108 protein-coding genes and 4 tRNA genes (1 of these 112 cut by a window edge) are annotated in these 112,051 nt (G+C 60.4%); 49 read left to right on the forward strand and 63 right to left on the reverse strand.

Annotated elements, in window-relative coordinates; translation table 11 throughout:
* Together gudD and PMI01S_RS10650 are read right to left on the reverse strand one after the other, a co-directional pair.
* Positions 1-1,301 (reverse strand): glucarate dehydratase (gudD, locus tag PMI01S_RS10645; RefSeq protein WP_084319741.1); only part of this gene is annotated, 1,301 nt, incomplete at its 3' end.
* 24 nt (positions 1,302-1,325) lie between these two features.
* Positions 1,326-2,672: an MFS transporter gene (locus PMI01S_RS10650; protein ID WP_084319742.1), complete on the reverse strand. Its 1,347-nt coding sequence runs from the start codon at positions 2,670-2,672 to the stop codon at positions 1,326-1,328.
* 280 nt (positions 2,673-2,952) lie between these two features.
* On the opposite strand from PMI01S_RS10650, the gene PMI01S_RS10655 reads away from it, so the two are divergent.
* Complete coding sequence (locus tag PMI01S_RS10655; protein WP_084319743.1) at positions 2,953-3,669, forward strand: FadR/GntR family transcriptional regulator; 717 nt, start codon at positions 2,953-2,955, stop codon at positions 3,667-3,669.
* 89 nt (positions 3,670-3,758) lie between these two features.
* Complete coding sequence (locus PMI01S_RS31665; protein WP_159439540.1) at positions 3,759-3,920, forward strand: hypothetical protein; 162 nt, start codon at positions 3,759-3,761, stop codon at positions 3,918-3,920.
* Positions 3,921-4,075: 155 nt separating this feature from the next.
* Here the strand turns inward: PMI01S_RS31665 and PMI01S_RS10660 are convergent, their stop codons facing one another.
* Positions 4,076-4,981: a DMT family transporter gene (locus PMI01S_RS10660; RefSeq protein WP_084319744.1), complete on the reverse strand. Its 906-nt coding sequence runs from the start codon at positions 4,979-4,981 to the stop codon at positions 4,076-4,078.
* A 96-nt stretch (positions 4,982-5,077) separates the two neighbouring features.
* Here PMI01S_RS10660 and PMI01S_RS10665 point away from each other — a divergent pair, with 96 nt between their 5' ends.
* Positions 5,078-5,941: a LysR substrate-binding domain-containing protein gene (locus PMI01S_RS10665; RefSeq protein ID WP_084319745.1), complete on the forward strand. Its 864-nt coding sequence runs from the start codon at positions 5,078-5,080 to the stop codon at positions 5,939-5,941.
* Between the two features lie 126 nt (positions 5,942-6,067).
* Here the strand turns inward: PMI01S_RS10665 and trhP are convergent, their stop codons facing one another.
* Entirely contained in the window at positions 6,068-7,393 is a 1,326-nt protein-coding gene (gene trhP / locus PMI01S_RS10670) for a prephenate-dependent tRNA uridine(34) hydroxylase TrhP (RefSeq protein ID WP_084319746.1), read from the reverse strand.
* 163 nt (positions 7,394-7,556) lie between these two features.
* On the opposite strand from trhP, the gene PMI01S_RS10675 reads away from it, so the two are divergent.
* Positions 7,557-8,618 carry an AI-2E family transporter gene (locus tag PMI01S_RS10675; RefSeq protein ID WP_084319747.1) on the forward strand — a complete coding sequence of 354 codons (1,062 nt, stop codon included), beginning with the start codon at positions 7,557-7,559 and terminating at the stop codon, positions 8,616-8,618.
* Here the strand turns inward: PMI01S_RS10675 and PMI01S_RS10680 are convergent.
* The 3 genes from PMI01S_RS10680 to PMI01S_RS10690 all read right to left on the reverse strand — a co-directional run bounded on the left by PMI01S_RS10680 (position 8,615) and on the right by PMI01S_RS10690 (position 9,708).
* Positions 8,615-8,797, reverse strand: a complete 183-nt coding sequence (locus tag PMI01S_RS10680; RefSeq protein WP_084319748.1) for a hypothetical protein — start codon at positions 8,795-8,797, stop codon at positions 8,615-8,617. The two genes, PMI01S_RS10675 and PMI01S_RS10680, sit on opposite strands and share 4 nt — an antisense overlap.
* Before the next feature lie 112 nt (positions 8,798-8,909).
* Positions 8,910-9,104 (reverse strand): hypothetical protein, encoded by a 195-nt coding sequence (locus tag PMI01S_RS10685; protein ID WP_084319749.1) that lies wholly within the window; start codon positions 9,102-9,104, stop codon positions 8,910-8,912.
* 235 nt (positions 9,105-9,339) lie between these two features.
* A complete protein-coding gene (locus PMI01S_RS10690; protein ID WP_084319964.1) occupies positions 9,340-9,708 on the reverse strand; it encodes a hypothetical protein in 369 nt (122 codons plus the stop codon).
* Positions 9,709-9,955: 247 nt separating this feature from the next.
* Here PMI01S_RS10690 and PMI01S_RS10695 point away from each other — a divergent pair, with 247 nt between their 5' ends.
* Positions 9,956-10,774 (forward strand): shikimate 5-dehydrogenase, encoded by an 819-nt coding sequence (locus PMI01S_RS10695; protein WP_084319750.1) that lies wholly within the window; start codon positions 9,956-9,958, stop codon positions 10,772-10,774.
* A 248-nt stretch (positions 10,775-11,022) separates the two neighbouring features.
* Complete coding sequence (locus tag PMI01S_RS10700) at positions 11,023-11,541, forward strand: cupin domain-containing protein (protein ID WP_084319751.1); 519 nt, start codon at positions 11,023-11,025, stop codon at positions 11,539-11,541.
* Positions 11,542-11,671: 130 nt separating this feature from the next.
* Here PMI01S_RS10700 and PMI01S_RS10705 read toward each other — a convergent pair whose 3' ends face one another.
* The gene (locus PMI01S_RS10705; RefSeq protein ID WP_084319752.1) at positions 11,672-12,319 is read right to left on the reverse strand and encodes a YceH family protein; all 648 of its coding nucleotides are present in this window, start codon (positions 12,317-12,319) and stop codon (positions 11,672-11,674) included.
* Between the two features lie 311 nt (positions 12,320-12,630).
* Here PMI01S_RS10705 and PMI01S_RS10710 point away from each other — a divergent pair, with 311 nt between their 5' ends.
* The 5 genes from PMI01S_RS10710 to PMI01S_RS10730 are packed head-to-tail and all read left to right on the forward strand — an operon-like array spanning position 12,631 to position 16,744.
* Positions 12,631-13,608, forward strand: coding sequence for an NAD-dependent epimerase (locus tag PMI01S_RS10710; protein WP_084319753.1), 978 nt, complete (start codon positions 12,631-12,633; stop codon positions 13,606-13,608).
* Positions 13,609-13,654: 46 nt separating this feature from the next.
* Positions 13,655-14,395, forward strand: coding sequence for a glycosyltransferase family 2 protein (locus PMI01S_RS10715; RefSeq protein ID WP_084319754.1), 741 nt, complete (start codon positions 13,655-13,657; stop codon positions 14,393-14,395).
* Positions 14,392-14,670: a lipid-A-disaccharide synthase N-terminal domain-containing protein gene (locus tag PMI01S_RS10720; RefSeq protein WP_084319755.1), complete on the forward strand. Its 279-nt coding sequence runs from the start codon at positions 14,392-14,394 to the stop codon at positions 14,668-14,670. The genes PMI01S_RS10715 and PMI01S_RS10720 overlap by 4 nt, the downstream gene beginning before the upstream one ends.
* Before the next feature lie 3 nt (positions 14,671-14,673).
* Positions 14,674-16,194, forward strand: a complete 1,521-nt coding sequence (locus tag PMI01S_RS10725) for an ArnT family glycosyltransferase (protein WP_084319756.1) — start codon at positions 14,674-14,676, stop codon at positions 16,192-16,194.
* 40 nt (positions 16,195-16,234) lie between these two features.
* A complete protein-coding gene (locus PMI01S_RS10730; RefSeq protein ID WP_084319757.1) occupies positions 16,235-16,744 on the forward strand; it encodes a DUF1993 domain-containing protein in 510 nt (169 codons plus the stop codon).
* 481 nt (positions 16,745-17,225) lie between these two features.
* Here the strand turns inward: PMI01S_RS10730 and sstT are convergent, their stop codons facing one another.
* Positions 17,226-18,458 carry a serine/threonine transporter SstT gene (sstT, locus tag PMI01S_RS10740; protein ID WP_084319758.1) on the reverse strand — a complete coding sequence of 411 codons (1,233 nt, stop codon included), beginning with the start codon at positions 18,456-18,458 and terminating at the stop codon, positions 17,226-17,228.
* 279 nt (positions 18,459-18,737) lie between these two features.
* Here sstT and PMI01S_RS10745 point away from each other — a divergent pair, with 279 nt between their 5' ends.
* Positions 18,738-19,892: an MFS transporter gene (locus PMI01S_RS10745; RefSeq protein ID WP_084319759.1), complete on the forward strand. Its 1,155-nt coding sequence runs from the start codon at positions 18,738-18,740 to the stop codon at positions 19,890-19,892.
* Between the two features lie 4 nt (positions 19,893-19,896).
* Here the strand turns inward: PMI01S_RS10745 and nhaR are convergent, their stop codons facing one another.
* Positions 19,897-20,796, reverse strand: a complete 900-nt coding sequence (gene nhaR / locus PMI01S_RS10750; RefSeq protein ID WP_084319760.1) for a transcriptional activator NhaR — start codon at positions 20,794-20,796, stop codon at positions 19,897-19,899.
* 280 nt (positions 20,797-21,076) lie between these two features.
* On the opposite strand from nhaR, the gene PMI01S_RS10755 reads away from it, so the two are divergent.
* Both PMI01S_RS10755 and PMI01S_RS10760 read left to right on the forward strand, forming a co-directional pair.
* On the forward strand, positions 21,077-21,319 hold the full coding sequence (locus PMI01S_RS10755) for a hypothetical protein (RefSeq protein WP_084319761.1): 243 nt from the start codon (positions 21,077-21,079) through the stop codon (positions 21,317-21,319).
* A 28-nt stretch (positions 21,320-21,347) separates the two neighbouring features.
* Entirely contained in the window at positions 21,348-22,097 is a 750-nt protein-coding gene (locus tag PMI01S_RS10760; protein ID WP_017337577.1) for a TerC family protein, read from the forward strand.
* Positions 22,098-22,176: 79 nt separating this feature from the next.
* Here PMI01S_RS10760 and PMI01S_RS31670 read toward each other — a convergent pair whose 3' ends face one another.
* The gene (locus PMI01S_RS31670) at positions 22,177-22,344 is read right to left on the reverse strand and encodes a hypothetical protein (protein WP_167362933.1); all 168 of its coding nucleotides are present in this window, start codon (positions 22,342-22,344) and stop codon (positions 22,177-22,179) included.
* Between the two features lie 234 nt (positions 22,345-22,578).
* On the opposite strand from PMI01S_RS31670, the gene PMI01S_RS10765 reads away from it, so the two are divergent.
* The 3 genes from PMI01S_RS10765 (at position 22,579) to PMI01S_RS10775 (ending at position 23,776) form a co-directional block, all read left to right on the forward strand.
* On the forward strand, positions 22,579-23,238 hold the full coding sequence (locus PMI01S_RS10765; RefSeq protein ID WP_235864437.1) for a C39 family peptidase: 660 nt from the start codon (positions 22,579-22,581) through the stop codon (positions 23,236-23,238).
* Between the two features lie 96 nt (positions 23,239-23,334).
* A complete protein-coding gene (locus PMI01S_RS10770) occupies positions 23,335-23,541 on the forward strand; it encodes a DUF6021 family protein (RefSeq protein ID WP_084319763.1) in 207 nt (68 codons plus the stop codon).
* 19 nt (positions 23,542-23,560) lie between these two features.
* A complete protein-coding gene (locus PMI01S_RS10775; protein WP_084319764.1) occupies positions 23,561-23,776 on the forward strand; it encodes a hypothetical protein in 216 nt (71 codons plus the stop codon).
* A 52-nt stretch (positions 23,777-23,828) separates the two neighbouring features.
* On the opposite strand, the gene pbpG is transcribed toward PMI01S_RS10775, so the two are convergent.
* Both pbpG and folD read right to left on the reverse strand, forming a co-directional pair.
* The gene (pbpG, locus tag PMI01S_RS10780; RefSeq protein WP_084319765.1) at positions 23,829-24,767 is read right to left on the reverse strand and encodes a D-alanyl-D-alanine endopeptidase; all 939 of its coding nucleotides are present in this window, start codon (positions 24,765-24,767) and stop codon (positions 23,829-23,831) included.
* A 239-nt stretch (positions 24,768-25,006) separates the two neighbouring features.
* Entirely contained in the window at positions 25,007-25,861 is an 855-nt protein-coding gene (gene folD, locus PMI01S_RS10785; RefSeq protein ID WP_084319766.1) for a bifunctional methylenetetrahydrofolate dehydrogenase/methenyltetrahydrofolate cyclohydrolase FolD, read from the reverse strand.
* 275 nt (positions 25,862-26,136) lie between these two features.
* Between folD and PMI01S_RS10790 the strand changes: the two genes are divergently transcribed.
* The 11 genes from PMI01S_RS10790 (at position 26,137) to PMI01S_RS10840 (ending at position 36,639) form a co-directional block, all read left to right on the forward strand.
* Positions 26,137-26,213: transfer RNA gene (locus tag PMI01S_RS10790), tRNA-Arg, on the forward strand.
* 32 nt (positions 26,214-26,245) lie between these two features.
* Positions 26,246-26,321, forward strand: a tRNA-His gene (locus PMI01S_RS10795).
* A gap of 54 nt (positions 26,322-26,375) precedes the next feature.
* Positions 26,376-26,460, forward strand: a tRNA-Leu gene (locus tag PMI01S_RS10800).
* Positions 26,461-26,538: 78 nt separating this feature from the next.
* Positions 26,539-26,614, forward strand: a tRNA-His gene (locus tag PMI01S_RS10805).
* A 400-nt stretch (positions 26,615-27,014) separates the two neighbouring features.
* Positions 27,015-28,325 carry a trigger factor gene (tig, locus tag PMI01S_RS10810; protein WP_084319767.1) on the forward strand — a complete coding sequence of 437 codons (1,311 nt, stop codon included), beginning with the start codon at positions 27,015-27,017 and terminating at the stop codon, positions 28,323-28,325.
* Between the two features lie 93 nt (positions 28,326-28,418).
* A complete protein-coding gene (clpP, locus tag PMI01S_RS10815; protein ID WP_008034105.1) occupies positions 28,419-29,054 on the forward strand; it encodes an ATP-dependent Clp endopeptidase proteolytic subunit ClpP in 636 nt (211 codons plus the stop codon).
* A gap of 112 nt (positions 29,055-29,166) precedes the next feature.
* Complete coding sequence (clpX, locus tag PMI01S_RS10820) at positions 29,167-30,450, forward strand: ATP-dependent Clp protease ATP-binding subunit ClpX (RefSeq protein WP_084319768.1); 1,284 nt, start codon at positions 29,167-29,169, stop codon at positions 30,448-30,450.
* A 240-nt stretch (positions 30,451-30,690) separates the two neighbouring features.
* A complete protein-coding gene (gene lon / locus PMI01S_RS10825; protein WP_084319771.1) occupies positions 30,691-33,087 on the forward strand; it encodes an endopeptidase La in 2,397 nt (798 codons plus the stop codon).
* 147 nt (positions 33,088-33,234) lie between these two features.
* A complete protein-coding gene (locus PMI01S_RS10830; RefSeq protein WP_002552737.1) occupies positions 33,235-33,507 on the forward strand; it encodes an HU family DNA-binding protein in 273 nt (90 codons plus the stop codon).
* Positions 33,508-33,740: 233 nt separating this feature from the next.
* On the forward strand, positions 33,741-35,612 hold the full coding sequence (locus tag PMI01S_RS10835) for a SurA N-terminal domain-containing protein (protein WP_084319773.1): 1,872 nt from the start codon (positions 33,741-33,743) through the stop codon (positions 35,610-35,612).
* Between the two features lie 211 nt (positions 35,613-35,823).
* Complete coding sequence (locus PMI01S_RS10840; protein ID WP_084319775.1) at positions 35,824-36,639, forward strand: DUF2242 domain-containing protein; 816 nt, start codon at positions 35,824-35,826, stop codon at positions 36,637-36,639.
* A 348-nt stretch (positions 36,640-36,987) separates the two neighbouring features.
* Here PMI01S_RS10840 and PMI01S_RS10845 read toward each other — a convergent pair whose 3' ends face one another.
* Together PMI01S_RS10845 and PMI01S_RS10850 are read right to left on the reverse strand one after the other, a co-directional pair.
* The gene (locus PMI01S_RS10845; protein WP_084319777.1) at positions 36,988-38,028 is read right to left on the reverse strand and encodes an AraC family transcriptional regulator; all 1,041 of its coding nucleotides are present in this window, start codon (positions 38,026-38,028) and stop codon (positions 36,988-36,990) included.
* A gap of 3 nt (positions 38,029-38,031) precedes the next feature.
* Positions 38,032-39,162 carry a carbon-nitrogen hydrolase family protein gene (locus PMI01S_RS10850; protein WP_084319779.1) on the reverse strand — a complete coding sequence of 377 codons (1,131 nt, stop codon included), beginning with the start codon at positions 39,160-39,162 and terminating at the stop codon, positions 38,032-38,034.
* A 272-nt stretch (positions 39,163-39,434) separates the two neighbouring features.
* Between PMI01S_RS10850 and PMI01S_RS10855 the strand changes: the two genes are divergently transcribed.
* Positions 39,435-40,442, forward strand: a complete 1,008-nt coding sequence (locus PMI01S_RS10855) for an Ldh family oxidoreductase (protein WP_084319781.1) — start codon at positions 39,435-39,437, stop codon at positions 40,440-40,442.
* 39 nt (positions 40,443-40,481) lie between these two features.
* Here PMI01S_RS10855 and PMI01S_RS10860 read toward each other — a convergent pair whose 3' ends face one another.
* The 16 genes from PMI01S_RS10860 to PMI01S_RS10930 form a co-directional block, all read right to left on the reverse strand.
* Positions 40,482-42,062 (reverse strand): aldehyde dehydrogenase (NADP(+)), encoded by a 1,581-nt coding sequence (locus PMI01S_RS10860; RefSeq protein WP_084319783.1) that lies wholly within the window; start codon positions 42,060-42,062, stop codon positions 40,482-40,484.
* A gap of 128 nt (positions 42,063-42,190) precedes the next feature.
* Positions 42,191-42,358 (reverse strand): hypothetical protein, encoded by a 168-nt coding sequence (locus PMI01S_RS31675; protein WP_159439539.1) that lies wholly within the window; start codon positions 42,356-42,358, stop codon positions 42,191-42,193.
* A 129-nt stretch (positions 42,359-42,487) separates the two neighbouring features.
* Positions 42,488-43,885, reverse strand: coding sequence for a fosfomycin efflux MFS transporter AbaF (gene abaF / locus PMI01S_RS10865; RefSeq protein WP_084319785.1), 1,398 nt, complete (start codon positions 43,883-43,885; stop codon positions 42,488-42,490).
* Positions 43,886-43,956: 71 nt separating this feature from the next.
* Positions 43,957-44,874: a dihydrodipicolinate synthase family protein gene (locus PMI01S_RS10870; protein ID WP_084319786.1), complete on the reverse strand. Its 918-nt coding sequence runs from the start codon at positions 44,872-44,874 to the stop codon at positions 43,957-43,959.
* A gap of 127 nt (positions 44,875-45,001) precedes the next feature.
* Entirely contained in the window at positions 45,002-46,030 is a 1,029-nt protein-coding gene (locus PMI01S_RS10875; RefSeq protein ID WP_084319788.1) for a trans-3-hydroxy-L-proline dehydratase, read from the reverse strand.
* A gap of 134 nt (positions 46,031-46,164) precedes the next feature.
* Entirely contained in the window at positions 46,165-46,887 is a 723-nt protein-coding gene (locus tag PMI01S_RS10880; protein ID WP_084319790.1) for an amino acid ABC transporter ATP-binding protein, read from the reverse strand.
* The gene (locus PMI01S_RS10885; protein WP_084319792.1) at positions 46,880-47,530 is read right to left on the reverse strand and encodes an amino acid ABC transporter permease; all 651 of its coding nucleotides are present in this window, start codon (positions 47,528-47,530) and stop codon (positions 46,880-46,882) included. Before PMI01S_RS10885 ends, PMI01S_RS10880 begins: the two co-directional genes overlap by 8 nt.
* Positions 47,531-47,540: 10 nt before the next feature.
* Positions 47,541-48,206 (reverse strand): amino acid ABC transporter permease, encoded by a 666-nt coding sequence (locus PMI01S_RS10890; protein WP_084319793.1) that lies wholly within the window; start codon positions 48,204-48,206, stop codon positions 47,541-47,543.
* 19 nt (positions 48,207-48,225) lie between these two features.
* Complete coding sequence (gene lhpI / locus PMI01S_RS10895; RefSeq protein ID WP_084319795.1) at positions 48,226-49,977, reverse strand: cis-3-hydroxy-L-proline dehydratase; 1,752 nt, start codon at positions 49,975-49,977, stop codon at positions 48,226-48,228.
* A gap of 10 nt (positions 49,978-49,987) precedes the next feature.
* A complete protein-coding gene (locus PMI01S_RS10900; protein WP_084319796.1) occupies positions 49,988-50,806 on the reverse strand; it encodes an ABC transporter substrate-binding protein in 819 nt (272 codons plus the stop codon).
* Positions 50,807-51,037: 231 nt separating this feature from the next.
* Positions 51,038-51,787 (reverse strand): AraC family transcriptional regulator, encoded by a 750-nt coding sequence (locus tag PMI01S_RS10905; protein WP_084319797.1) that lies wholly within the window; start codon positions 51,785-51,787, stop codon positions 51,038-51,040.
* A 73-nt stretch (positions 51,788-51,860) separates the two neighbouring features.
* Positions 51,861-53,117: an NAD(P)/FAD-dependent oxidoreductase gene (locus tag PMI01S_RS10910; RefSeq protein ID WP_084319799.1), complete on the reverse strand. Its 1,257-nt coding sequence runs from the start codon at positions 53,115-53,117 to the stop codon at positions 51,861-51,863.
* Positions 53,114-53,350, reverse strand: coding sequence for a 2Fe-2S iron-sulfur cluster-binding protein (locus PMI01S_RS10915; protein WP_084319801.1), 237 nt, complete (start codon positions 53,348-53,350; stop codon positions 53,114-53,116). Before PMI01S_RS10915 ends, PMI01S_RS10910 begins: the two co-directional genes overlap by 4 nt.
* A complete protein-coding gene (locus PMI01S_RS10920) occupies positions 53,343-54,458 on the reverse strand; it encodes an NAD(P)/FAD-dependent oxidoreductase (RefSeq protein ID WP_084319803.1) in 1,116 nt (371 codons plus the stop codon). Before PMI01S_RS10920 ends, PMI01S_RS10915 begins: the two co-directional genes overlap by 8 nt.
* Positions 54,455-55,387 (reverse strand): 4-hydroxyproline epimerase, encoded by a 933-nt coding sequence (locus PMI01S_RS10925; protein WP_084319805.1) that lies wholly within the window; start codon positions 55,385-55,387, stop codon positions 54,455-54,457. The genes PMI01S_RS10920 and PMI01S_RS10925 overlap by 4 nt, the downstream gene beginning before the upstream one ends.
* 114 nt (positions 55,388-55,501) lie before the next feature.
* Positions 55,502-56,173: a GntR family transcriptional regulator gene (locus PMI01S_RS10930; RefSeq protein WP_084319966.1), complete on the reverse strand. Its 672-nt coding sequence runs from the start codon at positions 56,171-56,173 to the stop codon at positions 55,502-55,504.
* Between the two features lie 297 nt (positions 56,174-56,470).
* On the opposite strand from PMI01S_RS10930, the gene PMI01S_RS10935 reads away from it, so the two are divergent.
* Positions 56,471-58,510: an oxidoreductase gene (locus PMI01S_RS10935; protein ID WP_084319806.1), complete on the forward strand. Its 2,040-nt coding sequence runs from the start codon at positions 56,471-56,473 to the stop codon at positions 58,508-58,510.
* A gap of 186 nt (positions 58,511-58,696) precedes the next feature.
* Positions 58,697-59,632, forward strand: a complete 936-nt coding sequence (locus PMI01S_RS10940; RefSeq protein ID WP_084319808.1) for a 1-aminocyclopropane-1-carboxylate deaminase/D-cysteine desulfhydrase — start codon at positions 58,697-58,699, stop codon at positions 59,630-59,632.
* Positions 59,633-59,730: 98 nt separating this feature from the next.
* Here the strand turns inward: PMI01S_RS10940 and PMI01S_RS10945 are convergent, their stop codons facing one another.
* The 3 genes from PMI01S_RS10945 to PMI01S_RS10955 all read right to left on the reverse strand — a co-directional run bounded on the left by PMI01S_RS10945 (position 59,731) and on the right by PMI01S_RS10955 (position 62,659).
* Positions 59,731-60,291, reverse strand: a complete 561-nt coding sequence (locus PMI01S_RS10945) for a cytochrome b (RefSeq protein WP_084319810.1) — start codon at positions 60,289-60,291, stop codon at positions 59,731-59,733.
* Positions 60,292-60,540: 249 nt separating this feature from the next.
* Positions 60,541-61,368, reverse strand: coding sequence for a phosphonoacetaldehyde hydrolase (gene phnX / locus PMI01S_RS10950; protein WP_084319967.1), 828 nt, complete (start codon positions 61,366-61,368; stop codon positions 60,541-60,543).
* A 181-nt stretch (positions 61,369-61,549) separates the two neighbouring features.
* Positions 61,550-62,659: a 2-aminoethylphosphonate--pyruvate transaminase gene (locus tag PMI01S_RS10955; protein WP_084319811.1), complete on the reverse strand. Its 1,110-nt coding sequence runs from the start codon at positions 62,657-62,659 to the stop codon at positions 61,550-61,552.
* Positions 62,660-62,768: 109 nt separating this feature from the next.
* Between PMI01S_RS10955 and PMI01S_RS10960 the strand changes: the two genes are divergently transcribed.
* On the forward strand, positions 62,769-63,632 hold the full coding sequence (locus PMI01S_RS10960) for a LysR substrate-binding domain-containing protein (protein ID WP_084319813.1): 864 nt from the start codon (positions 62,769-62,771) through the stop codon (positions 63,630-63,632).
* A gap of 109 nt (positions 63,633-63,741) precedes the next feature.
* On the opposite strand, the gene PMI01S_RS10965 is transcribed toward PMI01S_RS10960, so the two are convergent.
* A complete protein-coding gene (locus PMI01S_RS10965) occupies positions 63,742-64,614 on the reverse strand; it encodes a LysR family transcriptional regulator (protein WP_084319815.1) in 873 nt (290 codons plus the stop codon).
* A gap of 268 nt (positions 64,615-64,882) precedes the next feature.
* On the opposite strand from PMI01S_RS10965, the gene PMI01S_RS10970 reads away from it, so the two are divergent.
* Both PMI01S_RS10970 and PMI01S_RS10975 read left to right on the forward strand, forming a co-directional pair.
* Positions 64,883-66,208 carry an MFS transporter gene (locus PMI01S_RS10970; RefSeq protein WP_084319816.1) on the forward strand — a complete coding sequence of 442 codons (1,326 nt, stop codon included), beginning with the start codon at positions 64,883-64,885 and terminating at the stop codon, positions 66,206-66,208.
* Positions 66,209-66,212: 4 nt separating this feature from the next.
* Positions 66,213-67,610 (forward strand): FAD-dependent oxidoreductase, encoded by a 1,398-nt coding sequence (locus PMI01S_RS10975; RefSeq protein ID WP_174602662.1) that lies wholly within the window; start codon positions 66,213-66,215, stop codon positions 67,608-67,610.
* Here PMI01S_RS10975 and PMI01S_RS10980 read toward each other — a convergent pair whose 3' ends face one another.
* The gene (locus PMI01S_RS10980; protein ID WP_084319820.1) at positions 67,611-68,939 is read right to left on the reverse strand and encodes a type VI secretion system Vgr family protein; all 1,329 of its coding nucleotides are present in this window, start codon (positions 68,937-68,939) and stop codon (positions 67,611-67,613) included. It abuts the gene before it with no gap.
* Positions 68,940-69,164: 225 nt separating this feature from the next.
* Between PMI01S_RS10980 and PMI01S_RS10985 the strand changes: the two genes are divergently transcribed.
* Complete coding sequence (locus tag PMI01S_RS10985) at positions 69,165-69,869, forward strand: YebC/PmpR family DNA-binding transcriptional regulator (protein WP_084319822.1); 705 nt, start codon at positions 69,165-69,167, stop codon at positions 69,867-69,869.
* Positions 69,870-70,017: 148 nt separating this feature from the next.
* On the opposite strand, the gene PMI01S_RS10990 is transcribed toward PMI01S_RS10985, so the two are convergent.
* From PMI01S_RS10990 to PMI01S_RS11030, 9 genes are all read right to left on the reverse strand, one after another.
* Positions 70,018-71,319: a protein kinase gene (locus PMI01S_RS10990; protein WP_084319824.1), complete on the reverse strand. Its 1,302-nt coding sequence runs from the start codon at positions 71,317-71,319 to the stop codon at positions 70,018-70,020.
* 194 nt (positions 71,320-71,513) lie between these two features.
* Complete coding sequence (zapE, locus tag PMI01S_RS10995; RefSeq protein WP_084319969.1) at positions 71,514-72,644, reverse strand: cell division protein ZapE; 1,131 nt, start codon at positions 72,642-72,644, stop codon at positions 71,514-71,516.
* 281 nt (positions 72,645-72,925) lie between these two features.
* On the reverse strand, positions 72,926-73,972 hold the full coding sequence (locus PMI01S_RS11000; protein ID WP_084319826.1) for an ABC transporter substrate-binding protein: 1,047 nt from the start codon (positions 73,970-73,972) through the stop codon (positions 72,926-72,928).
* Between the two features lie 18 nt (positions 73,973-73,990).
* Entirely contained in the window at positions 73,991-75,106 is a 1,116-nt protein-coding gene (locus PMI01S_RS11005) for an NAD(P)/FAD-dependent oxidoreductase (protein ID WP_084319828.1), read from the reverse strand.
* Positions 75,103-76,458 carry an FAD/NAD(P)-dependent oxidoreductase gene (locus tag PMI01S_RS11010; RefSeq protein ID WP_084319830.1) on the reverse strand — a complete coding sequence of 452 codons (1,356 nt, stop codon included), beginning with the start codon at positions 76,456-76,458 and terminating at the stop codon, positions 75,103-75,105. Before PMI01S_RS11010 ends, PMI01S_RS11005 begins: the two co-directional genes overlap by 4 nt.
* Before the next feature lie 454 nt (positions 76,459-76,912).
* A complete protein-coding gene (locus PMI01S_RS11015; RefSeq protein ID WP_084319832.1) occupies positions 76,913-77,203 on the reverse strand; it encodes a (2Fe-2S)-binding protein in 291 nt (96 codons plus the stop codon).
* A 7-nt stretch (positions 77,204-77,210) separates the two neighbouring features.
* A complete protein-coding gene (locus PMI01S_RS11020; RefSeq protein ID WP_008031926.1) occupies positions 77,211-78,005 on the reverse strand; it encodes an ABC transporter permease in 795 nt (264 codons plus the stop codon).
* A gap of 6 nt (positions 78,006-78,011) precedes the next feature.
* The gene (locus PMI01S_RS11025; RefSeq protein ID WP_084319834.1) at positions 78,012-78,881 is read right to left on the reverse strand and encodes an ABC transporter permease; all 870 of its coding nucleotides are present in this window, start codon (positions 78,879-78,881) and stop codon (positions 78,012-78,014) included.
* On the reverse strand, positions 78,878-79,897 hold the full coding sequence (locus PMI01S_RS11030; protein WP_084319836.1) for an ABC transporter ATP-binding protein: 1,020 nt from the start codon (positions 79,895-79,897) through the stop codon (positions 78,878-78,880). Before PMI01S_RS11030 ends, PMI01S_RS11025 begins: the two co-directional genes overlap by 4 nt.
* 241 nt (positions 79,898-80,138) lie before the next feature.
* Between PMI01S_RS11030 and PMI01S_RS11035 the strand changes: the two genes are divergently transcribed.
* The gene (locus PMI01S_RS11035) at positions 80,139-80,975 is read left to right on the forward strand and encodes an IclR family transcriptional regulator (protein ID WP_084319838.1); all 837 of its coding nucleotides are present in this window, start codon (positions 80,139-80,141) and stop codon (positions 80,973-80,975) included.
* Positions 80,976-81,092: 117 nt separating this feature from the next.
* Here the strand turns inward: PMI01S_RS11035 and PMI01S_RS11040 are convergent, their stop codons facing one another.
* Both PMI01S_RS11040 and PMI01S_RS11045 read right to left on the reverse strand, forming a co-directional pair.
* Complete coding sequence (locus PMI01S_RS11040) at positions 81,093-81,845, reverse strand: anti-sigma factor family protein (protein WP_084319840.1); 753 nt, start codon at positions 81,843-81,845, stop codon at positions 81,093-81,095.
* Positions 81,842-82,348, reverse strand: coding sequence for an RNA polymerase sigma factor (locus PMI01S_RS11045; protein WP_084319841.1), 507 nt, complete (start codon positions 82,346-82,348; stop codon positions 81,842-81,844). The genes PMI01S_RS11040 and PMI01S_RS11045 overlap by 4 nt, the downstream gene beginning before the upstream one ends.
* Before the next feature lie 158 nt (positions 82,349-82,506).
* Between PMI01S_RS11045 and PMI01S_RS11050 the strand changes: the two genes are divergently transcribed.
* Together PMI01S_RS11050 and PMI01S_RS11055 are read left to right on the forward strand one after the other, a co-directional pair.
* Entirely contained in the window at positions 82,507-83,592 is a 1,086-nt protein-coding gene (locus tag PMI01S_RS11050; protein WP_084319843.1) for a catalase family peroxidase, read from the forward strand.
* Entirely contained in the window at positions 83,589-84,134 is a 546-nt protein-coding gene (locus PMI01S_RS11055) for a cytochrome b (protein ID WP_084319845.1), read from the forward strand. Before PMI01S_RS11050 ends, PMI01S_RS11055 begins: the two co-directional genes overlap by 4 nt.
* On the opposite strand, the gene PMI01S_RS11060 is transcribed toward PMI01S_RS11055, so the two are convergent.
* On the reverse strand, positions 84,071-85,369 hold the full coding sequence (locus tag PMI01S_RS11060) for an MFS transporter (RefSeq protein ID WP_235864436.1): 1,299 nt from the start codon (positions 85,367-85,369) through the stop codon (positions 84,071-84,073). The two genes, PMI01S_RS11055 and PMI01S_RS11060, sit on opposite strands and share 64 nt — an antisense overlap.
* A 94-nt stretch (positions 85,370-85,463) precedes the next feature.
* On the opposite strand from PMI01S_RS11060, the gene PMI01S_RS11065 reads away from it, so the two are divergent.
* Positions 85,464-85,910 (forward strand): winged helix-turn-helix transcriptional regulator, encoded by a 447-nt coding sequence (locus tag PMI01S_RS11065; RefSeq protein WP_084319847.1) that lies wholly within the window; start codon positions 85,464-85,466, stop codon positions 85,908-85,910.
* A gap of 93 nt (positions 85,911-86,003) precedes the next feature.
* Here PMI01S_RS11065 and PMI01S_RS11070 read toward each other — a convergent pair whose 3' ends face one another.
* Positions 86,004-87,155 (reverse strand): M14 family metallopeptidase, encoded by a 1,152-nt coding sequence (locus PMI01S_RS11070; RefSeq protein ID WP_084319849.1) that lies wholly within the window; start codon positions 87,153-87,155, stop codon positions 86,004-86,006.
* Between the two features lie 486 nt (positions 87,156-87,641).
* A complete protein-coding gene (locus PMI01S_RS11075; RefSeq protein WP_084319850.1) occupies positions 87,642-87,983 on the reverse strand; it encodes a DUF6124 family protein in 342 nt (113 codons plus the stop codon).
* 130 nt (positions 87,984-88,113) lie between these two features.
* On the opposite strand from PMI01S_RS11075, the gene PMI01S_RS11080 reads away from it, so the two are divergent.
* On the forward strand, positions 88,114-88,761 hold the full coding sequence (locus PMI01S_RS11080; RefSeq protein WP_084319852.1) for a LexA family protein: 648 nt from the start codon (positions 88,114-88,116) through the stop codon (positions 88,759-88,761).
* Positions 88,762-88,800: 39 nt separating this feature from the next.
* Here PMI01S_RS11080 and PMI01S_RS11085 read toward each other — a convergent pair whose 3' ends face one another.
* From PMI01S_RS11085 to PMI01S_RS11100, 4 genes are all read right to left on the reverse strand, one after another.
* Positions 88,801-90,756, reverse strand: coding sequence for an acetyl/propionyl/methylcrotonyl-CoA carboxylase subunit alpha (locus PMI01S_RS11085; RefSeq protein WP_084319854.1), 1,956 nt, complete (start codon positions 90,754-90,756; stop codon positions 88,801-88,803).
* Entirely contained in the window at positions 90,756-91,571 is an 816-nt protein-coding gene (locus tag PMI01S_RS11090) for a gamma-carboxygeranoyl-CoA hydratase (protein ID WP_084319856.1), read from the reverse strand. Before PMI01S_RS11090 ends, PMI01S_RS11085 begins: the two co-directional genes overlap by 1 nt.
* A 115-nt stretch (positions 91,572-91,686) precedes the next feature.
* Positions 91,687-93,294: a carboxyl transferase domain-containing protein gene (locus PMI01S_RS11095; protein WP_084319858.1), complete on the reverse strand. Its 1,608-nt coding sequence runs from the start codon at positions 93,292-93,294 to the stop codon at positions 91,687-91,689.
* 13 nt (positions 93,295-93,307) lie between these two features.
* Positions 93,308-94,471: an isovaleryl-CoA dehydrogenase gene (locus PMI01S_RS11100; protein WP_017339825.1), complete on the reverse strand. Its 1,164-nt coding sequence runs from the start codon at positions 94,469-94,471 to the stop codon at positions 93,308-93,310.
* 292 nt (positions 94,472-94,763) lie between these two features.
* Between PMI01S_RS11100 and PMI01S_RS11105 the strand changes: the two genes are divergently transcribed.
* Positions 94,764-96,458: an AMP-binding protein gene (locus PMI01S_RS11105; RefSeq protein ID WP_084319860.1), complete on the forward strand. Its 1,695-nt coding sequence runs from the start codon at positions 94,764-94,766 to the stop codon at positions 96,456-96,458.
* A gap of 654 nt (positions 96,459-97,112) precedes the next feature.
* Here the strand turns inward: PMI01S_RS11105 and PMI01S_RS11110 are convergent.
* The 3 genes from PMI01S_RS11110 to PMI01S_RS11120 all read right to left on the reverse strand — a co-directional run bounded on the left by PMI01S_RS11110 (position 97,113) and on the right by PMI01S_RS11120 (position 99,682).
* A complete protein-coding gene (locus PMI01S_RS11110) occupies positions 97,113-98,012 on the reverse strand; it encodes a hydroxymethylglutaryl-CoA lyase (RefSeq protein WP_084319862.1) in 900 nt (299 codons plus the stop codon).
* Positions 98,013-98,154: 142 nt separating this feature from the next.
* Positions 98,155-98,556, reverse strand: a complete 402-nt coding sequence (locus PMI01S_RS11115; protein ID WP_084319864.1) for a MerR family transcriptional regulator — start codon at positions 98,554-98,556, stop codon at positions 98,155-98,157.
* Positions 98,557-98,752: 196 nt separating this feature from the next.
* Positions 98,753-99,682, reverse strand: a complete 930-nt coding sequence (locus tag PMI01S_RS11120) for a LysR family transcriptional regulator (protein WP_008148497.1) — start codon at positions 99,680-99,682, stop codon at positions 98,753-98,755.
* Between the two features lie 176 nt (positions 99,683-99,858).
* On the opposite strand from PMI01S_RS11120, the gene PMI01S_RS11125 reads away from it, so the two are divergent.
* Positions 99,859-101,088 carry an acyl-CoA dehydrogenase gene (locus tag PMI01S_RS11125; RefSeq protein ID WP_084319866.1) on the forward strand — a complete coding sequence of 410 codons (1,230 nt, stop codon included), beginning with the start codon at positions 99,859-99,861 and terminating at the stop codon, positions 101,086-101,088.
* Positions 101,089-101,203: 115 nt separating this feature from the next.
* Here the strand turns inward: PMI01S_RS11125 and PMI01S_RS11130 are convergent, their stop codons facing one another.
* Entirely contained in the window at positions 101,204-102,010 is an 807-nt protein-coding gene (locus PMI01S_RS11130; RefSeq protein ID WP_084319868.1) for a TatD family hydrolase, read from the reverse strand.
* A 233-nt stretch (positions 102,011-102,243) separates the two neighbouring features.
* Here PMI01S_RS11130 and PMI01S_RS11135 point away from each other — a divergent pair, with 233 nt between their 5' ends.
* The 3 genes from PMI01S_RS11135 (at position 102,244) to PMI01S_RS11145 (ending at position 104,764) form a co-directional block, all read left to right on the forward strand.
* Positions 102,244-103,665, forward strand: coding sequence for an MltF family protein (locus tag PMI01S_RS11135; RefSeq protein ID WP_084319870.1), 1,422 nt, complete (start codon positions 102,244-102,246; stop codon positions 103,663-103,665).
* A gap of 105 nt (positions 103,666-103,770) precedes the next feature.
* The gene (locus PMI01S_RS11140; protein WP_084319873.1) at positions 103,771-104,205 is read left to right on the forward strand and encodes a DoxX family protein; all 435 of its coding nucleotides are present in this window, start codon (positions 103,771-103,773) and stop codon (positions 104,203-104,205) included.
* 250 nt (positions 104,206-104,455) lie between these two features.
* Positions 104,456-104,764, forward strand: coding sequence for a hypothetical protein (locus PMI01S_RS11145; protein ID WP_084319875.1), 309 nt, complete (start codon positions 104,456-104,458; stop codon positions 104,762-104,764).
* Between the two features lie 3 nt (positions 104,765-104,767).
* Here the strand turns inward: PMI01S_RS11145 and greB are convergent, their stop codons facing one another.
* The 3 genes from greB to PMI01S_RS11160 are packed head-to-tail and all read right to left on the reverse strand — an operon-like array spanning position 104,768 to position 108,487.
* Complete coding sequence (greB, locus tag PMI01S_RS11150; protein ID WP_084319877.1) at positions 104,768-105,265, reverse strand: transcription elongation factor GreB; 498 nt, start codon at positions 105,263-105,265, stop codon at positions 104,768-104,770.
* 34 nt (positions 105,266-105,299) lie between these two features.
* Complete coding sequence (locus tag PMI01S_RS11155) at positions 105,300-107,804, reverse strand: ABC transporter permease (protein WP_084319879.1); 2,505 nt, start codon at positions 107,802-107,804, stop codon at positions 105,300-105,302.
* Positions 107,804-108,487 carry an ABC transporter ATP-binding protein gene (locus tag PMI01S_RS11160; protein WP_084319880.1) on the reverse strand — a complete coding sequence of 228 codons (684 nt, stop codon included), beginning with the start codon at positions 108,485-108,487 and terminating at the stop codon, positions 107,804-107,806. The genes PMI01S_RS11155 and PMI01S_RS11160 overlap by 1 nt, the downstream gene beginning before the upstream one ends.
* A gap of 10 nt (positions 108,488-108,497) precedes the next feature.
* Between PMI01S_RS11160 and PMI01S_RS11165 the strand changes: the two genes are divergently transcribed.
* From PMI01S_RS11165 to PMI01S_RS11175, 3 genes are all read left to right on the forward strand, one after another.
* Positions 108,498-109,103 (forward strand): arylesterase, encoded by a 606-nt coding sequence (locus PMI01S_RS11165; protein ID WP_084319882.1) that lies wholly within the window; start codon positions 108,498-108,500, stop codon positions 109,101-109,103.
* A gap of 56 nt (positions 109,104-109,159) precedes the next feature.
* A complete protein-coding gene (locus PMI01S_RS11170; protein ID WP_003226812.1) occupies positions 109,160-109,453 on the forward strand; it encodes a hypothetical protein in 294 nt (97 codons plus the stop codon).
* A gap of 97 nt (positions 109,454-109,550) precedes the next feature.
* The gene (locus PMI01S_RS11175; RefSeq protein WP_084319884.1) at positions 109,551-110,522 is read left to right on the forward strand and encodes a L,D-transpeptidase family protein; all 972 of its coding nucleotides are present in this window, start codon (positions 109,551-109,553) and stop codon (positions 110,520-110,522) included.
* A gap of 124 nt (positions 110,523-110,646) precedes the next feature.
* Here the strand turns inward: PMI01S_RS11175 and oprI are convergent, their stop codons facing one another.
* A complete protein-coding gene (gene oprI, locus PMI01S_RS11180) occupies positions 110,647-110,898 on the reverse strand; it encodes an outer membrane lipoprotei OprI (protein ID WP_002553018.1) in 252 nt (83 codons plus the stop codon).
* A 644-nt stretch (positions 110,899-111,542) separates the two neighbouring features.
* On the opposite strand from oprI, the gene PMI01S_RS11185 reads away from it, so the two are divergent.
* Positions 111,543-111,830 carry a GNAT family N-acetyltransferase gene (locus tag PMI01S_RS11185; RefSeq protein WP_020800382.1) on the forward strand — a complete coding sequence of 96 codons (288 nt, stop codon included), beginning with the start codon at positions 111,543-111,545 and terminating at the stop codon, positions 111,828-111,830.
* A 60-nt stretch (positions 111,831-111,890) separates the two neighbouring features.
* Here PMI01S_RS11185 and PMI01S_RS11190 read toward each other — a convergent pair whose 3' ends face one another.
* Positions 111,891-112,051, reverse strand: partial view of a 3-deoxy-7-phosphoheptulonate synthase gene (locus PMI01S_RS11190; RefSeq protein WP_017339811.1) — the end only. 916 nt of this gene lie beyond the right edge of the window; the window shows 161 of its 1,077 coding nt (coding positions 917-1,077); the start codon falls outside the window, past its right edge; it ends in the stop codon at positions 111,891-111,893.

The raw sequence follows: 112,051 nt of genomic DNA on the forward strand, positions 1-112,051 counted from the left end.
GGAATCAGAAACTGCATTGCCACGCTGTCATCCCGCGCACCCAGCCCCATGCCTTTGTACCGCTCATGGGCCTTGGCCAGTTGGTCCATGTCCAGTTCAATCCCGAGCCCCGGCTTCTTCGGCACTTGTACGCAACCGTCGACGATTTGCAGCGGGGCTTTGGTCAGGCGCTGGCCGTCCTGCCAGATCCAGTGGGTGTCGATGGCGGTGATGTCGCCCGGTGCGGCGGCTGCGACGTGGGTGAACATCGCCAGGGAAATGTCGAAGTGGTTGTTGGAGTGCGAGCCCCAGGTCAGGCCCCATTCGTGGCACATCTGCGCCACGCGAACCGAACCTTGCATTGTCCAGAAGTGCGGGTCAGCCAGCGGGATGTCCACCGATTGCAACTGGATCGCGTGGCCCATTTCCCGCCAATCGGTGGCGATCATGTTGGTCGCGGTTTTCAGGCCCGTGGCGCGGCGGAACTCAGCCATGACTTCGCGGCCCGAGTAACCGTTTTCCGCGCCACAGGGGTCTTCGGCGTAGGCCAGAACATGATGCTGGTCCCGGCACAAACGAATCGCTTCTTTCAGCGACCAGGCGCCATTCGGATCGAGGGTGATGCGCGCATCCGGGAAGCGTTCGGCCAGTGCGGTCACCGCTTCGATTTCTTCATCACCACTGAGCACGCCGCCCTTGAGTTTGAAATCCTTGAAGCCGTAACGGGCGTGGGCAGCTTCCGCCAGACGCACCACGGCGTCGGCGGTCATGGCCTTCTCGTGACGCACGCGGAACCAGTCGTTGTCGGCGTCCGGTTCGCTGCGATAGGCCAGGTCAGTCTGATTACGGTCACCGACATAAAATAGATAACCGAGCATCTTCACTTCATCGCGCTGCTGGCCTTCGCCGAGCAGGGCGGCGACCGGCACGTCCAGATGCTGACCGAGCAAGTCGAGCAACGCCGCTTCCAGGCCGGTAACGGCATGGATGGTGATGCGCAGGTCGAACGTCTGCAAACCGCGGCCGCCGGCATCGCGGTCAGCGAAGGTCTGGCGCACTTGATTGAGGATCTTCTGGTACGTACCGATCGGGCTGCCGACCACCAGGCTGCGCGCATCTTCCAGCGTCTGGCGAATACGCTCGCCGCCGGGCACTTCGCCGACGCCGGTGCGCCCGGCGTTGTCCTTGAGGATCACGATGTTTCGGGTAAAAAACGGACCGTGCGCGCCGCTGAGATTGAGCAGCATGCCGTCGTGACCGGCCACCGGAACGACCTGCATGCTGGTGATGATCGGGGCATTTGCGGTGTCTTGTGCGTTCATATTCTTATCCTTGTAGACCGGGGCTCAGGCGTGTTCAGGCGTTGGTTTGCCCAGCGCAACGGCCGGTGCAGTTTTCGGGGTATTACGGGCGGCGAAGACGATGATCGCGGCAATGATCGACGTGGCGGCCAGGCCATACAGTCCGCCCTGAATCGAACCGGTGTGCTCTTCGAGCAAACCAAAGGTGGTCGGCGCGACGAAGCCGCCGAGGTTGCCCACCGAGTTGATCAGCGCGATCACGCCCGCGGCGATCCGTGCATCGAGGTACGCCTGGGGAATCGGCCAGAACAGCGACGAAGCGGATTTGAAACCCAGTGCTGCGAAGCAGATCGCCACGAAGGCAAAGATCGGCCCGCCGGTGGTGGACATGAACATCCCCGCCGCCGCGATCAGCAGGGCAGCGGCGACCCAGGCTTGCTGGTGTTTCCATTTCGCCGACAGCGAAGCGAAGGCGTACATGCCGACGATCGACAGCAGCCACGGAATCGAGTTGAACAACCCGACCTGAATGTCGCTGAGGTCGCCCATCTTCTTGATGATGCTCGGCAGCCAGAAGGTCGCGGCGTAGATGGTCAGCTGAATGAAGAAATAGATCAGGCAGAACAGGATGATCTGGCGATCCTTGAGCAGCTTGCCCAGCGACGGTTTGATCGGCGTCGCGGCTTCGCGGGCCAGTTGTTCGTCGTCGATGGCTTTGACCAGTGCGTCTTGTTCTTCGCGGCTCAGCCATTTGGCGTCATGGGGCTTGGAGTCCAGCCAGAACCAGACGAACACGCACAACCCGACCGAGAACATGCCTTCGATGAAGTACATCCATTGCCAGCCGTGCATGCCGAACCCGCTGATTTGCAAGAGCAACCCGGACAACGGGCCGGAGATCAGTGAGGCAATGGCCGAACCGCTGAGGAAAATCGCAATGGCCTTGCCGCGTTCAACGCCAGGCAACCAGCGAGTGAAGTAGTAAATCACCCCCGGGAAGAACCCGGCTTCAGCCACGCCCAGCAGGAATCGCAGGATGTAGAAATGGGTTTCGTTCTGGATGAACGCCATGCAGGCGGCCACCAGACCCCAGGTCAGCATGATGCGGGTCAGCCAGATTCGCGCGCCGACTTTTTGCAGAAGGATGTTGGAGGGAACTTCGAACAGCGCGTAACCGATGAAGAACAGACCGGCACCGAGGCCGTAGGCGGCAGCGCCGATGCCCAGGTCATGTTCCATGTGGGCGCGGACGAAGCCGATGTTCACGCGGTCGATGTAGTTGACGATGAACATGATGACGAACAGCGGTAGGACGTGGCGTTTCACTTTCGAGATGGCGGACTTCAGGACCGGATCGGCGCCGTCGTGCATCCCGGAGATGGATGTATTCACTTGGTTTTCTCCCACTGATTATTTTTATGCGGGGTGTTGCTGATGCTGCTTTGTTGATAGACATCATACAACTGCGAATTTTCATCCTGCAAGAGGATTTAGCCAGTAAAATATGGATTGTTTGGTGGTTTGTGCTCATTTTGAGAAATGTTTGTGTGTTGGCTTCTTACCTTGAATACCCGTTTTGTTGAGCGTTGTCATACAAGTTTGAGGCTGTTTTATTGAGATTCTGCTCAGCGGCAGTGCTACGATCCGCTTAGCCTGCTTCCGGATGACCGCCATGCAAGAAGACCTCGACGCGCCTGCCCGCAAGCGCACCCACAACCTGGCCCACGACCTGGTCGCCAAACTGACCCAGAGCATCCTGCTCGGCCAGATGTTGCCGGGGGACAAGCTGCCCTCGGAGAACACGATTGTTCAGGAGCACGGCGTCAGTCGCACCGTGGTGCGCGAGGCGATCTCGAAATTGCAGGCGTCCGGATTGGTGGAAACCCGGCACGGCATCGGCACGTTCGTTATCGAGCGCGCGCCGGAGCAGGGGCTGCGACTGAATGTCGACACCGCGCTGGGGGTGCGCAGCATTCTGGAATTGCGCATGGGCCTCGAAACCCAGGCCGCCGCGTTGGCGGCCATGCGACGCACGGATCAGCAACTGGCGCAGATGCGCGAAGCGCTGGACAACTATCAAAGCCTGCTCGCCAACAACGACAGCTGCGTCGAAGCCGACAAGCGTTTTCACCTGCTGATCGCGGAAGCGACCGGCAACGTCTGCTTCACCGAAATCATGCAGCACCTGGGCAGCGCCATGATTCCCCGGACCCGGGTCAATGCCGCCGAGCGCGGCGCGGCGGATTTGAGCAAGCTGGGGCACCTCGCCAACCTTGAGCACGAGGCGATTCTCAATGCCATCAAGCGTCAGGATGCGGATGCGGCGCGGGCGGCCATGTGGTTACACCTGAGCAACAGCCGGGATCGGTTTCTCGCTGATCGCGGTTAACCATTTGTCTGTTCGATAGCACGCGATTCGCGCGCCTGCTTCCAACGAGTACGGCCCGGATTTACTGGACCTCATCAATGAGGTGCGTCATGGCTAACTCAATGGATCACGATGCTCCACCCGGCATGGACCCTGCACGGGACCCGGACGGCGCAGAGCCTGATCAGCCTGAAGACTGGATGGAGCCCGGCGCGGAGGAGGACGTGCCTCCGCCGGATGAACCCACGCCGCTGTCCGATGACAGGCGCTGAACAGAACCGGCCAGTGTGTGCCGGGTTTTTTGTGCAGGGCAGGTTGACCGCGTCATCGTTCATCGCGAGCAAGCCCGCTCCCACATTGAAATGCATTCCCCTGTGGGAGCGGGCTTGCTCGCGAAGACGCCAGACGAATCAAGACTAATCCGGTGTCAGGCACTCGCTCTTCGAATCACCACCCACCGCCGCTCCAGATTCAACGCCAAGACACTGACCAACACCACCATCGCCCCCACAACAATCATCACCGTCGGCCGCTCCCCCAACGCAACCGAGGCCATCGCCATCGCCGTTGGCGGCACCAGATACAGCGTCATCGTCGCCCGGCTCAAATCAACATGTGCCAACACAAACGCCCAGGCCAGGTAAGCGAGCGCACTGGGAAACACGCCCAACGCCACCACCGCCAATTGCACATGCATTGGTGCGCTGAGTACTTGTGTCGCCAACCCCGGCAGGTACACCAGCAACAACGCTGTCCCCGACCACACCGTGTAGCAAACCAGCGTCAGTCCGTCGTAGCGCCCGGAGTGGTGCTTCTGCAATGCGAAGTAAAAACTCCAGGACACCGCCGCCAGCAGGATCAACAAACCGTGGGCGTCGATGCTGCCCACCCCGCGATCACCGGCGACCACGATCATCACGCCGACCAACCCCAGAAAAACACAACCCCAGCGCCAGACGCTCACGCGGTCCTTGAACACGAAACGCGCCAGCAGCGTGCTGAACAGTGGCGTTGTTTGCGCCAGCACACTGGACGCACCGGCGCTGACACTTTGCTGGCCGAAGTTGATCGCCACGTGATGCAGGCTCACGGCAAAAAAACCGAGGCCGAACAGCAGCGGCAAATCACGCCGATTCGGCAGACTGATGCCTTTGACCAGCGCAACCATCGCCATGAACGCAGAGGCCACCAGGAACCGCAGCAAAGCCAGATGCCCGGGTTCATAGGCTTGCAGGCCGATGTGAATGCCGGTCGGGGAGTAACCCCAGCAGGCTACGACAAACGCCATGGCCAGAATGATTTTGACGGGCGAAGGGGGTGTGAGCGCTTGCATGGTCGGGCACCTGTGGACAGATGCATCGAGTATCAGAACTCGGAGCGCTCGCCACAACTGACTTATACTGCGTCAACTATTCACTTTTGGTGATGTATGGAGCTGGCGCAGATTCGCATGTTCAAGACCGTTGCCGATGTCGGCAGCATCGCCCGTGCGGCCGAGTTGCTGCATTGCGTGCCCTCGAATATCACGGCACGGATCAAGGCGCTGGAGGCGGAGTTGGGTGTCGCGCTGTTTCTGCGTGAAGGCCGTGGCTTGCGCATCAGTCCGTCGGGGCAGACGTTTCTGGCCTATGCCTCGAAGATTCTTGCGCTCACGGCGGAGGCCAAGCGTGCGGTCGACCCCGCGGCCGACCCCTCCGGCCCGCTGCGCATCGGTGCCATCGAATCCTCGGCCACCGGGCGCTTGCCGCGTTTGCTCGCCAAGTTCCACAAGCGTTATCCGGCGGTGGCGCTGGAACTGACCACCGGCACCTGGGGCCAATTGCTGGATGACACCGTCAGCCACCGGCTCGACGGCGCAATCGTCGCGGTGGATGTCGAGCGCGCGCACCTCAAGCGCACGCCGATGTACCGCGAGGAGCTGCTGTTGATCGCCTCGACATCCCTGGGCCCGGTGCGTGATATCGCCGATTTGCAGGATAAAACCGTGTTCATGTGGCCACAGGGCTGCCCCTACCGCGCGGCACTGGAACACTGGTTGTTGCGCCAAGGGCAGGCGCTGCCGATTGTCAGCCTGGCCAGTTATGGCGCGATAGTGGGTTGCGTCAGCGCGGGGGCGGGCGTAGCGCTGGTGCCCAAAGGTGTGTTCGATCAGTACGCCAGGGGCGCCGGTTGCGCGGGGTACGAATTCCCTGAGCTGACGGCCATCGACAACCTGTTTTACTGGCATGAAAACGCCGGGGTGCACCCGGCGCGAGAGGCGTTTGTGGCGATGTTGCGCGAAGAGTTCACGTAACGGCATCACGCTCCCGTGTGGGAGCCGGCTTGCTGGCGATGCGTGCGACGCGGTTCATTTGACAGACCGCGTCGCCTGGATCGCCAGCAAGCCGGCTCCTACAGGGGGTTATGGGGGGGCAACGGATCACATTTCGCGCACATCCCGCATCAACAACCCAAACCGCAAATCCACCGCATCCGGAATCGGCAGGTACACCGTGTGCCCATCCCCCGGCGCCACGTCGATGGGCTCGCCTTTGACGTTCTGCAACTGATGCAGATCGAAGTGGAAATTGCCCTTGGGCGTCATCAGTTCCATGTGATCGCCCAGACCGAAACGGTTCTTCACCTTGACCTCCGCCAAGCGGTCACGCCGCTCGCCGGTCAGCTCACCGACAAACTGCTGTCGTTCCGACACCGAGCTGCCGTTCTGATAGTTCTGGTATTCGTCATGCACATGCCGACGCAGAAAACCTTCGGTGTAACCGCGCTGAGCGAGGGATTCCAGATCGGTCATCAGGCTGCGATCAAATGCGCGACCGGCCACCGCATCGTCGATTGCCTGGCGATACACCTGAGTGGTCCGTGCGCAATAGAAATGGGATTTGGTCCGGCCTTCGATTTTCAATGAGTGCACGCCCATCTGCGTCAGACGCTCGACATGCTGCACGGCGCGCAGGTCCTTGGCGTTCATGATGTAGGTGCCGTGTTCGTCCTCGAACGCCGGCATCAGTTCATCCGGACGATTGGCTTCCCGCAACAGGAACACCTGATCGGTCGGTGCGCCAATCCCCAGGGTCGGTTCGGGCTGGAAGGTCTGCACGATTTCGCCGAGCTGGTTTTGCGTGGCTTCTTGCGCCGAGTACTTCCAGCGACAGGCGTTGGTGCAACTGCCCTGATTGGCATCGCGTTTGTTCATGTAACCCGACAACAGGCAGCGGCCGGAGTAGGCCATGCACAACGCGCCGTGAACGAACACTTCCAGCTCCATGGCGGGCACTTGCTGGCGGATTTCGGCGATTTCTTCCAGGGACAGCTCACGGGACAGGATGATGCGGCTCAAGCCCTGTTGTTGCCAGAACTCGACGCTCGCCCAGTTCACCGTGTTGGCCTGCACCGACAGATGGATCGGCATCTGCGGGAAGTGTCGGCGCACCAGCATGATCAGGCCGGGGTCGGACATGATCAGCGCATCCGGAGCCATGGCGATCACGGGCTCCAGATCCTTGAGAAAGGTTTTGAGCTTGGCGTTGTGCGGGGCGATGTTCACCACCACGTAGAAGCGCTTGCCCTGGGCCTGGGCCTCGCGAATGCCGAGCGCCAGGTTGGCGTGATCGAATTCGTTGTTGCGTACCCGCAGGCTGTAGCGCGGCTGGCCGGCATACACCGCATCGGCGCCATAGGCGAAGGCATAACGCATGTTTTTCAGGGTGCCGGCGGGGGCGAGCAGTTCTGGCGTGGCGAGGGTCATGGGCGGGTCGATCGCAAAAGTCCGCGAGGGTAATCGGCTTGGCCGCAGGTTTCATTGATCTGGATCTATGCTTGATGAACAAGCGGATGGCACTCGCGCGAACCGTGGCGGACTAAGCATCAGGACGCGATATCGCGTCCCTGCGGACTGACATGGATCGGACATGAACGAAGAGACGGTACAAAACAAATCGCTGGTGATTCTGCTTGGGCTGGTGACCGCGGCGTTTATCTGGATTTTGCTGCCGTTCTACGGCGCGGTGTTCTGGGCGGTGATCCTCGGCATTCTCTTCTCGCCACTGCAACGTCGTCTGCAACTGAAGTTCGGCTGGCAACGCAACCTGACGTCGCTGCTCACCCTGAGCATCTGCCTGATCATCGCCATTCTGCCGGTGATCATCCTCAGTATCCTGCTGGTTCAAGAGGGGGCTGCGCTGTACAAAAGCATCGAAAGCGGCGAACTGGACATCGCGGGGTACGTGACCCATTTCAAGCACAGCCTGCCGCCGTACTTTCAGCAATTGCTCGATCGGGCCGGGGTCGGTGAGCTGGACGGGCTGCGGGAGAAGATCATCAAGAGTGCGGTGTCGGGCAACGAGTTTGTCGCCACACAGGTATTCAGTTTCGGGCAGGGTACGTTTGATTTCGTGGTGGGGTTTTTCATCATGCTTTATCTGCTGTTCTTCTTTTTGCGCGACGGTGCAGAGCTTGCACGCAAGGTTCGCGCTGCCGTGCCGCTGGAGGAACACCAGAAACGCCGCTTGCAACTCAAGTTCAACCGCGTGGTGCGCGCCACGGTGAAAGGTAACTTGCTGGTGGCCATCACGCAGGGCGCCCTCGGTGGTTTGATTTTCTGGTTTCTGGACATCCCGAGCGCGTTGCTCTGGGCGGTGTTGATGGCGTTTCTATCGCTGTTGCCAGCGGTGGGTGCGGGGATTGTCTGGGCGCCGGTGGCGGCGTTTTTCCTGTTCACCGGAGCGATCTGGCAGGGCGTGGTACTGGGGTTGTTCGGCGTGTTCGTGATCGGCCTGGTGGACAACGTGCTGCGACCGATCCTGGTGGGCAAGGACACCAAGATGCCGGACTATCTCATCCTCATTTCGACCTTGGGCGGCCTGGCGATTTTCGGACTCAATGGCTTCGTCATCGGGCCCTTGATCGCGGCGCTGTTCATGTCGAGCTGGGCGATTTTCATCGAAACCAAGCCGCGGGTGCAGCTGCCTTAGGCGCTGAGTCGACCGCTGTCGAGGCTCTGCGACAGTGCCTTGGCGGCGTTAAGCGAGGTGATTGGGCCGCTGATCGGTTCGCCGTCCTGCACCAGATACCAACAGGCGAGCAATCCTAGCTCTCTAAGCGGGGCGGGAACGGCGCTGCCGATAACGGACATGATCTGAACCTGGGACATAAGTACCTCCATCAATCTATGGAGCTACCTTACGGACCCGGCGCTTGAACGAGAAATCAACGCTTTCGATAGTCGTCATTGACGCCAGTGGCCCCAAACGACCGTCTGTCTGTCAGTCGACCACCAGATCCAGCATGTGGACCACTTCGTGCTCGTTGAGCAGGCCTTTGCGCACCAGGTTTTCGGCCAGCAGCGAAAGAAACTTGGCGCTGCGATGGCCTTCCAGGTGCTTGAGTTCGGTCAGGGCGTTGTACACCTTGCTGGAGGTGCACAAGCTGATATCGCGATGCGGGTTTTGCGTGGGCATAAGGTCGTCCTTGTTGTTATCAACCTGTTGTTGACGGACAGATCCAAGCTTGCGGACCTGACATGACATAAACATGACCGTTTCCCCCGGCGCAGGGGAAGGGCGCTTGAGTCAATCTTGCCCGCTTGAACCTGTGGGACTGTCCCGATAGCGACCTTGGCGAGATTTTTTCAGACCTTAACCGACGAACGGGCATAAAAAAGCCCCGCTATAGAAGCGGGGCCTTGTGCGCCTGTTACCAGCGGCCGTAACCGTGGGGAGGGCCGTAATAACCGCGTGGCGGGCCGTAATAGCCACGGGGTGGACCGTAGTAGACCGGCGGCGGGGCGTAATAGACCGGTTGTTGCACGTAGACCGGCGCCGGCTGGTAGTAAACCGGTGGCGGTTGTTGCACGTACACCGGCTGCGGCTGGTAATAAACCGGTTGTTGCTGGACATAAACGGGCCGGTTGCTGTTGATGATGGCCGAACCGACGATGGCCGAGCCAACGATCGCGCCAAATACCGCTGGACCTTGCCAACCGTGACCGCCGCCAGCCTCTGCCTGCCCTGCGATAGCAAGAGCACCGATCAGCAAGGCAACTGTGGGGATTTTACGGATCATGATCATTCCTCGGTTCTTCAACCCGGCGCTTGCGTCTGCAATAGACCCAAGGATTGTCGCGGGGATACTTCTAAGACAGCGTTTTTTCGAAAATCAGCACAGCCGTTGGGTAAATTTTGTGTAAGGTCTGTACCGGCTTCCTTACCCACGTGCGCTGCCACGAGCAGGCACGCCAATATGATCGATCAGATCTCGATGGAATGGCTAATCCCGTCCATCTGAAAGTGCTATTGAAAGGAGATTTTTCATGCAGATGAACCCCAACAAAGACACCCAGCTGTGCATGTCCCTGTCGGGGCGCCCAGGGAACTTTGGCCTGCGATTTCACAATCATCTGTACGAACAGTTGGGTCTGAATTTCTACTACAAGGCCTTTCGCAGCCAGGATTTGACCGGCGCCGTCGCCGGTATTCGAGCATTGGGCATTCGCGGTTGTGGCGTATCGATGCCGTTCAAGGAAGCGTGCATTGCGCTGGTCGATGAACTGGACGCGTCCGCCGCCGCCATTCAATCGATCAACACCATCGTCAACACCGACGGCCACCTCAAGGCTTACAACACCGATTACATCGCCATCGCTCAATTGCTGGAAACCCATCAGGTGCCCAAGGAATCGACTTTTGCCCTGCGTGGCAGCGGCGGCATGGCCAAAGCCGTGGCGAGCGCCTTGCGCGATGGCGGGTACAAAAACGGCCTGATTGTCGCCCGTAACGAGCGCGCCGGACGTGCCCTGGCGGAGTCACTGGGCTATGAATGGCAAGCCGAGCTGGGCACCCGGCGGCCGCAGATGCTGATCAACGTCACGCCGATCGGCATGACTGGCGGGCCTGAGGCCGATCAACTGGCCTTTGACGCCGACGTCATTGCTGCTGCGCAGACTGTCTTCGATGTGGTGGCGATCCCCTCGGAAACGCCACTGATCGTGCGCGGTCGCGCCGAAGGCAAGCGAGTGATCACCGGGCTGGAGGTGATCGCGATCCAGGCGCTGGAGCAGTTTGTGCTTTATACCGGGGTGCGTCCGACGCAGGAGCAGTTCCAGAAAGCGGTGGAGTTTGCCCGCAGCTGAGGCCTGCCTTCCGTTATTGGTTGGCTGTGCCGGCCCCTTCGTCGGAACGCCGCCCGGAGCAAGCCCGCTCCCACAGGATTCTGGTCGATCACAAAGTTCGTGTTCGACACCGATCTCTGTGGGAGCGGGCTTGCTCGCGATGGGCGCAACTCGGTCTCCAGTCGGTCGCAGCAGTTTCCCTGCCTATACTTCCCCATCAGCAAGCCAAGACCTGCCCATCACAAACAAAACCGTGAACGAGGTTTCCCATGCATCCCGCCATCCTCAACCTCAATCAGGTCGAACTCGAACCGCTGCCCGAAGCCCTGGCGCCGACCGGTGAAACGGCTGGCCGCTATCAACAGCGGATGGCCCGCGTCGGTCAGCAACTGGGCGCGCAAAAACTTGGCTATCGCTTGTACGTGCTGGAACCGGGGATGCGTGGCAGTCCTTTTCACAGCCATCGGGTCAATGAGGAAATGTTTTACGTGGTGGCCGGGGAAGGGGAGATCCGTCTCGGCGCCGAGCGTTTTCCCATCCGTGCCGGTGACGTGATCGCCTGCCCGCCGGGCGGTCCGGAAGCGGCGCACCAGATCATCAACACCAGCGCCAGCGAGCTGCGCTACCTGGCAGTCAGCACTCAGCAATCGCCGGAAATTTGCGAGTATCCGGACTCCGGCAAATACGCGGTGATGGACGACTTCAAGGTCGATGCCCAGGGCAATGCGTCGGGCTTCGTCGCCGTCGCCAGACAGGCTGATGGTGTGGATTACTGGGACGGCGAGTAATGACCAACACCACCTGTCTAATGTCGGAGCGGGCTTGCTCGCGAAAGCGGTGGGTCCTTCGCCACAAGTGTTTACTGACCCACCGTCTTCGCGAGCAAGCCCGCTCCCACATTTAGATCTGTGTCGCTGGTTATTCGAGGCGTGCCAGTCGCTCTTCCAGCGCGGCAATGCGCGCTTCCAGCTCTTCGATCCGCTCCACGGAAACACCGCTGCCGGCACCACGTTCTACCGGATTCTGCCGCGCCGCGAGGATCGCTTCGATATCCGCCGGATCACCCAGCGCATGCATATAACGGTCCTCACGTTGCCCGGCTTGACGCGGAATCAGTAACGCCAGACCGCGAGCAATCAACCGTTCAAGTTGATGCACAACCTGTTCGGCATCTTCGAATTCATGCATGCGGCCGCTGCGGGTCAGCAGTTCGTTGACCGTCTGCGGGCCGCGCAGAAACAGCAGCCCCGTCAGGATCACCTGCGCCGGCACCAGCTCCAGGGCCTTGTCGACCTTGTGTTCCCAGCGGTCGGCGCGGCTGCCCATCACCAGTTTGGTAAAACCGCGACCTTCGAGGGCGCGCAGGCTCTGGCCGACCTGGCCCTGGGTGAGGTTCATCACCGGCTCGCGGCTGGTTTTCTGGTTACAGGCAATCACCAGGGCGTTGAGGGTCAACGGATAGGTTTCCGGGCTGGTGGCCTGTTTCTCGATCAACGAACCGAGAATGCGGATTTCCGTGCTGTTCAGGCGCGGCTCGTCGAAGGTCGTTTCTTGCTCAGTGCTCATGATGCTGCGTCCTTACCCCGGTTCATATTCTTCTCCTGCTGGCATGCACTTTAGATTGGCGTGCGCCAATGGCAACTGAATTCGTCGCGCCACCCTGGCAATGGTCATAAAAGCTACATCAATCCATAACGCTATTTTTACATTCTGGCGGGCACCGTATGCAGGGCCGCGAAATGACGGCCGCACCTGACAGGCGCGGCGTCAGAGCGTATCGACGACGTCACTGGCCTTATTGACTGCAACCTGGAGCAAGGCATGACGCTGACGTTGGGAACGACCCGTAATAATGCGCTGATCGGCGCGTACCTTTCATGACCGTGCTGGTCACCGGCGCCGCCGGTTTCATCGGTTTTCACACGGTCAGGCGCCTGTGTGAGCAAGGTCTTGAAGTGGTCGGCATCGACAATCTCAACGACTACTACAGCGTGGAGCTCAAACACGCCCGGCTCAACGAACTGCGTGCCTTGTCGGGTTTTCAGTTCCAGAGGCTGGATATCGTCGACAAACCTGCCCTGATCGCGTTGTTCAAGGAGCACCGCTTCACCGAGGTTATCCACCTGGCCGCCCAGGCAGGCGTTCGCTACTCGCTGGACAACCCGGACGTGTATGCGCAATCGAACCTGACGGGGTTTCTGAATGTGCTGGAGGCCTGCCGACACCATCGCCCAGAGCATTTGATCTATGCCTCGAGCAGCTCGGTGTACGGCACCAACAGCAAAATGCCGTTCTGCGTCGAGGATGCCGTCGATCATCCGGTGTCGCTGTACGCCGCGACCAAACGTGCCAATGAGCTGATGGCCCACAGCTACTGCCATCTGTACGGAATCAAGGCCAGCGGCCTGCGGTTTTTTACCGTGTATGGACCTTGGGGCCGCCCCGACATGGCGCTGTTCAAGTTCACCGAAGCGATCCTCAACGACAAACCGATCGATCTTTACAACCAGGGCCTGATGTCGCGGGACTTCACCTACATCGACGACATCGTCGAAAGCATCGTACGTCTGCGTCCACGTCCGCCATTGCCGGAGGGCGCTGACGAGGGCGTGAACCGGATTTTCAATATCGGGCGTGGCACGCCGGTGGCGCTGCTGGATTTCGTCGATTGCCTGGAGTCGGCCCTGGACCGGCGAGCCCAACGCAATTTGCTGCCGATGCAGGCGGGCGAAGTGCTCAAGACCTGGGCAGACGTCTCGGCATTGGCGCAATGGGTCGATTTTCGTCCGCAAGTGACGGTCGAGGCCGGCGTTGCGCAATTCGTGAAGTGGTACCGCCACTTTTATCAGATTTGAAACGTCGGCCCTCGATCATAAGAAATCCAGGGAAACAGGGGCCTCTATGAGCCAAGACCTATTTGTATCCGTGCTGATTCCGGCCAAGAACGAAGCGAGCAATCTCCCCGCGCTGCTGGAAGAAATCCACATTGCGCTGGCGGATGAAGCGTACGAAGTGATCGTTGTCGACGATGGCAGCACTGACGCCACGTTGCAGGCATTGCAACACACCCGGCACAGCGGCCTGAGCACGTTGCGCATCCTGCGGCACGAGCGTTCGCTGGGACAGAGCACTTCGCTCTACCATGCCGCGCTGGCCGCCCGGGGCCAATGGCTGGCCACCCTCGATGGCGACGGTCAAAACGACCCCGCGGACATCCCCGGCATGCTGGCGCTGGTGCGCAGTGAGTCAGCCACCGCCGACCTGCAGTTGGTGGCCGGGCATCGGGTGAACCGCCGCGATACCGCGAGCAAGCGCTGGGCCTCGCGGTTTGCCAACGGTATACGCCGCCGCATGCTCAAGGACCAGACGCCGGACACCGGTTGCGGGCTGAAACTGATCCAGCGTGCGGCGTTTCTGCGTTTGCCGTATTTCGACCATATGCACCGCTACATTCCCGCGCTGATCCAGCGCCACAACGGTCGCATGATCACCCATCCGGTCAACCATCGATCGCGTACGGCCGGGGTGTCCAAATACGGCAACATTGACCGTGCGCTGGTCGGCATACTCGACCTGATCGGCGTCTGGTGGCTGATCAGGCGCACGCGTTTGAACACCCACGCGCAGGAGATCGAAGGATGAACCTGTCCCGCGAAACCCTGTGGCTGGTGGTCGGTTTCAGTGGCCAGATCGCCTTTACCGGCCGCTTTGTCCTGCAGTGGCTGTACAGCGAATACAAAAAGCGCAGTGTGATTCCGGTGAGCTTCTGGTACCTGAGCATCATCGGCAGCGCGTTGTTGTTCGCCTACGCGGTTTACCGACAGGACCCGGTGTTCATCGCCGGGCAGGCGTTCGGCTCTATCGTTTACTTGCGCAACCTGCAATTGATTGCCCGCAGCAAAACCTTGAAGGACTGACCCATGCGCCGAACCCTGTCACCCGGCGTCGAATGCCTGGGGCTGATGTTGCTTGCTTTGTTGCTGGTCGGCGCAGGACTCGGTCTGCGCCAGCCGCAGAATGTGGACGAGGAGCGCTTCCTCGGCGTGGCGCTGGAGATGCTGCACAGCGGTTCGTGGCTGATTCCCCATCGCGCCGCGGAGATTTACGGCGATAAACCACCGATATTCATGTGGACCGTGGCGTTTTTCACCTGGATCACCGGGATGCCCGCCATTGCCCTTTACATTCCGGGGTTGCTGTCCGCCACCTCGGTCACGGCCATGCTCTACGACCTGGGCCGCAGACTCTGGAACCGGCGTGCCGGTCGAACCGCGGCGCTGTTGTACCTGGCAACCTATCAGACCTACAGCATTCTGCGGACCGGCCAGATCGACAGTTTTCTGATTCTGTTCACCTCGCTGGGCCTGTACGGCCTGACCCGTCATCTGCTGCTCGGGCCTGCCTGGCGCTGGTTTTACGCTGGATGCGCCGCCATGGGGATCGGCGTGATCACCAAAGGGGTCGGCTTCGTGCCGGCGTTGATGCTGATTCCGTATGCCTACGCGGTGCGCAAAGGCTGGCCTGGCGTGGTGGCGATGCCGGGCGAGGCGCGCAAATGGTGGATGGGTTTTGTGGTGGTGCTGGGCGCCGTTGCCATCTGGCTGCTGCCCTTGGCGCTGTCCATCGCGCTCAATGGCGGCGCTGACGAAATCGCCTACGCGCGGGAAATCCTGCTGCGCCAGACGGCGGGGCGCTATGCCGCGGCCTGGGATCATCGCGAGCCGTTCTGGTACTTCTTCGTCAACGTGATTCCGCAATATTGGTTGCCGTTGGTGCTCGCGTTGCCGTGGCTGATTCCCGCCTGGCGCCGGCAATTGCGCAAGCGCGACGGTCGAGTGCTGGTGCTGCTGGGTTGGGTGGTGCTGGTCGTGCTTTTCTTCTGCCTGAGCAGCGGCAAGCGCAAGTTGTACATCTATCCGGCACTGCCGGGGCTGGTGCTGGTCGCCGCGCCGCTGATGCCGTGGCTGTTCAAGCGCTGGTTCCGTCGGCGTCTGCTCGGTTGGCGGATCTTCCAGGGGGTGGCCGTGGCCTGGTTTGCGCTGTGGTTTGCCCGCGGTTTCATCGAGCCGGTCAAGGACGGTGACAATCCCCACGAAGCGTTGATGGCGCAGGCGGCGGCCGTGACCCAGGGCGCCGATCTGGTGTTGGTCAACTGGCGCGAGGGGCATTGGTTGTTTGCAAGGCAACCGATCGTGCATTTCGGCATGGCCGGCTCAACCGTGGAGCAAGCAGCGCAATGGCTGCGCGAACATCCGCAGGCTTACGCGTTGGTGCCGAATGAACAACTCGGCCAGTGTTTCAATCCGCAGGCCGCCCGCGAGCTGGGCGAAACCTCCCGGGCGCAGTGGTCGATCGTCGGTGCCGATGCCGATAACGGCAATTGCCATCCTGGCCCGCCTGCCCATATCTATCGCTTCACCTGGGACCGTGCATCGCTATAATCGACCCCACGTTTCACACCTGTCACCACACGAGACTGCCATGACCATTTCCCTGTATGACGCTTCCGTTCCGGTTTTCAAACAAATGCTCACCGCCCTGAGCGACGTTCTGAACAAGGCCGAAGCCCACGCCACCGCCAAGAACATCGACCCGAACGCTTTCCTGCAAGCCCGTCTGTACCCGGACATGTTCCCGTTGGTGCGTCAGGTTCAGATCGCTGTGGATTTTGCCAAGGGTGTTTCTTCGCGTCTGGCCGAGATCGAAGTGCCGAAGTACGAAGACACTGAAACCACCTTCGCCGAGCTGCAAGCGCTGTTGACCAAGGTTCTGGCTTACATCGGCGAGATCAAGCCTGAGCAGATCAATGGCAAGGAAGGCATCGAGATCGTTACTCGTCCGGGCACGCCGAAAGAGAAGCGCTTCAGCGGCCAGGCTTACCTGTTGAGTTACGGCTTGCCGCAGTTCTTCTTCCACGTCACCACCGCTTATGCGCTGCTGCGTCACAACGGTGTGGAAGTGGGCAAGCGTGATTACATGGGCGCGTTCTAAACCGCCCCGGTACAAAAAAGCCCGCCAAGGTTTGCGCCTTGGCGGGCTTTTTGTTGGCCTTGCGGGAGTGAGCCTGCTCGCGAAGGCGGCCTGACAGCCGACCTGTTTCTATGATCGTACACATCCCCCTGTAGGAGCCGGCTTGCTGGCGATGGCGGTGGGTCATCCAACAAATTTATTGACTGGACGGACGCTATCGCCAGCAAGCCGGCTCCTACAGGGAATCGCGTTTGCTTTTGATTTTCACCACTCATCAGCCCGAGCGTTAGCTCGCCTTTCGCTTTTGATCTTGAGGTGCACGCCCCCTCACGAGAGGCCGGGCGCAGGTTCTGCGCAGTGGGCACCGCGGCAGGGATGCCGCGGTAGCCGCCCCCGGCCATGTATGGCCGATGGCGGCGGGCCCGCCGTCAGGGCGGAACCAATACCCGCCGTTACCGCAGAAACGGATATGCCCCCAATCCAAACAACCACCAACCCCCAATCACGCCAAACGCTGAACCTTCTCGTCCTCACCCAAACAAGCCGCCGCCGTAAACAACACATCAGTCGAAGAATTCAACGCAGTCTCCGCCGAATCCTGCAACACCCCAATGATGAAACCCACCGCTACCACCTGCATGGCAATCTCGCTCGGAATGCCAAACAAGCTGCACGCCAATGGAATCAGCAACAACGACCCCCCCGCCACGCCCGAAGCGCCACAAGCACAGATCGCCGCAACGACGCTCAACAGAATGGCAGTCGGAATGTCCACCACAATACCCAGCGTATGCACAGCCGCCAACGTCAGCACGGTGATGGTAATCGCAGCCCCCGCCATGTTGATCGTCGCACCCAGCGGAATCGAAACCGAGTAAGTATCCTCATGCAGGCCCAGGCGTTTGCTCAACTCCAGATTGACCGGAATGTTCGCCGCCGAGCTGCGAGTAAAAAACGCCGTGATGCCGCTTTCACGCAAGCACATCATCACCAGCGGATACGGGTTGCGACGCAGCTTCCAGAACACGATCACCGGGTTCATCACCAGTGCCACAAACAGCATGCAACCCAGCAACACCGCCAGCAGATGCGCATAACCGATCAAGGCACCGAAACCGGAAGTGGCAAGGGTCGAAGCCACCAGGCCGAAAATCCCCAGCGGTGCAAAACGGATCACCAGACGCACGATCAGTGTCACGCCGTTAGACAAATCGCCGAGTACTTCTCGGGTGGTTTCACCGGCATGGCGAATGGCGATGCCCATGCCGATGGCCCACGCCAGAATGCCGATGAAGTTGGCATTCATCAGCGCGCTGACCGGGTTATCCACCACGCTCAGCAGCAGACTTTGCAGCACTTCACTGATACCGCCCGGCGCCGTCACCGCGACGTCATGGGTGGACAGCACCAGGCTCGACGGGAACATCATGCTGGCCACGACCGCGACCACCGCGGCGGCAAACGTGCCGAGCAGATACAGAAACAGAATCGGCCGGATGTGGGTTTCCTGGCCGTGCTTGTGGTTGGCGATCGACGCCATGACCAGCACGAATACCAGAATCGGCGCGACAGCTTTCAGCGCCGAGACGAACACTTTGCCGATGAACGCGGTGGACTTCGCCACCTCGGGCGCAACCAGCGCCAGGGCAATCCCGGCAAGCAGGCCGATGATGATTTGCGTAACCAGGCTCAAGCGTTTCAAGCGTTGCAATAGCGAAGGGGATGAAGCGGTCATAAAACGGCATCTCTGATTTTATTAGGTGCGGTGTGTCGCGACATCGCGTCCATTAAAGGGCGGATGAACAGGGTGTACGAATCGCAGGGCGCGGACTTTATCACAGCGTCGTCTGTATCCTTCAGACCTGTGACGATCTGCCACCCGCCTGTTAAACGTGAATGGCAGGTTCGTGCAACCGCGTTTGGAAACACTCTGTTAAGATTGCGCATCCTCATTTTCATCTCTGCCAGTGGGCCTTCGGGCTATCGCTGGTGTTGTCGTTTTCTGGAGTTCTGCATGCTGTTGCCCATCCTTCTGTTGTCCGCTGCCGGTTTCACGGTGCTGACCACGGAATTCGTCATCGTCGGCCTGTTGCCGGCGATTGCCCGCGACCTTGAAGTCACCATCGCGCAAGCGGGTTTGCTGGTGACCTTGTTCGCTTTCACCGTCGCCGCATTCGGGCCGTTCCTGACCGCGTACTTCGCCCGGTTCGAACGGCGCAAGCTATTCATCTCGGTGTTGATCATGTTCGGCCTGGCCAACACCCTCGCGGCATTTGCGCCGAACATTTGGGTGATGGCCGTTGCGCGCTTGATCCCCGCGCTCGGGCTGCCGGTGTTCTGGGCGCTGGCCAGTGAGACGGCGGTGGACATCGTCGGGCCGGACTACGCCGGGCGCGCCATCGCCAAGATTGGTTTCGGTATCGTCTGCGCCACGGTGTTTGGCATTCCGGTCGGCACGCTGATTTCCGATGCATTCGGTTGGCGCAGTGCCTTTGGCATTCTGGCGGTGATCGCGTTTGCCAAGGCGTTGTTGCTGTTTATCTACTTGCCGAAGACCAGCCTGCACCAGCATCAGGTGAGTTTCCGTTCACAGTTCAAGATCCTGCGCAGCCCGCTGATGATTGGGCACGTGTTGCTGTCGATCCTGGTGTTCAGCGGCATGTTCACCGCTTACACCTATCTGGCCGACATCCTTGAGCGGCTGGCCGGCTTCAATGGCACGGTGGTCGGCTGGTGCCTGATGGGCTTCGGCGCGGTCGGCCTGATCGGCAATTCGCTGGGCGGTCGTGCGGTGGATCGTCATCCGCTGATCGCTTCCGTGACGTTCTGCGCCTTCATGATTGCCGGCATGGTGGCGCTGGTGCCGAACATTCATTCGCCGCTGGGGTTGGCGGCGGCGATGGGGATCTGGGGCGTGACACAGGCGGCGTTGTTCCTGGTCAGTCATGTGCGTTTGATGAAAGCAGCGCCTGAAGCGCCGGCCTTTGCCGCGTCGCTGAACATTGCCGGGGCCAACCTCGGGATTGGTCTGGGTGCGATGGTCGGTGGGCGCGTGATCGACAGCGTTGGCCTCGGCGGGCTTGGCTTTGCAGCGGCAGCATTTATCCTGGCTTCGATTCTGCTGGCCATGGCGCTGATGACCTTCAAACCCCGCGAAATCTGCGCCTGACCCTTCACATCGCGGTAAACAGCTCGCGTCGGGCACCTTCGGTAATCGCAACGATGCCGGGGTGCTTGACCTTGCGTTCCACCGAAATGGCGTAGAACGACTCGGTCACGGCATCGGTCTGGCCAATCAGCTCCACGCCGTACTGGTGTTTCACTTCATCGGCAATCACGCTCGGGCCGATGAAAATCCCGCTGCCGGATTGACCAAACGCCTGCATCAACGCGCTGTCGTCGAACTCGCCGACGATTCGTGGCTGGATCTGTTGCTCGGCAAACCAGCGCTGCAAGCGACTGCGCACCACGGTTTCCGGCCCCGGAATCAGCAACGGTGCGCCATGCAGGCTACGCGGAAAATCCTGCCCGTACTGCGCCGCGAGTTCAGCGGTGGCAAAGAAGCTGATCCCGCATTCCCCGAGTTTCTGGCTGTAGCCCTTGATGTCCAGGTGCGACGGCATCGGGCTGTCGGAGATCACCAGGTCGAGGCGCTGAATCGCCAGGTCGGCCAGCAAGCGTTCGAGTTTGTCCTCGCGACAGGTGATACGCAGCGGCTCGCTCAACTCCATGGTCGGCGCAATCAGGCGATAGACGATGGATTTGGGCACAACGTCGGCCACGCCGACCCGAAACAGAATCTGCTGCTCATTGGGCTGCGCCCGCAACATCAACTCCAGTTCACCGCCGAGCTGAAACATCTGCTCGGCGTAGGGCAGGGCCTGACGCCCGGCTTCGGTGAGTTCCAACTGTCGACCAACCCGGCGAAACAACTCGATCCCGTAGGTTTGTTCCAGCAGGGAAATCTGCCCGCTGATGGTCTGCGGTGTCAGGTTCAGCTGCTCGCAGGCGCGCACGATGCTGCCGGTCTTGGCCACCACCCAGAAGTAATGCAGTTGTCGATAGTTGAGCATGTTGCTGAAACCCCCTGTTCACCTCATGCGTAGGAGCTGTCGAGTGAAACGAGGCTGCGATCTTTTGACGTTGCTTTTAAAGCGCAAAATCAAAAGATCGCAGCCTCGTTTCACTCGATAGCTCCTACGGGCGCCCCGTTGCACGTTTGAGGCTGGATTCGTTAAAACCGAAGTATAACCGCCAAAAATACGAATTTTCCTGAAGTGTTAGCCTCCCTAGAATGCCTCGCTATCAACGGGCCATCGTTTCGGCCCGTTCTGTTCTATCGAGGAAAGCATCATGAAGCTTACAACTACGGCACTGCTGATCGCGTCTTTACTGGTATTGGCCGGTTGCGACCAGGCCGAAAAAAGCGCTCAGCAACTGATGGGCAAGGCCGCCGAAACCGCCAAACAAGCGATCGACGATACCCACAAAGCGGCCGAGCAAGCGATCAGCGATGCCACCGGCGGGTTGATCAGCAAGAAAGAACCATCGGCCGAAGATAAAGAGAAATCCGAATCTTCGTCCCAGGAAATCTAAACCGTCTTAAACGAGTCAGGACTGACCCATGGAATACCTTTTAGAACTTGCTGCAAGCCCCACCGCCTGGGTCGCCCTGGCTACGCTGGTGGTGATGGAAATCGTGCTCGGCATCGACAACCTGATCTTCATCTCGATCCTGACCAATAAACTGCCCGAGCAGCATCGGCAGAAAGCGCGGCGCATTGGTATCGGCATGGCGCTGATCCTGCGACTGGCACTGCTGAGCACCATCGCGTTCATCGTCCAGCTGACTGAGCCTGTGATCGAGATCCTCGGCCACGCGTTCTCCTGGAAGGACATGATCCTGATCGCCGGCGGCCTGTTCCTGTTGTGGAAGGCGACCACCGAGATTCATCACAGCATGGACCCGGCACCGGACGATCCGAAGTCGGCGACGTCGACCGTGACCCTGGGCTTTGCCGCCGCCATCGGTCAGATCCTGATGCTGGACATGGTGTTCTCCATCGACAGCATCATTACCGCTGTCGGCATGACCGAGCATTTGCCGATCATGATCATCGCGGTGGTGGTGTCGGTACTGGTGATGTTGCTGGCCGCTGACCCGTTGGCCAAATTCATCAACGACAACCCGACGGTGGTGATGCTGGCGCTGGGCTTCCTGATCATGATCGGCATGACGCTGATCGCTGAAGGCTTTGGCGCCCACGTACCTAAAGGCTACGTCTACGCGGCCATGGCGTTCTCGGCCACGATCGAGGGCTTGAACATGATGTCCCGGCGGGCAAAGCAGAAGCGCATCGCCGCTGAAGCGTAACCTGCGTTAAACAAAAGGCCGCCTGCGCTCGAAAGAGCCCAGGCGGCCTTTTTTGTTCGGGATTTTTTGTATGCGTCGGTCAATGAGCCGTCGCGTGGCGTGAAACCGATTTATCGGCCTTGGTTATCCGAACGGGCGGAGCAGGGTGATGGTGCCGGCGCGTAATCCGCAACACGCCCCACAACATGGCGGCGGCAACGGCCAGCCAGCCGGAAATCAACATCACTATGGTCATTGTCAGGCTCATCGGTGCCTCCTCTTTGCCCTGCTGCGGGCACACACTCTGTGCAAGTGACAGTCTAGTCGCTGCCGTGTTTCAGGCTATTGACCAAAGGTCGCCTGTCACCAACCAGTTCGCTCTATCGAATGCATTCGACTGCCGGTTAAGGCTATACCGCTGCCGCGTGGCGTCCTATGATCGATGGCCAAGCCGGGAGCACGATGACGGCGTCTGAACAAAAGAGTGATGAGGGTGCGGGGAATGTCGCGAATTCGAATGGCAGCACTGATTGCCGGTTGTGTTGCGGGTCTGGCTGGCTGTGCGGGAAGCGTTGCGCCGGAGGTCAAGCGGCTGCCGGAACGGGTAGAGCTCAGCGGCACGTTCTACCGCGGGCAAGACTATCAAAGCGGGCCGCAGGTCCTGGCGAGCATGCTGTCGCAGCAGGGCGTGGTGATCACACCGGGGTTACTTGAAAAACCCCTGCACGTTCCCGGTGCCGAAGCGCAATTGCAGCAGAACATGCAGAACCTCGCCCGCGAGTACGGCATGGTCGTTTATCCCCTCGACAGCAATCTGCCTGCGCTGCTGACCCAGGTTGCCGCGGGTTATCCGGTGATGGTGCGCTTCACCGAAGGCTCGGCATTCTGGGCAGAACCGCGTTACGCGATTCTCGCCGGGTACAACCGTCAGAAACAGACCGTGCTACTGCGCGCCGGGATGAATCGTCGGGAATTGATGGGCTTCGGTTCGTTCGAGTCGGCTTTCAAGGACGCCGGCGGTTGGGCGGTGCTGATCCAGAAGCCGAACCAGATTCCGGCCAATGTCGATCAGCAACGCTGGTTGAAAGCGGCGAGTGACCTGGCTCAGGCCGGTCAGGAACAAGCGGCAGCCCGTGCGAAAAAGGCGCTGGACGCTCAGTAAGTTTCCGTTCGTCATCTGCATTGCACTGCTGCGCGTGGTCAGCCTCTGAACGATAAGGGCCCGGATTGTTTCCGGGTCAATTCCAAGGAGGCGTTCATGACCAATCCCACCGCACCCACCGGCCCGCACTCGTCTGAGCATTCATCAGGCGACGAGTTGGGTTTTGATCCCGATTCGCCGGACCTCGCCGATCCTCAGGTCGACCCCATCGGACCTGCGAAGGCGCCCATGGACATAAAACCGGGCGAGGATACCAAGGCCCCCGCGAAGCCTTACGACCCGCTGGCAAATCTGAAACCCTGACGTTCAGTGTGAGGTGTGTATGTCTACTGATTCGAGTTTTGACGACAAACGTCCGGACAGCGTCCCAACCACCCCCGAAGATGACATTGATCCGGTGATGGATCCCGACAGCCCGATGCGCGACCCGTTGGCCAGGCCCGTGGTGGTGCCGACCGAACATCCGCAGGACAGGAGGGATCCGAGTGCCGGCGATGGCATTCCGGATGACGACCAGATGCCGCTGCCCAATGATTAACGCTGGACGAAAAAAAGCCCCGAAATGATCGGGGCTTTTGCTTTCTGCGCCGTTATTTGGAGGCTTCAACCACACCGCTCTGGCGGTGCTTGAGGTTCTTGTCCGATTTGTATTGCAAGGCCACGGACGGAACGTCGGCGCTCTTGCCGGTCTCGACCCAATTGCGAATGCGACTGGCATCAGCAAAGTGCGTGTACTTGCCGAAGGCGTCGAGAATCACCAGCGCCATCGGGCGATTGCCCATGCTGGTCACCAGCACCAGGCAGTGACCTGCTTCATTGGTGAAACCGGTTTTCGTCAGCTTGATGTCCCAGTTAGGCTTGCCGACCAAATGATCGGTGTTGCGAAAACCCAGGCTGTAATTGGGTTTGCGGAACGACACGGTTTTTTCCTTGGTGGTGCTCAACTCGGTCAACAACGGGTACTTGTGCGCGGCGATCAGCAATTTGCTCAGGTCGCGGGCGGTAGAGACGTTACGAGGGGAGAGGCCGGTCGGCTCCACGAAGTGGGTGCTGGTCATGCCCAGCGCCTTGGCCTTGGCGTTCATCGCGGCAATGAATGCAACATAGCCGCCCGGATAGTGATGGGCCAGGCTCGCGGCTGCGCGGTTTTCCGAGGACATCAGGGCGATCAGCAGCATTTCCCTGCGCGGCAATTCGCTCTTGAGTTTCACCCTGGAAAATACGCCTTTCATTTCTGGCGTATCGCTGATGTTGATATTGATGTACTCGTCCATGTTCTGCCTGGCTTCGACCACGACAAGGCCGGTCATCAATTTGCTGACGGACGCGATAGGGACAACCACATCGGGGTTGCTGGCATAAATGACCTTGTTGGTCTGCATATCCAGCAGCAAAGAGCTGCCGGAAGCCAGCTTGAGTTGTTTCGTGTCTCGAGGTGCCGCGGTGGTATCAGCGGCATTGATCGTTGGCGTGATGAACGTCCCTGTAAATGCAAAAAATAGGCTCAGGATGGAAAGACGGATTTTCACGCTGGCAGACTCATAAGGTGTGGATTAGCCGTTCTGTAACGGGTTGTTTCTTGAAAACCGACGCATTTTAGGAGTATGGCTGAAGAACTGTCGATGGTTGTTCAATCAACAGATGAAAGTCCTTGAAAGGCCCTACAAAACAGCAGGTTTCCGGCGAATGGTAGTGGCCGTTCAGCGGGCAAAAAGAACCCCGCCATTGGCGGGGTTGTTTTGTTCGTCGCTGACGCTCAAGCGTGAACTCAGCTGTGCAGCGTTTCCGCTGCGTACAGCGTGTTTTCCAGCAGGCAGGCGCGGGTCATCGGGCCCACGCCGCCCGGCACCGGCGTGATCCAGCCGGCGCGGGGCAGGGCGGTTTCGTAGATCACGTCGCCGACCAGTTTGCCGTCTTCCTGACGGTTGATGCCGACGTCGATCACGATGGCGCCTTCCTTGATCCACTCACCCTTGACCAGGCCCGGCTTGCCGGCGGCCACCACCACCAGGTCGGCGCGACCGACGTGGCCTGCCAGATCCTTGGTGAAGCGGTGGGCGACGGTCACGGTGCAACCGGCCAGCAGCAGTTCCATCGCCATCGGGCGCCCAACAATGTTGGAGGCGCCGACAACCACTGCGTCCATCCCGTAGAGATCGGCGCCGGTGCTTTCCAGCAGCGTCATGATCCCTTTGGGTGTGCACGGGCGCAGCAGCGGAATACGCTGGGCGAGGCGGCCCACGTTATAAGGATGGAAACCGTCGACGTCTTTGTCCGGACGGATGCGTTCCAGCAATCTGGATGCGTCCAGGTGTTCAGGCAAAGGCAGCTGAAGCAGGACGCCGTCGATTGCCGGGTCGTCGTTCAGGCGATCGATCAGATCGGTCAGTGCTTCCTGAGTGGTTTCGGAAGGCAGGTCGTAGGCTTGGGAAATGAAGCCGACCTCTTCACAGTCTTTACGCTTGTGCGAGACATAAACCTGAGAGGCAGGATCGCTGCCGACCAGGATCACCGCGAGGCCCGGCGTGCGCAGGCCTTGCTCGCGACGCTCGGTCACTCGTTTGGCGATCTGCTGGCGCAGGCTGGCGGCGATCGATTTGCCGTCGATTAGTTGTGCAGTCATTGCGCGTGATTAACCATCGAGAGGGGAAAAAAAGAGAACGCATTCTCGCATGTCATGAGGTGAGGGCAAAGGCGCTTGGTCTGTAAATTCCCCTAACCCCTTTAATTAAATGAATTTTTTATAAAAAGGATTTGACGCCCCCCGGGGGGCTCTATACTATTCGTCGCACTTGTCGGGCACAGCCTAGCACTGGTTAAGAAGGCTGCGCGGAATTACGGTTCTGCAAAGCTGAAAAGCACTTAGTTTGTAGTCCTCCAAGAGTACAGATTAATAAGGCGCCCGTAGCTCAGCTGGATAGAGCATCCGCCTTCTAAGCGGATGGTCGCAGGTTCGAGTCCTGCCGGGTGCGCCATTAGGCAGCATTGGCACAAGTAGCGCGATATGGTGGGCGTAGCTCAGTTGGTAGAGCACGGGATTGTGACTCCCGTTGTCGTGGGTTCGATCCCCATCGTCCACCCCATATTTCGAAAGGCGCCAGATTAACAGTCTGGCGCCTTTGCTTTAACGGCTACACGCGGATGTGGTGGAATTGGTAGACACACTGGATTTAGGTTCCAGCGCCGCGAGGCGTAAGAGTTCGAGTCTCTTCATCCGCACCAAATAAAGCTTCACTCATGCCGGTTGGTCTGGTTGGGGCTCGACAGAGAAGTTGTTTGGCTTCTTTGTTACGCAATATGGTGGGCGTAGCTCAGTTGGTAGAGCACGGGATTGTGACTCCCGTTGTCGTGGGTTCGATCCCCATCGTCCACCCCATATTTCGAAAGGCGCCAGATTTAACAGTCTGGCGCCTTTTTTGTTTCAGTGTTTTGAGTATCGGCGGCTGCGGTTCAGGGTCGCGAGGGCAGGGCGTTTCGTCGTATTTATGTTTCTCGATGATGCTGCGCTGCCCGCCGGCCTTGCGTGCAAGGTTGGCTGTCAGGGTGATGATCGGCAACCGCTTCTATATATAGAAGGGTTGGCGCAGAGCCTTGGCGTGATGGGTTGTATTTGCCACCGGGGCGAGACGCATTCGTGCATTCGTCCCTCTAAATTGCCTGCTGCGTTTTTACCCGTTTTCAGTAGGGTGACTTCTTGAGTTTGACCTACTAGAATGCATGCCCTTGATTCTGGGGTCGGAAACGGCCGGCCAACGTCTGTGCAACGAGGAATATCCATGCAAGTTTCTGTTGAAAATACTTCTGCTCTTGAGCGCCGCATGAGCATCACCGTGCCGGCTGAGCGCATCGAGACTCAGGTCAACAAGCGTCTGCAGCAGACCGCCCAAAAGGCCAAGATCGCTGGTTTCCGTCCAGGCAAAGTGCCGATGAGCGAAATCAAGCGCCGTTTTGGTGCTGATGCACGTCAGGAAGCTGTCGGCGACGTCATCCAGTCCTCGTTTTACGAAGCTGTTGTCGAGCAGAAGCTGAACCCGGCTGGCGCTCCTTCGATCGAGCCGAAATCCCTGGAAGCTGGCAAAGACCTGGAATACGTCGCGATTTTCGAAGTGTTCCCTGAGTTCACCGTTGCCGGTTTCGAAGGCATCACCGTAGAGCGCCTGAGCGCTGACGTTGCTGACGCTGACCTGGACAAAATGCTGGACGTCCTGCGCAAGCAGAACACCCGTTTCGAAGTGGCCGATCGCGCTGCCCAGAACGACGACCAACTGAACATCGATTTCGTCGGCAAGGTCGACGGTGAAGTGTTCGCTGGCGGTTCCGCCAAAGGTACTCAGCTGGTTCTGGGTTCCGGCCGCATGATCCCTGGCTTCGAAGACGGTCTGGTTGGCGCTAAAGCCGGCGAAGAACGCGTTCTGAACCTGACTTTCCCGGCGGACTATCAGAACCTCGACCTGGCGGGCAAAACCGCTGAGTTCACTGTGACTGTGAACACTGTTTCCGAGCCAAAACTGCCAGAGCTGAACGAAGAATTCTTCGCTCAATTCGGCATCAAGGAAACCGGCCTGGAAGGCTTCCGCGCCGAAGTTCGCAAGAACATGGAGCGTGAACTGCGTCAGGCGATCAAATCCAAGGTCAAGAATCAGGTAATGGACGGTCTGCTGGCCACCAACCCGATCGAAGTGCCAAAGGCTCTGCTGTCCAACGAAGTTGACCGTCTGCGCGTGCAGGCTGTTCAGCAGTTCGGCGGCAACATCAAGCCTGACCAACTGCCGGCCGAGCTGTTCGAAGAACAAGCCAAGCGCCGCGTTGTACTGGGTCTGATCGTGGCTGAAGTGGTCAAGCAATTCGACCTCAAGCCTGACGAAGCCCGCGTTCGCGAAATGATTCAGGAAATGGCTTCGGCCTACCAAGAGCCTGAGCAGGTTGTGTCCTGGTACTACAAGAACGACCAGCAACTGAACGAAGTCCGTTCGGTTGTGCTGGAAGAACAAGTTGTGGATACTGTTCTGCAGAAAGCTAGCGTGACCGACAAGTCGGTCTCTTACGAAGAAGCAGTCAAGCCGGTAGAAGCTCCACAAGCCGACTGATCGTTTTTGCGATAAGAAGTACACACCATAAGCCAGCCTTCGTGCTGGCTTATGCGTATTCAAGACATAACTATTTGGGAGTGACTGCAGAGCATGTTCCGTAATTCGTATATTCAGCAGAACTCTGATATCCAGGCCGCAGGCGGCCTGGTCCCGATGGTTGTCGAGCAGTCTGCTCGTGGCGAACGCGCCTACGACATTTACTCGCGTCTTCTCAAGGAGCGAGTGATCTTTCTGGTTGGTCCGGTAGAGGACTACATGGCCAACCTGATTTGTGCGCAACTGCTGTTCCTTGAAGCGGAAAACCCGGACAAGGACATCCATCTCTATATCAACTCCCCGGGCGGTTCGGTGACGGCGGGCATGTCGATCTACGACACCATGCAGTTCATCAAGCCAAACGTGTCGACCACCTGTATCGGTCAGGCCTGCAGCATGGGCGCATTCCTGCTGACCGCCGGTGCCCCTGGCAAGCGTTACTGCCTGCCGAACTCGCGCGTGATGATTCACCAGCCACTGGGCGGTTTCCAGGGGCAGGCGTCGGATATCGAAATCCATGCCAAGGAAATCCTCTTCATCCGTGAGCGTCTCAACACGCTGATGGCCAAGCATAGCGGCCGCACTCTTGAAGAAATCGAGCGCGATACCAACCGCGATAACTTCATGAGTGCAGAAGCCGCGCGTGAGTACGGGTTGATCGATGAAGTGATCACCCAGCGCCCTGCTTAAAAATAAGCAGCTCAAATAAGGCGGGTCGGCTGGTCCGATCACCAGCGGGCTTGAAAAAGCCCGCAATAGCCTTCATCTTGTGTTGCAAGCCTATCGGATTTGGATCGAACGAATGACTGACACCCGCAACGGCGAGGACAACGGCAAGCTGCTCTATTGCTCCTTCTGTGGCAAAAGCCAGCATGAAGTACGCAAATTGATTGCCGGCCCCTCGGTCTTTATCTGCGACGAGTGCGTCGACCTGTGCAATGACATCATCCGAGAGGAGGTGCAGGAAGCCCAGGCCGAAAGCAGCGCGCATAAATTGCCTTCGCCTAAAGAAATCAGCGGCATCCTTGATCAGTACGTGATTGGTCAGGAGCGTGCGAAAAAGGTTCTGGCCGTAGCGGTGTACAACCACTACAAGCGTCTGAACCAGCGTGACAAAAAGAATGACGACGTCGAACTCGGCAAAAGCAACATCTTGCTGATCGGCCCGACAGGCTCGGGTAAAACCCTGCTTGCCGAAACACTGGCCCGCTTGCTGAACGTTCCGTTCACCATTGCCGACGCAACCACCCTCACCGAGGCGGGTTACGTGGGTGAAGATGTCGAGAACATCATTCAGAAGCTGCTGCAGAAGTGCGATTACGACGTGGAAAAAGCCCAGATGGGCATTGTCTATATCGATGAGATCGACAAGATCTCGCGCAAGTCTGACAACCCGTCGATCACCCGGGACGTTTCCGGTGAAGGCGTGCAGCAGGCCCTGCTCAAGTTGATCGAAGGCACGGTCGCTTCCGTTCCGCCTCAAGGTGGTCGCAAGCATCCGCAGCAGGAATTCCTTCAGGTCGACACCCGCAACATCCTGTTCATCTGCGGTGGTGCGTTCTCCGGTCTGGAAAAGGTTATTCAAAACCGTTCCACCAAGGGTGGCATCGGTTTCGGCGCGGAAGTTCGCAGCAAGGAAGAAGGCAAGAAAGTCGGTGAATCCCTGCGTGAAGTCGAGCCTGACGATCTGGTCAAGTTCGGTCTGATCCCGGAATTCGTCGGTCGTCTGCCGGTCCTTGCCACGCTGGACGAGCTTGATGAAGCTGCATTGATGCAGATCCTCACCGAGCCGAAAAATGCTCTGACCAAGCAGTACGCCAAGTTGTTCGAGATGGAAGGCGTGGACCTGGAATTCCGGGCCGACGCGCTGAAATCGGTCGCCAAACGTGCCCTGGAACGCAAAACCGGTGCCCGTGGACTGCGCTCGATTCTCGAAGGTGTGTTGCTCGACACTATGTACGAAATCCCCTCGCAGTCCGAGGTGAGTAAAGTAGTGATCGATGAAAGCGTTATAGAAGGCAAGTCCAAACCACTGTATATCTACGAAAACAGTGAGCCGACGGCCAAGGCCGCGCCAGACGCTTAAGCGTCACGCAGCTGGAATAAAGAAGGGGCCTTCGGGCCCCTTTGCTTTTGTGGGTGCTGGCCTGCCGGGTCGCTGCACCTCGGCGCTGGCGGCCTGACAGCTGACCATTTTCTCAAGCTTCTTCAGGCGGCGATCTTTTACTGCCTTTATCCGCTTGTTTTTTTCTAAACAAGCCCCCATCTTGGTTTCAAGCTTACTTCCATCTGTTTACGGCCTTATGGCCGCCGTAGAGGCGAAATCATGAAGACAACCATCGAATTGCCTCTCCTGCCATTGCGTGATGTTGTGGTTTATCCGCACATGGTTATCCCGCTGTTCGTGGGGCGCGAGAAATCCATCGAAGCCCTCGAGGCTGCGATGACGGGCGACAAGCAGATCCTTCTGCTGGCTCAGAGAAACCCTGCTGACGACGATCCCGGTGAAGATGCACTCTATCGCGTAGGTACGATCGCTACCGTTCTTCAACTGCTCAAGCTGCCGGATGGCACGGTCAAGGTTCTGGTCGAAGGTGAGCAGCGCGGCGCCGTGGAGCGCTTCATTGAAGTGGACGGCCACTGTCGTGCCGAAGTCTCGTTGATCGATGAAGTCGACGCGCCTGAGCGCGAGTCGGAAGTGTTTGTCCGTAGCCTGCTGGCTCAGTTCGAACAATATGTGCAGCTGGGCAAGAAAGTCCCTGCAGAAGTCCTGTCGTCGCTCAACAGCATCGACGAGCCAGGCCGCCTGGTCGACACCATGGCCGCACACATGGCCCTGAAGATCGAGCAGAAGCAGGAAATCCTCGAAATCATCGATTTGTCGGCCCGGGTCGAGCACGTCCTGGCGTTGCTGGATGCCGAAATCGATCTGCTGCAAGTCGAAAAACGCATTCGCGGCCGAGTCAAGAAACAAATGGAGCGCAGCCAGCGCGAGTACTACCTGAATGAGCAGATGAAGGCCATTCAGAAAGAGCTCGGCGACAGCGACGAAGGCCACAACGAAATCGAAGAGCTGAAAAAGCGCATCGATGCCGCCGGCCTGCCGAAAGATGCCTTGGCCAAGGCCCAGGGCGAACTGAACAAGCTGAAGCAAATGTCGCCAATGTCCGCGGAAGCGACCGTGGTGCGTTCGTACATCGACTGGCTGGTTCAGGTGCCGTGGAAGGCCCAGAGTAAAGTGCGCCTGGATCTGGCACGTGCAGAAGACATCCTCGACGCGGACCACTACGGTCTGGAAGAAGTCAAAGAGCGGATCCTCGAATACCTCGCCGTGCAGAAGCGCGTGAAGAAAATCCGTGGTCCGGTGTTGTGCCTGGTTGGCCCTCCTGGTGTGGGTAAAACCTCGCTGGCGGAGTCGATTGCTCACGCCACCAACCGCAAGTTCGTGCGCATGGCCCTCGGTGGCGTGCGTGATGAAGCGGAAATTCGTGGTCATCGCCGGACTTATATCGGTTCGATGCCAGGAAGATTGATTCAAAAGATGACAAAAGTGGGCGTCCGCAACCCGCTGTTCCTGCTCGATGAAATCGACAAAATGGGCAGCGACATGCGTGGCGATCCGGCGTCAGCGTTGCTGGAAGTGCTCGATCCGGAGCAGAACCACAATTTCAACGATCACTATCTGGAAGTCGACTACGACCTGTCCGATGTGATGTTCCTGTGCACCTCGAACTCCATGAACATTCCGCCGGCGCTGCTCGACCGGATGGAAGTGATTCGTCTGCCGGGCTACACGGAAGACGAGAAAATCAACATCGCCGTCAAATACCTTTCGCCGAAGCAGATTACGGCTAACGGTTTGAAGAAAGGCGAGCTGGAATTCGACGCTGAAGCGATCCGCGACATCATTCGCTACTACACCCGCGAAGCCGGTGTACGTGGGCTGGAGCGTCAGATTGCCAAGGTTTGCCGCAAGGCGGTCAAAGAACATGCGCTGGAAAAACGCTTCTCGGTGAAGGTCACTGCCGACATGCTGGAACACTTCCTGGGCGTGCGTAAATTCCGCTACGGCCTGGCTGAATCGCAGGATCAGATTGGCCAGGTGACCGGTCTGGCATGGACTCAGGTCGGCGGCGAATTGCTGACGATCGAAGCCGCTGTCGTGCCGGGTAAAGGTCAACTGATCAAGACCGGTTCGTTGGGCGACGTGATGGTCGAGTCCATTACCGCAGCCCTCACGGTTGTTCGCAGCCGCGCGAAGAGCCTGGGGATTCCCCTGGACTTCCACGAGAAGCGCGACACGCACATCCATATGCCGGAAGGGGCGACCCCTAAGGATGGCCCTAGCGCCGGTGTAGGCATGTGCACGGCCCTGGTATCGGCGTTGACCGGGATCCCGGTGCGCGCGGATGTCGCCATGACCGGCGAAATTACCTTGCGTGGTCAGGTTCTGGCGATTGGCGGTCTGAAAGAAAAACTGCTCGCGGCTCACCGCGGCGGAATCAAGACTGTGATCATTCCTGAAGAGAACGTACGCGATCTGAAGGAAATTCCGGACAATATCAAGCAGGATCTGCAGATTAAACCGGTTAAATGGATTGACGAGGTCCTGCAAATTGCGCTGCAATACGCGCCGGAGCCCTTACCCGATGTAGCTCCGGAGATAGTTGCAAAGGATGAAAAACGCGAGTCTGACTCTAAGGAAAGAATTAGCACGCATTAGTACGCATTTGCCTGGGTGGCTTGTTGACAGCTTTTTAGAGCCCTTGTTATAAAGCGGCTCTTAAGTGTCTGTAGGCCATTCAGCACTCGTTTTTGCTTTCACCAAAAAACTTAGAATCATACTCAAATAGATATAAGGGGACTTAGAGTGAACAAGTCGGAACTGATTGATGCTATCGCTGCATCCGCTGATATCCCGAAAGCTGCTGCTGGCCGTGCGCTGGACGCTGTAATCGAATCCGTCACTGGCGCTCTCAAGGCTGGCGACTCCGTTGTTCTGGTTGGTTTCGGTACTTTCTCCGTGACTGATCGTCCAGCTCGCATCGGTCGTAACCCACAGACCGGTAAGACTCTGGAAATCGCAGCAGCCAAAAAACCAGGTTTCAAAGCCGGTAAAGCACTGAAAGAAGCTGTCAACTAAGTTCGATTCAGGTTTTTGCCTATCCGGGTCGGGGTCATGCCTGACCTGGCAGCGGAGCGGTAGTCCAGTCGGCAAGTCGCCGGTCCGAGACGCCGAGGGTCGCAAGTTCGAACCCTTGGTCCGCTCCGCCAGTTACGAGAAGGCGCATCCTCGGATGCGCCTTTCTTCTATCCGGATTCTACCCACGCTCCACGGTTGCCTAATTTTGAAGTTCAACCGTTTCTGGGGGACGCATGCTGCAGAATATCAGGGACAATTCACAAGGCTGGATTGCCAAGACCATTATCGGGGTCATCGTTGCACTGATGGCTTTGACCGGTTTCGACGCCATTTTTCAGGCCACCACCAGTCGTAATGATGCGGCCAAGGTCAACGGCGAAGAGATCAGCCAGAACGAGCTGAGCCAGGCGGTCGATATGCAACGCCGTCAGCTCATGCAACAGCTGGGCAAGGATTTCGATGCTTCCTTGCTCGACGAAAAAATGCTGCGCGAATCGGCCCTCAAAGGCTTGATCGACCGCAAACTGCTGCTGCAAGGCGCAGAAAACTCGAAATTCGCTTTTTCCGAAGCGGCTTTGGACCAGGTGATCCTGCAAACCCCTGAATTCCAGGTGGACGGCCAGTTCAGCTCCGAGCGTTTCGATCAGGTCATTCGTCAGCTCGGCTACAGCCGCATGCAATTCCGCCAGATGCTGGCTCAGGAAATGCTGATCGGCCAGCTGCGCGCGGGTCTGGCAGGTAGCGGTTTCGTCACTGACGCACAGGTTCTGGCCTTCGCCCGTCTGGAAAAACAGACCCGCGATTTCGCTACCCTGAACGTCAAGGCTGACCCGGCGGCAGTGAAGCTGACCGACGATGAGGTCAAGGCCTACTACGACGAACACGCCAAGGAGTTCATGACGCCGGATCAGGTGATCATTGATTACCTCGAGCTCAAGAAGTCCTCCTTCTTTGATCAGGTCGCCGTCAAGGACGAAGACCTGCAAGCGGCGTATCAGAAAGAAATCGCGAACCTGTCCGAGCAACGCCGGGCGGCGCACATTCTGATCGAGGTGAACGATAAGGTGACCGAGGCGCAAGCCAAGGCCAAGATTGAGGAAGTTCAGGCCCGTCTGGCCAAAGGCGAGAAGTTCGAGGCCCTGGCCAAGGAATTCTCCCAGGACCCGGGTTCGGCGAACAACGGCGGTGACCTCGGTTACGCAGGCCCTGGTGTCTACGATCCAGCCTTCGAAACAGCGCTGTATGCGTTGGCCAAGGATCAGGTTTCGGCACCGGTTCGCACTGATTTCGGTTTCCATCTGATCAAGCTGTTGGGTGTCGAGGCGCCAGAAGTTCCGACCCTCGCCAGCCTGAAAGACAAGCTGACCCGCGATCTGAAAACCCAGCAGGTCGAGCAGCGTTTCGTCGAGGCGACCAAGCAACTGGAAGACTCGTCGTTCGAATCCTCCGATCTGGCCCAGCCGGCGCAGGACCTGAAACTGACCATTCACACCTCCAAGCCGTTTGGCCGTGAAGGTGGCGAAGGCGTTGCAGCCAACCGTGCCGTGCTCGCCGCCGCGTTCAGTCCTGAAGTGCTGGATGAGGGTGCCAACAGCACCGCCATCGAGCTCGATCCGGAAACCGTGATCGTGCTGCGCGCCAAGGAGCACCTGAAGCCTACGCAATTGCCGCTGGAAAGCGTGTCTGCCGCCATTCGTGGTCAATTGGCCAAGGAGCACGCCAGTGCTGCCGCCAAGACCAAGGCTGACGAGCTGATCGCCAGCCTGCGCGAAGGCAAGACGCCACTGGACAAGGCAATTGATGGCCAGGGCTGGAAAGTCACCGCAGCGGCGACACGGGCTCAGGAAGGGATTGACCCTACCGTGCTGCAAGCGCTGTTCCGCATGCCGAAACCTGCCGCCAAAGACAAGCCGACCTTCAGCAGCGTGACTCTGGCTGATGGCAGCCTGGTGATCGTGCGTCTGAACGGCGTCAACGAGGTCGCTGCACCGACTGAAGAAGAGAAGGCTCAATACCGTCGCTTCCTCGCCTCGCGCATTGGCCAGCAAGACTTTGCGGCGTACCGCAAGCAGCTGGAAGCAGAAGCGGACATCAAGCGTTTCTGATGCCTGATTGAGTTTCCCGCGCAACATAAAGACCCCGGCCGAAAAGCCGGGGTTTTTTGTGGGCAGAATCTTTTGATCTTTCCCCGAAGGGGACTTTTTCCTGTAAATGGCAGTCATTACACTTGTAACTGTTTCAAGACACTAATCGGTGCGACGCTAAGCATCGATCTGTTGCACAATACGGCCCGGACCGTTTTCTTCAGGATGTTCAATGTTTAAATCATTTCCCGTGCGGGTTGTCGGGCTGGCTCTGGTGCTGGCGGCCGCGGCCGGTTGCTCGTCGAAAAAAGCCCCCATCTATGAGCATGAGAACTTCGATGACTCCGGAACGTTTTCGCGCAACTATCCGGTAACCGATGCGCAAACCTGCGAAGCCGCCCGTCGGGCGCTGCTCAGTCAGGGCTACATCATCACCAGCAGCGATCCGAAACTGATCAGTGGCCACAAAAGCTTCCAGCAGACTGGCGATACCCACATGGAGATCAGTTTCAGTGTGGTCTGTGCCGATGATGGAAGCGAAGGGCACCACGCCACCATGTTCGCCAACGCACTGCAGGATCGTTACGCGCTGAAGAAAACCAACAATTCCGCCAGCCTTGGCGTGGGCGTGCTGGGTTCGGTATCGATGCCGATCGGCTCGTCCGATGATTCGATGGTCAAGGTGGCCAGCGAAACCGTATCGTCGGCCAAGTTCTACGAGCGCTTCTTTACCCTGGTGGAATTGTTCCTGCCGCCGGAAGCGAAAAAAGCCGCGCACATCGTCGAGAAGCCGAAAACCGACCTGGGCGTGCCTGAAACCAAGGCCGCCCCGGCTGCATTGGTGCCGGAGCCTGCACCTGCGCCTGCCGCTGAGCCTGCACCGGCACCTGCCTCGGAACCGGTTGCGCCGCCACCTGAACCCGCACCGGTTGCCCCGGCCGAAAACGCCGAATCGGCCCCGTCGACGGAAAACGCCACCCCGCCGGCACAGTCGAATTTGCCTCCGCCGAGCGAGCCGATTCCCGCCATGCCGGTCACCAGCCAGTAATCGCTCTGACGTTCCGGGATCAGCTCATCGCTCATCGATCCCGGGACAGCGTTCAAGATTGATCCGCGTCAACCCGGGCCGTATTCCTGCAGCCTTTATCGAAAAAATCCTGTGATAAATTCCTGACCGCCTGCTACGTTTTATTAAGTAGCGGCGAAGCGTCATGCCTGCGTCATTTTTCTTTCACGCGGGCACTTTATGCTCAAGGCGAAGGTCATTTATTCAAGCGTTTTTTCAATGAGCGATGGGGGATTCAAAATGGACGATTATCAAGAAGAGCTGCTCGAGTTCCAGGCCTTTGAACTGGACCCGCTGGAACCAGCCGAAGACGCTACCGAGCTGTAAGCGTCAGGCTGATTGGCGGTGACTGCGGCGAAATTCGCCGGGGGTCTGACCGCTCCAGCGTTTGAAAGCGCGTTGAAAGGCTTCGGCTGAGGCAAAGCCCAGCAGGTAAGCGATTTCCCCGAACGCCAGTTCGGTATCGCGAATGTAGGTCATGGCCAGGTCGCGACGGGTGTCGTTGAGAATTGCACGAAATTGCGTGCCTTCCTCGGCGAGTTTGCGGCGCAAGGTCCAGGTAGGCAGCTTCAGGCGTGCCGCCACTTCTTCCAGGTCGGGCTCCCGACCACCATTGAGCAACGGCCCCAGCAACTGAGTGATGCGTTCACGCAGGCTGCGGGTGCGTGTCAGCTGTTCCAGTTCCCGTTCACACAGTTGCAGCAGGTGCCGCCAGGTACTGGGGCAGTGCAGCGGGTTGCGCTGGGCGAGGCTGGCCAGGCTCAGACGCAGCTGGTTCTGTTCGGCGCCGAACTGGATCGGGCAATCGCCCAATACCGCATACGCATCTCGGTAATCCGGTTCATCGAATTCGATTTCGACGCGTTCGGCGCTCAAGGGAACAGGGCTGACGCTGGACAATTGCTGCAACCATCCGGCAAGGATCGAATCCACCACGAAGCGGTTGTAGGCGTTGTAAGGACTGATGGAATAGAACCGCAGCCAGGCACCCCGGGGGTCTTCGTGAAAGCTCGATTGGCCGCGATAGTTGGAACCGTACAACGCTTCGAAGCGAATCAGGCAGCGCGCCGCTTCCCGTACCGTTGGCGCCTGTGCAGCGGTGACCCCGGCCAGGCCGGCCTGGCTCAGGCGGCTGAGCTGGCCCATGCGCAAACCCAGCGCCGGGTTGCCGGTCAGTTGAATCGCGCCGTGGCCAAGACGCATGTAGCGCGGGATCGAAAGCCGGGCGCAGGCTTCGCCCAAGCGAGCCGGGTCGAGGCCATATTGATCGAGGAGGGGCTGAGGATCCAGGTCATGGCTGCGCACCGCATCGGCCAGGCTATGAACAAAGCCTACCGACAAATCACCCAGACGCACCGGCAACGGTTTCATGGCTTACAACCAGAGGTTCAGCAGGCGCGCGCCACGGACATTGCCACCGGCAAAATGCTGCCCGTTGCTGCTGAGGAAACTTTGCCCGGCGCTGCCCTGATCCCAGAACTGCCCGCGCAGGAATACACTTATGCTGGCGATGGCCTGGCTGCTGGGCGGTTGAGCGGTGAGTGTAAGGCGATGCCAAGCCTGGCCTTCGCTGAGCTCGCCGGCCTTGAGACTGACGGAGCCGGGCGTCGACAAACCTTTGTAACCGCGCCATGGCTTGTCCCAGGTACCGCGACCACTGACGAACGCCGGGACCGCGACCAGCTGAGCACCCTGATCATCGAGTTTGCGGTAGTTGTCCGGGTACCAACTGTCGCTGCCGATCAGCACGCCAAGACGACCGGCCGGAGTATCGACGACGTTGAGCGTGTGTTCGCCATTGGCCTCGATCACATCGTGCTCGGCGAAAATCGGGTGCATCTGGCGCTGTGGCTGGCCAATCGGCAGACCATCGCGACCGAACACCACGCTGCTGTTGTACAGCGCACCGCGACCGATTTTCAGGGTGCCGTCGATGATGCTCGGCTCGGGCAACACGATGGAGCCCGCCACCAGTGTCACGTGAAATTCTTTCGCCAGGCCACCGAACAGCGCCTGGTAATCCTTGGCCATGCCTTTGGCTTTCATGCGCAGGTGCGCATCGTCCAGGCGGTTGTCGCCCTTGGCACTGATCAGGGCACGAACGAACTGCAAGGGATTGCTCACCGCCAGCCAGTTCATGGCTTCCTTGATGGTGTTGGCCTGGTACAGCTCGTCTTTTTCGCCACTGACCATCAACCAGGTGCCGACATGTTCGGGCAGCACGACGATGGTTTTTTCATTCAACAGGCCCTGTTCCTGGGCTTTCTGCAGATAGGCCGCGAGTTTTCGGTGCAGGCGTTCGGCGCTTTGATAGTCGGTGGGAAACAGCTCCGGCTGGATGCCCAGCAGGTTGCCGCGATCGGCAGGTGTGCCCTGATCGATGGCGAGATCGATACGCAGGTCCGACAGGTAATGACCCACCGGACGGTCCGCGGCCCACATGGCGTAGGTTGTCAGGGCGGCAATCAATGCCATGGAGAAGGTCAGGTACAGAAGTTTGCGCATGGGGAAACAGTCAACGGCCGTGTGCAGGGTTCATGATTGGCGTTCAGATTGGGATCGAGGCTACGGTAAAACAACGGGTTAGGGGTAGATTAACCTGGGTTTTTTGTTTTTTTTGTCATTTTGAGCTGAATGATGGGCGATGCGGTCGGGCGAACCCGAATCCGGATAGCCATCGATGCTATGTGCCGAATTCGTCATCACCTTGGCTTAAAGCGATCAAGCCGTGACAGCTGGGGTGGGCCAGGCTGGGCGGTCTGTTCAAGGAGGTGATTATGATCCGATTGTCCCTGGCCGAAGCTCGCGAGCTGGCCGAATCGATTTTGCTGCACAACGGTTTCAACCTTGCCCACGCTCAAGCGGTGACCGCCACAGTGATTGCCGGCGAGCGCGATGGCTGCGCCTCCCATGGTTTGTACCGGATTCTGGGCTGCGTCAACTCGCTCAGGGCCGGCAAAGTGGTGGCCGATGCCGAGCCGCAGATCATTGATCAAGCGCCTTCGATTGTGCGCGTGGAGGCGGCGGGTGGTTTTTCACAATTGGCGTTCCAGGCAGGGCTGCCGTTGTTGGCGCAGAAAACCCGGGCAAACGGTATCGCTGCGCTGGCAATCAATCGCTGTGTGCATTTCTCTGCGCTGTGGGTCGAGATCGAACAACTGACGGCCGCCGGCCTCGTGGCGCTGGCCTGCAATCCCAGTCATGCCTGGGTGGCGCCAGCAGGCGGCAGCCAGCCGGTGTTCGGCACCAATCCCATTGCGTTCGGGTGGCCTCGCGCGGGCAAGGATCCGTTTGTGTTTGACTTCGCCACCAGCGCGATTGCCCGTGGCGATATCGAGTTGCACCGGCGTGCCGGCAAAGCGATTCCCGAGGGCTGGGGCGTGGACGCGCAGGGTCAGCCAAGCACCGATGCCAATGTGGTGCTCGATGCGGGCGCGATGCTGACGTTCGGTGGGCACAAAGGTTCGGCACTAGCCGCCATGGTGGAGTTGATCGCCGGGCCGTTGATCGGTGACCTGACCAGTGCCGAGTCATTGGCTTACGACGCCGGCAGCAAGTCGTCGCCGTACCACGGCGAGCTGATCATCGCCCTTGATCCACGACGTTTTCTCGGTGAAGCCACCGAGCAGCACCTGGCCCGTGCCGAAGTCTTGTTCCAGAGCATTCAAGGGCAGGGCGCACGGTTGCCATCGCAACGGCGCTATGCGGCGCGAGCGCGTAGCCTGGTGGAAGGTGTGGAGATTCCCGAAGCGTTGTACAACGACCTGAACGCGTTGCTGGGATGAGTGAAAGAAGGCGCCACCGGTAAACCGGTGGCGTTTTTTTTACAGCGGGGCGTGTTGATTGCTGCCATCGACCAAGCGAGCGATGCCCAGCGGGTTCGCATTTTTCAGCGGGTCGGGCAAGAGCGCGTCGGGACAGTTCTGGTAGCACACCGGGCGCAGGAAACGCTCGATGGCCAGGCTGCCGACCGAGGTGCCGCGCGCATCTGAGGTGGCCGGATACGGCCCGCCATGCACCATCGCATCGCAGACTTCGACGCCGGTCGGGTAACCGTTGAACAACACCCGGCCGGCTTTTTGTTCCAGCAGTGGTAACAGCTCAGGGTGATTTTTCAGGTCGCCGGCTTCGGCAATCAGTGTGGCCGTGAGCTGTCCGTGCAAGTGTTGAAGTGCCCGTTGCAGTTCTGCTTTGTCGGCCACTTCCACCAACACTGTCGCCGGGCCGAACACTTCTTCCTGCAACAGCGGATCGCCATCGAGCAACAGGCTCACGTCAGCCTTGAACAGTTGCGGCTGCGCCTGTTTACCTTGTTGATCGCCGCCGGCCAGGTGAGTGATTTTCGGGTGCGCGTGCAACGCCTGAACACCGTTGGCGTAGCTGTCGAGCGTGCCGATGTTGAGCATGGTCTGCCCCGGTTGCTCGGCCATCAAGGCGCTCAGCAATTTGGTAAAGGTGCTGAACGCTGGCGAGCGAATACCGATCACCAGCCCCGGGTTAGTGCAGAACTGGCCACAGCCGAGCACTACGGAGGCGGCGAGTTCACTGGCAATTTTCTCGCCCCGCACTTGCAGCGCTTCGGGCAATACCACCACTGGATTGATGCTGCTCATTTCGGCGAACACTGGAATCGGCTGCGGTCGTGCCGCTGCCATGTCGCACAGCGCGCGTCCACCCTTGAGTGAGCCGGTAAAGCCAACGGCCTGGATGGCCGGATGCTTGACCAGCGCTTCGCCGACGCCCGCGCCGTAGATCATGTTGAACACACCCTTGGGCATACCGGTTTGCTCGGCGGCCCGCATGATCGCGTTGGCTACTTGCTCAGCGGTTGCCATATGCCCGCTGTGGGCCTTGAACACCACCGGACAACCGGCGGCCAACGCAGCAGCGGTATCGCCACCGGCGGTTGAGAATGCCAGCGGGAAATTGCTCGCTCCGAACACCGCGACCGGACCGATGCCGATCCGGTATTGGCGCAGATCGACCCGTGGCAGTGGCTGGCGCTCGGGCAAGGCTCGGTCGATGCGCGCGGCATAAAAATCGCCGCGTCGCAGGACGTGTGCAAACAGGCGCATCTGACTGCTGGTGCGCGTGCGCTCACCCAGAATGCGTCCGTTCGGCAACGCCGTCTCGCGGGTGACCAGGGCGACGAATTCATCGCCCAACGCTTCCAGTTGCGTGGCAATGGCCTCGAGAAACTCCGCGCGGCGACTGGCCGGCAAAGTGCGAAAGGTGGGGTAGGCGGTCGCGGCGGCCTGGGCGGCTGCGTCGACTTCTTCGACGGTGGCCTGCATGAACGCGTAGGGCAGCGCCTCTCCGGTACTGGCGTCGTGGCTACGCACGGTGACCTTGCCGACGGCACTGCGCGCACCGCCGATGTAGTTGTGGCCGATGATCTCGGGCATGGAAAGCTCCTTTGGTATGTAGAGGACCTGTAGGAGCCGGCTTGCTGGCGATGGCGGTGTGTCAGACGGCAAAAATGTTGATTGATACACCGCCATCGCCAGCAAGCCGGCTCCTACAAGGGACCGTGTCAGGCCAGCGAATCGCTGCGGCGTGCGGCCACCGGTTCGGCGTTGTTCAGGGCGGCGATGCGCGCGGTGGACTCGCTATCCATCAGATGCAACGACTTGCCACGCGTCTCCTTGCCGACGGCACTGCGCGCACCGCCGATGTAGTTGTGGCCGATGATCTCGGGCATGGAAAACTCCGTTTGGTATGTAGAGGACCTGTAGGAGCCGGCTTGCTGGCGATGGCGGTGTGTCAGACGGCAAAAATGTTGATTGATACACCGCCATCGCCAGCAAGCCGGCTCCTACAAGGGACCGTGTCAGGCCAGCGAATCGCTGCGGCGTGCGGCCACCGGTTCGGCGTCGTTCAGGGCGGCGATGCGCGCGGCAGATTCGCTGTCCACCAGATGCAACGACTTGCCACGCGTCTCACGGGTCAGACCGACCGCGATGATGGAGATCAGCGACGCAGCGACCAGGTAGAACGCAATCGGCGTGGAGCTGTGGTACTTGTTGAGCAAGGTGATCGCGATCAGTGGCGCGAGTGAGCCGGCGAAGATGGGCGCCACCTGATAGCACAGGGACAACGCGGTGTAGCGCACGTGGGTCGGGAACATTTCGGCCATCAGCGCCGAGTAGGGCGCATAGGTCATCGACTCGATGGCCAGGCCCAGAGTGATGGCTGCCATGATCAGCCAGTTGTTGCCGGTGTCCATCATCGGGAAACCGATGAACCCCCAGAATGCCGTGAGTACAGCGCCTGTCAGGTACACCGGTTTGCGCCCGACCAGATCCGACAGATACCCCATCAGCGGAATCATGAAAAAGTGCAGCAGGTGGGCTCCGAACATCAGCAACAGAATTTCGGAAGTGTCTTTGTGCACCACCAGTTTCAGGTAGGTAATCGAGAAGGTCACGACGGTGTAGTAGAGGATGTTTTCGGCAAACCGCGCACCGATACCGACCAGTACCGAACGCCAGTGGTGACGCAGCACTTCGACCACGCCCAGTTGCTGTTGTTTGGTTTGCGCCTGACGGGCCTGGGCTTCCTTGAAAATCGGTGCGTCATCGACGCTGGTGCGAATCCAGTAGCCGATCAGCACCACGATGGCCGAGAACCAGAACGCCACGCGCCAGCCCCAGGCGAGGAATTGCTCCTCCGACAGGTTCGACGACAACAGCAATAGCGCAACCGTCGCCACCAGGTTGCCGGCCGGCACACCGGCTTGCGGCCAACTGGCCCAGAAACCTCGGCGATTGTCCGGGCAATGCTCGGACACCAGCAGAATCGCACCGCCCCATTCGCCGCCAAAGGCGAAACCCTGGATCAGCCGCAGGAGCACCAGCAACACCGGTGCGGCATAGCCGATCTGGTTGAAGCCGGGCAGGCAACCCATCAGGAATGTGGTGACGCCGACCACCACCAGGCTCAGTTGCAGCAGGCGCTTGCGGCCGTATTTGTCGCCATAGTGACCGAACACCAGGCCGCCCAGCGGACGGGCGAGAAAGCCCACGGCGTACAGGGCGAAGGCGGCGATGATGCCGTCGATGGGGCTGTCGGTCTGGCGGAAGAACAACTGGCCGAAGACCAGTGCCGACGCGGTGCCATAAAGAAAGAATTCATACCACTCGGCGACGGTGCCGGCCATGGCGGCGGCCACGACACGCTTGAGTCCCGAGGGTGTGGTTGCGCTTTGCGTGTGTTGAGCATCAGGCATGCTGGCGTTTCCTGTAAGGGCGCAAAAACAGGCAGCCGGGCCGGGTCCGCAAAGACCCGCCCGGCAATCACTCAGAGACCGACGTCCGGCAACGACGGACGGTTGGCCAAGGCCTTGGCCATGATCTGTTCGACGAAAACCCGGTCGGCTTCCGGCAGGGCCAGGCGTGGCGGACGGGTCAGGGCACTGCCACGACCGGCGATGGCTTCGCAGAGCTTGATGCATTGCACCAGGTCGGCACGGGCGTCGAGGTGCAGGATCGGCATCAGCCATTCATAGATCGGCATGGCTTCGGCATAGCGTCCGGCCTTGGCCAGTCGGAAGATGGTTTCGCCTTCTTTCGGGAACACGTTGGACATGCCCGACACCCAGCCTTCAGCCCCCACGGCGAGGCTTTCCAGCACCACGTCGTCAAGGCCGGCGAACAATACGAAACGGTCACCCACTTCATTGCGAATGTCGATGAAGCGGCGGGTGTCGCCAGACGAATCCTTGAAGCACACCACGTTATCGCAGTCGGCCAGGGCAATCAGGATGTCCGGGGTCACGTCGTTTTTGTAGATCGGCGGGTTGTTGTAGACCATCAGCGGTACGTCGGCATTTTTCGCCACGTAGCGGTAATGCTCGGCGGTTTCGAACGGCTTGGAACCGTAGACCAGCGCCGGCATCAGCATGACGCCATCGACACCGACCTTGCGGACTGCGTTGGCGACCTTGGCCGCTTCCACACTGGTGAACTCGGCCACGCCGCAAATCACCGGCACGCGACCGCGAGAGGCATCGACTGCGACTTCAGTGACGGCGATTTTTTCTGCAGCGGTCAACGAAGTGTTTTCGCCTACCGAGCCGCAAACCACCAGGCCCGAAACGCCGTCGCGAATCACGTTGGAAATCACCTGATGGGTTTTGTCCAGGTTGATCGAGAAGTCATCGTTGAATTGAGTGGTCACCGCGGGGAAGACGCCACTCCAGTTAATTCGCTTGCTCATTGTTACCTCCGGGTTGTTTATTGTATTTCGTATACGATATTTAAAATGAAAAGAATCGGCTAGTGCTTTTTTCAGGTTTGAAGGGTTTTTGCCAGCCGTTGGTCCGGGGAGGGCAGGGATTCAGCGTTCAGGCACCGGGCCAGGTGTCTGACAACCGATAGCCTTGTGGCCATGGATCGCTTGGATCGAGCAGCAATTGATGGGTGCCGGTGATCCAGGCACGGCCGGAAATGCAGGGGTAGATAGCGGCGCGTCCGGCCACTTCGGTCAGTGAGTCAATCCGGCAGTGGAATTCGGAGCCGATGATCGAGCGACCGATAAAACGGTCTCCGGCCTGCATCAAACCCTTGGCTTGCAACACGGCCATGCGCGCGGAGCAGCCAGTGCCGGTAGGCGAGCGGTCGATCTTGCCCGGTTGAATCACCACCGCATTAGCACCGGTGGCGATGCCGTTCTCGTAGACGATGGGCGCTGCGATCTGGCAAAAGGAAATGTGCGACCACTCAGGGTTCAAAGGATGTACAAAGCCCAATTGCTCGTTGGCGGCACGGGTGATTTTCAACCCGGCCTCCACCAGGTCGGCGGCCTCATCGGGGCTGATTGAAAAGCCCAGTTCCTTGGCATCGGCGATCACAAAGCTGTCTCCGCCATAGGCGGTATCGACCTTGAGCGTGCCGACACTTTCTACTTCGATCCACGCGTCGAGGCGATCGGCGAAGGACGGCACGTTTTTGATTTCCACCCGTTCGACTTTGCCGTCACGGCAATCGGCCAAGGCTTCGATCAGCCCGCCGGGGGCTTCGAGCACCAACCGGGTTTGCGGCTCGGTCATCGGCACAATACCGGTGTCGAGCAACACGGTGACCACGCACAATGAGTTGGAGCCGGACATCGGCGGGGTATCCGCCGGTTCCATGATGATCCAGGCCATCTGTGCCCGCGGGTCCTTGGCCGGCACCAGCAGGTTGACGTGGCGGAACACCCCGCCACGCGGCTCGTTGAGCACGAAGTTGCGCAGGGTTTCATCCCTGGCGATCCAGCGTGATTGTTCCCAGACTGTGGCGCCGGGCGGTGGTGCGACCCCGCCGACAATCACGTCGCCGACTTCACCTTCGGCGTGGCAGCTGACCACATGAATGACTTTCGATGAGCGCATGGTTTGCTCCTTGTTTTGTCTGTTCGGGCCCCTTCGCGGGCAAGCCCGCTCCCACAGGGTTTGGCGGCGTACATAAAATCGGGGTTCAACCCAGGCCAATTTGGGAGCGGGCTTGCCCGCGAAGGGGCCATCCGTTATTTCACCGATTTCAGAAACGCTGCGGTTTCCGCCTGTACCGGATTACCGATCACCTGATCCGGCGAGCCGATCTCGTGCACCAGGCCGTTGCGAAAGAACGCCACGCGGTCGGAGACGTCCCGGGCGAAGCGGATCTCGTGCGTCACCAGCACCATGGTCATGCCGTCTTCGGCGAGCATGCGCATGGTGTCCAGCACTTCGCCGACCAACTGTGGGTCGAGGGCCGAGGTGGCTTCGTCGAACAGCATGTAGTCCGGTGACATGGCCAGGGCGCGGGCGATGGCCATGCGTTGTTGCTGGCCGCCCGAGAGTTTGCCGGGGAACACCTTGAGCTTGTCACCCAGGCCAACGTGAGTCAGTTGTTGCACGGCCAGTGCCTCCGCTTCGGCCTTGCTCTTGCCGAGGACTTTACGCGGAGCGAGCATCACGTTTTCCAGCACAGTCAGGTGTGGAAAGGCATTCCATTGCTGGAACACGATGCCGATCTTCTGCCGCAGGCGGTTGAGGTCGGTGGTGCGGTGGTGCACCTCGACGCCATCCACCCGGATGTTGCCTTTCTGGATCGGCTCAAGGCCATTGATGCACATCAGCAGCGTCGATTTTCCGGAGCCCGAGCCACCGATGATGGACACCACCTCACCCTTGTTTACCGTCAGGCTGACGCCCTTGACCACATCGAGGTCGCCGAAGGATTTGTGTACGTTGTCGATCTCAATCATTTTCTTGCCACCTTCTTTCCAGACGAGCGCCGAGGCGTGCGACCACCAGGCTCATGACGTAGTAGATAAGGCCCGCGATGCACAGCACCAGCAGCGGCTCCTGAATGCGGGTCACGATGGTTTGCGAGGCGCGCAGCAGTTCGACGATGCCGATCCACATCACCAGCGCGGTGTCTTTCATTACGCCGAGCACCAGGTTCAGCCAGCCGGGAAAGGCCACCCGTGAGGCCATCGGCAGGACGATCCAGCGCAGGTCCTGGAAGAAACTCAGGCCCAGCGATCGGCTGGCCCGGCGAAGGGGCAGCGATACCGACAACACGCCGCCGCGCACGATCTCGGTGAAGTACGCGGCGGCGTAAACCCCGAGCACGATGCAGCCGACGCTGAACGCGCTGATGTTCAGGCCGACGATGCTCTTGAGCGAGTTGAACAACACGAACTGGATCAGCAGCGGCACGCTGCGAAACACGTCCAGCACCCACGCCAGCGGCAGGCTGGCTCGTGGCAACAGAGCGCGCAGCAGGCCGAACAGCAGCCCGGCGAACGTGCCGAGCAGGATCGCCCAGCAGGTCAGTTGCAACGTGACCCAGGCGCCGTTGAGCAGGAACAACAGGTCGTTCCAGGAAAAACCGGTGGAAAACATAGTCACGTCCTCAGTAACGGAACAGCCGCCAGGCCATCAGCCGGGCCGTCGCGACGATCGCCTTGGCAATCAGGTAATACAGCACCGCCGCGATGGTGAAATATTCGAAGGTGCGGAAGGTCTTGACGTTGTAGTCCTGGGTGACGCCGGTCAGGTCGTTGTTGAGCCCGACAATCACTCCCAGCGACGTCATCAACACCGCCCAGACCATCTGGTTGCTCAGCGGGTAGAACACGATTCGCAACAGCTGCGGAACGATGATCATCCGGTAGGCCTGGAAGGCACTCATGCCCAGCGAGCGTGCGGCCCGCACTTGCGTGTCGGGCACCGCCTTGAGCCCGCCGCGAAAGTTTTCCGCGAGATAGCCGGCATTGTTGAAGGTGATCCCGGCCAACAGCGCGAGCCAGGAGCTGACGTGCAGGCCCATTGAGCCGAGGCCGAAGTACAGGATGTAGATCTGGAACAGCGACGGGGTATTACGGGCAATCGACACCCAGCCGTTGCCGATGCCGCGCAGCAGCGGATGTCTGGTTTCGCGCATCACCGTCAGGGCCAGGGCGATCAGTACGCCGAAAATCATCGACAGCGCCGCGGTCTCGAACGTGACCCAGGCGCCGGCGAGCATGTCCGGCAAGGCGCGCAGGGTCGCGCGCCATTGGAAGGTGTAATCAAACATGCGCGTGGCTCTCCATCAGCTAGGCAGGTTGCAACCAGGTTGGCAGGCGTCCGCTGGCACTGGCGGTGCAGGCTGCGTCGACGCACTCGGCGAGGCTGGCGAAGTGCACCTTGCGGCCCACCAGGCCGGGTGCGTAATGGGCGTATTTGCCCGAGTTGGTCATTAAGGTTGTGGCGGCTGGCGGAATCACCGGCTCGCCGAGCATGCACCAGCAGGTGTCGGTGACCAGGATGGCGCCGAAGGCTTCAATCACACTGATGTGCCCGGCGTCACGGGCCTGCTCCAGCACCGTCCGCCCGCACGTGATGGCGAGCACCACCTCGGGGTGTTTGTCCCGGCCGCGGCACAAACGGGCAAGGTGAGCGAACTCGCTGAGCGAGAAGTGCGGGTTGCCCAACGAAACCACATCCACGTGTTTATCGCGGGCGCTGTTGAGTTCACGCCAACTGAACAGCAGGTCCTGCAGGCGGATCGTTTCCACAGGCACACGGGCATCCGGTTCCAGCACCTGTGTCGAGTCGAGTGCTTCGGGTGTGACCCCGGCGATATGAAACAACGGCGCGGCCGACGTGGTGGCAAACGCCGCGCCGAAGGCTTTCAGATCGTCGAGGCCTGGCTGGTACTGTTCCAGCCCGAACACCAGCGGGATCCGGCTGCCCGCGAGGGCGCCGATGTGGTAGCCAAGCAAAGGGTAAAACGCATCGTCGAGTTCGCCCAATTCCGGTAATTCAACGCGCAGGCGGGCTTTGCGCGATGCCTCCAGATGACAACCGATCAGGGGCGCGCGGCCGGTCAGGGCGATGCAGATATCCAGGTAATCCGGGTACTTCAACGTGCGCGCACCGAGCACGCTGTTGGCGTAGACCACCGCGTTGGATTCAGCCCAGACGATTTGCTCGCCGGCCTTCGGAGCGCTGTCGAGCAAGTAGGGGGCGCAGGTGAAACTGAGCTGCGCACCCATCGCCATGTAGGCATCGCCCAAGGCACTGGCCGGTTCGCCGAACAACGGGTCGATGCCCAACTCTCGCCAGCGGCGCTGGTCCACGGAAATTGAATTGAGGGTGGTGGGCACGCGAACCTTTGCGCCCCAGTGCACCAGTTGTTCGGCAAAGCGCAGGCTTGCCGGTCCCGTGTAAATACAACCGTCGATGTGGGCCTGAGAGATATCCACCAGTTGGTGGGCGCCTTGCAGTTCGGCCATGCGCAGGACAATCTGCATGGCCATCTGCGCGGCTTTGCCGTGCTCGCCTTCGAGCAGCGAACGGTCGAACCCGGTGAGCTCAATCGACTCGTTGGTTTCGCCTGTATGCATCAGTGTTTCGGTTGGCTGCCAGTCATCGATGGGCACGTGATCGAACATCGCCAGCGAGGTGCCTTCGACTCGGGCGAAGGCTTTGCCGCGCAACGTAGCGAAGGCCTCCCGGCCGATGCACAGCACCGGCAGGGAACGCTCGAAAATGGTCTGTGCCACCAGCACGCCCAAGGTCAGGATCTCATCGGCTTCGGCCAGTACCAAAGCGGCCGGTGCATGACCGTTGCTGATCAACTCCATCAGCACGCTGCTGCCGGTACACGAACCGCGACCACTGGGAATGGCCAGCACACGACCGGCCAGGTGTAAGCCGCTGAGCGGATGATGACGGTCGATGACTTCACCCGTGTAAGGGTCGACGCCGCCCCAGAAGCTCAGCCCGACATCGGCAAACAGCAGCGCGCCCTGGGCGGAGCCCGGGACCAGGTTACGACCGATGAGAGCAGTGGACCCAGGCATGCCGGACACTTTAGTAGTAGACCTTTGGCACGGTCAGGTCAGTCGGCGGGATTTCAGTGCCGACCCATTTGGTGAACAACTCGTTGTAGCGACCGCTGCGCACCTGCTGGTTGACGAACAGGTTGAGGTAGTTGAGCAGGCCGTACTCATTGCGCTTGGCGCCCAGTGACACATAGTCGATGGTGTAAGGCGCGTTGCCGGCGATTTTCAGGTTTTTGTATTTGCCTGACTTGATCGTCGCGGCGGCCACGGTATTGGTGACCACCGTGGCGTCGATGTGACCCTGGGCCACCGCCAGAAGCGTGTCGTTTTGTGACTGGTAGGCGCGGAAGGTGCCGCTGCCCCATTTCTTCACATCACCCTCCAGTGCGATGGCTTCAAAGGTGCCGCTGGTGTTGCCCAGTGCTTTGCCCTTGATGTCGTTGAAGCTGTTGATGCCCGTGTTGTCGCGGGTCAGCACGACCATCTGGAAGGCGAAGTACGGCACGGTCAGGCCAACGGTCTTGGCCCGTTCGAGGGTATCGGAGGTCGAGGCGACGATCACGTCGGCCCGCCCGGAGACCAGTGCCGGAATACGGTCCGGGAATGGCGTCTCCACCACTTCGGCCTCGACCCCCAGGATCTTCGCCAGGTCGTTGCAATAGTCCACATCGAAACCGGCGGGAGCGTTGCTGGCATCGCGGAAACCCATAGGTGGGAAGTCCAGGGTCACGGCGCAGCGCAGCTTGCCTGAACCGATAATGTCGTCGAGCTTGTCCGCGTGCGCGGAGGCAATGAAGGAGGTACTGAGCACAGCGCTGAGGGCTACGGCAAATGCGGGGTTTTTCATAGAGGCCTCGTGATCGGAAAGTGCTGTTAGATATCGTATTGGGGATTTCGTATACGATATTAACAATAGCAATCGACGTGCCGGTTTTGTTTTTTTGCCTGCGATTTTTTGCCAGCCCTTGAGGCAGGGCTGCTTAAAGGCTATTGGCCGCACGGCGGCGTCATGACGTCGATTGGAAGGGTGTTACGGAAGGGAGCACAGCGAGTGCCTGGCGCCCCTTAAAGGAACATTTCAGCGACGCCCATCGCGGTACTGGCTGGGCGACAGACTGGTGAGCGCGCGAAACTGGCGGCTGAAGGCACTGTGGTCGGTATACCCGCAGCGCAGGGCGATTTCGGTGATGGGCAGGTCCGTGTCCAGCAACAGCCGCGAGCCCTCTTCGAGGCGGGACTTGTGGATCATCTGCCGTGGCGTGAGCTGGAACACCCGTTTGCAATGGCGTTCCAGTTGCGCCACGGAGAACCCGGCGATGGCCGTCAGTTCGGCAAGGCTGATGGGGCGGGCGAAATGGCGTCGGATGTGCGCGTCCACCGCCGCCAGTTTCTGGAATGCCGGATGGTTGGACTGGGGCAGTTGCAAGTCGCGCGAAATACCGGCCAGGCCGACGATCTGCCCGTGTTCGTCATGCAATGCGAGCTTGTGGGTCAGGCACCAGACCGGCTGGTTGCCGAAATACAGGTGCAATTCCAGTTGATCGGCCAGTTCGCGGCCGGTCGACAGCACCCGCCGATCCTGCGCTGTGTAGAGCGGGCCAAAGCGCTCCGGAAAGACCCGATCCGCTGTCAGCCCGAGCAGTTGCTCGCTGTGTTTGAAGCCGCAGCGCCGGGCCAGAGTCTGGTTGACGAAGACGTAGCGCGCCTCGCTGTCCTTGATGAAAAACACCACGTCCGACAGGGTGTCGAGCAGCGTCGCGATGGGTTGCAGACAGCTCAGCAGCGTCGGCAGGTCGCAGGGTTTGAAGTGATTGAGTGAGGGGAACATAGCTCTGGGGCCTGGTGGCAACTACCGGGATCATAAAGACTCGGCAGCGCACCTGAAACCCCAGGCCAGGTCTTTACGCGGGTGGGGTGTCGTCCAGGCACATCAGGGTTTCGATGCGTGCCGGGTTGAATGGTGGCCGGGGAGCCGAGGGTTGCCAGTCGAACAGATACTGCAAGGCGCCGCCACACACTCGGCCCTGACAGGCGCCCATGCCGCAGCGACTCGCCAGCTTGGCCGCGCGCCAGTCAGTGTGCCCGGCCAATGCCGCGTAGGGCACGTCTTCGCATCGACAGACCAGCGTGTCGGCCTGCGCCAGTGACTTGAGGTGCGGGTTGAGGCTGAAGGCGCTGTTCAACGCCTTGGCGAAACCCTGCCGGCGCGTCCGACGTGGCCACAATTGACGTGCTGCTGCGGTGTCACCGACAGCGGCATACCCGGCGATTGCGCCTTCGACCAACGCCAGTTCACTGCCGCCGAAACCGGTACATTCCCCCGCCGCGTAGTGATCGGCCTGGCTTGTGGCTTGCCAGGCATCGACTGCGAGCGCCGTGCCATCGAGGGCGCAACCCAAAGCTTGGCCGAGCTGAGTATTGGGAATCAGGCCGAAACCACAGGCCAGGCGATCACAGGCCAGTTCGACGATTTTGCCCTGTTGCCGCAGACGCACACCTTCCAGCCGTTCATTACCCAAGGCTGCCACTACGTGGGAGCCGGTTCGGTAATGGCGGTCGAACAGGGTGAAGGATTGCAACAGCTTGCCCGGCCAGCGGGGCAGTTGCAGAGCGAACCCGGCGACCGCCATCGAAGAGGCCTGCTCAGCAATTCGCAGCACGTGGGCGCCGTTGTGTTTCGCGGTGGCCGCACTGGCCAGTAACAAGGGCCCGCTGCCGGCGATCACCACGCGTTCGTCCTGCACCGGCAGACCGCCCTTGATCAACGCCTGGAGTCCTCCCGCGCCTGTCACCCCCGGCAATGTCCAACCGGGAAACGGCAACAGCAACTCGCGGGCCCCGGTGCACAGAATCAGTTTGTCGTAGCCGATCAACCAGCCATGGTCGGCGTCTTCCACCAGCAATTGTCTGGGACCGCAACAGGCGATCACGCGAGTGCCGCCGTGGTGGCGAATATTGCTGTGGGCGTGCAGGCGCTCGCGCATCTGCCGCGCCTGATTTGGCACACTGGCCTGAGGCCCGTCGCGCCAGATCTGGCCTCCCGGCAACGGGTTGTCGTCGAGTACGATGATGCGTCCGCCACTGGACGCGGCGGCGAGGGCGGCACTCATGCCGGCGGGGCCGGCGCCGATGATAAGCAGGTCGGCGTATTCGTTCATGGGCGGGTCTGCACTTGCATGCCGTGCTGGCACAACGTCTGGCAGGCCAGTCGGCGGCGGCCGTCGATGGTCACCCGGCATTCCTGGCAGATGCCCATGCCGCACAGCGGTGCGCGCCGCTGACCGCTGACCGAGGTGCGACTGCAACCGTCGCCGGCCAAGGCCAGTGCCGCGGCGACAGTTGTGCCTTCGGCCACCCGCAGGGCGCGGCCATCCAGGATCAAGTCAGGCATACACTGCCTCCCCGAGAAAGCGTTGCGGCAGATAGGGTTGTGCCGCCAGGGGCGGCGTCTCGTTGAACAATTGCGCGACCAGCAAATCGGCCGTTCCGGGGGCCGTGGTGACTCCAAGTCCCTCGTGCCCGACCGCCAGCCACAGGCCCTTGCGTTTAGGGTGTTGGCCAACCAACGGCAGCCCGTCGGGGCTGGCGGCGCGAAAACCGGTCCAGGCGCGGATGCCGTTGAGCTGAGCCAGGCCTGGCATGTACTCGGTGGCACGCTTGAGCATTTTCGCGAGCATCCAGCCTTCGACCTGCGGGGCGAGGGTGCCGAACTGTCGCGAGGCGCCGATGAACAGTTGCCCGGTCGGCCGGGGCTGAATATTGCAGGCGGTCGATGGCCCGGTGGCGTTGTGGGCGCTGGTGACATAGCCGAGCTCCACCAGCGTGTGGGTGACCTTGCCGGGGTAGCGGTCAGTGATCAGCAAGTGGCCTTTTTTCGGCTCGATCGGCAACTCGGGGCACAGTTCGTTGGCCTGGATGCCGTTGGCCAATATGACGGCTTCGGCGTTCAACCACTGGCCGTCATCGAGTCGCACGCGGTGGCCATCTACCTCGCTGACCCGCGCCCGGCGTTGTTCGATGTGGGGAGTATCGAGCATCCAGTCGGCGGTCGCCGGGGCGTAGAGAATGCCGTCGCCGTTGATCAACAAACCGCCTTCCAGGCCGTCGCGCAACTCGGGTTCACGGCTACGCAAAGCGTTGCGGGTGATCAGCTCGCAGGCAACGCCCTGGGCTTGAAGGTTCAGGTACTTGCTTTCGGCCACGGCCATTTCCTCGGCATTGGCCGCCAGCCACAACGTGCCATTGTTTCGATAAGCACAGCCTTCGGGAAGCTGCGGCGCCTGTTCGCGCCAGCGTTGCAGCGAGTATTGGCTCAGGGCCAGTTCGGCCGGGTTGTCATCGAGCACCAGCAAGTGGCCCATGCCAGCGGCCGTTGCGCCATGCAGGCCAGCGTCCAGCACCAGCACGCGCAAGCCACGCCGCGCCAGGGCCTGAGCGCAAGCGGCGCCGATGATGCCGGCACCGATCACGATCACATCGGCCACCAGGCCTTGGCTCATGGGCGAATGCCCCACGCGAACGGGTCGTCCTGTTCGATGATCAGGCTTGCTTCGGCGCTGATGAAAGCGCGGCCACGAATCGTCGGTACGATGCGGTCACCATGGTGTTCGTAGGAGCCTTCGAACTCGCTGCCGATGACGCTTGCCTGGCGCCAGATCTGTCCCGGCTGCAATTTGTCGTCGGCCGCCAGGCACGCCAGTTTTGCGCTGGTGCCGGTGCCGCAGGGCGAGCGGTCGTAGGCTTTGCCGGGGCAGAGCACAAAGTTGCGGCTGTCGGCGTGCGCATCCTCGGCGAACAGCTCGACGTGGTCGATCAACCCGCCGTCTTCGCCGCGAATCTCCTGAACGTCCAATGCCTGTTGTACGGCATAGCTGTACGCGGTCAACGCATCGAGGTTGTCGCTGGCGACGCGCAGGCCATGCTCGGCAATCAGGAAAAACCAGTTGCCACCCCAGGCGATATCACCGACGACCTGACCGATCCCCGGCACCTGTAGAGCCACGGCTTTGCGATAACGATAGGCCGGCACGTTGCGCACGCTGACGGAATAATCCTCGTGCAGGGTTGCCTGCACCGTACCCACCGGCGTTTCGATGCTGTGCACGCCCGGTCCGATTTTGCCAAGGTGTGCCAGCGATGCCACCAGGCCGATGGTGCCATGGCCGCACATGCCGAGGTAACCGCTGTTGTTGAAGAAGATCACCCCGGCGCAGGCCGCAGGGTCGACCGGTTCGCACAGCAGTGCACCGACCAGCACATCGCTGCCCCGCGGTTCGAGCACACACGCAGCGCGCCAGTGGTCATGCTGTTCTGCCAGGCGCTGCCGGCGTTCGGCCATGCTACCGGTGCCCAGATCAGGAAAGCCGGCGGTCACCAGGCGGGTCGGTTCGCCGCCGGTGTGGGAGTCGATCACGGTGATGCGTTTCATGACAGGGCCACGTCCGTTCAGATGAGTGAACACAAGAGTGGCCCGCGTGAGGGCTTTCAGGCTTGAGGGTTTTATCCAGCGCCCATGACGAAATCGGCACAGTACTGCAGTTTGTCAGTGGTGGTGGGGCAGGTGCTCGAACAGGGTTTTGCAGACCCCGGCGATGTGTTCGTCCAGCAGCTTCACCGCCCGGTCGACGTCACCGGCGCGGCAGGCTTCGAGGATCTCCCGGTGTTCGTGATCGGCGCGCTCCTTGCCGGCGGAAAGGCTCATTTGCATGCGCAAGTAGCGTTCCAGCTTGTCATTGACCGAACGGATCAGGCTCACCAGAAATGGACGTTGCGCCGGCTCGTAGAGGCAGGCGTGCAGTTCCCAGTTGAGCTCGGCCCAGCGGCCCACGTCATCTTCGCCGACGAACTCCTGGCAGATGCGTTCGGCGCGGGCGAAGGTGTCTTCGGTCATGTTGGGAATGGCGAGGCGCAGGACTTTGTCTTCGAGCAACATGCGCACTTCGAACATCTGTGCCAGTTCGGCATCGGACACCCGCGTGACCATTGCCCCGCGATTGCGCTGGAACATCACCAGGCCTTCGGCCTCCAGTCGCTTGAGAGCCTCACGCACCGGGATCTTGCTGACGTTGAATTGCCGGGCGATATCGTCCTGGCGGATAGGCTCGTCCTCGGCGAAATGCCCGGCAACGATGGCGTCACGCAGGTGGCGGGTAATGATTTCCGAGGTCGAAGGCGCATTGCCCAGGTCTGGAGCATTGAATTTGGGTAGGTTCACGGCGGCAGTCGTTCGATTGAGTTGGAGATATGGTATACGAATTTCCAGCCGGAACTCACTGACCTGCGCGGCCAGGTCGAGCGACTGGGGGAGAACCTGCTTGCCTTGAGCAATCTGGAGTTCACGGCTGCGCAGTTGCGCCAATGGGTGAGGCCTGGGTTCTGCTCGTTTGGATCATTAAGTTGTCAGTTTCGGTCATTGAGCGGCCGGGGGAGTGCTCATAGTCTGTTGCACATGACAGAGGGGCGCCAAAGAGCGCCCACACTTTTTCCGTGATCGCTCGTTGTGGAGTTACCGATGACCGCCGCTCATTACCCGCACCTGTTGGCCCCGCTGGACCTGGGTTTTACCACGCTGCGCAACCGCACCCTGATGGGCTCGATGCACACCGGTCTTGAGGAAAAGCCCGGCGGCTTCGAACGCATGGCTGCCTACTTCGCCGAGCGTGCCCGTGGCGGTGTCGGCCTGATGGTGACGGGCGGTATCGGCCCGAACGACGAAGGGGGTGTGTATTCCGGCGCGGCCAAGCTGACCACTGAAGAAGAAGCGCTCAAACACCAGATCGTGACCCGCGCGGTGCACGAGGCGGGCGGCAAGATCTGCATGCAGATTCTTCATGCCGGTCGTTATGCCTACAGCCCGAAACAGGTTGCGCCGAGCGCCATTCAGGCGCCGATCAACCCGTTCAAGCCCAAGGAGCTGGACGAAGAAGGCATCGAGAAGCAGATCAACGATTTCGTTACCTGCTCGACCCTGGCGCAAAAAGCCGAGTACGACGGTGTCGAGATCATGGGGTCCGAAGGTTATTTCATTAACCAGTTCCTCGCGGCCCATACCAACCACCGCACGGACCGTTGGGGCGGCAGTTACGAAAACCGCATGCGCCTGCCGGTGGAAATCGTCCGCCGTGTACGTGAAGCGGTCGGTCCGAACTTCATCATTATTTTCCGCCTGTCGATGCTCGACCTGGTGGAGGGCGGCAGCACCTGGGAAGAAATCGTGACGCTGGCCAAGGCCATCGAGCAGGCCGGTGCAACCATCATCAACACCGGTATCGGCTGGCACGAAGCGCGGATTCCGACCATCGCCACCAAAGTGCCGCGCGGGGCATTCAGCAAAGTCACCGCCAAGCTGCGCGGCTCGGTGAGCATTCCGCTGATCACCACCAACCGCATCAACACCCCGGAAGTCGCCGAGCAGATTCTCGCCGAAGGCGATGCCGACATGGTCTCCATGGCGCGGCCGTTCCTCGCCGACCCTGACTTCGTCAACAAGGCCGCTGCCGGTCGTGCCGATGAAATCAACACCTGCATCGGTTGCAACCAGGCCTGCCTCGATCACACGTTTGGCGGCAAGTTGACCACGTGCCTGGTGAACCCGCGGGCCTGCCATGAGACCGAACTCAATTACCTGCCGGTGCAGCAGATCAAGAAGATCGCTGTGGTCGGTGCCGGCCCTGCGGGTCTGTCGGCTGCCACCGTGGCCGCCGAACGTGGCCATCAAGTGACGCTGTTCGATTCGGCCAGCGAAATCGGCGGCCAGTTCAACATCGCCAAGCGTGTGCCGGGCAAGGAAGAGTTCTTTGAAACCCTGCGTTACTTCAATCGCAAACTGCAAACCACCAACGTCGAGCTGTGCCTGAATACCCGCGTCGACGTGGCGAAACTGGTGGAAGGCGGTTACGACGAAATCATCCTCGCTACGGGCATCGCGCCTCGTACGCCGGCGATTCCGGGCGTCGAGAACGCCAAGGTGCTGAGCTACCTGGATGTCATCCTTGAGCGCAAACCGGTCGGCAAACGTGTTGCAGTGATCGGCGCGGGCGGTATCGGTTTTGACGTGTCGGAGTTCCTGGTGCATCAAGGCGTGGCCACCAGCCTGGATCGCGAAGCCTTCTGGAAAGAATGGGGTATCGACACGCATCTGGAAGCACGCGGCGGTGTGGCCGGCGTCAAGGCCGAAGTGCATGCACCGGCCCGCGAAGTGTTCCTGCTGCAACGCAAGAAAACCAAGGTCGGCGACGGCCTGGGCAAGACCACTGGCTGGATTCACCGCACCGGTCTGAAGAACAAGCAGGTGCAGATGCTCAACAGCGTCGAATACCTGAAGATCGATGACGAAGGCTTGCACATCCGCATTGGTGAAACCGGCGAACCGCAAGTGCTGGCGGTGGACAACATCGTGATCTGCGCCGGGCAGGATCCGTTGCGCGAGTTGCAGGACGGGTTGGTCGAGGCGGGGCAGAACGTGCACTTGATTGGCGGCGCGGACGTGGCGGCGGAGCTGGACGCGAAGCGGGCGATCAATCAGGGTTCGCGGTTGGCGGCTGAGTTGTAATTCGCAGGCTAAACGTGCCAATGGCCTTCGCGAGCAAGTCGAACCGTCGCACCGCCGCTCCCACATTTGATCTTCGGTGCAACATAGATCCAGTGTGGGAGCGGCGGTGCGACGGTTCGACTTGCTCGCGAAAGCGTCCTTTGAACGACTAGAATGCGGGCTCTTTATGAGCTCAATCAGGCGCCAATGCTTTTTCCTCCTTCCGACTGGCTCCCCGAAGCCCCCCTCAACCTCGTTAATCTCGACTGGCTCAAAAGCGCCGGCATCGAAGTCGCCATCCTGCGCCTCGACCAGATCGACCCGCTGATCAGTGGCAACAAATGGTTCAAGCTCATCGAACACCTCAAAGCCGCTGACCTTGCCGGTGCCAAAGGCATCATCAGCCTGGGCGGTGCTCACTCCAATCATCTGCATGCACTGGCGGCCGCCGGCAAACGCTTCGGGTTCAAAACGGTGGGTTTGCTGCGCGGTCATCCGCAAGACACGCCGACAGTGAACGACTTGCAGACCTTTGGCATGCAGTTGCACTGGCTGGGTTATGGCGGCTATCGCGCGCGGCACGAAGCGGGTTTTTGGGAACCCTGGCGGGCGCAGTATCCCGATCTGCTTCCGGTGCCCGAAGGTGGCGGCGGATTACCCGGCGCAAAGGGCTGCATGCCGTTGAAAACAATGGTCAGCGAGCAACTGAAGGGGCTGGGGTGGAGCGGTTTCGACGGCTGGTGGCTGGCCTGTGGAACCGGCACCACGCTGGCCGGCCTGGTGCTGGCCGAAGCGGGGCAGCGTCCGGTCTATGGTGCGTTGGCGGTACCCGACGATCATGGCGTGGCGCAGCAGGTTGAATCGATTGTGCGGGAGGCGGGATTGCAGAACACGGCGTATGAACTGATCAGCGCCAGTCGCGGCGGTTTCGCCAAGGTCGATCCCTTGTTGCTGGCGTTCATCGAGCAAACCGAACAGGCCGGCGGCATTCCCCTTGAGCCGCTGTACACCGGCAAGGCGCTGCTGGCGCTCAAGCATCAGGTCGAAGGCGGTCGGTTCGCGAAGGGCGCGCGCCTGATCTTCGTCCACACAGGGGGCTTGCAGGGCCTTCGAGGATTTTTATCGCCCCTCGTCCCCTTGTAGGAGCCGGCTTGCTGGCGATGAACGATGACGCGGTCCAACTGACAGACCGCGGCGTCTGAATCGCCAGCAAGCCGGCTCCTACAGGGGAGGCCGGTGTTTCAGGAATTGCGGCTGACGCGCTTGGGCATCATCCGCAACAAGGTGTTATCGCCCACCACATAGTGATGATAAATCCCCGCCACGGCATGCAGGCCGATCAGCCAGTAACCGATGGTGCCGCCGAGCTCATGCCAGCCTTCGATCTGCTTGGCCAACGCCTTGTCCTCCGAGATCAGCAGCGGCAGATCAAAGCCATAGAACATCACCTGATGACCCTTGGCGCTGGTGACCAGCCAACCCAGGATCGGCATCGCGATCATGAAAATGTAGAGCGCCCAGTGCATCAACCTGGCGAGGGTGGTTTGCCAGTGCGGTGAGGCGGGGAATATTTGCGGCGCCGGACCAAGGCTGCGGGCGAACAACCGGAACCAGACCAGCACGAATACCGTGAGCCCCAGCATGAAGTGCGACTCGGTGATCAGCGTTCGGCCGCCACTGCCCTTTGGGAAGATCCCGCGAAATTCGATGCAGGCGTACACCAGCGCCAGTAGGACCAGCATCAACCAGTGCAGCGTGATCGACACGGTGCTGTAGCGTGAATCGGAGTTTTTCCAGGGCATTCGGCGTTCCTCACAGGTCGGGTCGAGCCACCGTTCTTGGTCGACGGTGTGCTTAAACTGTAAGCCTGTTTCGCAAGGTTTGCCTCAAGCCATTGGCGGTTCAATGCTCTAAGTCAGGTGATTGAGCAAAAAACACAATTCCCCTTGTAGGAGCCGGCTTGCTGGCGATAGCGGTGTGTCAGCAACCTTTATGTGGGCTGACCCACCGCTATCGCCAGCAAGCCGGCTCCTGCAGGGGGAGGCGGGGGATCAGCAGGTCTGCGGCATTTCACCCTTGGCCAGACGCTGGTTGATGTCGGCGATCACTTCCGGCAAATCGGTGATGGTGTCGATCATGTAGTGCGGGCGCGAGCCTTCGAATAATGCGTGGATGCGCTTGCGCTCGCTGGCCAGTTGATCGCTGCCGAGGGCGCGATAACCTTCATAGTCCAGGCCCAGTGCGTTGCCCGAGCAGATCAGCGCCACGGTCCACATACCGGCGCGCCGGCCTTCGAGAATGCCCGGCACGGTGTCGTCGATCTTCACACACGCGGCGACATCGTCGATGCCCAGGGCGATGACGTTGGCCAGCGCCTGAGCCGGCCATGGGCGGCCGTTGGGCACTTCGTCTGTGGCGACCACATGGTCGGCGACGTAGCCGTTGGTGGCCGCCAGTTCGACCACTTTGTCCATGACCTGTTTCGGGTAGCCGGAGCAGGAGCCGATTTTGATTCCTTGTGCACGCAGGTTGGCGATGGTGTCCAGCGCGCCGGGAATCAGCGCCGAATGCTCGGCGATTTTCTCGATCTGCAGTGGCATGAAACGCTGATAAATGGCGGTGACGTCATCGTCGGTCGGCGTGCGACCGAAGGCCTTGCGATAACGTTCGGCGACGGCCGGCTGATCGCACAGGGTGCGGATGTGATTCCACTTGCCCATGCCCATCGGGCCACGGGCTTCTTCGATGGACACCTGGACGTCGAATTCGGCGAAGGCCTCGACAAAAATCTGCGTAGGGGCGAACGAGCCGAAGTCGACTACGGTGCCGGCCCAGTCGAGGATGGCGGCCTGGAGTTTGGTTGGGTTTGTGTAGTTCATGGTGATCAAGTCCTGTGGCAACTGATTAATGAGGAGCTGCTTTTGGTGGGAGCGGCGGTGCGACGATTCGACTTGCTCGCGAAGGCGGTGCAGCGAGCGACATTTATGTTGAATGTCAGTCCGCATTCGCGAGCAAGTCAAATCGTCGCACCGCCGCTCCCACAGGGGAAACCGGTGTGGTTTAGATCTCTAACACTTCCATCTCGCGCAGCACTTCGGCAATCGCCGCCACGGCCGCGTGCATCTCGGCCTGGTTGACGTGGCCGATGCAGCCGACGCGGAAGGTTTCGACCTGGGTCAATTTGCCGGGGTAGAGGATGAAACCCTTGGCCTTGACGCGTTCGTAGAACGCCTTGAACTGGTAGCGCGGGTCTTTCGGTGCGTGGAAAGTGACGATGATCGGCGCCTGGATCGCGGCGGGCAGGAAGCTGCGCAAACCCAGTTTGGCCATGTCATCGAGCAACACTTTGCAGTTGTCGGCGTAGCGCTGATGCCGCGCCGGCAAACCGCCTTCTTCGTTGTATTGCAGCAGGGCTTCGTGCAGCGCCGCGACTACGTGGGTCGGCGGGGTGAAGCGCCACTGACCGGTCTTGGCCATGTAGGTGTGCTGGTCAAAAAGGTCCATCGCCAGGGAGTGCGAATTACCCGCGGCGTTCGCCAGCGATTCTTTGCGAGCGAAGACGAAACCCATCCCCGGTACGCCTTCCAGGCATTTGCCCGAGGCCGCAATCAGCGCGTCGAACGGCACTTGTTGCGCATCCACCGGCAGCGCGCCGAAAGAACTCATGGCATCGATGATCAGGCGTTTGCCGTGTTGCGCAATGACCTGGGCGATTTCCGGTAGCGGGTTGAGGATGCCGGTGCTGGTTTCGCAGTGAATCAGCGCAACGTGGGTGATGCTGGCGTCGGCCCGCAGCAGACGGTCGACGTCGGCGGCGGTGGTCGGCTCGTCTTCGGCGGTTTCAAACGTGCTGAAGGAACGGCCGAGCACTTCGCAGATCTTCGCCAGGCGTTTGCCGTAGGCGCCGTTGATCAGCACCAGGACTTTGCCGTCGCGAGGCACCAGCGTGCCGATTGCCGCTTCGACCGCGAAGGTGCCGCTGCCTTGCAGGGGCACGCAGTGGTGACTGTCGCCGCCGTTGATGATCGCCAGCAATTGCTCGCAAAGGCTGGCGGTCAGTTGATTGAAGCGGTCATCCCATGAACCCCAGTCGACCATCATCGCCTGGCGGGTGCGGGCCGAAGTAGTCAACGGGCCGGGGGTGAGCAGGATGGGTTCGGCAGTACTCATTCTCGTGTCCTCGCAATCGATGGGATGAAGCTACGGGGCCTAAATTGCAATTTGCCGTGCTATCAATCAAATTGTTTGTTGTTATGCCAGTCATCAGTGAAGGTTATTCATGAACCTGTTCCAGCTCCGCGCGTTCGATGCGGTGGCCCGCGAGGGCAGCTTCACCCGTGCCGCCGCGCGGCTGTTCATCAGCCAGCCGGCGGTCACCGGGCACATCAAGGCGTTGGAGGAGCACTACCAGATCACCTTGCTGCGGAGAACGGCACGACGGGTAGAGCTGACGGAGGAGGGCACCAAACTCGCCGCGATCACACGAGCGATGTTCGGTCTGGCCGAAGAAGCGCAAGTGATGCTGGAGGCCAATCGGCAGTTGCTCACCGGGCGTCTGGAGGTGGCGGCGGACGGGCCGCACATGGTCATGCCGATGCTGGCCAGCCTGCGGGCGCGGTATCCGGGGATCACCGTGAACCTGCGCCTGGGCAATGCCCAGGAAACCCTCGCGGCGTTGTTGTCGGAGCATGCCGACGTGGCGGTGCTGACCGAGGTCGAGCCGCGCAAGGGTCTGCATTTGCAGGCACTGAGCGAGTCGCGGATTTGTGCGCTGGTGCCGGATAGTCATCCTTGGGCGCACCGTTCGAAGGGGGTGCCGCTCAAGGAGCTGGATCAGGTGATCATGGTGTTGCGCGAACCGAGTTCGATTACCCGACGCACGTTTGATGAGGCGTGTGCTCAGGCAAAGGTCAATCCGCGGGTGTTGCTGGAACTGGACAGTCGTGAGGCGGTGACCGAGGCCGTCGCGGCAGAGTTGGGGGTGGGGGTGGTGTCATCGGTGGAAGTCAGCCATGACCCACGGGTGGCGGCAGTGCCGATTATTGGTGAGGGATTGGTGAATCGACACATGATCGGGTGCATGGAGCGGCGGCGTGATTTGCGTTTGATTCAGGCGTTTTTCGAGTTGGCGCCCGGCCGATAGACCGAGGTGCGGCCTTCGCGAGCAAGCCCGCACACATTTTGACCGAGTCGCCTGGAACGACTCGGTCAAAATGTGGGAGCGGGCTTGCTCGCGAAGGGGCCGGACCTGCCTACACAAGACTCTCGCGCACCATCTCCAGAAACGTCGCCACCACTCGCCGCGAACTCTGCTCGCGCAAGCACACCAGCGTCTCCGTCAGCCGCCGTGTGCAATCGGTAATCGGCAATGCACACACCCGCGAATCCGCGCCGAACTCCGCGGCCGAGACCACGCCCACCCCGATCCCCACGACCACCGCCTCACGCGCCGCTTCCCGACCTTCAACCTGAATCGCCGGGCGAATCCGGAAACCGGCGCCGGCCATTTCCTCCTCCAGCGTCTGGCGCGTCACCGAGCCGATTTCCCGCAGCACCAGCGGCGTGTCGTCGAGGTCCGCGAGGCAGATCGACTCGCGGTCGGCCCACGGATGATTGCGCGAAACAAACGCCACCATCGGGTCGTTACGCAGCGCTACCGAGATCAATCGTTCATCGCTGACCTCACGCCCGAGCAACGCCAGGTCAGCCTGATAGTTGAAGAGCCGAAACAGCGATTCATCGGTGTTGCCGGTTTCGATTTTCACGCTGATGCCGGGGTAGCGCTCGCAGAACCGCGCGATCTGCGGCAGCACATGCACCGGCGCATCCACCGCCAGAATCAGGCTGCCGGTCTGCAACGCCTGGGAGTCCTGCAGCAGCTCCTGCGCCTCGGCCTCAATGACAAACAGCCGCTGGGTGATGCCGAGCAAGCGTTCGCCCAGATCGGTCAGGCGCACCGAACGTTTGTTGCGGTGGAACAGCAAAACACCGAAGCGTTCCTCAAGTTTGCGCACCTGATCGGAAATCGCCGGTTGCGTGAGGAAAAGCCGCTCGCCGGCTTTGGTGAAGCTTCCGTGTACAGCCACGGCGTGGAAGGCTTTGAGCTGGGCGTGGGAAACCGACATCGAAACCTCCAGTAACAAGCTGAGCTTATATTGGAAATACGATAAATCGATTTCACTTATTAATCAGTAATTGTTTTTATCGGCCTCAGTCGCGGTGACTGGTCAGTCGAACAGCCTCCGTGACCATGAGCCTGTGCGTGCAACTGCAGGACTCATCTGACCGGTATCGCCTCAGGGACGCAGCGATATCGCAGTGCTCAACAATAAAAAGACAGGCGTTATTTCTCAATTTCTGCCGGCACACTCACACCCTGAGGTCAGAACCACAATGAACAAGCACATCGGCACCATCAAGCGTTGGCGCGTGCAGATCTTCGCGATCACCTGGCTCGCTTATGCCGCTTTCTACTTCACCCGCAAAGCGTTTTCCGTGGCCAAACTGGGGATCGCCGAAGACCCCACGTTCACCCTCGACAAAATGGCCATGGCCAACCTCGATGCCATCTACCTCGCTGCTTACGCCCTCGGACAATTCACCTGGGGCATCCTTGCCGACCGCTTTGGCCCTCGGGTCGTGGTACTTGGCGGGTTGCTCATTTCCGCCGCCGCGGCGCTGGTGATGGGCAGCTTTGCCACGTTACCGATTTTCGCCACGTGCATGCTGATACAAGGCCTGGCCCAGTCCACCGGATGGTCGGGGTTGTGCAAGAACATCGGCAGTTTCTTCCCCGCCGAACAGCGCGGGCGGGTGCTCGGTTTATGGAGTTCCTGCTATGCCTTTGGCGGGCTCGTGGCTTCGCCGTTTGCCGGTTGGTGGGCGTACACGCTCATCGGCAGCTGGCATGCGGCGTTCATTTCCAGTGCGGCGGTGGTTGGGCTGGTCGCCGTGCTGTTTTTTATTTTTCAACGCAACAAACCCGAAGACGTCGGCTTGTCAGCGGTGGAGCCTGAGCCCGAGCTGACCGCCGATGAGGCGTACGCTCAAAGCAAGATCAGCGTGCTGGAACCGCTGAAGGAAATCCTGCGCAACCGCACGGTGCTGATTCTCGGGCTCGCGTATTTCCTGCTGAAACCGGCGCGCTACGCGATTTTGCTGTGGGGCCCGGTCATCGTTTTCGAGCAGATGCCGACGGTGGGTAAAGTCGGTGCGGCGATTATCCCGACAGCGTTCGAACTGGCCGGGCTGCTTGGGCCGATCCTGCTGGGGCTGGCCTCGGACAAATTGTTCGGCGCCCGGCGCATGCCGGCCTGTGTGATCAGTTTGCTCGCGCTGACCGTTTCCCTGGCGCTGTTCATGGGCGCCTTGCACACCGGCAGTGTGATGCTGGTGGTGGCGTTGTTGTTCGTCATGGGCCTGACCCTGTACGGGCCGGATTCGATGATCAGCGGCGCAGCGGCCATCGATTTCGGCACTGCCAAGGCCGGCGCAACGTCGGCGGGCTTCGTCAACGGTTGCGGCTCGGTCGGGGCGATTCTCGGCGGCTTGCTGCCGGGCTACTTCGACTCGGTCACCGTGTTCATTATCTTCGCCGGCTGCGCGCTGTTTTCAGCGCTGGTGCTGATCCCCTATTGGAACAGCCGTCCGGCTAGCCTGCGGGCCGAGAGTGCATTCGTGCCTAACCGGCCGATGAGCGTCAAACCCCTGCGTACCTGAGGAAATACCGATGAGACCTTTCTGGCTGGAACAGGCGCTGGCGGCCGAGTCGTGCGCGCCGTGCGAACCCTTGGTGGGCGACACCCGCGCCGATGTGTGCATCGTCGGTGGTGGCTACACCGGGTTGTGGACCTCGATCATGCTCAAGGAGCAGAACCCTGAACTGGACGTGTTGCTGATCGAGGCGGACATCTGCGGGGCCGGCGCCAGTGGCCGCAATGGCGGTTGTGCACTGTCGTGGTCGGCCAAGTATTTCACCCTGGAAAGGTTGTTCGGCGTCGAAGAGGCGGTGCGTCTGGTCAAGGAGTCCGAGCGCAGCATCTACGCGATCGGCACCTTCTGCGAACAGTACGGCGTGGACGCCGATTACCGCCTCGACGGCACGCTCTACACCGCGACCAACCGTGCGCAATGCGGTTCGACCGACGCGGTGATCGCGGCGCTCGAACGCAAGGGTATCAACTCTTTCACTCAACGGCCGGTCGCGGATGTACAACGCATGGCCGGCTCAAGCAAACACCTGGAAGGCTGGTTTTCACCGGCCGCTGCGAGCGTGCAGCCAGGCAAACTCGTGCGCGGTCTGCGCCGGGTTGCGTTGCAGTCGGGTGTGAGGATTTATGAAAACACGGCGATGACCGGACTGGAGGAGGGCAAGCCCGCGGGCATTCACACCCCCAACGGCACTGTCCGCGCAGATCGGGTCGTATTGGCGATGAACGCGTGGATGGCCCGCGCATTTCCTCAGTTCGAACGCAGTGTGGCGATTGTCTCCAGCGACATGCTGATCACCGAACCACGGCCGGATCTGCTCGACGAAATCGGCTTGACCAGCGGCGTCACGGTGCTCGATTCGCGAATTTTCGTGCACTACTACCACAACACCCCGGACGGCCGGATCATGCTCGGCAAGGGCGGCAACACGTTCGCCTACGGTGGGCGGATGCTGCCGGTGTTCGATCAGCCGTCGCCCTATGCCGGTTTGTTGAAGCACAGCCTGGGCGAGTTCTTTCCGGCGTTTGCCGAGGTCAAGGTCGAGGCTACCTGGAACGGTCCGTCGGATCGCTCGGTCACGGGGCTGCCGTTCTTCGGCCAGATGAGTGCCCACGGTAATGTATTTTACGGGTTCGGTTATTCCGGCAGCGGCGTCGGACCGTGCCATATGGGCGGGCAGATTCTCGCTTCGATGGTCCAGGGGCTGGACAACGCCTGGACCCGTTCGCCGCTGGTCAACGGTCCTTTGGGCTTCTTTCCGCCGGAGCCGATTCGTTACCTGGGCTCGCTGATGGTGCGCAACGCCATCCGCCGCAAGGAGCGCGCCGAGGATCACGGGCGCCGACCACGGCATCTGGATGTCCGTCTGGCGAAATTCGCGGCGGCGGCCGGCAAGGCAGACAAAGGCTGATCAGGTTTTCCGGTTCACCAGCCAGTCAAACAGCAGGCGGTCATCGCCCTTGGGTTGCGGCGCGGGGTGAGGCGCTGGCGGGCTGCTCGCGGTGGCGTACAACACGGGGCGGTCCGGATCGCTGTCGAGAAAACTGATGAGCACGTCGGTTCCGGCGACCGGCAGCCTGGACGGATCGATCCGGCCATCCGGGGCAACGACGACCACCGGCAGCCAGAATCCGCTGGACTCGTCCTCCTCGGTCTGCGGGGTTGGCCATAACCTGACTTTTATCCGGCCTTGCTCATCCAGCTCTGCAGGCTGGCCGAGCGGGCCCAGCACCCGGGCCGACTGAAAACCCGGAATGTTGGGTCTGGCCTGTGCGAGTGCGGGCCGGAATACCGTTGACCATGGAATGGCGGTGAACTGATTGCTGTAACGCTGCACCCCGTCGGTTACGTTGCGCTCGAGAATCGACGGCTGCCGACCCTGATGTCGGATTTCGGTCAGTAGCCATTGATCGTTGAAATTCGGTAGCGGATGTTCCGACACTTGTACGATGCGTCCGCTGTGCAATGCGCTCTGATTGCTTTGACCCTGCATTTGCCCATGGCGGCAGCGCAGGCGTTCCAGTGTCCGGCGGCTGAGCTGGTCGCGCTCGAGCGGTTGTGGGGAAGGGCGCGTGGTGAGTGGGGGCGAGGTGTGGCGCTGGAACAACTCATTGATCACCGGCCCGTTTACGGCAGCAGCCTCATCGCCGTGAAACGGCATGAGCAGCGGTTCTTGAGGGAAACTGAGGCTGTCGTCCGCCAGCACCAGCACATGGCCGTCGCGCTGATGTTCGAAGTGATAGTGAATGCCTTCTTCTTCGCAGAGTCGTTGCAGAAAAGTCAGGTCCGTTTCATCAAACTGAATGCACAGCGGCTTGGCGGGATAGCGCCCGTTCGGCAGTTCAAAGCGGTAGCTGTCTTCTGGCAGCCCGTTTTCTTCGAGCAACCGGCGCAGGATGGTGGGCACATCGAGCTGATGAAACACTCGGCGTGAACGCTGTCGATCGAGGTTTTGCAGCCAGGGCACCAACGCCAGCCTGTAGCCGACCCGGTGCAGGTCGCGATGTTCGCGGGTGGCGCAGTGGATGATGCCGTGAACGCCCCGGCCTTGCGCCAGGCTGAGGAACACCGGTTGTTGCAGCAGGCGATCCAGGCTCATGGCCGGCGCCAGGCTGATCACCTCGATGTCGAATCGGTAAGGCTGGTTGAGGGCTTCAAGGCCATTGAACTGCACCACCTGCAAACTCAAATTGCCGTTCAGCAGGGTCAGGGTGAAGGGACTTTCCTTGTCGTTGTGCATCGAGCGCGCTTCTGCCAGGGAGTACGGGCGCAGAGGGTACGAAACCGTGGCTCCTTATGGTCACCGCAAAGCGACGTTTCAGAATCGCCCTACAACTCGCGGTGAAGATGTCGATTCGACAGGATGGATTTTTTGGTCGATTGCCAACTTTAGGCCGTATAAACTTGCACAAAGCGTCGGCCAATAGATGTCTCGGCGCCACAGATAAGAGAGTGAGAGTGAGTAATGGGCGCACAGTGGAAGGTTAAACACAAAGAAGCGGCAGCCAATGCCAAGGGCAAGATCTTCGGCAAACTGGTGAAAGAAATCACCATCGCTGCGCGCAACGGTGCCGATACCGCCACCAACGCACACCTGCGTCTGGTGGTCGAACAGGCGAAAAAGGCTTCGATGCCCCGCGAAACCCTGGAACGTGCGATCAAGAAAGGCTCCGGCCAGCTCGGCGAAACCGTGCAATACCATCGCGTGACCTACGAAGGGTTCGCGCCGCACCAGGTGCCGCTGATCGTTGAATGCGTGACCGACAACATCAACCGCACCGTCGCGGAAATCCGCGTCGCGTTCCGCAAGGGCCAATTGGGTGCGTCCGGTTCCGTTGCCTGGGACTTCGACCATGTGGGCATGATCGAGGCGTCTCCGGACAGCCCGGATGCCGATCCGGAAATGGCCGCTATCGAAGCGGGCGCACAGGATTTCGAACCGGCCGAGGACGGCGCCACGCTGTTCATCACCGAAGCGACCGACCTGGATTCGGTACAGAAAGCCTTGCCTGAGCAGGGTTTCACCGTGTTGTCGGCGAAGCTGGGTTACAAGCCGAAGAACCCGGTCAGCGGCCTGAGCGACGAGCAGATGGCTGAGGTTGAAGCCTTCCTTGAAGGCCTCGATAACCACGATGATGTGCAGGACATGTTTGTCGGGTTGGCGGGTTAAATCATTGTGTCATTGACGGTTCTGTCGATTGACTGACCGTCTTCGCGAGCAAGCCCGCTCCCACATTGGTTTTGTGTCGTACGCATAACGTGTGACCGACATAGAATCCCTGTGGGAGCGGGCTTGCTCGCGAATGACCGCGCAGCGGTCACCGGCTGTCCAACTCCCGCACAATCTCGCTGAACCCCGGCCGCGCCAGCACATCCGGCTGACAGCAGCGCTGCTGCAAATCCTCCAGATACACACGCCCCTCATCGCTCAACCCCGAGTCGATCCGCTCCAGCAATTCCCCCAATAGAACGCCAAACGCACGCACCTCGATCCGTTGCAATGCGCGGCTTTCAAGGCTGTCCTGCGTCGAGTGGAAAGACGCTGCGCCAAAGTCCCCCAACAGGCAATCACCGTGCTCGTTCCACAGAATGTTGTGGCCATAGAGGTCGCCGTGGGTGATGCCCTGACGGTGCAGATGCTCGGCCACCGACGCGATGCCACAGGCAATTCGCAAGGCCACGCCAGCGCTGAAACGGGTGTCGCTGGCGTAGACATCACGGCTGCAGGACGCCAGGCTCGGCAACCCGGCGAGGTTGCGATAACTCGGTTCGATCAGCTCCATGACCAGCCCGGCCTGCGCCTGCGGGTGCTCGATGATCCGTCCTTCGACCCGGATCAGGTTAGGGTGAAGGCCGGCGGTCATGCAGGCATTCATTTCGTGCAGCGGCGAGCCATCGCTGGTCATTTCGCCCTTGTAGAGTTTGACCGCGACCGGCGTTGCCTGCTTCCACAACGCCTGATGAATGACCCCGGAAGCGCCTTCGCCCAATTGTTGTTCCAGACTGAGCTGCGACCAGGGGATCGTCGGCGTGGCCTCGAGCGCGGCCGCATCCGCCTCTGTTTCCAACGGATTACCGGCGTAGGCCAGCCAGGTCAGGCTTGGCAGGGTCAGCAGCCATTCCGGCAGTTCGGTCAACTGGTTGGCGGCGATGCGGGTCAGCTCCAGGCGATGGCAATTGCTCAGGCTCTCGGGCAAGCGCTGCAGACGGTTACCGGCCAGCATCAGTTTTTGCAGGTGCGGGCGCTCACCCAGTTCGGTAGGCAGTTCGCTGATGCGGTTGTCAGTGAGGATCAGCCAGCGCAACAGCGGTGGCAGCGCAGCGCCCGGAATGGTTTCGATGCGGTTGGACTTGAACCCGAGCATGGTCAGGGCGGCGCACTGGCCAAGGCAGGCGGGCAGTTCGCTGAAATGGTTGCGGTCGCAGAACAACACGCGCAAACGGGTCAGGCGGTGAAAGTCGTCCGGCAGGCTGCTCAAGGCGTTGCCGCTGAGGTTGAGCACCTCGAGCGAGTCCGCCAGGTCGAGGATTTCCCGTGGGAACTCCGTCAGGCCTGCGGCCAGGTCCAGGCGAGTGGAGCCAGCCAGCAGGCCGGCGCGCAGTTGCGCAAGGGTATCCATGAACAGATTCGCTATTGATCGAGGGTAGGGCGCGGGGGCCTGAAAAAGGGCGACATGATAGCGGGAAAACTCTGGTGACTGTCAGACCGCAATCGCGAGCAAGCCCGCTCCCACATTGGTCCTGCGTACACAGGTCAAATGTGGGAGCGGGCTTGCTCGCGATGGCGGCAGGTGTCGCGCCGCCACCCTTGTGGTCAGACCGACTCCCGGACCTCCACCAACTGCCCCAACCGGCTGCGAGTGCGCGCCAGATCAATGGCATCGCCGCCCAGGTTCTCGCTTAACGACCGCTGGCCCAGCAGGATCAGGTGCTTGTCCTGGTCGTACAAAACGTCCACCAGATTGATGAAGCGCTGCTGTGCGGCGATCGAGCAGTCGGCGAGGTTGGGCAGTTTGTCGATGATCCAGTGATCGAATCGCCGGCACAGTTCCAGGTAATCCATGACAGCAGTGGGGTGGTCGCACAGGTCGGCGAAGGTGAAGCCGATGGTTCGTCCTTCGCAGTAGCGGGCAGGAAGATGCCGGGTGCCGACGGGCAGCGCGATGGTTGGCGCGTCGGGTTCGGGCAGGTTCAATGCCTGACGCTGCGCCACGGTGGCTGGCCATACATAGTGGCCCTGGGTAAACAGTTGCTGGGCGTGGGTTCTCGCCTGGCTGCGGTAATCATGAGGGCCGCCGACTTCCATCACTTGCATGCGGGCGTTGATCAGGTCGATCACCGGTTTGAAACGCGCGTGGTAGAGCGGGTTTGGCAGCAAGCCTTCGGGCGGGTAATTCGACGTGACCAGCAGCAGGATGCCGCGGCGGAACAGGGCCTTGAACAGCCGCGCAATGAGCATTGCATCGCCGATGTCATGGACGTGAAACTCGTCGAAGCACAGCACCCGGCAATCGCTCAGCAGTTCGTCCAGCGTCGTCGTCAGCGCATCAGGATGGTCGCGATGGCTGAACATGCCCTGGTGCAGTCGGGCGAAAAATTCATGAAAGTGCAGGCGCTGTTTTTCCGCGATCGGCAGCGCCTGGAAAAAGCCGTCGAGCAACCAGCTCTTGCCCCGACCGACGGCGCCATGCAGGTAAAGACCCGGCAGTGGTTTCGCCGACGGGCCAAGCAGCGCTGTAGCGTGCTGCGCCATGCAGTCGATCACGCGCTGTTGGCTATGGCTGAGTGTGTAACCCTGGGAATGGGCCTTGTGGCGAAAGTAGTCGTGGACGGCGCGTCCCGTCGCGGAATGACTGGCGGAGGCGATCGAGACCTTGCCGAAGAGACGGCGCAGCGCGGGCCAGCGTGGTGTGAATCGCGAACGGTCAGGCGGTCGAACGGCCACTGGCATCACCCCGTTATCGTCAGGCAGGCTCCCCGAGCTGCGGCGGCGTAGTGTAACCAATACCGGAAATTTGCTGCCAGTTGTGTAGACAAGTGCGGGAAGCAACTGGCCAGTGTGGTGCTGGAGGTGGGGTGTTAACGCGAAACCTGTGGGAGCGGGCTTGCTCGCGAAGGCGGTGTGTCAGTCGGTAATGATGTGGCTGACACACCGCTTTCGCGAGCGAGTCGAATCGTCGCACCGCCGCTCCCACAGGGTTTTGTTGCGTTTGCTCTACCGGAGAACTACCGCTCGATACTGCGATTCCACCGCGCATTCCACGCCGGGCGCTGTTCGTTGACCTGGTCCCAGTCGATTGCAATAGCCGTTTGCAGGTACTGCTTCATCGCCTCGACCTGACCGCGCGTCTTGTCGGTGGTCGGGGTGTTCGGGTTGGACGGGATCTGATCGCCATCTTCAAGTGCAGCGGCTTGCGCCTCGGGGGTCAGCAGAAACGCGGCGAGTTTCTGCGCCAGTTCCGGTTGGGTGTTGTTGGCGATGGCACATTCGGCGACGTTGAGTACCACCGCGCCTTCTTTCGGTTGTGCGTACTCGACCGGCATGCCTTTGAGTTTCAGGGCCGTCACCTGAGTCGGTGTCAGCGGGAACAGCGCCGCTTCGTCGGTCTGGAGCATTTCGGAAATCTTCGCCGAGCTTGGAATGTATTCCAGCACGTTGCGCCCGATGGTGTTCGGCCAGGCCTTGAACCCCGGTTCGACGTCGGTTTCGCTGCCGCCCTGAATCCGGTTGAACATCAGGAAACCGTGCAGGCCGAAGGTCGAAGAGGCCATCGACTGAAACACCAGCTTGTCCTTGAAGCGCGGGTCGGCCATGTCCATCCACGAGGTCGGCGCAGCCCAGCCTTTTTCCTTGAACAGTCGCGTGTTGTACGCCAGACCTGTGACGCCGAGGCTGACTGCCACGGCCTGGTCCTTGATGCGGCCCTTGGCCGGAATCTGCGCCAGGGTCGGGCTGTCCTCGAGTTTGTCGCACAGGCCCATGGCGATGGCGCGGTACATGATGCCGTCGTCGAGGAACATCACGTGCATCTGCGGGTTGCCTTTGCTGGCCTGGACCTTGGCCAGGATATCGGCAGAGGTGCCGGGCACAATCACCACCTTGACGTTGTAGGCTTTCTCGAAAACCGGCAGCACCTTGTCGGCGTAGAGCCGCTCCATGGTCCCGCCGTTCATGCCGAGGTAAAGCGTCGGCTCGGCCTGGGCCTGGGTGACCGTGAGCAGGGCGCTCAGGCACGAAAGTCCGAGCAGTGCAGTGCGTTTGACGTTATTCATTGGCGCGACCTTCCTCTATCAAGCAACGGAGATGGAGTGAAACCGGGTGATGGAAAACGCATCCAGCGACGTGGTTGAGGCGCCGCTGCAGATGATCTCGGCGAGCGCCTGGCCCACCGCAGGACCGATCTGAAAACCTGCGCCGGCAAAGCCGAACGCATGCAACAGACCGGGTTGAGTGCCACTGTGACCGATCACCGGCTGGCGATCGGGCAAGTAACCTTCGGTGCCGCTCCAGGTACGAATCGCCTGGGCGCCTTCAAGAAACGGGTAGAGCTCGACGGCCTGGCGCAGGATCTCGATCACGGCGTGCTGACCGGGGCGGGCGCGGGCGTCGTCGAGGGCAAAACCCTGACCGCCGCCCAACACACAATTGCCGCGCGCGACCTGGCGCGCATAGATGCCACCGCCCTCGACACCGGTGCTCGCGTTCATCACCCACGGCAACGGCTCGGTGACCAGCATCGCCGGGTGCCCGGCGTGCATCGGCACGGGTTCACCGAATTGCCCGGCCAGTTTTCCCGCCCACGCGCCCGCGCAGTTCAATACCCAGGGGGCCCGCAGTTCGAGACCGCTTTGAGTGCTGACGCGAAAGCGCTGGCCGTCGTGCTCCACCGCGCCCACCGCGCATTGTTCATGGACCTGCGCGCCATGGTGTCGGGCTGCACGGGCAAATGCCGGAGATACCAGGCGCGGGTTGGCGTGGCCGTCATCCGGACAAAATGAAGCGCCGACCGCCACCTCGCCGACCCACGGAAAACGCGCGCGTAACTCACTGCGTTCGAGCACCTGCAAATCGAGGCCAAAGCCCTGACTGCTGGCGGCGTAGTCCTGTAATGCACGGAGGTCGTTGAGGCTGCGCGCCAGTTTCAAGTGGCCGCTGCGCTGGTACTCGCCGTCGATGCCGATCAACTGCGGCAACCGGCCCCAGATCTCGTGGGCCCGTTGCGACAGCGGCAGTTGCGACAGCGGCCGACCCTGACGGCGCACGCCGCCATAGTTCACGCCGCTGGAATGCGAGCCACAAAAATCCCGCTCCAGCAGCGCCACGCGACGACCCGCCTGGCTCAGAAACAGCGCGGCGGAAGCACCGACAATGCCGCCGCCAATGATCACTGCATCGACTTCGATCATGGCTCGATCTCCAGACCAAACGGCAACGGTTTGATTGGCGCCTGCGCCCGCAGTCGACCGATGTCGGACACCGCCCGCTGACTTTCGCAGGCGATGATTTCCGCGGCCGCGGCACCACACATCCGACCCTGGCAGCGGCCCATGCCGACCCGGCAATGGGCCTTGACCCGATTGATTTCCCAATGGCCTTCACGCACCACTTCGCGGATGTCACCGGCGCGCACTTCTTCGCAGCGGCAGATCATCACGTCGTCAGCGGTATCGGTCGCCCAGTTTTCCGGGAATACGAAAGCGCGTTCCAGGCCATGTCGAAAGGTATCGATCCGTCCAAGTGCCTGCTCCAATTGCACGCCACGCTGCGGCGCGATCGGGTAATCGTTGTCTTCGAGCAAGGCGAGGGCAGCCCGTTCGCCGGCGATTTCCGCCGCGTCGGCGCCCGTGATGCCGGCACCGTCACCCGCCAGATAAACTTCGGCGACGCTGCTGCGACCGGCGCTGTCGCGTTGCGGCAGCCAGGCGCGGTTGAGCGGGTTCCAGGCGAATGCGCAGCCGAGCAAATCAGCGAGTTGGGTTTCGCTGCGCAGACCGTGGGCGAAGGCCACTGCATCACAGTCCAGCGTATGTTTGCCGCTGGAGTTGGACCAGTTCAGCGACTGCACCCGTTGTTCGCCGTTGATGTGTTTCAAGGTTGCGCCCTGATGCACCGGGATGCCGTGAGCGGTCAGCCAGCTGCGGTAGTAAATGCCTTTGGCCAATGTCGCCGGTTGCGACAGCAGGCCGGGCAGGGCGCGGGCCTGAGCGCTGAACGGTGAACTGTCGAGTACCGCCACCACCTTCGCGCCGGCCTTGGCGTATTGATACGCAACCAGGTACAGCAAGGGGCCGCTGCCGGCGAACACCACCCGCTCACCGATGGCGCAGCCCTGGAATTTCAGGGCGATTTGCGCGGCGCCGAGGCTATAGACACCTGGCAACGTCCAGCCCGGCACCGGCAAAACCCGGTCGGTGGCGCCCGTGGCGACGATCACCCGAGAGAATTCCAGTCGTGCGGCGCGACCCTCGTGCAAGGTGTCGAGTGCACCGTCTTCGGCGTTCCACACCAGGGTGTCGGGACGGTAATCGAGTTGCTCGCGCAACTCATCAATCGTTTGATGCAACGCGTTCGCCTTGCGCGCTTCGAAGCCATACAGCTTGACCGCCGAGCGTTTGAAATTCACCGGCTGACGCCGATAAATCTGCCCGCCGCCGCGTGCGGCTTCGTCCAGCAGGATCGGGCGCACACCATGCGCCACCAGCGTCTGCGCCGCACGAATCCCGGCCGGCCCGGCACCGATGATCACGACAGACTTCATACCCACCGCCCCCCTGTGGGAGCCAGCCTGCTGGCGATGACGGTGGCACAGTCAAAAATGATGGTGGCTGACACTCCGTAATCGCGAGCAAGCCCGCTCCCACATTCGATTGAGGTCGCGCCCGGATTTTGTGACCACCGCCCAACCCCTGTGGGAGCGGGCTTGCTCGCGATGAGGCCGGCACATCCAACAAATGCGCTGGCAGACAGACCGCCATCGCGAGCAAGCCCGCTCCCACATTCGATTGAGGTCACGCCCGGATTTTGTGATCGCCGCCCAACTCCTGTGGGAGCGGGCTTGCTCGCGATGAGGCCGGCACATTCAACAAATGCGCTGGCAGACAGACCGCCATCGCGAGCAAGCCCGCTCCCACATTCGATTGAGGTCACGCCCGGATTTTGTGACCGCCGCCCGCTCCCACAGGGGATAGCGTCTCGGCAGATAGAAAAGGTGTTCATAGGGTGCGCCCCGGTTCGCGGCTGATGTGTTGGCCGGCTTCTAGCAACGTCGAACACGCGCGCACCCGCCGGCCATCGCCCAGTCGAACCCAGCAGTCCTGGCACGCCCCCATCAAACAAAATCCGGCGCGAGGTTCGGCGCTGAAATCGCTGCCGCGCAAATGCTCGCTGCAGGTCAGCACCGCAGTCAGCACGGTGTCGCCGAGCAGCCCGCTGGCCGGTTGGCCGTCGAGGGTAAAGTCCAGGGCCGGGCGGTCGCCTTCGGCCAGTCGTTTCAGCAGAGCCATGGCGCCCTCATTGTTTACCCACCAGAACCCGATCCAGGCCGTACACCCGGTCGAGCAGAATCATGGTCAGCGCGGTCAGCGCAATCACCAGGGCCGACACCGCCGCCATCATCGGATCGATGGATTCGGTGGCGTACACGTACATGCGCACCGGCAAGGTTTGCGTGGCCGGCGAAGTGACGAAGATCGACAGCGTGACCTCGTCGAAACTGTTGATGAACGCCAGCAGCCAGCCACCGGCGACCCCCGGCAGAATCATCGGCAAGGTGATCTGGCGGAACAGCGTAAAGCGCCCGGCACCCAGCGACTGCGCGGCGTGTTCGGCGCTGCGATCCAGGCCGATGGCCGACGCCAGCACCAGACGCAGCACATACGGCGTGATCACCAGCACGTGGGCGAAAATCAGCCAGGCGAAGCTGCCGTTGACGCCCATCAGCGCAAACAATCGCAGCAACGCCACACCCAGCACCAAGTGCGGAATGATGATCGGCGACAGGAACAGCCCGTTGAAAAAGTCCCGTCCGGGAAACTCGAAACGGGTGATCGCCAGCGCTGCCGGTACCGCAATCAGCGTCGCCAGACTGGCCGCGCAGAACGCCAGGATCAGGCTGTTGTAGAACGCATCGACAAAGTCGGCACGCTCGAATACCGCGCGGAACCAGCGCAGGGAAAACTCCGTGGTCGGCAGGCTCAAGGTGTTTTCCGGGGTGAACGCCACGAGGCAGACCACCACCAGCGGCGCCAACATGAACACCACCACCAGGGTATGGAACAGCAGGGCGAAAGGACCGTTCTTGGACATGACGAGTTATCCCAATGACTTCTTGTAGCGGCCTTCGATCATCCGGTTCCACGACAGCATGATCAGCAGGTTGAGCAACAGCAGCGCGACGGCGATGGCCGCGCCCATCGGCCAGTTGAGCTCCGACAGGTACTGGTCGTAGATCAGCGTGGCGACCATCTTGATGCGGCGCCCGCCGAGCAGGCCGGGAATGGCGAAGGAGCTGGCGGCGAGGCCAAACACAATCAAGGTGCCGGACAGCACGCCGGGCATGATTTGCGGCAGCACCACTTTGCGCATCACCGTGAGGTGACTGGCGCCCAGGGACAATGCGGCTTGCTCGGCGGCGGGGTCGAGCTTCTGCAGCGAGGTCCAGACCGGAATGATCATGAACGGCAGCATCACGTGGACCAGTGCAATCACCACCGCGAACGGTGTGTAGAGCAGCTTCACCGGCGAGCCACCCAAGGCCTGCAGGGTCTGGTTGACCAGGCCGTCGGCGCCGAGCAACAGGCTCCAGCCGAAGGCGCGTACGACCACTGAAATCAGCAACGGCGTGAGGATCAGAATCAGGAAAATCGAGCGCCATGGCGCGCCCATGCGGCTGAGTATGTAAGCCTCGGGTACGCCGATCACCACGCAGAGCAGGGTGGTCACGGCACTGATCCAGAAGGTGCGCAGAAAGATTTCGTAGAAGTACGGGTCACCCAGCAGGCTGCTGTAATGGTCGACGGTGTAGGCATCACCGTTGATGCCCGAGCTGTAGTCGAAAACGTTGAACGACAACACCAGCGTCAGCAGCAGCGGGACCACCAGCAGGCTGACGTACAACGCCAGCGCCGGTGCCGACAATAGGTAACCCTGGCGTCCCTGGCGAAGTGCGACGAGCGTACTCATGCCGACACCTCGTCGACACTCAGCACCCGCAGCAGCGCCGCGTCCCAGTCGAGGCCGACGGCCGTGCCTTCGTTCATCGGCGCCGAGCCATCGTTGCGGCGCACTACGCAGAGTTCGCCCAGGGTCGTGGAGACGCCGTAGAGCCACTGGCTGCCGAGAAAGAAGCGGCTGACGATCCTGCCTTGCAGACGGCCGTGATCTTTTTCCCGCAGATCGATTTTTTCCGGGCGCAGGCTGAGGGTCAGCTCACCGCCGCTGCGCACTTGGACCACGCCCGCACTGTCACGCTCGCCGGGCAGCAGATTGGCCTTGCCGACGAAGCCGGAAATGAATTCGGTGCGCGGGTGTTCGTAAAGGGTGTAGGGCGCGTCGATCTGCGTGATGCGCCCGGCCTGCATCACCACCACGCGGTCGCTGATAGACAGCGCTTCGGATTGGTCGTGGGTGACCATCAACGTGGTGATCCCGACTTCGCGCTGGATGCGGCGGATCTCGAACTGCATCTCTTCGCGCAGGTTGGCGTCGAGGTTGGACAGCGGCTCGTCGAGCAGCAGCACCGGCGGCTCGATCACCAGCGCTCGGGCCAGGGCAACACGCTGGCGTTGACCGCCGGACAGTTCTCGTGGGTAACGCTCGGCGTGCTGATCCAGGCGCACCAGTTTCAGCACCCGATCCACGCGTTGCTGCAGTTCGCCGCTGGGCACCTTGCGCATGCGTAGGCCGAAGGCGACGTTGTCCTTGACGGTCATGTGCGGGAACAGCGCATAACTCTGGAACACCACGCCCAAGCCACGGCTGGCGGGTTTGGCGTGGGTGATGTCGCGACCGTTCAGCAGAATGCGTCCGCTGGTGACTTCGACGAAGCCGGCGATCATTTGCAGGGTGGTGGTTTTGCCGCAGCCGGAGGGGCCGAGCAGGGAAACGAACTCACCTTTCTCGACCGAGAGGTTAGTGGCCACGACGGCATCGATCTCGCCGTAACGTTTGCCGAGTCCTTCAAGTTGCACAAAAGCCATAACTGCGCTCCACCTGAGATTGTTATGCGCGGCCTGAGGTCGCGCTTTTTTGTATGGGCAGATACGAAAGGTGTTGCTGGGTGCGTTGGCGCTCGACGTGGGTCGGCTGCCGCTATTGTTCGAATCGCCCCTGTGGACGCAGATTAGGACGAAGACTAGGATGGGCTCAATGGCCTATTTCACTGAATCGATGGTTATTTTCAGTTTCATTCAGTGAGTAAATTAATCCTCGAGAAATGACATGACTGATTCCATTGAGCGGAATGAAAATAAAAATGAAGTCGGCGTCGGTGCCGTCTCAAGACTGTTCGCCGTGTTGCGCACGTTGGGTGACACCGTCGAGGGCGGCGAGCGGGTGACGCAACTGGCCCAGCGCATCGGTCTGTCGCAACCGACCACACACCGTTTGCTGCGCAGCCTGATGGACGAGGGGATGGTCGAGCAGGACGTGCGCAGCAAACGCTATCGTCTGAGCCTGGATTTTTTTGCGCTGGCGGCGCGCGCCGGCAACACCGGAAACCTGCGGGAGCTGGTGCGGCCGTCGTTGCTGCGACTCTCGGCCTCATTGGGGGATTCGTTGTTTTTGCTGGCGCGCAGTGGTTTTGACGCGATCTGCCTGGATCGCAGTGAAGGGCCGTTTCCTATCCGTACGTTTACCGGCGACATCGGCGGGCGGGTGGCGCTGGGGGTGGGCCAGGGCAGCCTGGCGATCCTGGCATTCCTGCCGGAAGAGGAACGCGACACAGTGATTCATTACAACTTGCCGCGGCTGAAGGATTTTCACCTGTATGACGAGGTGTTCCTGCGTTCGGAAGTCGAGAACGTGCGCGCCCTCGGTTACGCCGGGCGCAACACTGGCGTGTTGCAGGGCATGGCCGGCGTGGCGGTGCCGATTCTTGATCGTGAAGGGCGTGCGGTGGCGGCGTTGAGTGTCGCCACCGTGAGTGATCGGCTGGGGCCGGATCGCTTGCCGACGGTGGTGGACATGCTCAAGCGCGAAGCGGCGCTGATCGGGCCGAGGATCAATCCGTTCGATCCGCTGTTGCGCCGGCCTTCGCAGGTCTTCGGGCAGGGTTGATTGTTGAATAACGTTGTAGGAGCCGGATTGCTGGCGATCGCGATGCATCAGCCACATCATCCTCGACTGACACACCGCGATCGCCAGCAAGCCGGCTTCTACAGGGGGGCGTAGGGTTCAGAATTGCTCGGTTTGCTTGAGCATCTGCGCCGCCGGCGTATCGCTCGGGCTGACCATCGCATAGTTGTATCCGCTTCCGGACCAATACTCAGCCTGCAATTCACCGTCGCTGCGGCTGCCTCTCGGCAGCATGAAGTTTTTCGGCCCCGGCGGGCGCACGTAGAAGCTGACTTTATGCCCGCTCGGATCCTCGTAAACCACCATCGCCGCCGGCCCTTGCTCGGTACTGAGCAAGCGCCCGCTGACCGGTTTGAACCCTGCGCCTGAAAGGTCCGGCAAGCGATGAGCCTGAGTGAAATAACGGTCGAGCCAGCCCTGCATATCGCCGTCATCGCTGACCTTGTAATCCGCCGGCAGAAAGCCTTGCTGGGCAAACAGCCGATAAGCCTGCATCGCATCGGCCATCGGCGCCGCAGCGCTGAGGAGGGTCATTTCCCGCGCCTTCCAACCGCTGATTCCGCCGATGCTCACCGTGATCAGCAACACAGCAGCACTGGCCAGGTGACGGCGTGATTGTCGCTTGAGGCGCTGGCGAATCAGCGCCGGGTCGAGGTCCGGGTTGGCCGGTTGCTGCAACGCACCGCTGAGGGCCGCGCGCAGTTGCTGGGCGTCCTGCTGCCAGGCGCGGACCTGTGCAGACATTTCCACGTTGCCGGCCAGAAACGTCTCCACCAGGCGTCGGTCATCATCATTGAGTTGGTGGTCCACATAGGCGTGCAGGTCACGCTCGCTCGGAGGCACGCTGATCATTTGAGTCTCCGTAGAGAAGGGCGGGTGATTTCGCCGTCGCTGAGTTGGCGCAAGGCCTGGCGGGCGCGGGACAGGCGCGACATCACGGTGCCGGTGGGAACGTCGAGGATTTCGGCAACCTCCTTGTAACTCAGGCCTTCGACCGATACCCAGAGCAGCAAGGCGCGCTGCTCGGTGCTGAGCTGATCGAAGGCTTGCAAAGTTGATTGGGCGATCACGGTGCGTTCTACCGACGGCTGGGTATCGTCACGTCCGGTAAAGAATTCGAGCATCCGTGCATAACGCCGGGAGCGTCGGTGAGCGTCGAGAAATTGCCGATAGAGAATCGAAAACAGCCAGGCCCGCAAGTCGCCCTCGGGGCGTTTGTCGCTCCAGCTCGACAGCGCCCGCTCCAGGCACGACTGCACCAGATCGTCGGCGCTGCTGGGGTTGCGCGTCAACGACACGGCAAACCGGCGCAATCTGGGAATGATTTCACTCAGTTGTTCGTCGATATCATTCATGGAGTTCTGACTAGTCACTACGCTTCGGACTAGAAAGACGCCCGGCGTCCGAGATTATTCCAAGCCTGTAAAAATAAATACCGGGCGATGGAATAAACCCGTGCGGGGTGCGTCTGCCTGGTTCTTCTCACTTGTGGCCGATGGCCCTGGAGTCTTTCATGGTAGATCGCTCATCACCGCCCACCCGGCCCCCCTTGAGTGCCGCGAGCCTGACGTTGCGCCTGGCCGGCATTGCCGTGGTGGTCGCTGTCGTGGCAGGGGCTTTTGCCTACGTCAACGGAACCTTTGACCCACAGCGCCTGACGCCGAAAAAACTGATCAACGTGCTGGAAACCAACAATGGCGTGCACCCGGGGTTCCGGCGTAATCACTCCAAAGGCGTGTGCGTGATCGGGCATTTCGAGAGCAGCGGTGAAGCGCGCAGCTATTCCAGCGCTCAGGTGTTCAATGAGGCGCGGACCCCGGTGGTCGGGCGTTTCGCGTTGCCGGCCGGCAATCCTTACGCGCCGGACAGCAGCGTGCCGATCCGCAGCCTCGCGTTGCGTTTCACCCAGGCCAACGGCCAGCAGTGGCGCACCGGGATGAACAGCATGCCGGTGTTCCCGGTGGGCACGCCCGAAGCGTTCTACCAACTGCAGCAGGCCCAGTCGCCAGACCCGGCCACCGGCAAACCGAACCCGACAGCGGTGCCGGCGTTCTTCGGTTCGCACCCGGAAGCCGCGCCGTTCCTGGCCTGGATCAAAACCGCCAAGCCGTCCGCCAGCTACGTGACGGAAACCTACAACAGCGTCAATGCGTTTTACCTGGTCAACGCCGCCGGGCAACGGCAAGCGGTGCGCTGGAGCATGGTGCCGGTGGTCCAGGATGCCGCAGGCGCCACGGCGCCGGAGGGCGGTGATTTCCTCGAAAAAGACCTGGTTCAGCGGATCGCCGCAGGACCGCTGCGTTGGCAGCTCAAGATCACGCTGGCCGATCCCGGTGATCCGGTGAACGACGCCAGCAAAACCTGGCCTGAGGGTCGCAAGGTGGTGAACGCCGGCACGCTGGTGCTCGAAAGCACCCAGCCGCAACTCAATGGCGAATGCCGGGACATCAACTACGACCCGCTGGTCTTGCCCGCGGGTATCGAAGGTTCCGACGACCCGTTGCTCGCTGCTCGTTCAGCCGGTTATGCCAGTTCCTACTTGCGCCGCACCAGCGAAGTCAGCCAATTGCCTGCCGCTAAACAGGAGGCTCAACAATGAGCGCCCAACCGAACCACTTCGCGCCACTGGCGCGACTGCTGCACTGGCTGATGGCGTTGATGATCATTGCCATGCTGTTTATCGGTGCGGGCATGGTCGCTTCTGTATCAGAGCGTCATCAATGGCTGATCCATCTGCACAAACCGCTGGGCATTGCGATTCTATTGCTGGTGATCGTGCGCCTCGGCGTGCGCTTTTCTACCCGGCAACCGCCGCTCCCGGCAGACTTGCCGGGCTGGCAGGCGCTGGCGGCGAAGGCCTCGCATGTCTTGCTGTACGCCTTGATGTTTATCCTGCCGCTGCTCGGCTGGGCGATGATCTCGGCGGCGGGCGACCCGGTGATGCTCAGCAGTTCGTTGCAACTGCCGTCGATCGTGCCGGCCAATGCACAGGTGTTTGCGTTCCTGCGTAAGGCGCACGGGTATCTGGCGTATCTGCTGTTTCTGACGGTGTTGCTGCATCTGGCGGCGGCGTTGTTTCATGGTTGGGTGCGGCGTGATGACGTGCTCGACAGCATGTTGCGGGGGAAGGATCGCGGTTGATCTGATCTACCGAAATCCATTGTGGCGAGGGGGCAAGTCCCCTCGCCACAGGGTTCCGGTGTTTTGAAGGTCAGCGTTCGCCACCAATAGACCAATGCCACGGCGTTGATGCCTGCGCCCAGCAGGCAAACACCGAGCCACCCGCCCCACGCATACATCGCCGTCGAACCGATCGAACCCAACGCGCTGCCAATCGAATAGAACAGCATGTAACCCGCGGTAAGGCGGCTTTGGGCTTCGGGGCGCACGCTGTAGATCATGCTCTGGCTGGTCACGTGCACGGCTTGCAAACCAAGATCGAGGGTAATCACCCCCAGCAACAAGGCCCACAACGAGGATTGGGTCAGGGCGATCGGCAGCCAGGAAACCAGCATCAGTAACAGTGACAATCCGCTGGTCCATTGCCCCAGACCGCGATCGGCCAGATGCCCGGCGCGCGCGGCGGCCAGCGCGCCGGCAGCACCGGCCAGTCCGAACAATCCGATTTGCGTGTGGGACAACGACAGCGGCGGGGCGCTCAGCGGCAACACCATGGGTGTCCACAGCACCATGGCGCTGGCGAAGGTCATCAACGCGAGCATCGCCCGTTGACGCAGTACCGGTTCTTCCTTGAACAACGTGAACACCGAACCGAGCAACGCTGCATAAGAGCTGGCGGGTTGCGTGTTCTCGTGTTTCGGCAGCACGCGAAACAGCAGCAACGCCATCACCAGGGTCAATCCCGCCGACAACAGATAAATCGACCGCCACCCCGCCAGATCAGCCATGCCGCCGGCCACTGTCCGCGCCAACAGAATGCCGACGACGATACCGCTGGTGACCACGCCGACCACGCGCCCGCGCTGCGCCGGGATAGCCAATGTCGCGGCGTACGCCACCAAGACTTGTGTCACCACCGCCAGTAATCCGGTCAACGTCATCCCGATCAACAGCCAGGCACTGTTCGAGGCTAACGCGATCATCAATAAGGCCAGTACCGACAGCAGGGTTTGCGTGACGATCAGGCGTCGACGGTTCAGCAGATCGCCGAGGGGCACCAGCAGCAATAATCCGACGCCATAACCGATCTGAGTCAGCGTGACGACGATGCCGATGGTGGCCGGGTCCATGGCAAACGCCTCGGCCATGGCATCGAGCAACGGCTGCGCGTAATACACGTTGCCGACGGCCAGACCGCAGGCGACGGCGAACAGCAGTACAACGCCGGTGTTGAGTGTTGTTTGAGTGGGCTTCATGCCGGGCTCCTAAAGTGGTTTCTAAATAAAACCAGTTGTACGGTAGGTAAGCCGGTTTTATATTGCAACCACATTTGTTTTCGAGGGCGCAGTCATGGCCAAACGCACAAGCATGCAAAGCGCCGAATGCCCGGTCGCCCGTTCACTGGATGCCATTGGCGATTGGTGGTCGTTGTTGATCGTGCGCGATGCATTCGACGGTATTCGTCGATTCGGCGAGTTTCAGCGCAGCCTGGGTATGGCGAAGAACATTCTCTCGGCGCGATTGCGTACGCTGGTGACCCACGGGATTTTCGATCTGGTGCCCGCGTCGGATGGCAGCGCGTATCAGGAATATGTGCTGACGGAGAAGGGCAAAGGGTTATTCCCGCTGATCATCGGTTTGCGGCAGTGGGGTGAGGCGTTCTTTTATGAGGACGGGGAGGCGCACTCGCGTGTGGTTGACCGAGACAACGGTCGACCGGTGCGGGCATTGGAGTTGCGCGCCGAGGACGGGCGTTTATTGGGGCCGGAGGATTGCGTGCGGATCGCGGTCGAATAAACGATTAGAAGATCGCAGGCTACGCAGCGCCTACAGGGGAATGCGATTCTGTAGGCGATGGCGTAGCCTGCGATCTTTTGATCCTGATTGCGATCAGCGCAAGGTATCGACCATATCCGCGATGGTCGTCAGCACATCCTTGCCCAACTGCTTCGACCGCTTGCCCGACCAGCCTGTCAGCGGGTTCGGCGCGTCGTTGTTGTCCTTGAACGGCATCTCCAGCGTCAACGACAGGCAATCGAACTTCTGCCCGACACTGTTACAGGCCAGCGTCATATTGGCCTTGCCCGGCTCGTCGCGGGTGTAGCCGTGTTTGGTCTGGAAGTCTTTGGTCAAATGCTTCAAGTGATCGCGAAAGTGAGTTTCCAGCTTTTCGATCCGCGGCGTGTAGCCAGGGTTGCCTTCGCAACCGGCGGTGAACACGTAAGGGATTTCTTCATCACCATGGATATCGAGGAACAGGTCGACGCCATATTTTTCCATCTGCTGCTGAACGAACAGGACTTCCGGACTGACTTCCTGACTGGCGCTCTGCCAGGCACGATTGAGGTCCTGGCCCATGGCGTTGGTGCGCAGGTGACCGTGGAAGGCGCCGTCCGGGTTCATGTTAGGCACCAGGTACAAATCGGCGCTGGCCAGCAGTTTGTTCAGGACGGGATCGTCGTGCCTTTCCAGGCGTTCGATCACACCTTCCATGAACCACTCGGCCATGTGCTCGCCGGGGTGTTGCTGGGCAATCATCCAGACCTTGCGCCGACCTTCGGTGCCGGTGCCTTTGCGTAACAGCTGAATGTCACGCCCTTCAACGCTCTTGCCGGTGGCCAGCAGTTCGGTGCCGGCCTTGGTGAGTGCCTGCTCGATCAACCAGTCATGGCGGCCACGGCTGTAGGGTTCGAAGTAGGCAAACCAGGCGTTGGTGGCCGTGGCTTCGAGGCTGAAACGCAGGCAGTCGCCTTCGAAGATGGTCGGCACCCGGAACCAGTTGACGTGGTCGTAGGACGCCACTGCCTGATAACCGTCCCAGGCTTTGTTGTACGAGGATCTGCTGGCATTGCTGAGTCGAAACCAGTGTTCCTGTCCGACGTGCAAACCGCTGGCCTTGAAGTGAAACCATTGGAAATGCTGGCTGCGGGTATCCGGCTTGATGGACAACAGTGCTTGCAACGGATTGCTGATATCCAGCACTTCAATATTGCCGCTGTCGAAATTTGCACTGATGCTGAAAGAGGATTTAGCCACGGTCATAGTCGATTCCTGAATATGATTTTTATGGCTGCTACTTTACACGCTGGGAGGGGAAAAACCGGGGGAAATTGCGGTGTGTAGCGGGGGGGCGTCCTCCTTGACGCCGACGCAGCTTAGAGGCTGTGCAATTGATTCTCAAGTGCTATTTTTCGTTGGTTTGAGCCAATGTTGCCGGGCTTCTCTTGCCAACAGATATTCTTTTGATATTATCCGCGCCATCGAATTTGCAGCACGTAAAGACTTCATTAGCCTGAAGGTCAAGCCAGAATAACTGGCAAAAAAAAGACCCGGCAAAAAGCCGGGTCAAAAACCGTGATTAGCCTGATGAGGAGATAGTCCAGGGGACCGACCTAAGGTCACTTGGACAATCGACTGATCTCGCGACCAGCTGCATGCAATAATAATCATTCTCGTTTGCAAGTCAAATGATTTTATCCGCGCGATTGGAAAATTCTTTTCGCGCCCTCGAAATTACCCCTCCTTTTCTTACACGTGATGTTCCCCGTCCAGGGATCGATCCAGCAACGCCTTGGCCATATCGATCATGTGCACCGTTGAAAACGCCAGGTCTCGGTGGACCCCGTGCAGATTGTTCGCCGACTCGGACGCCGTGGCGGCAGCGCAGCGCAACAGGTCTGAAGCACGCACCAGCGCTTCCTCGCTGCTGACGTTGCGGTTCACCTCAAAAAAACGCTCTTCTTCCAGCTCCTCTGACACAGCTGGTTTCAAGTAATAATCCAGCGCCCGCTGTGCGGCGGCCGAACCTTTTGGCGAGGTGAGGGAAGTGTCGATTTGCAGGTCGGGCAGGTCGTTGCTGGGGATGGTCATGGCGATGGCAAGCTCCGTGATAGATTTCAGATCCGTGATCCAATCCTAGTACGAACTGTATTTGTGACGAGGATTTTAATACTACAATTTGTGTTTTGACGGCCGGAGGCGCCCACGTATCGTGCCGCACATGGATAAATGGATTGAATTGGTCAAGGCCAAGATGAGTGAACTCAATGTCACTCAAGAGATACTCGCCGAGCGCCTCGGAATGTCCCAGGGCGGCATCGGCCATTGGCTGAACAAACGTCGCCAGCCGGGCATCGATGACATGAACCGCGTGTTACACGCGCTGGGCATGGATTTTCTCGAAGTGGCGATGGTCATCCGCGAGCCGGACACGTCGAAGGAGGAAAGCCAGGATCTGGTGCGAAAGTACAACCCGTACTTCCGTTACCCGGTCAGCGACTGGCGAGAATCCTGCGAGGTGCGCGACGGCGAGCCGACAGTGTATGACAAGGCGCGATTCGAACTGACCGATTACCACGCTCAAGGCGCGGCGTTCTGGTTGAATGTGGTGGGCGATGCAATGACCGCACCGAGTGGCGTCAGTATCGCCGAGGGGATGATGATCCTGGTGGACCCGGCCATTGTGCCGGAGCCCGGAAAACTGGTGATCGCCCAATGGCCGGACAGCACCGAGGCGACCTTTCGCAAGCTGATCGAAGAGGGCGGGCAGCGTTACCTGGTCCCGCTCAATCCGACGTATCCGAAAGCCCTTTACACCGACGCGTGCCGAATCATCGGCGTAGTGGTTCAGGCAACGGCCAGGTTCTGATCGGATCGGTCCTCGCCAGGCGTAGGACCGATCTTCATTTCAGGCTTCTTCCAGTTCGACCAACGCACTGCCTTCGCTGACCATTTCGCCTTCCTGGCAATACAACGCCTTGATCACCCCGGCGTGTGGCGCACGAATGCTGTGCTCCATCTTCATCGCTTCCAGCACCACCAGCTGCGCCCCGGCTTCGACCGCTTGCCCGGCTTCCACCAGCACCCGCACGATGCTGCCGTTCATGGGGGCAGTGAGCCCGCCGTGATGGCTGTGACTGGCTTCGACGGCGCCGATCGGGTCGTAGGCCTCGATGCGGCGCAATTCACCCTCCCATTGCAGATACACAATGCCGTCGCGGCGGATTGCCCGATGCTGGAGGCGCACGCCGTTGTGTTCGGTCAGCAGTTGCTCGCCTTTGAGTTGGGCGCTTTGGGCAGTGCGGTCGCCCAACGTCAATGCACGGTCCTGACCTTCACAACTCAGGTGCAAGGTGACTTCGGTCGGCAGGCCGGCCCGAAAACCGTTGCTGTCGGCCCAAGGCGAACTGAGGTCATCAACCCGCGGTGAACGAGGCTGGCTCTGGGCGAACGCCTGCGCTGCGGCTTGCCAGAATTCATCGCTGAGCGGCGAAGGTTCCGGCAGCAGTTGCTCCTGATAACGCGGAATAAACCCGGTATCCAGTTCTGCCGCTGCAAACGCCGGATGACCAACGATTCGACGCAGGAAATTGATGTTGGTCTTGAGCCCGCCAATCGCGAACTCATCGAGCATGCTCAACAAGCGCAGGCGCGCCTGCTCACGATCCTCACCCCAGGCAATCAGCTTGCCGAGCATCGGGTCGTAGAACGGCGAAATCTCATCGCCTTCTTCAACACCGCTGTCGACCCGTCGTCCCGGACCTTCAGCAGACTCTCGATACAGCTCCAGACGCCCGGTGGCCGGCAGGAAATCATTGCCCGGATCTTCGGCATACAGACGCACTTCAATCGCATGACCGATCAACGGCACCTGGTCCTGGGTCATCGGCAGCGCTTCACCCCGTGCTACGCGAATCTGCCAGGCCACCAGATCGAGGCCGGTGATGGCTTCGGTGACCGGGTGCTCGACTTGCAGGCGCGTGTTCATCTCCATGAAGAAGAACTCGCCGCGCGCATCCAGCAAGAATTCCACGGTGCCGGCGCCGATATAGCCGATGGCCTGCGCCGAACGCACGGCGGCTTCGCCCATGGCACGACGCTGTTCTGGACTCAGGCCTGGCGCCGGTGCCTCCTCGACGACTTTCTGGTGCCGACGCTGAATCGAGCAATCCCGCTCGTTGAGGTACAGGCAGTTGCCATGCTGATCGGCGAAGATCTGGATTTCTACGTGGCGCGGCTTCAGCAGGTATTTCTCGACCAGCATCCGCGAATCGCCGAACGAGGATTGCGCCTCACGCTGAGCCGAGGCCAGGGCTTCGGCCAGTTGGCTGACGTCCTCGACCACTTTCATGCCTTTGCCGCCGCCGCCCGCCGTCGCCTTGAGCAGCACCGGATAGCCGATGCGTTCGCAGGCGTCGCGGAAGGTGTCGAGGTCTTGAGCTTCGCCGTGATAACCCGGCACGAGTGGCACGCCAGCGGTTTCCATCAGGGCCTTGGCGGCGGACTTGCTGCCCATTGCATCGATGGCTGAGGCGGGCGGGCCGAGGAAGATCAGGCCCGCCGCTTCGATCGCACGGGCGAACCCGGCATTCTCGGACAGAAAGCCGTAGCCGGGATGAATGGCTTGAGCGCCGCTGGCCTTGGCGGCAGCGATGAGTTTGTCGATTTGCAGGTAGCTGTCGGCGGCCTTGCTGCCACCGAGGTCGACGCGGATATCCGCTTCGCGGCTGTGCCGGGCTTCACGGTCAGTGGCGCTGTGCACGGCGACGGTGGTCAGGCCCAGCGCCTTGGCGGTGCGCATCACCCGGCAAGCGATTTCGCCACGGTTGGCCACCAGCAGAGAGGTGATAACAGGTGCACTCATCAACGCGGCTCCTTGGGGGTGGTTTCGGCCTGCCAGCTCGGCGGACGTTTTTGCAGAAAGGCGCGCAGGCCTTCCTGGCCTTCGGGGCTGACGCGGATGCGCGCGATGGCGTTTTCGGTGTAGCGGCGCAGCGCCGGCGTCAGCGCACCGTTGCCGACTTCACGCAGCAAGTCTTTGCTGACGCGCATGGCCGCCGGGCTGTTGAGCAGCAGGTTGTCGATCCATTGCTCGACTTTCTGCTCCAGCTCATTGATCGGATAGCTCTCCGACAACAAACCTATTTCCCGTGCCCGCTGCCCGCCGAAACGCTCGGCGGTCAGGGCATAACGGCGCGCCGCGCGTTCGCCGATGGCTTGCACCACGAATGGGCTGATCACCGCCGGTGCCAGGCCGATACGCACTTCCGACAGGCAGAATTGCGCGTCATCGGCACCAATGGCCATATCGCAGCAACTGATCAGGCCCAGCGCGCCGCCGAACGCCGCGCCTTGTACCACGGCCAGGGTCGGCACTTTCAGCTTGGCGAGGTTGTACATCAACTCCGCCAGTTCCCGGGCGTCGTCCAGATTGGTGTGGTAATCGAGCTCGGCGGATTGCTGCATCCACGCCAGGTCGGCACCGGCGCTGAAATGCCTGCCGCGTCCGCGCACCAGCAGGAAACGCAGGCTGGCATCGCCCGAGACCTTGTCCAGGGCGAGGATCAGTTCGCGGATCATTTCAGCGTTGAAGGCGTTGTTCTTTTCTTCTCGGCTGAGCCACAGGGTGGCGAAACCCCGCGGGTCGGTCTGCAGCTCGAGGGTGTTGAAGTCGCTCATATTCGTCCGTCTCCACAACTCATGTGGGAGCGGGCTTGCTCGCGAAGAACGATAACGCGGTGCATCAGATAAACCGCGGTGAATCCTTCGCGAGCAAGCCCGCTCCCACAGAAAATCACATCCGGAACACGCCGAAGCGGCTCGGTTCGATTGGCGCGTTCAACGACGCGGACAAGGCCAGGGCCAACACGTCGCGGGTCTGCGCCGGATCAATGACACCGTCATCCCACAGCCGCGCACTGGAGTAGTAAGGGTGGCCCTGTTCTTCGTATTGATCGAGGATCGGTTGCTTGATCTCGGCTTCCTGCTCGGCGCTGAAACCCTGGCCACTGCGCTCGGCCTGTTCGCGTTTGACTTGCACCAGAACGCCTGCCGCTTGCTCGGCGCCCATCACGCCGATGCGTGCGTTAGGCCACATCCACAGGAAGCGCGGATCGTAGGCTCGCCCGCACATGCCGTAGTTACCGGCGCCGAAGCTGCCGCCGATGATCACGGTGAATTTCGGCACCTTGGCGCACGCCACGGCGGTCACCAGTTTCGCGCCGTGCTTGGCGATGCCGCCGGCCTCGTATTTCTGGCCGACCATGAAACCGGTGATGTTTTGCAGGAACAGCAACGGGATGCCGCGCTGGCAGGCCAGTTCGATGAAGTGCGCGCCTTTCTGCGCCGCTTCAGCGAACAGGATGCCGTTGTTGGCGAGGATCGCGATCGGGTAACCGTGCAGGTAGGCAAAACCGCACACCAGCGTCGTCCCGAACAGTGCCTTGAATTCGTCGAACACCGAGCCGTCTACCAGTCGCGCGATCACTTCGCGCACGTCGAACGGTTGCTTGGCGTCCGCCGACACGACGCCGTACAACTCGTCGCTGTTGTAGAGCGGGGCGATGGGCGTGCGTTGCTGGACTTCACCGAGCTTGCGCCAGTTGAGGTTGGCGATGCTGCGTCGGGCAATGGCCAAGGCGTGTTCATCGCTCTCGGCGTAGTGGTCGGCGACACCGGAAATCTTGCAGTGCACATCGGCGCCGCCCAAATCCTCGGCGCTGACCACTTCACCGGTCGCGGCTTTCACCAGCGGTGGACCGGCAAGGAAAATAGTCGCCTGTTCACGCACCATGATCGCTTCGTCAGCCATCGCCGGCACGTAAGCGCCACCGGCGGTGCACGAGCCCATGACGACGGCGATCTGCGGAATGCCCATGGCGCTCATGTTGGCCTGGTTGAAGAAGATCCGCCCGAAGTGCTCGCGGTCCGGAAACACTTCATCCTGGCGCGGCAGGTTGGCGCCGCCCGAATCCACCAGATAAATGCACGGCAAGCGATTCTGCTGGGCGATGGTCTGTGCGCGCAGGTGTTTCTTCACGGTCAGCGGGTAATACGAGCCACCTTTCACGGTGGCATCGTTGGCCACGATCATGCACTCGACGCCTTCCACACGGCCGATCCCGGCAATCACGCCAGCGGCCGGCACGTCTTCGCCATACACCTCGTAAGCCGCCAGTTGGCTGATCTCGAGAAACGGCGAGCCCGGATCGAGCAGGCGATTGATTCGCTCACGGGGCAGCAATTTGCCCCGCGAGGTGTGGCGTTCTTGCGCCTTCGGGCCGCCACCTTGCTGCACTTGCGCGAGCAGGGTGTGCAGGGCGTCGACCTGTTTGAGCATCGCCGCGCGGTTGGTCGCGAACTCCGCCGAACGGGGGTTGAGCTGGGTATGCAGGATAGCCATGGACAGCTCCGTTTCAGCGGGTTTCGTTGAACAGTTCGCGACCGATTAGCATGCGACGAATCTCACTGGTGCCGGCGCCGATTTCGTACAGCTTGGCGTCACGCAACAGACGCCCGGCCGGGAATTCGTTGATGTAGCCGTTGCCGCCGAGAATCTGGATCGCGTCGAGGGCCATTTGCGTGGCGCGTTCGGCGCTGTAGAGGATCACACCGGCGGCGTCCTTGCGCGTGGTCTCGCCGCGTTCGCAGGCTTGAGCGACGGCATACAGGTAGGCGCGGCTCGCATTGAGTTGGGTGTACATGTCGGCGACCTTGCCCTGGATCAGCTGGAACTCGCCGATGCTCTGGCCGAACTGCTTGCGGTCGTGGATGTACGGAACAATGAGATCCATGCAGGCCTGCATGATCCCGGTCGGGCCGCCCGAAAGCACGACGCGTTCATAATCGAGGCCGCTCATCAGCACTTTCACGCCACCGTTGAGTACGCCGAGAATGTTTTCTTCCGGCACTTCGACGTCATCGAAGAACAGCTCGCAGGTGTTCGAACCGCGCATGCCGAGCTTGTCGAACTTGTTACTGCGGCTGAAGCCTTTCCAGTCACGTTCGACGATGAACGCGGTGATGCCGTGGGGGCCTTTTTCCAGGTCGGTCTTGGCGTAGATCACGTAGGTGTTAGCGTCGGGGCCGTTGGTGATCCAGGTTTTGCTGCCGTTGAGAACGTAATGATCGCCACGTTTGTCGGCGCGCAGTTTCATCGACACCACGTCGGAACCGGCATTCGGTTCGCTCATGGCCAGAGCGCCGATGTGCTCGCCGCTGATCAGTTTGGGCAGGTATTTGCTTTTCTGTTCGTGATTACCGTTGCGGTTGATCTGGTTGACGCAGAGGTTGGAGTGCGCGCCGTAGGACAAGGCAACCGAGGCTGAGCCACGGCTGATTTCTTCCATGATGACCACGTGGGCCAGGTAACCCAGGCCAGCACCGCCATACTCTTCCGGCACGGTAACGCCGAGCAGGCCCATGTCGCCGAATTTGCGCCACAGGTCGGCGGGAAACAGGTTGTCGATGTCGATCTGAGCGGCGCGCGGGGCGATCTCTTTGGCGACGAAGGACTGAACCTGATCGCGCAGCATGTCGATGGTTTCACCGAGGGCAAAGTTCAGGGATGGGTAGCTCATGGGGCACCTTTTGGCTTTTTTGTAGTGTGAGGAGAGCAGTGATTCAGCTCTCACCTTTACGTTAACGTAAGCCTGTGACGAATGGCTGTCAATCACCCTTTACGTTAACGTCAACTTGAGCGAGAGTAGAGCCAGTTCATAGTAAGGCGAGCCAACCCTGTGGGAGCGGTCTTGCTTGCGAAAGCGCCGGATCAGTCGACATTGGTGCTGAATGACAGACCGCTTTCGCGAGCAAGCCCGCTCCCACAGGTGGCCGCCGTAACACCCACTAATAAAGACAATAGGGGTCGTCATGGATCAACCCAGTGCAAGCCCGCAACGCAGCTACACCCGTGGTGCTCAGGACAAAGCCTTGCTGGCGATGACCATCGGTCAGGCGTTCGATAGCACCGTCGCGAAGTACTCGGCTGGAGAGGCGTTGGTCGTGCGCCATCAACAGCTGCGTTACACCTGGCAGCAACTGTCCGATGCGGTGGACCTGCAGGCCAGGGCATTGCTGGCGCTGGGCTTGCAGGCCGGAGATCGCCTCGGCATCTGGGCGCCGAATTGCGCGCAGTGGTGCATCAGCCAGTTTGCCAGCGCGAAAATCGGCGTGATTCTGGTCAACATCAACCCGGCGTATCGCAGCTCTGAACTCGAATACGTGTTGAAGCAGTCAGGCTGCCAATGGCTGGTCTGCGCGGGCGCGTTCAAGACCTCCAACTATCACGCCATGCTGCAGGGGCTGGTGCCCGAGCTGGCAGAGCAATCCATCGGACAGTTACAAAGTGAACGCCTGCCTGAACTGCGCGGCGTCATCAGTCTGGATGCGCAACCGCCATCGGGTTTCCTGCCCTGGTCACAATTGGCCGATCTCGCGGCCGGCGTGTCCGCCGAACAACTGCGCGAGCGTCAGGACAGTCTGCACTTCGACCAACCGGTAAACATCCAGTACACCTCCGGCACCACCGGTTTCCCCAAAGGCGCGACCCTCAGCCACTACAACATTCTCAACAACGGTTACATGGTCGGCGAAAGCCTCGGCCTGACCGCCAATGATCGGCTGGTGATCCCGGTGCCGCTGTATCACTGCTTCGGCATGGTCATGGGCAACCTCGGTTGCATGACCCACGGCAGCACCATGATCTACCCCAATGATGCGTTCGATCCGTTGCTGACCCTGACCACTGTCGCCGAAGAGAAAGCCACTGCGCTCTATGGCGTGCCGACCATGTTTATCGCCATGCTCGATCAGCCGCAGCGAGCCGAGTTCGACCTGTCGACCCTGCGCACTGGAATCATGGCAGGCGCGACCTGTCCGATCGAAGTGATGCGTCGGGTCATCAACGAAATGCACATGAGCGAAGTGCAGATTGCCTACGGCATGACGGAAACAAGTCCGGTGTCTTTGCAGACCGGTCCGTCAGACGAACTGGAATTGCGCGTCACCACGGTCGGCCGTACCCAGCCGCAACTGGAAAGCAAAATCATCGACGAGGCGGGCAACCTGGTGCCGCGCGGCACGATTGGCGAACTCTGCACTCGCGGCTACAGCGTGATGCTTGGTTACTGGAATAACCCCGAGGGCACCGCGGACGCGATCGACCAGGCCGGCTGGATGCACACCGGTGACCTGGCGAGCATGAACGACGAAGGCTACGTGTGCATTGCCGGACGCAACAAGGACATGATCATTCGCGGCGGTGAGAATATTTACCCGCGGGAGCTGGAAGAGTTCTTCTTTACCCACCCGGCGGTGGCGGACGTGCAAGTGATCGGTATTCCGTGTTCGCGCTATGGCGAAGAGATTGTCGCCTGGATCAAGTTCCACCCGGGCCACAGCGCCACCGAGCAGGAGCTGCAAGCCTGGTGCAAGGAGCGCATCGCGCACTTCAAGACGCCGCGTTACTTCAAATTCGTCGAGGAATTTCCGATGACGGTGACCGGCAAGATCCAGAAGTTCCGGATGCGCGAGATCAGTATCGAGGAGCTCAAAGCGATACCGTAAGAGCCGGCTTGCTGGCGATGCAGGCGCCGCGGTCCATCATACAGACCGCGTCATCGTTCATCGCTAGCAAGCCAGCTCCCACAAGATCAAGAATTCTGAATCGCAAAAAGCACAAAGGGGAGCCGAAGCTCCCCTTTAATTTTCGTTGCGCGTGCTCTTTTTTTATTATTGAGGGGCGGTCTGTTTTTGTTTTTGGCAACCGTGACCCTTTACCGCTGTTTTTATCGATCCCCATCCGGGATCAAGAGCAAACGTATTTTTTTGAGCGCTGATCTGCTTTTTCGCTGAGCGATCCAACCAGTTCGGGAGCTACCTGAAGGTAGTTTTATTGTTCTCTGCCCGGTTGCGGGTTACTCCGAAAAGCACCCTGAAAAGCACACCTTCTCCAAAAAAATCTGTTAGCTGCGTCTCTGCCGTGTTGTTCTTGTTATGTCAGAGTCGTTTCGTCTTATTTTTATTGGTTTGCTGCTTTTTATTCTTGTTATGCCATAGAGATAGCAGAAGCCGTGCCAACTTTTAAAATTCCTTTAGAATCAATGGCTTGAGTTTTTGTCGGATTTTTCTCTCAGTCAAAACCCGACAATTTGTTTCCGTGTTACTCGGTTAAGCCCCACATTTCAGATTTGGCGGTAACACCCGGACACATCCGCGCACTTATTGCGCGCTACGAACCTTGGCCACGCGCGAGCCGGTCGGACGGCCCAGTACTGTGCAAATCTGCTGACCAGCCAGAATCAAGGCGTCCAGGTCGATACCGGTATCGATACCCAAACCATTCAACAGATAAACCACGTCTTCAGTGGCAACGTTACCGCTGGCGCCCTTGGCGTATGGGCAGCCGCCGAGGCCGGCGATGGAGCTGTCGAACACGGCGATGCCTTCGAGCAGGCTGGCGTAGATATTGGCCATGGCCTGGCCGTAAGTGTCGTGGAAGTGCCCGGCGAGTTTTTCTCGCGGTATGTCGGCGGACACCACGTCGAACATCTTGCGCGTCGCGCCTGCCGTGCCGGTACCGATGGTGTCGCCCAGCGAGATTTCGTAGCAGCCCATGGCGTAGAGCTCCCGGGCGACTCGGGCAACCTGCTCGGGTGCGACATGGCCTTCGTAAGGGCAACCCAGCACGCACGATACGTAACCGCGCACACTGACGCCATGCTGTTTGGCAGCCTCCATGATCGGCGCGAAGCGCTCCAGGCTTTCGCTGATCGAGCAATTGATGTTGCGCTGGGAGAAGGCTTCGGAGGCCGCGGCGAACACCGCGACTTCCTTGACCCCGGCGGCGATCGCATCTTCGAAGCCGCGCAGGTTGGGGGCGAGGGCGCCGTAGGTCACGCCCGGTTTGCGCTGGATCTGCGCGAAGACGTCGGCGGACCCGGCCATCTGCGGCACCCATTTGGGCGAGACGAAACTGCCGACTTCTATATAGCTGAGGCCGGCAGCGGTCAGCGCGTCGACCAGTTGCACCTTGTCGGCGACGCTGATCGGTTGGGCTTCGTTTTGCAGGCCGTCGCGGGGGCCGACTTCGACCAGGCGTACGTGGGAGGGAAGGGACATGGGATTCACCTGTTTGAAAGGGTGAACGAAGATCCCGCGTGGGAGCGGGCTTGCTCGCGAATACGGTGGTCAGTCGACATCCATGCTGGATGAAATTCCGCATTCGCGAGCAAGCCCGCTCCCACGCTGGATCTTCGTATGATTATTGAATTGCCGGCTGGCTTTTCATCGTCTGTTCCAGCGCCTGGGTGCAGCGCTCCTGCGCCGTGTCCAGTTCCAGCTTCATCTGTTCGATGTCGAGCATCTGCTGCTCCAGCTGCTCGCGGCGCTCGGCGATTTTGTTGAGCATGGTTTGCAGTTGTTTCTGGTTACCGCCGGTGGGGTCGTAGAGTTCGATCAGCTCACGGCATTCGGCCAGGGAGAAGCCAATGCGCTTGCCCCTCAGGATCAGCTTCAGGCTGACTTTGTCCCGGGGCGAATAGATGCGTTCCTGGCCACGGCGCTCGGGGCTGAGCAGGCCTTGCTCTTCATAAAAGCGAATGGCCCGCGTAGTGATGTCGAGTTCCCGGGCGAGGTCGGAAATGCTGTAGGTCTGGCTGCTCATGGGCGCGCTCGAAAAAGGTCATGGCGCTAAGCTAATGTCAGGTTGACGTTTACGTCAAGGGGTAGGGTTTTGTGGTGTTCCAACTGGCCTCTTCGCGAGCAAGCCCGCTCCCACATTTCAACGCGTTCCTTCAGAAAGAATGCGGTCGAATGTGGGGGCGGGCTTGCTCGCGATGAGGCCGCCTCGGTCTCGGCTCCTAAACCTTATCAAGCTTCTTCTCATGCGCCGTTACCTGCTGGCACAACTCGATCATCTGCTCGCGCATCCAGCGGTTGGCCGGGTCCTGGTCGGTGCTTTCATGCCAGTAGAGGTGGGTTTCCACCGGCGGTACATCGTTGACCGGCAGGTTCACCGAATACAGATCATGACGACGGGCGAAGCGTTCCGGCACGGTCATGACCATGTCGGTCTGTTGCAACACCTGCGACGCCATCAGGTAATGCTGGGAACGCAAGGCGATCTTGCGCTGGATGCCCATTTTTCCGAGTGCGAGGTCTACATGGCCGAGACCGCTGCGGCGGCTGGAAATATGAATGTGGGTCAGCGACAGGTAATCATCGAGTGTGAATTTCTCTTTGCCCGCCAGCGGATGGCCCTTGCGCATGGCACACACGTAACGGTCTTCCATCAACTTGACGTGACGCACCTGTGGGTCGGTGTTGAGCGGCGCGTCCACCGCAAAGTCGAGACGCCCGGCCGCCAGTTCCTTGGTGGTCTCGCGGCGCTTGGACAGAAAGCTTTCGATGATCACCGTCGGCGCCAGGCGTCGCAGGCGCTGGAAGAGCGGCGGCAGGATCACCGCTTCGGTGAGGTCGGTCATGCTGATGCGGTAAGTCTTGACTGCCTGCAGCGGGTTGAAGATGCGGCTTTCCTGCACCGATACCCGCAGCAGAGACAGGGCATTGCGCACCGGACCGATGATGTTTTGCGCCATCGGCGTGGGCACCATGCCCTGGGCCGTGCGAACGAAGAGGGGATCGTTGAAGGTCTCGCGCAAGCGTGCCAGAGCGTTTGAGACCGCCGGCTGGGTAATGCCGACAATCTGTCCGGCGCGGGTCAGGTTTGCTTCGGTGTAGATCGCGTCGAAGACGATGAAAAGGTTGAGGTCGACCTTGCTCAGATTCATTGCGCTGCACTCTTATTGTTGGGGCATTTTGATGAGGCCGGGGGCCTCGGCAATCACCCGATCATATATCGGTGATGAATGTTAATACACGCCGAGAATAGGCTAGGTAAATTTTCGTAGCTGTTCTAGCATCGATTGCATGACCTAAACAACCTCCCTCAAGAAGGTAGCTGCTCATGGATTTCGCTTATTCGCCCAAGGTGCAAGAACTGCGTGAGCGCGTGACCGCGTTCATGGACACCTACGTTTATCCCGCCGAAGCCGTGTTCGAGCGCCAGGTTGCCGAGGGCGACCGTTGGCAGCCGACTGCGATCATGGAAGAACTCAAACTCAAGGCCAAGGCCGAAGGCCTGTGGAATTTGTTTCTGCCTGAGTCCGAACTCGGCGCCGGCCTGACCAACCTCGAATACGCACCCTTGGCAGAAATCATGGGCCGCTCGCTGCTGGGCCCCGAGCCGTTCAACTGCTCGGCGCCCGACACCGGCAACATGGAAGTGCTGGTGCGTTACGCCAACGAAGCACAGAAACGACGCTGGCTCGAACCGCTGCTGCGCGGTGAAATCCGCTCGGCGTTCGCCATGACCGAGCCGGACGTGGCGTCCTCCGACGCCACCAACATGGCCGCCCGCGCCGTGCGTGACGGTGACGAGTGGGTGATCAACGGCAAGAAATGGTGGACCTCGGGTGCCTGCGATCCACGCTGCAAGATTCTGATCTTCATGGGCCTGAGCAATCCCGACGCGCCGCGCCACGCCCAGCATTCCATGATTCTGGTGCCGGTGGATGCCCCTGGCGTGAAGATCGTTCGTCCGCTGCCGGTGTTCGGTTACGACGACGCGCCACACGGTCACGCTGAAGTGCTGTTCGAAAATGTCCGGGTGCCGTACGAAAACGTTCTGCTGGGTGAAGGACGCGGCTTCGAAATCGCACAGGGTCGTCTTGGCCCGGGCCGGATTCACCACTGCATGCGTTCGATCGGCATGGCCGAGCGTGCACTGGAACTGATGTGCAAACGCGCGGTAAATCGCACGGCGTTCGGCAAGCCGTTGGCGCGTCTGGGCGGCAACATCGACAAGATCGCCGACTCGCGGATGGAAATCGACATGGCACGCCTGCTGACTTTGAAAGCGGCGTACATGATGGACACCGTCGGCAACAAAGTGGCGAAGAGCGAAATCGCGCAGATCAAAGTGGTCGCACCGAACGTGGCCCTGCGCGTTATCGATCGGGCCATCCAGATCCATGGCGGGGCAGGGGTTTCCAACGATTTCCCGCTGGCCTACATGTACGCGATGCAGCGCACCCTGCGCCTTGCCGACGGCCCGGACGAAGTGCACCGCGCGGCAATCGGCAAGTTCGAGATCGGCAAGTACGTGCCAAAGGAAATGCTGCGTAGCAACCACTAAAACTGTAGGAGCGAGCTTGCTCGCGATGGTCTCCAACAATGACGCGTTTATGCTGGATAAACGCGGTGTTTTGGAGGTCATCGCGAGCGAGCTCGCTCCTACAATAATCAAGACCTCAGTCGAGTATTGGCAGCCCGAAAAAGGCCCGCGCGCATGCGGTGCTGTGAGCCGCCAGTTCTTCCTCGCTTTCCCCGCGATGCAACGCCACTTCCCGCAACACTTCAGTCAGATACGCCGGTTCGTTACGGCCATTCTTCGGCTTGGGCCGCAGGCTGCGCGGCAACAGATACGGCGCATCGCTCTCCAGCATCAACCGCCCGCGCTTGATTTCTTTCACCAGCGGATGCAAATGCGTGCCGCGACGCTCGTCGCAGATCCAGCCGGTGATGCCGATGTGCAAGTCCAGGTCGAGGTAGCTGAACAGCGCTTTTTTCTCGCCAGTGAAGCAATGCACCACGGCAGCCGGCAACTGGTCGCGGTAGTCGCGGAGGATTTCCAGCAAGCGTTGACTGGCGTCGCGCTCGTGGAGAAACACCGGCAATTGCAGTTCGACCGCCATCGCCAAGTGCTCTTCGAGGACTTTTTCCTGTTGCGGACGCGGCGAAAAATCGCGATTGAAATCCAGCCCGCATTCACCCACGGCCACCACGTTCGGCTCTTTGAGCAAACTGCGTAGACGCTGGGCACTGTCGGCGTTCCAGTCGCTGGCCGAGTGAGGATGAATGCCGGCGGTGGCGAACAGCCGTTGCGCTGTGTCATCCAGTTGCTGGCACAGTTCCAGCGCCTGTTCACTGCCTTCGACACTGGTGCCGGTGAGCACCAATTGGCAGACGCCGGCGGCATATGCGCGGTCGAGTACAGCCCGGTGTTTGTCGGCAAAACTGGGGTTGGTCAGGTTGACGCCGATATCGATGAGTTGCATGGTGCTACCTCGGACCAAAGGCCGGAAAGCATATCAGAGCTGTAGATTTATAAGAAAAGCCAAGAACTACAACGAGTTAAAGCTGTCTTTTGATGCCGCGAGGCAAGCCGGGGTGGTCAGTGTGCCATCACTGTGCCAGTCTTTCGCACTTTGCCAGCGCTCAAGCGCTCTGTTTCTGTCGTTCGATTTCACTCATTTTTTGAAATCGGCCCAGTATTCTTTCCGGAGAGTGGATGACACGTCCCTCGATTTTGTTACTGCTGTGTGGTTCGTTGCTGCTGCCGATGCCGGCGGTTGCGCGTCTGGCCGGCCCGCTGCAAGCCGTGCCAGCAGCCAAGGTGCGCGACCTGCAGGAAATCCGCAGCAGCCGTGTGCTGAAGGTGCTGGTCAACCAGAGCCGCAACAGCTCCGGCGAAGTCCAGGGCCAGGCCATCGGCGTCGAATACCATCGGTTGCGCGCGTTCGAGCAATACCTCAATGGCCACGCCCGCGACGGTCAGGAAGTCACCCTCAAGATCATCCCCAAAGCCAAGGATCAACTGCTCGGCGCATTACAGCGCGGGGAGGGCGATCTGGTTGCGCCGGGGGAATTGCTCGATCTGCAACCGGGTTACGCCGTCAGCACCAGTGAGCCCATTGCCAGCAACATCCCGCTGGTATTGGTCGGGATCAAAGGCGAGAAACGCTACACCCACCTCGAACAACTTTCCGGCAAAACACTGGCATTGCCCACCGGCAGCGCCGCCGGTGAAGCGATCAGTCAGATCAATCAAAAACTCGCCCTGCACAAACTGGCCCCGGTGAAGATCGAGTGGGTCGATCCGAGCCTGGCGGTCGAAGACGTGCTGGAAATGGTTCAGGGCGGCATCTTTCACCTGACGATCGTCGAGCAACCGATTGCCGAGCGCTGGGGCAAGATCCTGCCCAAGCTACGCTTCGATCGGCAGGTGCTGATCAGCGAGCCGGGCGAAGAGTTCTGGTTTGTGCGTCGCGACGCCTCGATGCTGCGGGCCAGTATCGACCGCTTCCTCACCGGTTACAAAAAGCCCTCGGATCAGGACGCGGCGTTCCTGAGGATCTATCGGCGCCTGTATCAAGTGCACTATCCATTGGCCAAGGCAAATCGCCAGCGGCTGGAAAAACTTCGACCGGTGCTGCAGAAACACGCTGCTGCCCAAGGCATGGACTGGCTTAACCTGGCGGCACTGGCGTTCAAGGAATCCGCGCTACAACCCAATGCCCGCAGCGGAAGCGGCCCCACCGGCCTGATGCAGATCACGCCGTCCGCGGCCCAGCGTGTGGGGGTCAGTAATATTCAGGACCTCGATGCCAACGTGCAGGCCGGGGCCAAGTACCTGGCGATGATCCGCCGCAAGTTTTTTGCCAGCCCCAAACTCAACGAGCGTGAGCGCATGGCGTTCGTGCTGGCGGCCTACAACATCGGGCCAGAGCGGGTTCAGGGCATGCGCGCCGAAGCCCGGCGCCGGGGTCTGAACCCCAATCAATGGTTCTTCCAGGTCGAGCGCATCGCCATGGAGCAGGTGGGAATGGGCCCCGTCAGCTATGTTAATAGCGTGAACAAGTATTACCTGGCGTTCGATCGGGAACGGGAGTCGTTGGAGCCCCAGGGGCAGAAAGTGGCCTTACGGAAATGATCGACTAAACTGATCGTTATGGCGAAAAAATTGCGCTTTTAACATTTGATTTATTGATTAATATAGCGGCCAACCAACACACAAACTCACAATGGATGACACAGCATGAGCTCACTGATCAACAAGGTACTGTTTACCCGCGCTGGCTACGGCCTGACTGTTTTGCGAATCTTCGTCGGCATCATCTTCGCTGCCCACGGTGCGCAGAAACTCTTCGGGGCGTTCGGTGGTTACGGTCTGGCCGGCACCGCGCAGTACATGGAGAGTATCGGTCTGGCGCCGGGCTACCTGATGGCCACGCTGGCGGGCGGTACTGAGTTCTTCGGCGGTCTTGCCTTGATCATCGGCTTGCTGGTCCGTCCGGCAGCCCTCGGCCTGACCATCCTCTCGCTGGTGGCGATCTTCTCGGTGCACCTGCCTAACGGTTTGTTCATGGCCAACAACGGTTATGAATTCGCCCTGGCCCTGCTGGGTGGCAGCATCGCCGTGCTGATCGAAGGCGCCGGCAAACTGTCCGCCGACCGCGCCATTGCTGGGTGACCGCTCTGGCTCAACGAAAAGGCCCGCATTGTGCGGGCCTTTTTTTTGTTGTGCGTCATTCTTGACACTGTCCAGTCAGCTTCTCTAGGATGCTGCTCATGCGCCGATTTAAACAGCTACTTGCGGGGCGCCAGGTGACTCATTCAGTTGCCGATAGAAGCCTGAAACAGGCTTCGAAATACCGCTAAAGCGCTGGTTCGGTGTTGCCTCTCACCTGCCATGCAGACTTTTGAGGCAGAGACACGACACGATGAATGCACTAAACCCCGTTGTACGTCCCGCGCCGATCACGGCACATCTCACCCAGCGCAATCCAAAAATCCTGCTTGGCGGCAAACATCAGCCGACGCTCCTGCGTTATCTGGATGGTTGGCCACGTCGCACCGGCGGACCGGCAGCATTCCTGATTCAGTTTGTCGAAGACGGTGAGTCGCTGGCTCGATTTGCCAGCGACAGTTTCGACCTGGCGGTGATTCAGTCGCCCAGCCTCGAAGACGCGCCTGAAGTGATCAAACAACTGACCCGCGTGGCCCGACAAGGGTTGATTACCCGCCGCTAAGGCCTAGGGGTATTCGATCGCCACGATATAGACGCACTGCTCGCCGGTAGGCGTCTGCACCCGAACTTCGGCGTCCAGCGCCTTGCCGATCAGGGCGCGAGCCAAGGGTGAGTCGATACTGATCAGGCCCAGTTTCAAGTTCAGTTCATCCGGGCCGACGATGCGGTAGCGCGACTCCTTGCCGTCCTCATCCTCGATCGTGACCCAGGCGCCGAAGTAAACCTTGTTCGGATCGCTGGGCTTTTCGCTGACCACCTTGAGTGCTTCCAGGCGTTTGGTCAGAAAACGCACGCGGCTGTCGATCTCGCGCAACATCTTTTTGCCGTAGGTGTATTCGGCATTTTCGGAGCGATCACCTTGCGCCGCGGCCTCGCTGACCGATTGCGTGACTTGCGGTCGGCGCACATGCCAGAGCTCATGGAACTCGGCCCGCATCCGCGCTTCACCTTCAGGGGTGATCAGCGCGGTGCCAGCGGTGCGGGGAGGGCGATAACGGCTCATGGCAACTTCTTGTGATGGAGAAGGCTTGAGTCTATCAACCCTCGCGCAACACTGTCAGGGGGCTGGCGTTCAACGCCCGACGGGTGCCGAACACGCCGGCGCCGCCGATCAGCGCAGCGCCGATCAATGGCAGTACCAACAGCCATGGATGCGGGTGCCAAGGCAGATCGAACGCGTAACGGTACAGCACCAGGCTCACCAGTTCCGAACCCAGCGCTGCCAGCAATCCGCTGACCGCGCCGAGCAGACCGAACTCGATTCGCCGGGCCTTGACCAGCAATTGCCGCTCGGCCCCCAACGCTCGCAACAATGCGCCTTGGCGGATGCGTTCATCCAGCGTCGCTTGCAGGCCCGAAAACAGCACCGCCATCCCCGCCGCCAGCACGAACAACAGCACATATTCCACCGCCAGGGTGACCTGGGCGAGGATGCTGCGCAGTTGCTCCAGCAGGGCTTCGACTTGCAGGATGGTTACCGCCGGAAAGGCGCGGGACAGGTCGACGATCTGCTGATCATGACCGGCTGCCAGATAGAAGCTGGTCAGGTAAGTCGCCGGTAAATCCTTCAACGTTCCTGGCTGGAAAATCATGAAGAAGTTCGGCTGGAAGTTGTCCCAGTTGATCTCCCGCAGGCTGGTGACTTTCGCTTCGCGATTGACACCGCCGACGGTAAACACCATGTGATCGCCCAGCTTGAGCTTCAGGCTTTCAGCGACTTTGCCTTCTACCGACACGCCGGGAATGTCATCTGCTGGCTGTTCGCTCCACCAGTTTCCCGCGGTGAGCTTGTTGCCTGCCGGCAGGTCCGCCGCCCAGGTCAGGCTCAGGTCGCGCTGGATCGCCCGATCTCCGGCCGAGTCCTTGCTGACGATGTCCTGCACCGGCTCACCGTTGATGCTGATCAACCGTCCCGGTACGACCGGGTACAGCGGCGCCGATTGTGCCGACAGTTCGATCAGGCGATCGGTGAAGGCCTGTTTGTCTGCCGGCAGGATGTTCAGCGCGAAATAGTTCGGCGCGTTTTTCGGCAACTGGTTTTGCCAGGTATCCAGCAGCTCACCGCGCAGCAGGGCGATCAACGCCATGGACAGCAGAATCAAACCGAAGGCCAGGGATTGTCCGGCGGCGGCCAGTGGATGACGCAGCAATTGACCCAACCCGAGACGCCACGGCAACGAAGCACGCGCGAGCATCCGACGCAGGCTTTTCAGCAGCAGCAACAGCAAGCCTCCCAACACCAGCGCCGCAATCACGCCACCGCCGAGCAGGGCGAAGGTCAGCACCAGGTCGAGGCTCAGGCGCCACATGATCAGCCCGAGAGCGCCCAATGCCGCGCCGTAGACCATCCAGGTGCTGGAAGGAATCGGCAGCATGTCGCGGCGCAATACCCGCAAGGGCGGAACCCGGCCCAGCGCCGCGAGGGGGGGCAAGGCAAAACCGGCCAGCGCCACCAGTCCGGTGCCGATCCCGGCGATGGCCGGCAACAGACCTCCCGGTGGAACGTCGGTGGGCAACAAATCATGCAGCAGCGCGAACAGGCCAAGCTGCGCCAGCCAGCCAATCAATGCCCCACTGATGCTGGCCAACAGTCCGAGCACCATCAGCTGCAAACTGAACAGGACCATGGTTTCCCGGCGGGAAAGACCCAGGCAACGCAACAACGCGCTGGCATCGAAGCGGCGGGTGGCGAAACGCGTCGCCGACAGCGCCACCGCTACACCGGACAACAGGACCGCCACCAGGCTCGCCATGTTCAAGTAACGTTCGGCTTTACCCAGGGCGCCACCAATCTGCCGGTTGCCGTCGCGTGCATCCTGGATGCGCTGGTTGGCGGCGAGGCCGGGTTTGATCAATTGACGATAGGTTTCCAGCGCTTCGGCGTTGCCGCGCCAGAGTTCGCGGTAACTGACGCGGCTGCCGGGTTGCACCACGCCGGTGGCGGCAAGGTCGCTGAGGTTGATCAGCACGCGTGGCGTCAGGCTGTAGAAATTACCGGCGCGATCCGGTTCGTAGGTCAGCACTCGCGCCAGTTTCAGCGTGCGCATGCCGACGTCGATGCTGTCGCCGATCTTCAGGTCCAGTGCGGTCAGCAGTCGTGCCTCGACCCAGGCCTCACCGGGTTTCGGTCCTCCGCCGGGCTCTTCCGGAGCGAAGGGCGCGGGGGCGCTTTTCAGTTCACCGCGCAGGGGATAGACATCGTCCGCAGCTTTGATGCTGGACAGCTGAATGCCGTTGTCGGTGGCGATGACGCTGGAGAACTCCACCACCTGCGCATGTTCAAGGCCCAGCTCCGTCCCGCTTCTGATCTGTTCGGGTCGCGCCGGTGAACTGCCTTCAAGCAGCAGATCGGCGCCAAGAAATTCGGTGGCGCGCAGCATCATGGCGCCGTTCAGGCGGGCACCGAAGTAGCCAATGGCGGTACTCGCCGCCACCGCCACCAACAAGGCGAAGAACAACACCCGCAACTCACCGGCGCGAGCGTCGCGCAGCAGTTGGCGGAGGGCGAGACTGAACAGGCGCAACAGCGGCAAGCGTGCCATCAAGGCTCCAGAGGGGCGACCAGCAGGCCGGCTTCAAGTCGGATCAGGCGCCGGCAGCGATGTGCCAGGCGTTCATCGTGGGTCACCAGCACCAGGGTCGTGCCGCGCTCCTTGTTCAAGTCGAACAGCAAGTCGCTGATGCGCTCGCCGGTGTGACTGTCGAGGTTGCCGGTGGGTTCGTCGGCGAACAGTACGTCGGGCTCGGCGGCAAACGCACGGGCAATCGCCACGCGCTGCTGTTCGCCACCGGAGAGCTGGCGTGGAGAGTGGGTCAGGCGCTGGCCGAGGCCGACCCTTTGCAGCAATTCGGTGGCACGCTCACGAGCGTCTTTGCGGCCATCGAGTTCCAGCGGCAGCATGACGTTTTCCAGGGCATTGAGACTGTCGAGCAACTGGAATGATTGAAAGACAAAACCCACATGTTCGGCGCGAATGCGCGCGCGCTGGTCTTCATCGAGATTGCTCAGGCCCTGGCCGGCGAGGGTGACTTCGCCGCTGCTCGGCAGGTCGAGGCCCGCGAGCAGGCCGAGGAGGGTGGATTTGCCGGAACCGGACGCGCCAACGATGGCCAGGCTGTCGCCCTTGTTCAGTTCCAGGCTGAGTTCGTGCAGGATAGTCAGTTCACCTTCCGCGCTAGGAACCACTTTGCTGAGGTTCTTCGCGGTGAGAATGCTTGCGCCCATGGAGAATCCGATGCGTGTGTGGTTTTTGAGTGCTGGCCTGGCCTTGATGTGCATGGCCCAGAACGCAGCGGCGGGTACAGTCCTGATCGTTGGCGATAGTATCAGCGCTGGTTTCGGACTGGATACCCGCGTTGGGTGGGTCTCGTTGCTCGAGCAACGGCTCAAGCGCGAAGGTTTCGACGACAAGGTGGTCAACGCATCCATCAGCGGCGACACCAGTGCCGGAGGCCAGGCGCGCCTGCCTGCGCTGCTTGCAGAGCATAAGCCGGAGCTGGTGATCCTCGAGCTGGGCGGCAACGACGGCCTGCGCGGATTGCTCCCAACGCAATTGCAACAAAACCTTGCAGCGATGATCGACAGCTCCCGCGCCAGTGGGGCCAAGGTGCTTCTGCTCGGCATGCAACTGCCACCCAACTACGGCGCGCGCTACACCAAGGCGTTCGCCGAGGTGTACAGCAACGTCGCCGCCGAGAAAAAAATCCCGCTGGTGCCGTTTTTTCTCGATGGCGTGGGCGGTCACCCGGACCTGATGCAGGCCGACGGCTTGCACCCCGCTGCGGGGGCTCAGGACAAGTTGCTGGAAAATGTCTGGCCGACACTGAAACCGCTGCTTTGACGCTTTTCTAGCGGCGGCGTTTCGGCTAAGGTGGCGCCCCCGATTTGGAGCCCCCGATGCCGCGTCCCGCCTGGTCACTTTTTGCCTACCAACTGATCGAGCCTGACGAACAGCTGGATCTGTTCGCCTGCCAGGAAGTGCGGGTGCATCTGGTGACCCGTCAGCTGGAACTCGGTGGCTCGGCCGATCGAACCCTGTGCGGCAGCCTGCTTCCGGCGCAGCCGCGCTGGTCGAGCGTCGACCGTCGGGTTTTCCAGGACCAGCGCCTGTGCTCGCTGTGCCGGGCGATCCTGGAATCGCAGAAACGCGGCACTTCGCCGATCTGGCCAGAGCTGCGCTTCGAGCTTTGATGCAATAAAGATAGCGTGCTATCGGCCAACTCCCCGAATTTACGGACGTCGGTGTACAATCTCGTTTTTACCCCTGACCCTGCGAAGGATTTTCCGGATGTTGCCGCGTTTTCCTGCCGTCACCCGCTGCCTGTCTCTTGCCGCCCTTTGTGTGGCAGGCCCCGTAGCAGCATTGGAGTTGCCCCTGCCACCGCCCGGTGAAGACATCGTCGGCCAGGTTCAGGTCATCAAGGCCAAGTACGAAGACACCTTCGCCGACCTTGGCACCACTTACGACCTGGGTTACTCGGAAATGGTCGCGGCCAACCCTGGCGTCGATGCATGGCTGCCGGGCGCCGGTACCGAAATCGTGCTGCCGACGCGCTTCATCCTGCCACCAGGACCCCGTGAAGGTATCGTCATCAACCTGGCCGAATACCGTCTCTACTACTATCCGAAAGGCCGGAATGTGGTTTACACCTTCCCGCTCGGCATCGGTCGCGAGGGTTGGGGTTCACCGATCGCTCACACCACCATCACGGCCAAGACGCCGAACCCGACCTGGACGCCTCCAGCCTCGATCAAGGCCGAGCACCTTGCAGACGGTGATCCGTTGCCAAACGTGGTGCCGGCCGGCCCGGACAACCCGCTGGGGCCGTTTAAATTCACCCTGGGCACACCGGGTTACCTGATCCACGGTTCGAACAAGAAGTTCGGCATCGGCATGCGCACCAGCCACGGTTGCTTCCGCATGTTCAACAACAACGTGCTGGAAATGGCGAGCATGGTGCCGGTAGGCACGTCGGTGCGCATTATCAGTGACCCGTACAAGTTCGGTGTCAGTGGCGGCAAGGTGTACCTGGAAGCGCATACGCCGCTGGACGACAAGGGCAATCCTTCTGTGGTCGACAAACACACCGCGGTGATCAATGCGATGCTCAAGCGTGAGGACATCACCAACAACCTGCGCATGAACTGGGATGTGGTCCGCGACGTGGTTGCCGCCGAAGATGGTCTGCCGGTGGAAATCGGAGTGCCGAATTCCTCGGCGCCAATGGTGACGAGTACGCCGATCGACCCGTTGCAGTAATGCTTGAAAGGAACCCGCCGATGCTGACCGCGTCGGCGGGTTTTTTATTGCCTGGACAAAACCCCGGGCAATAAAAAAGCCGACCCAAAAAATGGGTCGGCTTGATAACAATCCCGAGGGATTATTACTTGCGGCTAGCTTTGTCCAGCATGCGCAGAGCACGCTCGTTAGCTTCGTCAGCAGTCTGTTGTGCTTTTTGAGCAGCAGCCAGAGCTTCATCAGCTTTACGGTAAGCTTCGTCTGCACGAGCCTGGGAGCGAGCAGCTGCGTCTTCAGTAGCGGTCAGACGTGCTTCGGTTTCTTTCGATACGCTGCTGCAACCGGTAGCCAGAACTGCGGCCAGAGCCAGAGCAGAGAATTTCAGAACGTTGTTCATCGTGTTCCCCTTCAAGGACTTTCTATTAAGTTAGCTGTCTCCTCAGAGTGAGGAAATAGCCGGCGTACATACTACCCATTACTTGTCGTAAGTAAACTGACGTAAAGCAAGAAGCCAAAAAAATTGTAGGCGTTGATTCTTTTTCGAGCAACTTTTACTTGCAATTGATTAAAAAATATCCAGCTGCAAGGCCCGCACTGAGCGAGTTGGCACGAAAAAGTTCCCGGCGGCCGCGAGTGTTTTCGCGGTCTTGGCTAAAGTCTGTCTACATGGATTCGTCTACACTTTTGTTCGGGATTTGCGGCGCACCTCTCATATCTTTCTCCTAGTTGAGGTGACTTAAAAGAAGGGCGCTCGTCTTAAGTCTCAACATCCGGCAATGTTCAGGCGATCGACCTCCCGGGATCTTCGGTCGAGCCGCCCCTGCGTAACCCCGGAACAGCACCTGCCCAACCTTGCATGATGACGAGCGTACCTTGAGCATTTTCTGCCAATGGTGCCTACTATTTGATACGTGCTCGGTTGCGCGAGATCGGTGCAGTTCTTCTCGGTGTCCATTCAGGCACGGGTTGGCGTAGATGTTCCTTCGCCGGAAAAACATCGGTAAGGTAGGGGTCAGAATCAAAGACCCGCGAGGAGTAGTGATGAGTGAGGCGTTGTCCATCCACCATGACCAGGCTGGTCATCAGTTCGAGACCAATGTGGACGGTCATCGTGCCTACCTGACCTATATGGATCTGGGGAAACAGACCCTGGATATCTATCGCACGTTTGTGCCCAATGCCTTGCGTGGTCGCGGCATCGCGGCAGCCCTGACCGAGCAGGCGCTGCAGTACGCCGAGGAAATGGGCTACACCGTCATTCCTTCGTGTTCCTACGTGGAGCGCTACATGGAGCGTCACCAGCGGCATGCGGCCAAGCTGAGCCAGTAAAACGAACACATAAAAAAACGCCGGGTTTAGCCCGGCGTTTTTTTGTGCGCTGAAAAGTGATCAGGTGCGAGCGCGTTTCGGCAGCACGTCCTTGAGCTTGGCATGCATGCTGCGCAAGGTATTTTCTGTAGCGGACCAGTCGATGCAGGCATCGGTGATCGACACGCCGTATTGCAGGTCGGCGAGGTCTTTCGGGATGGCCTGGCAGCCCCAGTTCAGGT

Source organism: Pseudomonas migulae NBRC 103157 (genome assembly GCF_002091715.1).
GTDB lineage: Bacteria > Pseudomonadota > Gammaproteobacteria > Pseudomonadales > Pseudomonadaceae > Aquipseudomonas > Aquipseudomonas migulae_A.

Bases quoted from the DNA above. Each gene is read 5' to 3' on its own strand.
- PMI01S_RS10655 (WP_084319743.1), top strand. From the start codon at position 2,953: ATGCAAGAAGACCTCGACGCGCCTGCCCGCAAGCGCACCCACAACCTG.
- PMI01S_RS31665 (WP_159439540.1), top strand. From the start codon at position 3,759: ATGGCTAACTCAATGGATCACGATGCTCCACCCGGCATGGACCCTGCA.
- PMI01S_RS10660 (WP_084319744.1), bottom strand. From the start codon at position 4,981: ATGCAAGCGCTCACACCCCCTTCGCCCGTCAAAATCATTCTGGCCATG.
- PMI01S_RS10665 (WP_084319745.1), top strand. From the start codon at position 5,078: ATGGAGCTGGCGCAGATTCGCATGTTCAAGACCGTTGCCGATGTCGGC.
- trhP (WP_084319746.1), bottom strand. From the start codon at position 7,393: ATGACCCTCGCCACGCCAGAACTGCTCGCCCCCGCCGGCACCCTGAAA.
- PMI01S_RS10675 (WP_084319747.1), top strand. From the start codon at position 7,557: ATGAACGAAGAGACGGTACAAAACAAATCGCTGGTGATTCTGCTTGGG.
- PMI01S_RS10680 (WP_084319748.1), bottom strand. From the start codon at position 8,797: ATGTCCCAGGTTCAGATCATGTCCGTTATCGGCAGCGCCGTTCCCGCC.
- PMI01S_RS10685 (WP_084319749.1), bottom strand. From the start codon at position 9,104: ATGCCCACGCAAAACCCGCATCGCGATATCAGCTTGTGCACCTCCAGC.
- PMI01S_RS10690 (WP_084319964.1), bottom strand. From the start codon at position 9,708: ATGATCCGTAAAATCCCCACAGTTGCCTTGCTGATCGGTGCTCTTGCT.
- PMI01S_RS10695 (WP_084319750.1), top strand. From the start codon at position 9,956: ATGCAGATGAACCCCAACAAAGACACCCAGCTGTGCATGTCCCTGTCG.
- PMI01S_RS10700 (WP_084319751.1), top strand. From the start codon at position 11,023: ATGCATCCCGCCATCCTCAACCTCAATCAGGTCGAACTCGAACCGCTG.
- PMI01S_RS10705 (WP_084319752.1), bottom strand. From the start codon at position 12,319: ATGAGCACTGAGCAAGAAACGACCTTCGACGAGCCGCGCCTGAACAGC.
- PMI01S_RS10710 (WP_084319753.1), top strand. From the start codon at position 12,631: ATGACCGTGCTGGTCACCGGCGCCGCCGGTTTCATCGGTTTTCACACG.
- PMI01S_RS10715 (WP_084319754.1), top strand. From the start codon at position 13,655: ATGAGCCAAGACCTATTTGTATCCGTGCTGATTCCGGCCAAGAACGAA.
- PMI01S_RS10720 (WP_084319755.1), top strand. From the start codon at position 14,392: ATGAACCTGTCCCGCGAAACCCTGTGGCTGGTGGTCGGTTTCAGTGGC.
- PMI01S_RS10725 (WP_084319756.1), top strand. From the start codon at position 14,674: ATGCGCCGAACCCTGTCACCCGGCGTCGAATGCCTGGGGCTGATGTTG.
- PMI01S_RS10730 (WP_084319757.1), top strand. From the start codon at position 16,235: ATGACCATTTCCCTGTATGACGCTTCCGTTCCGGTTTTCAAACAAATG.
- sstT (WP_084319758.1), bottom strand. From the start codon at position 18,458: ATGACCGCTTCATCCCCTTCGCTATTGCAACGCTTGAAACGCTTGAGC.
- PMI01S_RS10745 (WP_084319759.1), top strand. From the start codon at position 18,738: ATGCTGTTGCCCATCCTTCTGTTGTCCGCTGCCGGTTTCACGGTGCTG.
- nhaR (WP_084319760.1), bottom strand. From the start codon at position 20,796: ATGCTCAACTATCGACAACTGCATTACTTCTGGGTGGTGGCCAAGACC.
- PMI01S_RS10755 (WP_084319761.1), top strand. From the start codon at position 21,077: ATGAAGCTTACAACTACGGCACTGCTGATCGCGTCTTTACTGGTATTG.
- PMI01S_RS10760 (WP_017337577.1), top strand. From the start codon at position 21,348: ATGGAATACCTTTTAGAACTTGCTGCAAGCCCCACCGCCTGGGTCGCC.
- PMI01S_RS31670 (WP_167362933.1), bottom strand. From the start codon at position 22,344: ATGAGCCTGACAATGACCATAGTGATGTTGATTTCCGGCTGGCTGGCC.
- PMI01S_RS10765 (WP_235864437.1), top strand. From the start codon at position 22,579: ATGTCGCGAATTCGAATGGCAGCACTGATTGCCGGTTGTGTTGCGGGT.
- PMI01S_RS10770 (WP_084319763.1), top strand. From the start codon at position 23,335: ATGACCAATCCCACCGCACCCACCGGCCCGCACTCGTCTGAGCATTCA.
- PMI01S_RS10775 (WP_084319764.1), top strand. From the start codon at position 23,561: ATGTCTACTGATTCGAGTTTTGACGACAAACGTCCGGACAGCGTCCCA.
- folD (WP_084319766.1), bottom strand. From the start codon at position 25,861: ATGACTGCACAACTAATCGACGGCAAATCGATCGCCGCCAGCCTGCGC.
- tig (WP_084319767.1), top strand. From the start codon at position 27,015: ATGCAAGTTTCTGTTGAAAATACTTCTGCTCTTGAGCGCCGCATGAGC.
- clpP (WP_008034105.1), top strand. From the start codon at position 28,419: ATGTTCCGTAATTCGTATATTCAGCAGAACTCTGATATCCAGGCCGCA.
- clpX (WP_084319768.1), top strand. From the start codon at position 29,167: ATGACTGACACCCGCAACGGCGAGGACAACGGCAAGCTGCTCTATTGC.
- lon (WP_084319771.1), top strand. From the start codon at position 30,691: ATGAAGACAACCATCGAATTGCCTCTCCTGCCATTGCGTGATGTTGTG.
- PMI01S_RS10835 (WP_084319773.1), top strand. From the start codon at position 33,741: ATGCTGCAGAATATCAGGGACAATTCACAAGGCTGGATTGCCAAGACC.
- PMI01S_RS10840 (WP_084319775.1), top strand. From the start codon at position 35,824: ATGTTTAAATCATTTCCCGTGCGGGTTGTCGGGCTGGCTCTGGTGCTG.
- PMI01S_RS10845 (WP_084319777.1), bottom strand. From the start codon at position 38,028: ATGAAACCGTTGCCGGTGCGTCTGGGTGATTTGTCGGTAGGCTTTGTT.
- PMI01S_RS10850 (WP_084319779.1), bottom strand. From the start codon at position 39,162: ATGCGCAAACTTCTGTACCTGACCTTCTCCATGGCATTGATTGCCGCC.
- PMI01S_RS10855 (WP_084319781.1), top strand. From the start codon at position 39,435: ATGATCCGATTGTCCCTGGCCGAAGCTCGCGAGCTGGCCGAATCGATT.
- PMI01S_RS10860 (WP_084319783.1), bottom strand. From the start codon at position 42,062: ATGCCCGAGATCATCGGCCACAACTACATCGGCGGTGCGCGCAGTGCC.
- PMI01S_RS31675 (WP_159439539.1), bottom strand. From the start codon at position 42,358: ATGCCCGAGATCATCGGCCACAACTACATCGGCGGTGCGCGCAGTGCC.
- abaF (WP_084319785.1), bottom strand. From the start codon at position 43,885: ATGCCTGATGCTCAACACACGCAAAGCGCAACCACACCCTCGGGACTC.
- PMI01S_RS10870 (WP_084319786.1), bottom strand. From the start codon at position 44,874: ATGAGCAAGCGAATTAACTGGAGTGGCGTCTTCCCCGCGGTGACCACT.
- PMI01S_RS10875 (WP_084319788.1), bottom strand. From the start codon at position 46,030: ATGCGCTCATCGAAAGTCATTCATGTGGTCAGCTGCCACGCCGAAGGT.
- PMI01S_RS10880 (WP_084319790.1), bottom strand. From the start codon at position 46,887: ATGATTGAGATCGACAACGTACACAAATCCTTCGGCGACCTCGATGTG.
- PMI01S_RS10885 (WP_084319792.1), bottom strand. From the start codon at position 47,530: ATGTTTTCCACCGGTTTTTCCTGGAACGACCTGTTGTTCCTGCTCAAC.
- PMI01S_RS10890 (WP_084319793.1), bottom strand. From the start codon at position 48,206: ATGTTTGATTACACCTTCCAATGGCGCGCGACCCTGCGCGCCTTGCCG.
- lhpI (WP_084319795.1), bottom strand. From the start codon at position 49,977: ATGCCTGGGTCCACTGCTCTCATCGGTCGTAACCTGGTCCCGGGCTCC.
- PMI01S_RS10900 (WP_084319796.1), bottom strand. From the start codon at position 50,806: ATGAAAAACCCCGCATTTGCCGTAGCCCTCAGCGCTGTGCTCAGTACC.
- PMI01S_RS10905 (WP_084319797.1), bottom strand. From the start codon at position 51,787: ATGTTCCCCTCACTCAATCACTTCAAACCCTGCGACCTGCCGACGCTG.
- PMI01S_RS10910 (WP_084319799.1), bottom strand. From the start codon at position 53,117: ATGAACGAATACGCCGACCTGCTTATCATCGGCGCCGGCCCCGCCGGC.
- PMI01S_RS10915 (WP_084319801.1), bottom strand. From the start codon at position 53,350: ATGCCTGACTTGATCCTGGATGGCCGCGCCCTGCGGGTGGCCGAAGGC.
- PMI01S_RS10920 (WP_084319803.1), bottom strand. From the start codon at position 54,458: ATGAGCCAAGGCCTGGTGGCCGATGTGATCGTGATCGGTGCCGGCATC.
- PMI01S_RS10925 (WP_084319805.1), bottom strand. From the start codon at position 55,387: ATGAAACGCATCACCGTGATCGACTCCCACACCGGCGGCGAACCGACC.
- PMI01S_RS10935 (WP_084319806.1), top strand. From the start codon at position 56,471: ATGACCGCCGCTCATTACCCGCACCTGTTGGCCCCGCTGGACCTGGGT.
- PMI01S_RS10940 (WP_084319808.1), top strand. From the start codon at position 58,697: ATGCTTTTTCCTCCTTCCGACTGGCTCCCCGAAGCCCCCCTCAACCTC.
- PMI01S_RS10945 (WP_084319810.1), bottom strand. From the start codon at position 60,291: ATGCCCTGGAAAAACTCCGATTCACGCTACAGCACCGTGTCGATCACG.
- phnX (WP_084319967.1), bottom strand. From the start codon at position 61,368: ATGAACTACACAAACCCAACCAAACTCCAGGCCGCCATCCTCGACTGG.
- PMI01S_RS10955 (WP_084319811.1), bottom strand. From the start codon at position 62,659: ATGAGTACTGCCGAACCCATCCTGCTCACCCCCGGCCCGTTGACTACT.
- PMI01S_RS10960 (WP_084319813.1), top strand. From the start codon at position 62,769: ATGAACCTGTTCCAGCTCCGCGCGTTCGATGCGGTGGCCCGCGAGGGC.
- PMI01S_RS10965 (WP_084319815.1), bottom strand. From the start codon at position 64,614: ATGTCGGTTTCCCACGCCCAGCTCAAAGCCTTCCACGCCGTGGCTGTA.
- PMI01S_RS10970 (WP_084319816.1), top strand. From the start codon at position 64,883: ATGAACAAGCACATCGGCACCATCAAGCGTTGGCGCGTGCAGATCTTC.
- PMI01S_RS10980 (WP_084319820.1), bottom strand. From the start codon at position 68,939: ATGCACAACGACAAGGAAAGTCCCTTCACCCTGACCCTGCTGAACGGC.
- PMI01S_RS10985 (WP_084319822.1), top strand. From the start codon at position 69,165: ATGGGCGCACAGTGGAAGGTTAAACACAAAGAAGCGGCAGCCAATGCC.
- PMI01S_RS10990 (WP_084319824.1), bottom strand. From the start codon at position 71,319: ATGGATACCCTTGCGCAACTGCGCGCCGGCCTGCTGGCTGGCTCCACT.
- PMI01S_RS11000 (WP_084319826.1), bottom strand. From the start codon at position 73,972: ATGAATAACGTCAAACGCACTGCACTGCTCGGACTTTCGTGCCTGAGC.
- PMI01S_RS11005 (WP_084319828.1), bottom strand. From the start codon at position 75,106: ATGATCGAAGTCGATGCAGTGATCATTGGCGGCGGCATTGTCGGTGCT.
- PMI01S_RS11010 (WP_084319830.1), bottom strand. From the start codon at position 76,458: ATGAAGTCTGTCGTGATCATCGGTGCCGGGCCGGCCGGGATTCGTGCG.
- PMI01S_RS11015 (WP_084319832.1), bottom strand. From the start codon at position 77,203: ATGGCTCTGCTGAAACGACTGGCCGAAGGCGACCGCCCGGCCCTGGAC.
- PMI01S_RS11020 (WP_008031926.1), bottom strand. From the start codon at position 78,005: ATGTCCAAGAACGGTCCTTTCGCCCTGCTGTTCCATACCCTGGTGGTG.
- PMI01S_RS11025 (WP_084319834.1), bottom strand. From the start codon at position 78,881: ATGAGTACGCTCGTCGCACTTCGCCAGGGACGCCAGGGTTACCTATTG.
- PMI01S_RS11030 (WP_084319836.1), bottom strand. From the start codon at position 79,897: ATGGCTTTTGTGCAACTTGAAGGACTCGGCAAACGTTACGGCGAGATC.
- PMI01S_RS11035 (WP_084319838.1), top strand. From the start codon at position 80,139: ATGACTGATTCCATTGAGCGGAATGAAAATAAAAATGAAGTCGGCGTC.
- PMI01S_RS11040 (WP_084319840.1), bottom strand. From the start codon at position 81,845: ATGATCAGCGTGCCTCCGAGCGAGCGTGACCTGCACGCCTATGTGGAC.
- PMI01S_RS11045 (WP_084319841.1), bottom strand. From the start codon at position 82,348: ATGAATGATATCGACGAACAACTGAGTGAAATCATTCCCAGATTGCGC.
- PMI01S_RS11050 (WP_084319843.1), top strand. From the start codon at position 82,507: ATGGTAGATCGCTCATCACCGCCCACCCGGCCCCCCTTGAGTGCCGCG.
- PMI01S_RS11055 (WP_084319845.1), top strand. From the start codon at position 83,589: ATGAGCGCCCAACCGAACCACTTCGCGCCACTGGCGCGACTGCTGCAC.
- PMI01S_RS11060 (WP_235864436.1), bottom strand. From the start codon at position 85,369: ATGAAGCCCACTCAAACAACACTCAACACCGGCGTTGTACTGCTGTTC.
- PMI01S_RS11065 (WP_084319847.1), top strand. From the start codon at position 85,464: ATGGCCAAACGCACAAGCATGCAAAGCGCCGAATGCCCGGTCGCCCGT.
- PMI01S_RS11070 (WP_084319849.1), bottom strand. From the start codon at position 87,155: ATGACCGTGGCTAAATCCTCTTTCAGCATCAGTGCAAATTTCGACAGC.
- PMI01S_RS11075 (WP_084319850.1), bottom strand. From the start codon at position 87,983: ATGACCATCCCCAGCAACGACCTGCCCGACCTGCAAATCGACACTTCC.
- PMI01S_RS11080 (WP_084319852.1), top strand. From the start codon at position 88,114: ATGGATAAATGGATTGAATTGGTCAAGGCCAAGATGAGTGAACTCAAT.
- PMI01S_RS11085 (WP_084319854.1), bottom strand. From the start codon at position 90,756: ATGAGTGCACCTGTTATCACCTCTCTGCTGGTGGCCAACCGTGGCGAA.
- PMI01S_RS11090 (WP_084319856.1), bottom strand. From the start codon at position 91,571: ATGAGCGACTTCAACACCCTCGAGCTGCAGACCGACCCGCGGGGTTTC.
- PMI01S_RS11095 (WP_084319858.1), bottom strand. From the start codon at position 93,294: ATGGCTATCCTGCATACCCAGCTCAACCCCCGTTCGGCGGAGTTCGCG.
- PMI01S_RS11100 (WP_017339825.1), bottom strand. From the start codon at position 94,471: ATGAGCTACCCATCCCTGAACTTTGCCCTCGGTGAAACCATCGACATG.
- PMI01S_RS11105 (WP_084319860.1), top strand. From the start codon at position 94,764: ATGGATCAACCCAGTGCAAGCCCGCAACGCAGCTACACCCGTGGTGCT.
- PMI01S_RS11110 (WP_084319862.1), bottom strand. From the start codon at position 98,012: ATGTCCCTTCCCTCCCACGTACGCCTGGTCGAAGTCGGCCCCCGCGAC.
- PMI01S_RS11115 (WP_084319864.1), bottom strand. From the start codon at position 98,556: ATGAGCAGCCAGACCTACAGCATTTCCGACCTCGCCCGGGAACTCGAC.
- PMI01S_RS11120 (WP_008148497.1), bottom strand. From the start codon at position 99,682: ATGAATCTGAGCAAGGTCGACCTCAACCTTTTCATCGTCTTCGACGCG.
- PMI01S_RS11125 (WP_084319866.1), top strand. From the start codon at position 99,859: ATGGATTTCGCTTATTCGCCCAAGGTGCAAGAACTGCGTGAGCGCGTG.
- PMI01S_RS11130 (WP_084319868.1), bottom strand. From the start codon at position 102,010: ATGCAACTCATCGATATCGGCGTCAACCTGACCAACCCCAGTTTTGCC.
- PMI01S_RS11135 (WP_084319870.1), top strand. From the start codon at position 102,244: ATGACACGTCCCTCGATTTTGTTACTGCTGTGTGGTTCGTTGCTGCTG.
- PMI01S_RS11140 (WP_084319873.1), top strand. From the start codon at position 103,771: ATGAGCTCACTGATCAACAAGGTACTGTTTACCCGCGCTGGCTACGGC.
- PMI01S_RS11145 (WP_084319875.1), top strand. From the start codon at position 104,456: ATGAATGCACTAAACCCCGTTGTACGTCCCGCGCCGATCACGGCACAT.
- greB (WP_084319877.1), bottom strand. From the start codon at position 105,265: ATGAGCCGTTATCGCCCTCCCCGCACCGCTGGCACCGCGCTGATCACC.
- PMI01S_RS11155 (WP_084319879.1), bottom strand. From the start codon at position 107,804: ATGGCACGCTTGCCGCTGTTGCGCCTGTTCAGTCTCGCCCTCCGCCAA.
- PMI01S_RS11160 (WP_084319880.1), bottom strand. From the start codon at position 108,487: ATGGGCGCAAGCATTCTCACCGCGAAGAACCTCAGCAAAGTGGTTCCT.
- PMI01S_RS11165 (WP_084319882.1), top strand. From the start codon at position 108,498: ATGCGTGTGTGGTTTTTGAGTGCTGGCCTGGCCTTGATGTGCATGGCC.
- PMI01S_RS11170 (WP_003226812.1), top strand. From the start codon at position 109,160: ATGCCGCGTCCCGCCTGGTCACTTTTTGCCTACCAACTGATCGAGCCT.
- PMI01S_RS11175 (WP_084319884.1), top strand. From the start codon at position 109,551: ATGTTGCCGCGTTTTCCTGCCGTCACCCGCTGCCTGTCTCTTGCCGCC.
- oprI (WP_002553018.1), bottom strand. From the start codon at position 110,898: ATGAACAACGTTCTGAAATTCTCTGCTCTGGCTCTGGCCGCAGTTCTG.
- PMI01S_RS11185 (WP_020800382.1), top strand. From the start codon at position 111,543: ATGAGTGAGGCGTTGTCCATCCACCATGACCAGGCTGGTCATCAGTTC.